This window comes from Acaryochloris sp. 'Moss Beach' (assembly GCF_021497025.1).
Classification (GTDB): domain Bacteria; phylum Cyanobacteriota; class Cyanobacteriia; order Thermosynechococcales; family Thermosynechococcaceae; genus Acaryochloris; species Acaryochloris marina_A.
The window spans coordinates 1,556,986-1,672,328 of the sequence record NZ_CP071717.1 but is presented as its reverse complement, the minus strand read 5'-3'; the positions used below and the strand labels follow the sequence as shown (position 1 = coordinate 1,672,328).

Genomic DNA, 115,343 nt, shown 5'->3' with positions numbered 1-115,343 from the left:
GGCCACTCGATCGCCACGCTCTAGCAATAGGTTGGCCCCTAGGAAAAGAATATCGTCTCCATAGGTTTTCACCATATCCTTGACGATGATGACTTCTCGGCCACTACGAGGTGCAGCAGGAAACTGAAACTTCAGGGTGCGGACATCGGCAGTGGGGGCTTCAATTCGTTCTACTTTGTTGAGCTGCTTTTCGCGACTTTTTGCTTGGGTACTGCGGGTGGCACTTGCGCGAAAGCGATCCACATAGGCCTGCTGTTTTTCGAGTTCTTTTTGCTGATGGTCATAAGCACTCAGCTGGGCAGATTGCTGTTCTGTTTTCTGTTGGATGTATGCAGAATAGTTGCCCAAATAAGAGGTAGCCACTCCCCGCTCAGTTTCCACGATTCGAGTACAGAGTCGATCCATAAAGGCGCGATCGTGGGACACAATCACCATGGGGGTCGTGAGTCCTTTTAAATAGGTCTCTAGCCACTCAATGGTTTCTAGGTCCAAGTGGTTGGTCGGTTCGTCCAGTAGGAGAATGTCGGGGCTTTGCAGCAGGATTTTACCTAAGCACATCCGCATTTGCCAACCGCCACTAAAGGCACTGACCAATCGGTCTCCATCCTCGGAGCTAAAGCCCATTTCCGGCAAGATTTTTTCAATCCGGGACTCTAGGTTATAGCCATCTAAGGCTTCAAACTGACGCTGTAGCCGGTCCAGCTGATGGATTAAGTCGTCGAGGGTGTCTGGATCAGCACTTTCCATTTGCTGCTGGACTTGCTGCTGCTGTTGCTGAACTTGGTTGGCTTCTGTAAAAACGGTCCAAAATTCTTCCCGTACGGTTCGACTTGTGACAACATCGAACTCTTGGTTGAGATAGGCAATATGAAGGTTGTTGGGACGAATGACCTCTCCCGATGTTGGCTCTACTTCCCCAGCAATGATTTTGAGTTGGGTAGATTTGCCTGCACCATTGACGCCCACTAAGCCAATCCGATCACCCGGTTTTAGCTCCCAATTCACATCTTTGAGAATTTCGCCCGTGGGATAGACCTTACTAACATGTTCCAGTCTTAGCATTTAGAACTCCGATACCAACTGCAGGCTCACGGAATTCTCCCTCGACAATCCCGGATTTCAGTAACAAAAGTTTATTATAGTCTAGACTTCGTAATGAATCGCCTAGGGCAGGATTAAGTCTGGGTTTGTAAGTGATTAACTAAGGCTTGGAGTCCTAAAGAGTAGCTCTGGGCACCGAATCCGCTGATTTGACCGACAACGATTGGCGCGATAAAGGAATGATGCCGAAAGTCTTCGCGGCGATAGATATTACTCAGATGAACTTCAACAGCTGGAATAGCGACAGCTGCTAAAGCATCGCGAATAGCGACACTGGTATGGGTATATGCTGCTGCATTGATGACGATGCCGTCATGACAATCCAAGGCTTCCTGAATAGTATCGACTAGGTTGCCTTCATGATTGGATTGATAGAATGCAATATCGCATTGCAGCTTCTCTGCCAGAGATAGCAGCTGCTGATTAATTTTTTTTAGGGTGACTGAACCGTAAATACCGGGTTCACGCTGACCGAGTAGATTTAGGTTAGGACCGTGCAGGACCAGGATGCTAAGACGACTCACAGGAAATCAGCGAAAAGCGCTGGTTAGTCATGACATTCGAAGTTTGCCATCTTTTACGGCTATTTAGCAGCATAAAACAGCAAAGCCCATTAGCATCATTAGATTTCTAAAAAAACCTAAGGACGAACTGATAAGTAATAGAAGGAGTCTAATGCCGATCTCGAACAGGGATAGGAATCATCTCTAGTTCAGGCTCAACTTCTGGACCAACCAGAACTTCAACGAGCTTACGAGCAAAATTCTTGATTTTTTCGATGATTTTATCTAAATAGTCCATTGAGTAAATAATCCCTCGCAGTGACGTTGTAACGCATCCGAAAAAACTATATGATTGTTTTTACAGATGGTTATAAAACAAAAAAATGTTATAACGTTTCTTTAACGTAGCATATTTACTGATTGATTGTGTGGTCTCTGTAACCAAATTACGTGTAAGCCCGGATGTCTACGCTAGCAATTTTATGGTTGCTCTGCCAGCAGTTGGCGACGCAACCGATCGAGGGCATGGGACGTACTCATCTGTCGAACCCAGTCCCGTCCTCTTAACGGACTAATTTGATATTCAAAGCTTTGGGTTCCTTGTGGTCCTGATAATCCGATATATACCAGGCCAACCGGTTTAGTCTCGGTGCCACCTTCTGGACCTGCAATGCCAGTAATGCTAATGCCCCAAGTACTACGAAGTTGAGATCGCACTCCTGCTGCCATCTGTTCTGCCACAATTGCACTCACGGCTCCATACTGTTCAAGATCTGCTGTGTTTACCTTCAGCAAATCTCGTTTGGCAGAATTGGCATAGGAAATTACCCCTCCCAAAAAATAGGTTGAACTACCAGATACACCAGTAAGTCGTTGCCCTAGTCCTCCACCCGTACAGGATTCGGCAACGGCTAGGGTTTCTCCTCTTTGTTGTAGGAGGTTGCCAACTATGGATTCCAAGGTTTCATCATCGGCACCAAAACAGTTCAGTCCGCAAATTTGTCGGATTTGTTGTTCGATGGGTGTAATGACTTGGTAGGCCGTCTCCTGTGAGGTGGCGCGGGTGGAAATTCGTAATCGAGCCTGTCCTTTGCTGGCATAGGGCGCAACGGTGGGGTTGGTTAAGGCTAATAGGGGAGCCACTTGGTCCGCTAGAGTAGATTCGGGAATACCCCAAAACCGGAGGACCCGGCTATAAATTTGGGCGGTCACCCAGTCTGTTAATTGCAGATAGGGTACGGCTGTTTCCTGCCACATCCGATGAAACTCTTTGGGAACACCAGGAAAGGTGAAAATCGTCAGCTCTGGGTGTGGATGCCAAATGATACCAGGGGCACTGCCGATGGGATTAGGTAGGACTTGAGCGCCCTCGGGGAGTAAGGCCTGTTTGTCGTTGGATGGACTGGGCTCTCGGTTGCCCTGGGCAAATTTATGGGCAATATCTTCTAAAATTTCGGGATGGTTGACCAAAGGAGCTTGGAAGAAATCAGCCAAGGTTTCTGTGGTGAGGTCATCTGGGGGTCGGTCCCAGGCCACCAGTGAAGATCAGGAGTTGAGAGCGTTGACAAGCTAATGCGATCGCACGTTTGATACGAGTGGGGTTATCTCCCACCACGGTCTGATGAAAATGAGCGATACCTAACCGAGCCAATTCCTGCCCCAAAAACTGAGCATTTGAGTTCAGTACTTCTCCAAGGAGCAGCTCTGTCCCCACGCAAATGACCTCAGCGCTTCGGCTCATACCCTTTAATCTCGTTGACTTATCCTCAACACTGTATCGTTACTTCTAACGTAAATGTGACGAGCTGACTCGGTTTGGTAGCTGATTGGGTAAATTAAAGCCAGCGTTTTGTGAAAGAATAGGCCAAACATGTTTGAATCAGGACTTTTTGTCACGACAGCGATTCAGGGGTTGAAGTGGCTACAAGTTTGGCATGAGAAACAGGCCAATCCACCCCATCTTCCTCAACATGTGGTCTTGACCTTCAAACGCTTTAAGGAAGCCTACGATAGTAAGAACGCCTATAAACTCAAGCTATTACTGTCTGACCGCTATCGTGGAGATCTGTTTGGCGTCAGCAGTAAGCGAGCCTATATCAATACACAAAAACGAGTATTTGAGTCTCTCCCATGGTTTATCAATCCCTGTCTTTGTATAAATGTCTACAGCATTGTGGAAGAAACGCCTGAAGCATTTTTTGCCATTATCGATACTCAATCTAAAGCCACCGCATTAGGTGTGCCAATTACAAACTTCGACTCTGCTCCTGTCCGCTGCCGTCTGCAGAAAGAATCGGGCTTATGGATGATTAGAGAAATGTTTGTAGAACCTAGATTGGTTTAATGGGGAGATCCTTGGCTCTTCCTTACGTGCGGGGTTCTTGCAACCGCTGCCAAGCGCGCCAGATGGCATAACACAAGAGTAAAGTCGCTCCAATCGCATAGGCTGTACCTGCAGGAATGCCAGCAATCGCGATGGCTAAGCTGCCGACCCAAAAAACAATGGCATAAATAAGAAGGACACTGCGCCGTTGAGAGAGTCCTGCTTCTAGAAGACGATGGTGAAGGTGACCTTTATCGGCACTAAAAGGGGACTTGCCGCGACGCAACCGGTTGAGAACCACTGTAGACGTATCAAAAATGGGTACTGCCAAGATGACAAAGGGTAAGGCAACTGCGACAGTCGTCACCGTTTTGACTAAGCCAATTACCCCAACGCCTGCCAGGGTAAATCCTAAGAAATAAGCGCCGCCATCTCCCATAAATATCTGGGCAGGGTTGAAATTATAGCGAAGAAAGCCTAAAGCTCCTCCTGCAAGGGCTGCAGCCAACAAAGCTGCCGTTGGTTGGTTCATGAATAAGCTGACCACCAACATCACCACTGCTGAAATTCCTGAGATGCCAGCCGCTAGACCATCTAAGCCATCCATAAAGTTGACGGCATTGGCCATGCCCACTAGCCATATTAAGGTCAGGGGCAGACTGAGCCACTCGATATTGATGAGTCCTAAGTCAGAGAAAGGCAATGTGACAAAGTCGATGCGGACCCCAACCCCCCCCAGGCCATTCCAGCCACCGCAAACTGCATTAACAGCCGCGACCAAGGCGTTAGGGTAAATAAATCATCGGCAAGGCCAATCAAGAAGTACAGCATGCCCCCAATGACCACCCCCCAGACTTCGGAGGCCGATGCGGGTGGTAGGTCACCAAATCCGCCGGAGATGGCAACAATGAGTAGGGCAATTTGGGTCCCCATAAAGATGGAAATACCCCCCAAACGCACCATGGGGCGCTTGTGGACTTTTTCGGGGGTCGGGCATGTCTACATAGCCACTCTTTAAACCAATCCTTTTAACGATTGGTGTACTCCAGAGGACCACGAGGGCAGCCACGAGAAAGGCAACCAGATGGTAAGGCATCCGAGATCCTGCTACGTAAAGAAAATTGAGCAAACCATGTAGAATAGAAAACAGTCTTAATGAACTGTCACAATGACATCATGCATGAGGAACGGGGATAAACACAAGCCTCGTTGCCAAACCCAGGGGGATGCTTACTGGGTTAAAGCAGGCACAGGGCTAGTGAGATGAGGATAAAGGGGAAATCGCGAACAGAGATTAGCAACGCGCTGGCGGCAGTCTTCTGTTACTGCTGTGTCCTCAGGCTTTACCAGACAATCAGCAATGATATTAGCAATCTCGGTAAATTCTGCAGTTCCCATGCCCCGAGTGGTCATGGCAGGAGATCCTAATCTGAGTCCACTCGTGACAAAGGGAGATTCTGGGTCGAAGGGCACGGTGTTTTTGTTGGCTGTGATATTAACTTGGCTTACCCGCTGATCGGCTTGCTTGCCTGTCATGCTAATAGAACGCAAGTCAACGAGCAATAGGTGATTGTCTGTACCGTTAGAGACGATTTTGAATCCACGTTCTTGAAGTTGTTTGGCTAGGGTTTGGGCATTCTCAATCACATGGCCACAATAATTGCTGAAATCAGGCTTGAGGGCTTCACCAAAGGCCACTGCTTTAGCCGCAATGACATGCTCTAGGGGGCCGCCTTGGGTGCCGGGGAAGACAGATTTATCGAACTTTTTACCCAGCTCAGGATCCTTGGTCATGATCAGACCGCCTCGGGGACCTCGGAGGGTTTTGTGAGTGGTTGTCGTAACTACGTCACAGAAGGGTAAAGGATTGGGGTGATGACCGGATGCCACCAAGCCAGCAATATGGGCAATATCTGCCATTAAGTAGGCATCGATTTCATCTGCGATCGCCCGAAATTTCTCAAAATCAATGATGCGAGGATAGGCAGAGTAACCACAGACAATCATTTTGGGCCGATGCTTGAGGGCCAGCTCGCGAATTGTCTCGTAGTTGAGCTGTTCGGTATCTGGATCGACGCCGTACTGGACGACATTGAACCATTTGCCCGAGACATTCACTGGAGATCCATGGGTTAAGTGACCACCATGGGACAAATCCATCCCCATGAAGGTATCGCCTGGCTGGAGTAAGGTTAGAAAAACGGCGAAGTTGGCCTGAGCGCCAGAATGAGGCTGAACGTTAACGTGGGCCGCATTAAATAATTCCTTGGCTCGATCAATGGCCAGCTGCTCAGCCGCATCAATAAATTCGCAGCCACCGTAGTAACGCTTGCCGGGGAGTCCTTCTGCATACTTATTCGTGAGGACTGAGCCTTGTGCTGCCAAGACGGCTGCGGAGGTGAAATTCTCGCTGGCAATCAGCTCTAGATGATCACGCTGGCGCTGTAATTCCTGCTGTAGCATTCCTGCGATCGCAGGATCGGTTTCTGTCAAAATATCTAAGCTAGTTTGCATGGCACAGCCTGTCCTTTTCCAGTGTCAACAAAGCTACGATCGAACAGCATCGGTACGTTAATAGGTCCTTAGCTGTGTGTTTTTCTTGCTTCCCCAACGGATAACAACGATCTTTAAAGTAATTATCTTAACGCCTATAAGCATCCTTAACACCTCAGTTCAAGGGGACTGGATTCTGATGGAAATGACAGCATCTTCTAACCCCTCTGCTTAATTCTTAATAGCCCATAGCAGACAACTCCTAGATGGGTCGCCTAAAATGGTATGTAGAGCTGATCAAAGTGTTTGGAGGTTGATAATGTTAGTCATCCTAACTGAAGATCAATTACTCTCTCCGCAAGTTGTCTGCCAGTCTTGTTTACTGGCCAATCGCCAGGGCCAGCCTCGATGGCACCAGAATCGATTGTGCTGTGGTCACTTATTAGAACAGATTTCAGAGACTGAGGTGCAGCCGAAGCAATACCGGTGTCAAATGGGATTTCGAGTTGCTGAAGTGGAGTAATGGGTTGGTATGGGGTTGAGACCTGACCGTTGCTTCAGGTAAACCCACCATATTTCCGTTGCTGGATAGTCAAAGACTTTTCAGAAGGGGTGATTGGCGATTGGGAACTATCCCTTATAGTGAGTGAAGATTATCTATAATCCACATTTTAAAAAGGGGCTTGTATGGCTTTGCGTGGAGCAACAACAACACAAGAGCGGCTTCTATCCTGTTTACCGTTTCTAGTGCCCTTGTTGAATACTTACCCTTTTGGCAGTTTTATATTTAGTCAATTTCCCCCATTGCGTTTGTTGTTTTTCCCCATCGAGTTACTCCTGCCCATTTATCTCATTGGTGGTGGGGGACTCTCAATTGTCAGATTGATGGTTTTTATCGGCCTGTATGCTGGTGTCGTCAGAAATAACCGTATCCGTCATCTCATTCGCTATAACGCCATGCAGGCGATCATGCTCGGTATATCTCTGACAATAATTTTGATGGTTCTGCAGGTAGTAGGTATTCTGGGCAGTTCTGTGGGTAGTACGACTTCAGGAGGCGGACTATTTGTCATGGTACTGTCCAATGTTTTATTCCTAGGCACCCTGGGTATCGTGGTGTTCTCAGTGGTTCAATCTCTGCGAGGACATCATGCTGAGGTGCCCTTGATTTCTGATGCGGCTTACGCCCAAACCCGTGATTAGTCCCTGGTAATGATTTCAGCCAATTGTTAGTTCTTTTGTGGAATCTCCTAAAACGGGAATGGAGATACGTTACATTGATGAAACGGTGTGAATCCATAATTTGGGAGACAATGCAATGAGTTGGGATGATTCAACCCCTTGGTCCGAAAGAGTGTTTGGCGCGTTGCCTTATTTACTGCCTCTGATGGATGCAATTGTCTACGGTGATGGCCAATATATTATGCGCCAGTTTCCGACACTGACTAGCATTGGCCTATTGCCCATCATTCCGCTTGTACAAATTTATGCCCAATTTATCCGCCTGATTCCGTTTGCAGGTTTAATCCTATTTATGGGATTGTTTTTTGCCGTCGTTCGGAATGAAAATATTAGTCGTTTTATTCGCTTTAATGTGTTGCAAGCGATTTTGCTAGATCTCATACTCATGGTGTGCAACTTGGTATTGCCGATCATTAGCCAAGGGCTTCAGCTTGCATTGTTGACTGAAACGCTATTCAACACCATCTTCTTAGGTATTTTCGCTATTTTTGCCTATAGCGTATTTAAAACGGTTCAAGGCCAATATGCCGAAATTCCCGCTATTTCAAATGCAGTCAATATGCAGATTTAATCGTTTCTCGGTTTAACGCTGTAGAAAGAGATATTGATGGATTGTGTGTATGTGGAAAGTCCACTCTTTTGGGGCACACTAGCTATATCTGCACATAGCTGAAATTTTGATTCTCTGTATTTAGGTTTGATGAGTTTCTGCCGTCGCTATGTGCGGAAGATTCAATTTTTCATCTGTGGTCTCAAAAACACTATCGTGGTGGATCAAGAACCTTTGTCAGTGGGATGTTCTGGATGTCTGAGTACACCCGAACTGCAGTTTGACTTCACAATGGCGTTTCAACCCATTGTAAATTTGGGTAATGGCACTATTTTTGCTCAAGAAGCCCTAGTGCGTGGCCCTAATAATGAGTCTGCGGCGAGTATTCTGGGGCAGGTGACAGATGAAAGTCGATATCGTTTTGATCAAGCCTGTCGAGTTCGGGCGATTCAGTTAGCGGCTGAGTTGGGGATTCAGTCAATGGTCAGTATCAATTTTCTCCCTAATGCAGTCTATCAGCCCGATCTTTGTATTCGCACCACCATTGAAACGGCTACACAATACAATTTCCCCCTCAACAGAATTTTGTTTGAATTAACGGAAGTTGAGAAGGTTAAGGACTATGCCCATGTCCGGGCTATTATTGAGCATTATCAAAAACTGGGATTTAAAACAGCATTAGATGATTTTGGAGCGGGCTATTCTGGTTTAAATTTTCTCGCTGATTTTAAGCCAGATTTCATTAAGCTGGATATGGCTTTGATTCGCAATATTGACCAAGATAAAGGTCGTCAAGCCATTGTCAGAGGGATTATTCAAGTCTGTCGGGAGTTAGCCATTGAACCCATTGCAGAAGGGGTTGAAACCGACGCAGAATTGAATATTCTCAAGCAAATGGATATTCAGCTATTTCAAGGCTATTATTTTGCAAGGCCTAGCTTTAGGTCTATCACCACTGACTTAAACCTTTCTGCCGATTAGTTATTCTCTGATTGCTTCTTGGATGAAGGGGAACAGAGAGTGTATCGTGCCAGGCATTAAATGCTAAAATCCTAGATCCTTGCTTCTTACGCATCTGAACTGTACGTGATCAATGCACTGCAGATATAAACCTGTGTACAAGAAGCCTCAAGCCCATAAGGAGAAAATTTCATGACTGCTTACGAGACGATGTATATTCTGCGCCCAGACTTAGGTGAAGAGCAGTTGGATCAGGCGATTAATAAATATCAAGACCTGCTGAAAGAACAAGGGGTTGAGGAAATTGATACTCAACACCGGGGCAAGCGTCGGTTGGCCTATGAGATCCAAAATTTCCGTGAAGGCGTCTATATCCAGATGAACTACAACGGTCTGGGACATGCGATCGCAAAATTAGAACGCGAAATGCGCATTAGTGAACAGGTGATTCGCTATCTAACCCTTAAGCATGAAGGTCCCGCTGCTGCTGAATCAGACGAAGACGAGTCTGATTCAGAGTAATAGCAGTTAGCAAACCCAGACTAAGAGTATTGCTCTAGTCAATGCTTGCTAACGACGGCGACGATAGTGCAAAAATAACTCGTTCTCAACTTGCTTAACGGAAAGCAGCTCTAGCCAAGGTGCATCTTGTTGTAGCCAGCCTTTGCCAGCGACAGGGGTGGGGGTTGATTTCCCCCCAAGCAAGATCGGGCAAACAGTTAGGTGAAGCTCATCAATTAAATCTTCTGCTAACAGGGCTGCCACAATTTGGCCTCCTCCAAGGACTGCTATGTTGCGAATTCCTAATGCGGGCATTGCTGCAAGTGCCTGAGCCCAATCGATGGATTGGGTAGCTGTTTCATAAGTGAAAATTTGCTCGAAATGGGATTTTTCTTGCCAGGACTGCCCACCCGCTTGGGTGGTGACTAGCCAATGGGGAACGGCTTGTTGGAAGAATCTGAGGTTGGGGTCTAAATCCCCCGAACGCGTACAGACAATTTGGGCTGGTTGTTCGGGCTGGCCCCGATCTAATCGAGCATTAATGAGATCTTGGGTCACCACTCGCATAGCGGTTTCCCCCGCTTTGAGGGTGGCCGATCCAAAAAGTATGCCATCAGCCGCCGCAACCTGTCGCTCTAAATGGGCATAATCTTCAGCAGACCCAAACTCAGGGGGAGAATGTTGGGCATCGGCAATTTTGCCGTCTGCACTCATCGCCAAGACAACGGTTGTAGTGGGTCGCTGTAGGGGTGTTTCGGCCATAAAGTCAGTCTTGCAGTCCAAGATAAACAAGCTATTCTCTTAGGGTAGCGTGATCAATCAAACCTGAATAGGGAGCTGCTATCCTTGCCCAAGTTCGTTTCTAAAGCTCAACCGCCTCTAGCATTTATTCCGCAACGTCTCACGCCTTGGGTGATAGAAACCGTCCGTTTTCTGTTACCAGCCTGGATGCCCTGGAAGCTCTCTGTTACGTCCGTTGAAGCCGAAAACTTAAAGGTTTTAGTCAAGCTGTACCAGGAGTTTCAGGCCGGTAATACTCGGTTCTTGATGGCCTTCCGGCATCCTAGTACCAAAGATCCCTTTGCCATGTCTTATATGCTGTGGCGGCTAGTTCCCAAGGAAGCGCGCAAAACAGGGATTCGCTTTAAGCGGCCTACCTACAGCCACTTTATGTACGACCGCGGTATTCCCCTATGGGCAGGGGAATTTGTGTCTTGGTTATTCCCCAGATTGGGGGGGACACCGATTCTTAGGGGGAAAGCGGATCGGATGGGCTTGCGGGCAGCTCGTGAAATCTTTGCCAATAGCCCTTATCCCATTGCCATTGCACCAGAAGGAGGCACCAATGAACATAATGAGTTGGTGAGTCCGTTAGAGCCGGGTGTCGCCCAAATGGGCTTTTGGTGTATCGAAGACTTGCAGAAAGCGAATCGGTCGGAATCAGTCTACATTGTGCCGTTACGGATTCGGTATCGCTATGTTTCTCCTCCTTGGCAAGCCATCAAAGAGTTACTGGATCAGCTGGAATCTCAAATGGAATTGCCAGCTGAAGTGTCTCCGCCAGGCCTCCTCAAAGATCCTGAAAAAGATGTTTTATATGGTCGAGTGCTGCGCTTGGGTGAGTGTCTTCTGATAGAAATGGATCGGTTCTATAGCAAGTACTACCATTTGTCTCGTCCCGAGATAGATCCGGTGCCCTATGACCCCTCTGATCGCAATGCCAAACTTGCCTTTCAACTAAAACAGCAGTTAGATATCGCGCTGCAAGCTGCTGAATCCTACTTTGGTCTTACGGCTAAAGGAGAGATCGTGGATCGCTGTCGGCGCCTAGAGCAGGCGAGTTTTGATCGCATTTATCGGCAAGACTTGGATCAGCTGACTCCTGTTGAACGGGGGATGGCGGATTGGTTAGCCCAAGAGGCGAGTCTCCGAATTGGACATATGCGGATGGTTGAGCGGCTAACCATGGTGAATGGCACCTATATTTTGGAGAAACCGACCGGGGATCGATTTGCCGAGATTGTTCTGATTATGTGGAAAATTATCACCTTCCTTCAAGGAGGCGATTCCCATTCTCCGCCACAGCTAGGGACCCAATCCTTGAAGCTGACCATTAGTGATCCTATTTCCGTGACGGACCGGTGGCCCACCTATAGTGCCAACCGCAAGGGAGCCAGGAAGGCCGTGGATGAGTTGACTCAATCTATCCAGACAGCCCTAGAAGATTTGAATGTGATCGAACCTTGACATCCTCTCCCAGCAACTCTAGCGGGTATGCAAGGAGATTCTTTAGATCGCTCCAAAGATTTCCTGCTTCAAAGCCAGTTGACTAGAATTCATTACTGAACCCCCCGTCACCTCGACTCCACAGGCATTTTCTATTCCCCGTTGCCCACGGGTACAAATGACTTGAGCCGCCGCAATATCTCTCGGCTTAATTGAGCCGCACTCTAAACAGTGAGATATCCTGACACTCAAATCCTTTTTCACCGTTGCTCCACAATCTGGACACTCCTGGCTAGTTCCTCTAGGATCAACCTTGCCGTAATAAACATTACGCTTCCAGCACACCCAAGGAAGGATCTGGTTGTTAAACTGCCCAAGGCCAGCATCTAATGTGTGTTTACCCAAAAACCCTTTCGCCATTATGCGGAAATCCAAGTCTTCAACGAAGATGGAATCTCCTTGGTCACAAAGCTGATGGGCGGTCTTGAAATGCCAGTCCTTACGAGTGTCGGCAATCCGTTGATGAACTCTGGCGATCTTCCTCAGCAGTTTGGACCGGTTAGTACTCCCCTTTTGCTTGGTCTTGAGTCTACGTTGCAGCAATTTCAGCTTGCGGTGCAACTCATTAAAAAAGCGGGGATGTTTGATCTGTAAGCCATCTGAAGTAGATAGAAAGTATTCCAAGCCCACATCAACTCCCACCGGATGGCCATGAAAGGGCACCTCTGGAATATCCACATCAGCCTGTAAACTCAACATGACAAAGTACCCCGACGCCTTACGGACAATACGAGCTTGTTTGACTTCGCATATCTGGGGTATATCTCTAGACCATCTCACTTTGACCCAGCCCAGTTGCGGAAGCTTGATGCCTCTTACACTGAGAGGATGCTTGAGCATCTGAGGAAATACAAAGCTTCGCAGTCGAGCTTGGTTTTTGAATCTAGGTAGACCCGATTGCTTGGTCAGCCAACGCTCCCAGGATGCATCCAGTTGTCTCAAGACTTGCTGAAGCATTTGAGCATTGACGCTTTTGAGTTCGGCAATCTCTTTCTTAGCAAGGGTTAAACGTTTGGCTTGAAGGTGATAACTAGGAAATGGCTCATCACCTGACATGATGTACTCATGCCTAAGAGAACAAGCATTCACTGAGCATTTACGAGAATTAAGCCAGTCCTTACGCTCACGCAAAGCAAAGTTCCAGACTTTTCGACACATCGTTAAGGTGTGTTCAATTTCTATAACTTGCTCAGGAGTGGGTTCTAGTTTGAATTCCCAGGTCATGTTAAGCATGCCTACATAATACTATTTACTGTGTAGATACTGCACTTAGGCTCCTGAGCTTTGCCGAAGGGTTGTTTCTTTCAGTCACACTCCGCTACACCACCAACCAAGCTTTTAGCTATGGTTGGAGTACTGCGAAGACTTTTGATAGCTCTTAACGAATTGGCCCTTGTCAACTGTAACGGACCGTCCGACACTGGAGTGTGGAGGCGATAGGCAGTTAAGGTGTCATTTAAAGTATGAATAAAGTTCTAGCAATTGTTTTGGGTGGTGGTGCTGGTACACGCCTATATCCTCTTACCAAACAGCGTGCAAAGCCTGCTGTGTCATTGGCAGGTAAGTATCGCCTCATTGATATTCCGATGAGTAACTGTATTAATTCGGAAATCAACAAAATTTATGTGATGACGCAGTTCAACTCCGCGTCTTTGAACCGCCACATTTCCCAAACCTATCATTTCTCCAGCTTTAGCGATGGTTTTGCTGAGGTGCTTGCTGCTCAACAAACCCCTGAAAATCCCAATTGGTTCCAAGGAACAGCGGATGCCGTTCGACAATACATGTGGATGTTTGCTGAACAGCGTGATGTGGATGAAATCCTGATTTTGTCGGGAGATCATCTGTATCGCATGGACTACACCGTATTTATTGAGCGCCATCGCAGTACGAACGCAGATATTACCCTGTCGGTGCTTCCCATTGATGCCTATCGTGCCCCCAGCTTTGGCCTGATGAAGATTGATGAGTCAACTGGGCGTGTGGTTGATTTTAGTGAGAAGCCTCAAGGTGAAGAACTGGAACGGATGAAGGTGGATACTACCACCCTCGGGCTGACCCCAGAAGAAGCCCAAGAAAAGCCGTTTATTGCTTCGATGGGCATTTATGTCTTCAAGAAAGATGTCTTAATTGATCTGCTCAAGAATTCGCCTGACTCCACTGACTTCGGTAAGGAAATTATCCCTAGCTCAGCGAAGGACTACAATGTCCAAGCTTATCTCTTTAATGATTATTGGGAAGATATTGGGACGATTGAAGCTTTCTATGAGGCGAATTTGGCTTTAACTCGCCAACCTCAGCCTCCCTTTAGCTTTTATGATGAGAAATCTCCGATTTACACCCGCTCTCGCTATTTGCCTCCTACTAAGCAGCTAGACTGTCATGTGACGGAATCGATGATTGCGGAAGGCTGCATTATCAAGAATTGCCAGATTAATCGCTCAGTACTGGGTGTGCGATCGCGGGTTGAATCAGGCTGTACCCTCGACAATGCCTTAGTGATGGGTGCTGACTATTATCAGCCCTTTGCTGAGCGTGCCTCTAGTCAAGGAGGAGGGAGCGTTCCCATCGGTATTGGTGAAAACACTAAAATCAGCCGCGCTATTATTGATAAAAATGCCCGGATTGGCCGCAACGTCAAGATTGTCAATAAAGACAATGTTGAAGAATCTAATCAGGAAGAGCATGGCTTTTACATTCGCAGCGGTATCGTTGTGGTGCTGAAGAATGCTGAGATTCCTGATAACACCATCATTTAGAGTCTGTCTTGACTCCCTTTTGAAATAAATACCGGTAGACCGGTAACCCTTCTGATAAGGTCAGCTTTTCCCGCTCTGTGGCAGCGGGGAAAGGGCTCTCTGGTAGCCAATGGTAGTGTGGTGTCGTTCCTGTAAAGGCAGGGTGTTCGGCGATGCGATCGCACATCTCAATCGCTACTTCCAATACATCCGATTGGATCAGCAGTAGACCCTCTGGTTTCAGGCAAGTGGCCAACTCATTCACCAATTCAGGTTGAACCACGCGTCGTTTTTGATGGCGGCGTTTAAACCAGGGGTCAGGGAATTGGATCGTGACCCCGGTAATCGATTGGGCACCCACTAGGGAATCGAGGGACGTATTAATATTGCCGAACAAAAAATGGAGATTGCTGAGCTGTAATTCGTCGCGGCGTTGCAGGGCAGATAGAACCATGGGCCGCCGAATTTCGACCCCTAAGAAATTGTGCTGAGGTCGCAGCTGGGCCATATCTAGTAAAAATTGCCCTCGGGCACAGCCAATATCTAAATAGAGGGGCTGCTTGGGTTGGGCGAAGATCTCAGGCCAATCCGGGGGTGAGATCGCATCCTGGAATTTCTGACTCAGGGGATTAACATGCTGCCGAACGCGAACACCCATACTGTGAGGCTAACTCAAGAAACAACAATTCACTCAAGTACATTGACTTGAGTGAATTAAAAAACGGGCCAGGAGGGATTCGAACCCCCGACACCGTGGTCCGAAGCCACGTGCTCTAGTCCACTGAGCTACAAGCCCTAAAGCGTTTTCATGTTAGCAGAGATTCTCCAGCACTGAAACAAGATTAGGTTGTTTGCAGATTTGAGTGTTTTTTCAGTTTAGTAGTAGGTAACGCAGCAAGGAGAGGAATACTCAATCTTGATAGGTGGATTGTTCCAGTGAATTTGCGGCTGTAAGCGGAAAGGGTGAGGTATGGATATATCCGAACGATTCAGAGGGTGTTTACTGGGGTTGGCAGTCGGTGATGCCGTTGGGACAACGGTAGAGTTTCAGCCGCGAGGAACCTTTGCCTCTGTCACAGATATGGTGGGTGGTGGTCCGTTTCATCTGCAACCAGGACAATGGACGGACGATACCTCAATGGCCTTATGCCTTGCCACTAGCCTGATTCAAGCGGGTCAGTTTGATGCAGCCGATCAAATGAATCGCTACTGTGATTGGTATGAAAAAGGCTTTCTCAGCAGTACTGGTGACTGTTTCGATATTGGAAATACTGTTAGGCAAGCTTTAGAGCAATACAAGACTACAAATATCCCTTTCAGTGGCTCTACTCATCCCAGATCAGCCGGGAATGGGTGTTTGATGCGATTGGCCCCAGTACCTATGTTCTGTTACCCAGATCGCGATCGCACCTTGTATCTGTGTGGTGAAAGTTCGCGTACCACTCATGGGGCTACAGAATGTATTGAGGCCAGCCAATTATTTGGTGATATGCTCTTTCGCACCTTATCAGGGGCTAACAAAACTGAGATCCTGGTAGACCATGAGCTAGAGGGAACTTCTCCTTCGATACAAGCTATAGCCAAGGGAGATTATCAAAGCAAAACATTGGGAGATATTCGAGGTTCTGGTTATGTCGTAGACAGTCTAGAAGCGGCTCTTTGGTGTTTCTGGACCACGGAAACTTTTGCACAGGCGGTTCTGCAAGCAACCAATCTTGGAGATGATGCTGATACTACGGCTGCAATCTGTGGTCAATTGGCCGGCGCTTTTTATGGTGTGCAGGGTATTCCTAGCCATTGGCTAAAGCGACTAGCTATGAAGGACGAGATCTCTACATTGGCTGACCAGCTTTATGTTGTGGTCTAAACGTTTCATCATTTTTAGCCGCTTGTTAGGTTCTGGAATGTCGCAGTGTTGAAATGTATAAAACGGATAAACCGAGACGGTTCCAATTTGGCTGATTGAGTGAGAACAAAACCCCTCCAGCTAGCGCTGTCCATCCCACTGGACCAAGAATGACTGCCAGAGTTTGGCTGACACCCATATAAACTGCAAAGGGTAAGGTAATTCCTAACGCACCTGTGAGACCACCTAATACAGTACTTGCCAGCAGATACACTCCGAAACCACTCATCTTTGCTGCAAGCATTGCGCCACCAGTTAAGAGAAAACCTTCCAAATGAGGATCATCGCTTTCTTGCCTCAGATCCTGCAAGATTTGTTGCCGCTGTTCTGGCGTTAATTGTTCCAGCATGTTCTGAAACTGCTTCACAACAACAGCATCTTCAATTTCTTGAGTTGATAAGTCATGCCATGTGCGGTGGTCTAATATCTCAGACCAATTAATACCCACTTGATCCGCAACATCTGTCACAATCTGTTTCCAAGAAGTGTGACAGAAAAATTGGCCAATACTTCCGCCCCGTAAATATTTGATGTGATCGCAAAGAATTTCAGGGGAGTGACCAAATCCAGAATTAGTTAACTCAGCTAAGTTTTGGCATTGTTCTTCTGTCGCTGAACTCACAATCTCGTAAAACTCTTGCATAGCATCTCGATATCTATCTTTTTGGCAAGTTTGCCCATGAACTCAAGCGACCTAACTATGGTTGTACTATGTGTGAGCAACAGTGCTCCAAAAGTAAGGGTATTCACTGTTAAAGATTTTCACCTCTTCTTCTATCTATCGGCAGCATGACCCGGTATTTTATGAAGCTGAGTTAGGGACGGATCAACTGTTAATGGCTGATAAAATATGGCTCCTGGATCACAGCTTGTGATAGATCCAGGAATAGTTATGCTGAAAGGGTAATAGTCCGTTTCCCCGCTTTGGCAAGAGCACTATGCTGTCTTCTCCTCCTCATTCTGATACCTCCATTCGCTCAGATATCCAACAACTGGATTTAGTCTCTTGGCGACGGCATCTGCATCAATATCCAGAACTTGGATTCAAAGAGTATCTCACTGCTGAATTTGTAGCTCAGCGCTTAACAGAATGGGGCATTGACCATCAAACAGGCATTGCTGAAACGGGTATCATGGCCACGATCGCTGGAGAGCAACCAGGTCCAGTGTTAGCGATTCGGGCAGACATAGATGCCTTGCCCATTCAGGAAGAGAATACAGTTTCCTATCGGTCGCGCCATGATGGAGTCATGCATGCCTGTGGTCACGATGGACATACAGCCATTGCCCTAGGGACAGCTCGCTATTTATCGCAACATCACCAAGACTTTGCGGGTACGGTTAAGATCATTTTCCAGCCCGCCGAAGAATCTCCGGGTGGGGCCAAGCCCATGATTGAAGCGGGTGTTCTGCAAAACCCGCAAGTTGATGCCATTATTGGCCTCCACTTATGGAATAATCTCCCCCTCGGCACCGTTGGCGTCAAATCAGGGCCGCTGATGGCTGCTGTGGATCTATTTGAATGCAAGATTCAGGGCAAGGGGGGACATGGCGCCATGCCCCACCAAACTACGGATGCGGTGGTGATTAGCGCTCAAATCGTTAACGCCCTCCAAGCCATTGTGGCTCGCCATGTCAATCCCCTCGATTCAGCCGTGGTGACGGTTGGCCAGCTTCATGCCGGAACGGCATCTAATGTGATTGCCGACTCCAGCTTTATGAGCGGCACGGTTCGCTACTTTGACCCAGAATTGGCCCATCTGATTGAGCCGCGTATGCAGGATATCCTGACGGGGATTTGTCAAAGTTGGGGAGCCACCTACGACTTAAAGTATTGGCGACTGTATCCACCTGTGATAAATGATGCTGCGATCGCAGATTTAGTACGCTCCATCAGTACTGAAGTGATTGAAACACCAACAGGTGTGGTTCCCAACTGTCAAACCATGGGAGGGGAAGACATGTCCTTCTTTTTGCAAGAAGTTCCAGGTTGCTACTTCTTTTTGGGTTCAGCCAATGACGAGCGAGGATTAGCCTATCCCCACCACCATCCCCAATTCGATTTTGATGAGACTGCTTTAGCCATGGGAGTGGAAATCTTTGTGCGTTGCGTTGAAAAATTCTGCAATTCAAAAAGGTAAGCAGCGGAAATACAGTCTGTCAGCGGCATCGTCAACACGGCATAAAATGGGTCAAGGTTGTCTGGCGAAAAATGAGTCGACAATCCCTGTAAAGCTAATGGTTAAATGTTTTAATTCCTACGGATAAATATAAAATATCTGTGCTAACTTAAACGAAATCTGCATTATATTAGATTGTTTTAAAGGGTTATGAGTTTGACTACCACTATTTCAACGAATACAACGGTTGTTGCGACCCCAGAGCAAGTCTCATCTGACTTAGCCGGGGAATCAGTTATCCTCAACCTGAAGACAGGAATGTACTTCGGTTTGAATGAAGTGGGTGCAAGTGTTTGGAATTTACTTCAGCAACCTCGATCGGTTAAAGATATCTGCGACCAAATTTTGGATCAATACGAAGTTGGGTCAGACCAGTGTGAACAAGATGTCATGAGGTTGCTGAATGAGATGGCTGAATCGGAATTGATTGAGATCAAAGATGTCGCCAGTGCTTAAATTTTTGCGGTTGCGAAGTTGCGATCGCACCCTCCTGATCAAAACCTACGTTCTCTTGGGCTTGGTTCGATTGGGGTTGTGGTTGCTACCCTTCAAAATCCTGCAAAAATGGCTGGTCAACTTTCACCAAACGTCTGCTTACTATCAATCGCCTACCCTGACTAAGATTAGTCGTAGGACCGTAGGTAAAGTGGTCTGGGCAGTGAACACCAGCAGCCGCTTTATGCCAGGAAAGGTGAAATGTTTAGCTCGAGCCCTCGTCACTCAAGTGTTAATTTGTCGGCGAGGCTATGAACCCGAGCTAAAAATTGGGGTTGCTAAAGCAGAAGACCATTCTCTAGAAGCCCATGCCTGGGTTGAGTTGCAAGGGCAAGTGATCATGGGCTTTGTGAATGACTTATCCCGCTTTACACCAATGCCATCATTTGATTCCAAGATCTAAGCTTCATCTTCTGAGGACTTGATCTAGAATATTAAATATTTTTCCATCGCTGAATAAAAGGTTCGGAGCAATGCCTAGCGCTGCTTTTTTTGAACGCTTGGGGGTATTTGTTGACCCCGGCTTTTTAGATCCACAATTTTGTGAGTCCTACCTCATGGAAGCACAGACCTGCCCCTGTGAGCCCGCTCGCCTCACAAGATATGGTGAGGCCGTGACCGACAATAGTCGACGAAAAACGGGCCAGTTGCAAATAAGTCAAACCACGGCCCAGAGCATTCGTGAGCGCTTAATTGCTATTAAGCCGCGATTAGAAACCCATTTCCAGGTCCAACTCCAGGACTTAGAACCCCCCTCCTGCTATCGCTATCAAGTGGGCGACTTTTTTGGCCTTCATCGAGATGTCATCGATCCGAGCCTACCGGGCTCTAAGTTTGAAAAAAATCGACTGGTGTCTTTAATTATTTTCCTCAACAGTATGTCCGCTGAGCCTAGTCCTCAGACCTTTGGGGGCGGAGCCTTAGCCCTCTATGGATTACTTGATGATGCTCGCGGTCAAAACTATGGCTTCCCTCTGGAACCTGAACAAGGTCAACTGATTGCGTTTCGATCCGATCTCTGGCATGAAGTTAAACCGGTCACCCATGGTGAGCGCTTCTCGATTGTCAGCTGGTTTGTCTGAAATTCCGCTTCTTCTTCCATGGCACTCCTGATGCCCCTTTCCACTCCCGTTGCGTTTCATATTTTCAATCGCCCTCAATATTCCAGTCAGGTGTTTGCCGCGATTGCCCAGGCCAAACCACAAGCTTTGTTAATCGTTGCAGATGGCCCGAGAGCTGATGTTCCAGAGGACCAAAAATTATGCCAGCAAGCTAGAGCCATTGTCGATCAAGTGGATTGGGAGTGCGAGGTGCTCACCCATTTTTCAGACTCGAATCTTGGGGGGCGGTGTTGCAATGCCCAGGGGTTGGATTGGGTGTTCTCTCAGGTGGAAGAAGCGATCATTTTAGAAGATGATTGTCTTCCCCATCCCAGTTTTTTCCCTTTTTGCCAAGCCATGTTGGCCCAGTACCGTCATCTATCTCAAGTGATGACTATCTCCGGCAGTAATTTTCTGGGAGATACCTTACCGATTCCTCAGACCTATGTGTTTTCTAAATTTTTTGTGTCTTGGGGATGGGCCTCTTGGCGCAGGGCTTGGCAATGCTACGACCTCAAAATGACGGGCTGGCCTCAGTATCGACAGGCCCAATTTTTTCCGCAGCCAGCCCTAGCAGATTGGGTTACCCAATTATTTGACTGGGCTTATCAAAACCAACAAGTTTGGGATATTCCGTGGTTTTATTCTTGTCTTGCCCAGAATGGTCTTACCGTGGTGCCCAAGGTCAATCTGGTTTCTAATATTGGTACTCAAGGCAGTCATACCCAAGGAAACCAAGGTCTGAATGAGTTGCCGACCTTTAATTTGGACCTAGATGCCATGATTCACCCAGACCCCATGGTGCCCAATCCGCTATTCGAACAGTTAATCTATGAGCTGTTTACTGCCAACTCCCCTAAATCCGCTCAACCGTTCCTGAAAAAACTCAAGTCCAACCTCAAGAAAATCCTGCCTATGGACCCACGGTAGGGATTGGCGGTCTATATCTGCAGGATTGATTCTCTAGGCTCTACTTTATCTTTCTCAAATATCTAACCCTGATTGCTTAAGGCAAAAATCGCCTAAAAACGTTATTCTTTGAGTCTGGATAACCGCAATTGCCATGTCCCACTTTTACTCAGCCTATGGCTTGACCCTACAGTCTGAAATTCAACTGCCAGAACTGATCTCTACCCTGGCAACTGATGCGGATGTTTGGATTCATTTTGGTGCCATTACCGATAGTCCTTTGCAAACCGAAAACACCCTGCATTGCTATCAAAATACAGATGCGGGGATGTATTTATATTGGCAGGGAGTGGGGACGTTTTTGATTCAGGAAGGGCAAGATGTCCTGATTGATTTAGAGATCGATCTGGATGAGGATCGCCTTCGCCTGTTTATTCTAGGCGCGGTGATGGGGGTCGTATTGCACCAACGAGGATTTTTGGTCCTCCATGCCAGCGCTGTGGCCTTAGAAGGCGAAGCCGTGGCCTTTATCGGTCAAAAACGGTGGGGCAAATCCACGATGGCAGCTACCTTGCATGATCGAGGCCATAGCTTAATTGCGGATGATGTGGTGGCCCTGGAAATCCAACGTCATCAAATTCAGGTGCAACCTGCCTTTCCTCAAATTAAGCTGTGGCCAGATGCCGTCGCTTGCATTGGCAAGCAACCCGAAGATTTGCCGCGATTAGGTGCCCGCTTAGAAAAACGGAATCATCAGCTCTCTTCGGGCTTTATGGCTGACATTCTGCCTCTTAGATATATTTTTGTGCTGGGGCAAGGAGACGAAGTCGCCATTAAGCCGTTGCCGCCCCAGGAGATTATTCAACATTTGATGCAAAACTCCTATGTCACCCGCTTTGAGCAAACTTTATTGCAGGAGCGAGGGGCCAGCCATTTTAAGCAACTGATGACACTGGCTCAACAGGTGCCTCTCTTGCGTCTTCTACGACCAGCTTCCTTAGACTTACTGCCGGACATTGCTACCCTAGTTGAAAATCACATCCTGGCCCATGAAGGTTGAGTCTCAGTTTGCCCGTTTAATCGCTCCCTGCACGATTGAAGATTTTTTCCAGACCTATTGGGAAGCAAAAACGCTTCATTTGCCCAGGAATGATGCCTTATTTTATGGGTCGGTCCTAGATCCAGGCGACATCGATCTACTGCTGCAAAACAAAGCTTTGTTGGCGGATTACAATAACTTCCGCCTAGTGGATCAGGGCAATAAGCTAAGTCTGGAAGACTGGTGCGAACGCCACTCTAAATCCCAACAATATTTTATTGACAATGACAAGCTGTATAGCTTGTTGCATCAAGGTTTAACCTTGACCATCAACGGGGCCCACAAGAAAATTCCCAAGCTGCGACACTTTTGTAGTGCCTTAGAATGCGAGCTGAAGTTTAAGCTCCGAACCAATATCTACATCACGCCCCCCCAAGCCCAGGGTTTAGCACCTCATTACGACGAACATGATGTGTTTATTCTCCAAATCACAGGGGAGAAGGAATGGAAACTTTACCATTCCCCCGTTGAGCTACCCTCTCACATCAGAGATCAAAGTATTGGCCGCCATGAACTGGCTGAGCCAGAGTTAACGGTAATGCTCCAGCCCGGTGATTTGCTCTATATTCCTCGGGGCGTTGTCCATCAAGCGGCCAGTCAAGAAACCACTTCAGTCCACGCATCCCTAGGGTTATATCCCACCTTTGCTTACGAACTCTTGGAGGAGTTGGTCACCATTGCCCAGGCTGACCCGGCCTTTCGGAAAGCGATTCCCCACGGTTTTTCCAGTTCTGAGCAACAGCAGGCTTTTGATGAATCATTTCAAACCCTGAGCCAGTCCTTAATGAATAGGGTGAAGACCAAAGAATTGGTGGAGCGGAAGAATGGGGTATTTTTGTGCGATCGCAAATCAGAAGACCAAGGCCGCTTCCAAGACCTGATCCATCTGCCACAGCTCAATCTCGATTCTGTCGTTGCCCGTAGGCCCAATATCCTATTTTCAGTTGATAGAAGTTCAACCCAAATTATTTTGAACTTCTATCAAAAAAGCCTAACCTTTCCTATCTTTCTAGCGGCTTCCCTGACCGATCTGATCGACCATTCCTGTCTGGCCATAAAAGATATTGGTGGTTTGATTAATGATGCTGGCAGATTGTCCTTAACTCAGAACTTGATTCAAGAGGGATTTCTCATGATTAAAGAGATTGAACCCACTTCTCATTCTTAAATTTCGACCCTTCTGTCATCATGAGCGCAATTACTGGCTTTGTTTATCCTCACCCTCATCCTGGGGGGATTGATCATCTGCATCAAATGGTCCAATCTCTGTCCCATCGGGGACCGGATGGGACAAATATATGGAGTCAAGATCAGGTTGGCCTGGGTCATTGTTTATTACAGACAACCCCAGAATCCCGGTTTGAAACGCTTCCTCTCAGCAATGCCTCCCAAACCTTAGTCCTCACTGCCGACGCGCGGATTGATAATCGTGCTGATCTGATGACCCAGTTGGGCCTGGAACAGCCTACATCCGAAGTCATTACCGATAGCGTTCTCATTCTTGCTGCCTACGAAAAATGGGGCGAACAATGTCCCGAATTTCTCCTGGGTGACTTTGCCTTTGTCCTCTGGGATGCCACTCAACAGCATTTGTTTTGTGCCCGCGATCATTTTGGGGTCAAGCCCTTCTTTTACTATTTCTCTGAACAGGTCTTTGCCTTTGCGAGCGAAATGAAAGCGCTGTTTCACTTGCCAGAAGTGCCTAGAACCTTAAATGAAACCAGAGTCGCCGACTATCTGACCCTCATGTTGTTTGATTCAGAAATGACCTTCTATGAGCAGATCCTGCGACTTCCTCCTGCTCACCGGATGACGGTGAGCAAAAATAACCTGGATATCTCATCCTACTGGTCTCTCGATCCTGACGTTGAACTACAGCTTGAGTCCGATCAAGCCTATGCTGAACAGTTTCAAGCTATTTTTACCGAAGCAGTGCGCTGTCGCCTCAGAAGTGCATTTCCCGTGGGCACGATGTTAAGTGGTGGCATTGACTCCTCCTCCATCACCTGTATGACTGCCCAGTTGAGACAGGAGGCACAAGAGACCGCTAAATTCCCCACTTTCTCTGCCGTGTTTAATGAAATAACGGCATCTGATGAACAGGAATTCATTAATGCAGTGGTTCATCAGCGGCCTATCGAGCCTCAGTATGTACAGGGAGATCAACTCGGACCCTGGACAGATTATCAGCAGATGTTGGCCCTTCAAGACGAACCCTTATTTGCCTGTAACTCCCACTTAACCCATGCCTTATATCAAATCGCTCAGGGCCAATCCGTCCGGGTGTTATTGGATGGCTTTGATGGTGATCAGGCGGTATCCCATGGAGTAGGGTATTTGCGCACCCTTGCCAAAGCGGGGCATTGGCTCAAGTTATGGCGCGAGATGAGCGGGTTTTGTCAAAGCTTCGGTTACGACTTATGGCCACTGTATCGGTCCTATGTCCGTAAATTTGGCATCAACCCCCTCCTCAAGAAGACAAAGATCACCAAAATTATTCGTAAAGTCAACACTTGGCAATCTCGTGGACAGCAAGACCCTAGTGCATCACAGGCAGCTCCAGCAATGCCTTGGGCCATTCCCCTTAGCCCAGACTTTATCGATCGGGCATCAGTGCTACAGCGCTATAAACAGTTGCGTCGTCAGCGCTTTGGCGCACAACCATCTCAACGTCATGAACATATCGTTGATGTTACGTCTGGCTTAGTCTCTTCGACCCTAGAAGTGATGGATCGAACAGCCGCCGCATCCCAAATTGAATTGCGATTTCCCTTTTGGGATAAGCGGTTGGTAGAATTTTGTGTCTCTCTACCAGAGGAGCAGAAGATGCAAAATGGTTGGACTCGGTTGATTATCAGACGTGGACTCGAAGGTATTCTTCCTCCCCAAATTCAGTGGCGCGCAGGGAAAGGAAATTTGGGCACAGCGTTTGACCATACCCTAGAGAAATACGGTACGGACTTGATCCACCAGGTCCTCAGTCATCCTCCTGATGCCATTGCAGACTTTATTGATATGCAAGAGCTGACTAACCTAGTCAATCGATGGCACACAGGACATGCTGAAGCTAACGACACTTTACTGATTTGGATTGCCGTTAACTTGATTCTTTGGCTACAACAAGCCAATCTAAGCTCCAATTTTGCAGAATCCACGCAATAGTAATCAAATCTTATGAATATTTAAGGATTGAGATTCTCCCCATATATTTTAAAAGCTATAATATCTAAACTGGATTTGTATGCTGAATTGATGTCCACTCGGCAAGATTTTCCACTGGATACTGCCTAAAATAGCGGCATCATGGTCCGGCTAGAAACTTGTTTCACAGCTGACCTGGGGGGGGGGTAAACACCTAATTAACTTTAATTAGACGCTGTTAACTTGTATGGCAACTCATATAAGTAAACCAGAACAGCTGCTAAAAGCAGATGACTTAAGGAGCAAGCTCAGGCCATGAAAAAATTTTATGATGCACCTCAATTGAGGGCTTACGGAAGCGTAGAAGATATGACAAAGAATGCGCCATCGGTGAATGCTATCGATGTGCCATTTGGAACCATTCCTGCTGGGGATATTGATGATATAACGTCATAGTTTATTACCCAGCCACGATTTTTTGATTGTTGCTAGAATGTTTGCGTCGTGGTCCAGCTTGAATTGTTTCACAGCTGACCTGGGGGGTAAAACACCTAATTGACAACAATTAGACGCTGTTAATTGGCAAATGCTTCCATATGCATAAGCCAGAACAGCTAAAGACAAATTAAGTAAGGAGTAAGCTAAGACCATGAAAAGATCCTATGGTGCACCTCAGTTGAAGGTGTATGGCAGCGTAGAAGATATGACTAAGAATTCACCGTCATTTAATGCGACAGATGTGCCTTTTGGGACGATTCCTGCCGGTGATATTGATGATGTAACGTCATAGTCATCCTTTTCAGTTATCTATAAACTGAATATTGATACAAACAGAGTCAGCCTTCAAAATGCTGGCTCTATTTGTTTGAGCTAAAACAGATCACAACATTGCATCTCCTCGATAACGGCCTGTTTAAGATCAACGGTTTCAGTGTTGCTGAATGATACCAATTAGCACCTAAGAGTGTAATTTTGATTATTTGCTAAGACACTTCAGTACTGGGTTTTACGAGTTTGAGAGTTACACCTTCAGGCACAGCTTGGTATGAGTCCTTGCTGTTCGGATGCAGGCTTTTTCAGCTTAGCCATATGGATGACGACTTTGCTTCTCTGGGGTGTAAGGCAGTCTCCCTAAGACTTCGACCTCATTATTGAAATGTGAACGATCTGGCAGATCAGCTCCATCCTATGACCCAGGATTTTGACTAGGGCTGGCCATGTTTTTCACCTCTCTCGCTGAGTGTGTTCGTACAGCGTTAGGATAATTCTGCACTATGCATTGTCAAATGGCCGTTTATGCTGACTGGATTTATCAAAGCAAGATTCAAACGTCCCTTGCACTTCATACCAGCTTTGAAATTGGTTTGGCAAAGCGGTCCTAACTGGACTTTGGCGCGCATTGGCTTGGTCATCATTCAGGGTATCCTACCCTTATTTTCCATTTATATGACTAAGCTGATTGTCGACCAAGTGACGATTAGCTTAGCACTCTCTAACCGGGCATCAGCGATCAACGATATCGTTCCTTTATTGGTTGTTGCCGCTTGCTTGACGATTAGTACGACCTTCTTTGCCTCGCTATCGGACTTGGTTACCATTGCTCATGCTCAGCGGGTCACGGATTATATGCAGGGCATTATCCACTCTAAATCTATTTCAGCCGACTTAGAGTATTACGAAAATGCCCAGTATTATGATGCCTTGCAGCGGGCACAACAAGAGGCTCCCTATCGCCCTCCCCGTATCCTGGATCGGTTAGCCTTGGCCGGGCAAAGTTCAATTTCACTGATCGCAATGTTGGGATTGTTATTAGCCTTGCATTGGAGCATTGTGGGGATTTTGTTTGTTGCTGCTATTCCGACTGTGTTGGTGCGGATGAAGTTTGCAGGGGTGATGTACCACTGGAAGCGTCGTCGTACTCAGCTGGAACGGCAGGCGATGTATTTGGGGTGGTTACAAACCAGCGATTTGTTTGCCAAGGAAATTCGTCTATTTAACTTAGGAGAACATTTCAAACACAGATATTCCCAGTTACGGGAAATAATCTATAAAGAAAAAGTAGGCATAGTTTCCAAACGATCCTTTGCCTTTTTTGGAGCCCAGGTAATTGCAGGACTGTTTGTATTTGCCATCTTTGTCTATATGGTCCAACAAACTTTGTTGGGAGTGCTCAAATTAGGGGATTTAGTTCTCTACTATCAGGCACTGCAAAAAGGCCAAAATAGTCTGAAGGGTTTGTTACGAAGTCTATCTGGACTTTATGAGGATAATTTGTTCCTTGCGAATCTATACGAATTTTTAGATATAGAATCAAAAGTTTTGGAGCCAGAATGCCCGCAGCCTTTTCCAGGGAGTTTAGCCACTGGAGTTGCCTTCAATAATGTGAGCTTTCAATATGTAACGACCCAGCGTCAAGCTATTCACAATGTTTCTCTCAAGCTTCAGCCAGGACAAGTCATTGCTTTAGTGGGGGAGAATGGTTCTGGCAAAACGACATTAATTAAGCTACTTTGTCGGCTTTACGATCCTACTGAAGGAAATATCACAATTGATGGGATTGATCTCAAAAACTTTAGCAAGCTTGAGCTGAAAAGCCATATCAGCGTCATCTTTCAAGATTATGCTAAATACCATTTCACTGCCCGAGAGAATATCCAGTTAGGGAATATTGAGAGACCTGCCGATGAGCATCGAATCCGATCGGCGGCTCAACTATCCGGGGCCGATAGAGTGATCCAGTCGTTACCTCAAGGGTACGATACTGTCTTAGGCAAGATGTTTGATCAGGGAGAAGAACTCAGTATTGGGCAGTGGCAGAAAATCGCTTTGGCTCGTGCCTTTCTTCGAGATTCCCAAGTGATTGTTCTGGATGAGCCAACCAGTGCAATGGACCCCAAAGCTGAGTATGAGGTTTTCCAACAGTTTCGGGAACTCATACAAGATCAGTCCGCCATTTTGATTAGTCACCGATTGTCGACGGTTAAGATGGCGGACTATATTTACGTGATGTCACAAGGTCACATGATTGAGGAAGGCAATCATACTACTCTGATGGATCTAAATGGGGTCTATGCATCGATGTTTGAAACCCAGGCTCAGAACTATCGGTAACCAATAATAGCGAAAAACTTCCTAAATTATCTGGCGAGGGGAAAAATGCCACGCTATACTTAACCTGCTGGGGTGCAAGTGGGCTAATTAAGTCCAGTTCCCAAGACTTTCACTTACTTACAATACTCTGAAATATCATTCTCCCTCACGCTTTAACTGAGTGACTATTACTAAAAGAAAAATTTGGAATTTCTGGGTTCTTTTCCTCAGTGAATATTGAGATTGAAGTTTATAGAATAGACAACCCATGCAGTGAACAGTGAAGTAGCTATGCTATGGACTGAATTGGGTTCTGTCATCTTTATAAAGCAATAATTCTCATGTTTAGGGTATCCTTTTACGAAGTGTTGTATCGTCAAGCTCATGATATTGCCGAGCCTATTCCTCCACATCCGTGTGATTTCTAAAAGTTGAACAAAGGGTCCTGGTGAAGTAGCAGCTAAAGTACGAACGAATTATGAAGATTGCCCTAGTTCATGACTATCTGACCCAACGCGGAGGCGCTGAGAGAGTTTTCGAGCTGTTATGTCGTCACTTCCCCAGTGCAGATATATTCACTTCTCTATACGATCCACAACAAACGATAGAGTTGGGCGATCGGCTCGTTCACACAACTCTTTTACAGAAATTGCCAGGAGCAACCAAGTATTTTAGGCTGTTGGCTCCTTTTTATTATCCAGCTTTTAGAGCGTTGGATTTACAGAAATATGACTTAATCATTAGCAGTAGCACTAGCTTTGCTAAAGCAGTGCGAACCCGACCGGATGCAAAACATATCTGCTTTTGTCATAACATCACTCGTTTCTTGTGGGACACCCAAACTTATTTGAGGGAGTATGCAGACTATCAGCATCTCTACCCCTTTATCGAGAAAATGTTTCGGATCATGAGGAAGGCTGATCTCGCCTATGCTCAAGAGCCCGATCTATATATTGCTAATTCTACTGAAGTCGCCCGCCGCATCCAATCGACTTATAGTAAGCAAGCGATTGTAGTCAACTATCCAATTGATAATTCTAAATTTTCTTTTTCAGACCAAAAAAGAAAATTTTTTCTTGGTATCTGCCCGATTGTTAGGCTATAAGCGTGTTGACGTTATTATTGATGCGTTTAATCAGTTGGGTTGGCCTTTGAAGATTATGGGAGATGGCCCGGAACGGGAGCATTTAGAACGTCGAGCTAAATCAAACGTCGAATTTCTAGGATATATCTCTGATGCAGAGCGCTGTCATCTGATGGCCAAAGCTAAAGCAGTGGTCGTGGCAGCCCTAGAAGATTATGGTTTGGTTCCCGTTGAAGCAAATGCCAGCGGAACGCCAGTGGTTTCTTTTGGTGCGGGTGGTGTACTCGATACCCAAGTTCCAGGCCAGACAGGTGTGTTTTTCAATAAACAAACAGCCTCATCTCTGCAGGCAGCACTCGTGAGATCGCAACAGATCGAATGGGACTATCAATACATTCGAAACCATGCCCTGTCACACTTTTCCGAACCCGTCTTCTTTCAAAAAATCCATCAAGTTATTAACCAAATTTATCCCGCTCAAACGATTAATCAAAATTCTTTTGTTCCTTCTATAAGTTGAAATACAGATTGTGACTGAAAGCAGTTTATACAAACCCCCTAATAAGCTTGCGCATCAACAAGATGCTTTGATTGCCCAAACCATTGACAAAGACTGGGGCTATGGGCATCTGCTTTCGATCTTAATCCGGCGGAAATTTTGGTTTCTAGGTGCCTTTGTGGGTGCTTTGGCAGGCTCTATTTTCCTGACTTTAAAAACTCAACCCCTGTATCAAAGTACGATGCAGCTTTTGGTGGAGTCCAACTATCAGTCCAAACCGAATGGTTTAGGGCCGAAGACCGCAGAGAATCGGTTTGCTGATCCGAATGTTCAAGTGGATCTCACGACACAACTGCAAGTGTTGACGGGGGCTGAAGTTCTGTCTAGGGCTGTTGAACGGCTACAAACAGACTATCCAAATATCACCATTGAGGATCTACGATCATCTTTGTCTTTTAGTCCTGTATATGGTCCAGATCGAACGGGTAAAGGAAAGGTCGCAACAAAGGTCTTGGCCGCCAGTTACATCAGTACTCAGCCTGAAAAAACCCAACAGATTTTAGAAACAGTCTTATCTGTCTATCAACTCTATAACCTAGAACAGCAGAAGCTCCGTCTCTCCAAGGGTTTGGCGTTTATTGATAAGCAATTGCCAGAAGTTCGCCGCAGCGTTTTGGAAGCAGAGGCTGCCCTGAAGACTTTTCGCAGTGGCACCAATGTGATTGACCCTGCTACACAAGCCCAAACCGCATCCGCTGCTTTAGACCGGATCAAAACTGAACGACAGGCTTTAGATGCTCAATACCGAGAAACCTATGCCAGTTTTACCAGTGTGCAGCGGCAGATTCAGTTAGCCCCTGATCAAGCTCGAACATCGGCTCGGTTAAGTGAATCGCCTCGGTATCAGTCTCTGTTGAATCAAATTCAGCAAACTGAATTAGAGTTAGCGCAAAAACGCCAAACTTTGACGGAAGATCATCCCATCATTTTCAATTTACTCAATCAGCGCCGAGATCAATTGGCTCTATTAGAGCAGGAAGTGGGTCGGGTATTGGGGAATGATGCGGGTCAGTTGCCCACCAGTGAGAACCAACTCAATGCAGGCCAATTTGGGGACAATGACTTATCCCTGGTTCGGCAGTTGAGTGAACTTCAGAAAAGCTTGCAGAGTTTGCAAGCACGCGATCGCAGCTTAGCGCAAACCGAAGCAAAGTTAACGACTGAACTCAAGCAATATCCTGAGTTATTGGCCCAGTTCAACCGCCTACAACCAGAAGTCTCTACTCGACGGGGGACGTTGCAGAAGCTTCTAGAAGCCCGCCAAGAGCTGGGATTAGAGATTGCCCGGGATGGCTTTGATTGGCAAGTGGTAGAAGCGCCCCAGCAGGGGGTTCAAATTAGTCCCAACGCCCGACGCAATTTGATGTTGGGAGCAGTCGTGGGGTTATTTCTGGGTGGCATCGCGGCCTTTGTGCGCGAAGCAATGGACGATAAGTTTCATAACTCAGATGATTTAGGTAATCAGTTCCCCTTGCCTTTACTGGGCGCTATCCCTGAACTCTCTACCTCTGACTTGCGAGACTCTCTCATTCTGCCCTTAACAGAAACCCAAAGCCCCACCTTTACTACGCCAGAACTATTTCAATGGCAACCCCTGCGAGAATCCCTGGACTTAATCTATACCAACATCCAGCTGCTACAAACCAAAAACCCCTATAAAACTTTGATGATTACTTCAGCTGGGACTGGAGAGGGTAAATCTACCTTGGCCTTAGGCCTAGCAATTAGTGCTGCTCGGTTAGATCAACGTGTCTTAGTGATTGATGCAGATCTGCGAAATCCAAGCTTGCACTACATGTTTAACCTGAATAACCATCAAGGATTATCGACTCTCCTCAATGGAGATGTCACCTTGGCGGAGCTACAGACTACCCCACAATGGGTTTATATGCGTTGGGATGAGTCTGAGCTAGATCCAGGAACGCTGCCTCCGTCTGATCTGAGTATTGATGTGTTGACCGCTGGACCTCTATCGGCAGATCCAGTAAAGCTATTGAGTTTAGAACGGATGCAAAATGTTCTCAAAGGCTTTGAAAATAACTATGATTTGATTTTGATTGATAGTCCTCCAGTGTTGGGCGTCGTAGATACCATTCCTATCGGCTTAGGATGCGATGGTGTTGTGATGGTGGGTCGAATGAAACAAGTCACCCGGTTAGAGTTATCACAAGCAATTTCTGCTCATAAGAAATTGAATGTGATTGGTCTAGTGGCAAATGGCGTGAGTCCCACCCATAAGAACTATGCTTACCTAAAAGCTTAAGTGAGTTTGTCGACCGATCAATCAGGCCGAACCCTTGCGTATTCGAAAGTCTAATCATACTGCAGATGCTTTTTTCAGTACGAAGCATTTGCAAGGAAATTTAAAGCAACGAGCTGTTCGAGGTGGTGCGACCACCATCGCTGCTCAGGGGTTGAAATTTACGTTGACCCTTGTGGCCAATGTCGTGTTGGGGCGTTTCTTAACCCCGAATGACTATGGTTTGGTGGGGATGGTGACCGCAGTCATGGGGTTTGTGACGATCTTCAAAGATCTAGGCCTATCTATGGCGACGGTCCAGAAAGAAGATATCAATCATGAGCAGGTCAGTACGCTGTTCTGGATTAATGTGAGCTTTAGTTTAGGGGTTGCTATTCTTGCCGCTTGCCTCTCGCCCTTGATTGCCGGATTTTATAATGAGCCGAGGTTGACCCTAATTACCATTGCTTTAGCGGGTGGCATTGTCATGGGGGGCTTAGGGGTGCAACATACTGCTCTACTTCAGCGGCAGATGTCTTACAACGCCCTAGCCTTCAATGATGTTTTTGCACAGCTATCTGGTGTGAGTGCGGCCTTCTTGTGTGTGTGGCTAGGGTGGGGCTATTGGTCACTCATCGCCCTGTCTCTAGTCACGATTAGCGTGAATACCCTCGGGATTTGGATTGCTTGTCGCTGGGTGCCGGGTTTACCTCGCTGGAATACCGAGATGCGATCGCTCATGGTCTTCGGTAGCAATATCACCGGCTTCAGCATTGTGAACTACTTGTCTCTCAATTTGGACAACGTATTAATTGGTAAGTTCTGGGGCTCGCAACAATTAGGACTCTATGCCAAAGCCTATCAACTCTTGCTCTTGCCAATTAGCCAAATTAACGCCCCGATTACCAACGTGGCCGTCCCTGTGCTCAGCCGCTTAGTGGATAGTCCTAGTCGATATCGACAAGTCTATCTGCGCATCTTAGAAAAACTGATGTTATTGACCTTGCCAATTATCTTATTTATGATCGCCGCATCGGATTGGCTGATCCAGATTTTGTTAGGCTCACAGTGGCTCGGTGCTAGTGCTATCTTCGCATTGCTGGGCATTTCAGGACTCATGCGGCCCATTGCCAATTCTGTAGGCTGGTTATTTATTACTCAAGATCGAACGGATGATTTATTCCGATGGGGACTTTTGAGCTCTACCATTACCATCTTCTCATTTGGGGTTGGATTGCCCTGGCAGGCCCTGGGCGTGGCCATCTCTTATTCCAGCATCGCCCTATGTATCACGATGCCCTTATTATTCTTTGTGGTCGGGCGACATGGCCCTGTCAAAACGAAAGACTTCTATGTAACCATGGCGCCGCTTGGCTTTTCAACGTTATGCACTATCCTGGCTCTAGGGACGCTACGGTATCTTATTCAGCCTCAGCCTTTCTGGGGATGCTGTCTTGCCTTTTTGGTCACTATCATGAGTTTTTTTACTACCTTAGTGGCTCTACCAAAAGGCAGAAACATCCTATGGGATCTCAAACAATTAATGTCTGATTTAAAAACTGCTTAGTGGAGAGGGGGATAATTCGCATGACCACTGTAACTGATCATCCTATCGACCCTATCAATGAAGATGATCCTCGTCTTAACCCGTCCTGGACCAGCGATCGCTACTATATCTTAATTAAGCTTCGTCAGGCCCTAGAGCAAACGATTAAGAACCATGTCCAGCCCCTGCACCAACAGCATCATGACTTAACCGCGATAGATATGGGCTGTGGCACGATGCCCTATCGTAGTTTATTCACACCAACGGTTCAGCAATATTTGGGTGCTGACTTAGCGAGTAATCCCATGGCAGACTTAGCCATCAACCCAGATACAGGCAGTGTTGACCTCAGTGACAACAGTGTTGATTTAGTGATTTCGACCCAAGTATTGGAGCATGTCGAATCTCCAGCCGCTTATTTAGCTGAAGCCCATCGAGTCTGCAAATCAGATGGCCTATTACTCTTGTCTACCCATGGCTATTGGCCCTATCATCCTATTCCGACGGATTATTGGCGTTGGACTGGAGCAGGACTCCAAAAACTGTTGATGGACTGCCACTGGGAAGTTGTCGAAATAACGGGAGTGTTGGGATTTGCAGCCGCTTCAGCCTGCCTGGTTCAAGATGCGTTAATCCCCAAGATTAGAAGTCCTTTTAAAAGAGTATTTGCTGTATTGATGCAACAAGTCATTCGCTGTTTAGACAGCTCCTATTCACCTGAACAACGTCAAGAAAATTCGGCTGTTTATCTGGTTGTGGCTCGACCACTAGTCAACTCAAGCAAGTCAACATAGGACATCTTAATGACCAACAACGTAGAACAAGTTAGAAGTTACTACAATGAATTTCGCGATACGCGGATGTTGAACTATCGACTGTATGGTAATCCGCGCATAGATAAAGCCGTAGAACTGATTGGGCAATATACCCGACCCGATAGCAAGATCCTGGATATTGGTTGTGGTATCGGACTGGTATCAGAAAAAATTGGAGCCAAGATCAAGACAGGGCATATTTGGGCCTGTGATATTGCAGATAAAAAATATTGCCTATGCCCAGAAAACCGTAATAAATGAAAATATCACTTTTTTTGAAGGTTGATATTATTAATGAATTTAAAAAAGTTGAAGAGAAGATTCAGCAACCCGTCGATTTAGTCTCTATGGTGGATGTGATTGAGCATCTTCCTCCCAACCACTATGAATCGTTTTTCGCCAATTTAGACCGCATTACAACGGGGAACGCTGTCGTTGTTTTAACGTACCCTAGTCCTGAATATCAGAGATATCTACATCAATATAATCCTGATGAGCTGCAAGTCATCGATGAAACGATTGAAATTGGTGATTTAATCCAATGGGCGGCGCATGGAAATTTCAAATTACAGTATTTTAACTACCCGGATTTAGATCGAAAAAACCAGTACGTGCATTGTGTGTTAGCCAAAGACTTAGCTTATGACGAAGTTCCACGCATTAGCTTGAAAGAGAAGGTTAAACGGTATGGGCTTAAAGCAAAAAACAAGCTAATCATGCCAATCCTGAAGTATAAGTACATTAAAAAAGCCATTCAATCAATAGTTATTTATTCTTGCTCATATTTATATGAAAATTGCTTTTTTTGGTTGGAGCTTTTCCATCTATATCAGAAACTTTTATCCTGAATCAGATTACGCATATTATTGATGAAAAACACAGTATAGATATATATGCCAGTCGCCCTCAGAATGTAACGACAGTTCACCCAGATGTTGAAAAATATCAGCTTTTGGACTGCACTCAGTATTATCCCTTGATGCCTTCAAACTACCTCTTGAGAAGTTTGAAGGGGATTCTCCTTTTTTTAAAGGGCTGTTTGACGGATCCTGTGTTGATTTTTCGATCGCTCAATATCTGGCGCTATGGTAAGCAAGCCCTATCGTTTCGATTGCTTTATGCTGTTGTTCCTTTCCTCAAAAACCGTCCCACCTATGATATTGTTCATTGTCATTTTGGACATCTAGGCATCTTAGGCTCACAACTGCAGAAAATTGGCGCTGTTCAGGGTAAGCTGTGCACAACATTTCATGCTTGGGATATCACTGAGTATCTGGAAGAGGCCGGGGTGGATGCTTATCGGCAACTCTTTATCAAAGGTGATCAATTTTTACCGATTAGCCAGTACTGGCAAGAGCGATTAATTGAGCTGGGGTGCCCCGCTCATAAAATTGCAGTTCATCATATGGGCATTGACTGTCAACAGTTTCTGTGGATTGCCAGACAACTCCAGGAGGATGAGCCTGTGCAGATTACAACCGTCGCTCGCTTGGTTGAGAAGAAAGGTGTTGAGTACGGTATTCGTGCGATTGCACAACTCAAAAATTGTTCTTACCCTCTAAAGTACTCCATTGTGGGTGATGGCCCTTTACGTGAATACTTAGAACAACTGATCACGGAACTCGACCTAGACTCTATGGTCGAGTTGTTGGGATGGAAATCACAAGATGAAGTCATTGATGTTTTAAATCAGACTCACTTATTACTGGCTCCCAGTGTGACGGGTCAAAAGGGGGATCAGGAAGGAATCCCAGTGGCGTTGATGGAGGCCATGGCGATGGGATTACCAGTGGTGAGTACCCACTACAGTGGCATCCCAGAATTAGTGGAACATGATGTGTCGGGGTTTCTATTGCCGGAGCGAGACTCGGATGCGATCGCAGAAAAACTCATCTATCTCATCGATCACTCGGAACGTTGGGGCAAGATGGGACAGGCCGGTCGTGCCCATGTCCAATCTCACTTCAACATCAATCAACTCACACAACAGTTAATTAGTATTTACAGCCAGATGTGAGAATACTGTTTAAGACTGATTAAAATTCTCGGTTTTTCTGGTTAGAAATGAGACCAGATGATTCAAGTGATAGGGCTTAACCTATATTTTGTAGATTATTGCATTCTTGTAATGTTTTTTCTAAATAAGACTTAGCATCTTAGTTCTACATCCAAATACCTTTCCCTCCCCAGAAAGCCAATTAAACTGTATTGCTTTTTTAGCTAGTTCTGAGAGAGTTGTTGATCTGTTTATCCAGGCAGTGGGATCTTTACGGGTGAAAAAAAAACGATTGAAAATAAGATCTGTAACCTTTTTCAAGTAAAGCTTTTAAGGAAATGTACTATCTGCGAGATGTAGAGTCTAAATCTGTGCAGAAGCTTTAAAAATGGAATCTTGCTATTTAAAGTATTTGCCTAAATATATCTAACAGCACTGGTGATTTGTGAGATGAATGAGCGCTCATGAGAGTCAGCATATATAATGATTTGGCTAAAATTTTCTCTTGAAAATGTAAAAAAGGTTAGTTTAATTCACTACTTATTGCCTTACTATATTAGGAATTCAGGGCTGACCTACCTATTTCTCGAACGGTAGATAGCTGACGGCAATATTGACCCTATCTTGAATACACCTATCTTATGAAATAAATATATTTGTATTTACAGAAAAAATATATTTAAGCATATATTAAAAGTCAATAAAATAAAAAAATAGATTTTCCTGAGTCATGAATACTCTTAAAGAGTGTCAAAATAATACTGATAAAGAATCTCGAAAAGCATGGATATTGATTATTGCTTTTGTACTATTTCTGGTACTTATTCTCACCATTGGCTTTTCAAGATACTCAATGCAAATAATGCCAGTGACGGCAATTTTGCTAGGAACATACTTATACTTTAAACATCCGGGTATGTATATAGGATTTACATTCTGGATGCACTTTGTTTCGCCAGGAATTCAGCGCTTTATTGATTTTAAAATTAATTCTATTAATCATGGTTATTTGACATTTACTGCTAATTCAGTAACGTTAATTTCTGTATTCACTTTGATACAGTATTCAACTCAGATCCCATATAAGGAATTATCGCCATTTTTTACTCACTTTATCTGCTTCTTTTTATAGCTTATTCATCTCTCTCATTAAAAACCCACCCCAAGACTTCATTCTGATTGAGCAGTTTTCTGCTTTGGTTGGACCAATATTATTTGGACTACATATATACCTAAACTGGAAAAGATATGCGACTTATAAATCAGTTATAGAAACTACAATAATATGGGGATCACTTGTTTTAGGAATATATGGTATCTTCCAGTTCATTTTTGCACCGAGCTGGGATATCCATTGGCTAAACTCAGTAGAAAAGTGGTCCTATGGCTTGCCAGAAGCTTTCGCTATCAGGATTTGGAGTGGAACAACTGATTTCCAAACATTTGCAACGACTATACTGATTGGATTGATGATCCTTCTGTATAGGTTTGACTGGCCATTACGTATTCCTACTTTAAGTTTAACTGGGTTAGGACTGTTGCTTAGTCAAGCAAGGGCTGCATGGCTCTGCTTTTTTATTACCCTGGCAATCTTCTTATTCAGAATTAAGAGCAGGATGAAATTCCGTATATTGGCTATTATTCTGCTTCTAATTATCATGACTTCTGTCTTAATACTCACGAACGATGTTTTATATGACAAGGTTGCTTCTCGACTGTTAAGTCTATTCTCATATGATGATGATATAAGCGTTAATATTCGTAAGGATTTATATAACACTTATTTTGATTCAGCAATATCTCAATTTGTCGGAGTAGGATTGGCTGGCTCTTTAGATTTAGGGGATTTCAATATTGTTGATGCTCCTCTATTTATCTACTTATTTTATTTTGGCTGGATAGGTATTCTCCCTTATGTAGTGGGATTGTTGGCATTAGTCTTGAAGCTCTGTCGTTCAAGTCCGAAAGATTATCTTTCCTTGTTTTCACAGGCCTTTGTTATAGGAACTATTAGCATTATTGCCTTTAATAATGTGCTGATGGCAACCTTAGGATTTTATTTCTGGAGTTTCTTAACCCTTGGCCTAGCATCTCAGAGATATTTTGAGATTGCTGAAACTGCTACTTCACCACATCGGAGACTGCAGGTTATCAAAAACTAAGAATGATGGATGTCACGTGTTTTGCTTTCGATGATTCTTGCGAACTTACTGTGGCACAGCATGAGTCGTGAACTGCATCAATGTCGTGGGTATCAAAGTATGGCGTGAGCGTGTCTGCAAAAGTTGTCCTTCATTGGGCACCCAAGATGCTTAGTGAGTACATTGGTAAAGAGGAATGGGCGATGTTCAGGTCCAATCTCACTTCGATATTCACCAACGCATGCAACCTTTGCTGGCCTAGTATCGTCACCCCTAACTTTCACACTATCTTGACTAGATACTCTATAACTATTAGACATCGGCCTGAATACGCTTATTTATGGATACATTCTCAACTGCTAGCCTTAAACCCAGTCCTTATGAAAAGTATGGATGGTTAGCGATTGGAGGATTAATTGGCCTGCTGATATTCTTCTTTCTCATCGGTGCTGGCCGATTTCTAGTGCTGATTTACCCCGTCTGCGCTCTTGCGGTCGGTATCTACCTCTACCAATATTGTCCCAGACTATATATTGCCTATACATTTTGGCTGTGGTTTCTCAGTAGCCTGATTCGTCGCATCATTGATTTTCAGGCGGGTGAGTATACGATGGGAGGGTTTTACACAACCCCAGAACTGGTTAGCTTAATTGTTTTACCCAACTGTATTAAGAGCTTTCCCAGAGAACTAAAGTCTGTCGGATTGCCTTTTATTCTATGCCTAGGTACGGTGATTTATGGTGTGTTAGTCGGTCTCGCGAATAACCCCATTCGGGACTTTTCAATGGTTGACTTAGCACTTGGATTTATTTGTCCAATTGTATTTGGTTATTATTTATACTCTCACTGGCAAAACTATCCTGAATTATGCCAAGCAATTTACAAAATATTCATTTATGCCGTGATTGTCATGGGCATTTATGGGCTTTATCAATATGTCGTCGCCCCCGACTGGGATCGTTTCTATTTAACTTTTACCGGCATCCAAGCTAGAGGTACCCCTGAACCCTTTGGGATTCGGGTTTGGAGTACCACCTCAGCGGCTCACCAGTTGTCATTTCCCATGGTTACAGGGGTCTTGTTATCCCTTTGCCCACCCCTGGGTTGGACTCAGTATTTAGCGCTTTTATTTGGAGCGATTACCCTTTTAGCTGGCGTGGTTCGAACCGCATGGCTCTGTCTGTTGTTGGTGATGGGCTTGTATATTACGACACTGCGCCCACAGCAGCAGTCTAAGTTGTTTGGTCTACTTACCTTAACCTTTTCGAGCATCCTCATTGTTGTCTTGTCAGTGAGTGAATTGAATGAGCGTATTAGTCAGAGATTTGCAAGTTTTCAGTCTCTAGAAAGTGATGAAGCCCTTAACCTTAGAGCAGAAGCTTTTTCTGACTTATTTGAGAAAATTGTATTTAACCCGGTTGGTAAAGGCTTTGGCTTTTACCTAGAATCCATTAGCAATATTAGTAGTGGAGACGGTACCTTTTTACCCATGCTGTTATGGTTCGGTTTAATTGGCACCATGATCTATTTTGTGGGTGTGTTTATGCTGATTGCCAAAATAGTGACGGTTAAACCACCGAGCCGGGACAATTTTCTCATCGCCATCAAAATTCTTTGTGTGGGCTTATTGCCAATGATGCTGACAGGCCAATATTTTCCAGAAATTCCTGGGTTAATCGTTTGGACATTTCTGAGTCTGGGTATAGCCGCTTATAAGTACTATAAAGTTCACTACATTGTGCAGCAATAATCCTAGGATGTTAATATACTATGCCCATCGTTAAAACTCTTAAAAAGACCTTGTATTTTGGAGTTCAGCATCATTGTCCAATTTGCCAATCCAATGTGCGTCTCTTCAAGCCGATGGGTACAACTCAGGTTCGGTTGAATGCCATCTGTCCTGTCTGTAGTAGCTTGGAAAGACATCGAATGATGTGGCTATTTTTTAGGCAAAAAACGAACTTGTTTGCTGCCAATCTTAAAAAGATGCTGCACATTGCTCCCGAAGAGTGCTTATCAGACAAATTTTCACAATGTGAGTCGATTGACTATTTAACGGCAGATTTGAATAACTCGGCAATGGTCAAAATGGATCTGACCGATATTCAATACCCTGATAACAGTTTTGACATCATCTATTGCTCACACGTTTTGGAACATATTCCAGATGATGCTAAAGCTATGGGCGAGCTATCAAGAGTATTGAAGCCAGAAGGCTGGGCTGTGATTCAAGTTCCCATCTTACGAGAGCAAACCTATGAAGATTGGAGCATCACCGATCCACAGCAACGAGAGCAACATTTTGGCCAAAGTGATCATGTACGTGTCTATGGCTTGGATTATAAAGATCGCTTAGAAAAAGCTGGATTTTGTGTCTCGGTTATGCCGTATTTGCAAGAGTTCAGTTCTGAGGAACGTCAAAGGTTTGGATTTGATATAGAGAAGGATGATATCTATTTTTGTACGTTACATTGACCGTAATTATTTAAATGCCGACTTGGTGAAATATTCTTTGCTTTAGATATCTCTATTTTCAGTGCTAATCTTTTATCTTTTCTAATTACTTAAACAGAGTATGAATATCCTGTTGATTCTCCATGAATATCTTGATCCGAATTCAGGCGCTGCAGGGAGTACCTTAAACCTCAAAGAAAAGTATCAAGAGCTAGGACATCAAGTCTATACATACTCTTTTGATGACCTACCTCCATGGCTATCTATGAGGCTGAAAGATGTCGTCTTTCCTGAGATGACTGCCCTTAAGATTGCTCAAATCCTGAGACAAAATAAGATTGATGTCATTGATGCCTCTACCGGGGATGCTTGGGTGTGGGCACGTTTGCTCCGTCGTCTAACGCCAACCCCTCCCTTATTAGTTACTAGAAGCCATGGTTTAGATCATTTAGAGCATGAAGAACGCCTGCAAGATGCAGCCCTGGGGAACCTGGATCTGAGTTGGAAGTATCCCCTTTACCGGGGCAGCATTCAATTGTGGGAAATCGCTCAGTCGTTAAAATGTGCGGATTTAACCTTCTTTCTGAACCGCGTGGATGCTGAGTATGCAGTGAACCAATTACACGTTAATCCGGAGACCGCTTATGTTTTTCCCAATGGATTACCGAATTATTTTCTGAATTTACCCCTGAAATATCATGAGGATGGACGGATTCGCATAGCTCAGGTTGGAACCTATGTTCAGCGTAAAGGCATAGAGTATAGTACTCCTGCCCTCAATGAGATATTACTGAAATACCCTGAGGTCGAAGTGAGCTTGATTGGGACTGAACTCAATGGTTATGGTGTGCCAGAACAGGTTTATGCTGACTTTGAGCCGCAAGTGCATGATCGCCTCACCGTCATCAGCTATTATCAACACGAAGAATTGCCTGCCCTGCTCAAAGGATTTGATATTAAGTTGTTTCCTACTCTCTCGGAAGGCTTTGGTAAAGTCTTGATTGAAGCGATGGCCTGTGGTTTGGCTCCTGTTACAACGCCGACCCCTGGCCCCTTAGATATTGTTCAAGATGGTCATGACGCTTTGCTCGTTCCGGCGAGAGATAGTCAGGCCATTGTTGAATCCCTCGAACGATTGATCCATAACCGCTCAGAATTAACCCGATTGCAACAAAATGCTTACCAAAAGGCCCAGAACTATAGCTGGTTTACCATCGCTCAACAGCGTTTAGCTGCCTATGAGGCAGCGATCAACAAGCGAGACTCAAAATGAAAACCTTGCAAATTGGTATGGATTGGTTCCCTGATAAGCAAGGAGGGGGGTTAGATCGCTACTACTATGATTTGACTCGATACCTTCCTCAGGCAGGGGTTGATGTTGCGGGTATGGTCACTGGCCCTCCCACTGTGGCTGAGCAAACCTACGATCAGGTCACGGCATTTGCGCCTCGCCAGTCTTCTCTACTCCAAAGATTTTGGGGGGCACGTCAAACTGCTCGCACGCTGCTCCAGCAGGAAGATGTTTCACTATTAGTGTCCCATTTTGCTCTGTACACTGTTCCGATGCTTGACCAGCTCGACCATCGCCCCTTTATTTTCCATTTTCATGGTCCTTGGTCTTTAGAAAGTATTGTGGAAAGCAATAAAAGCCTGGGCTTCCAAGTCAGAAAAGCGATGGAAAGGGCTGTATTTAGCCGTGCTAAGCGTTTTATTGTTTTATCTCAGGCCTTCAAAGATATTCTGCATCGTACCTATGATATTCCTGAGGAGCTGATTCGGATTATTCCTGGAGGGGTAGATACTGATCGGTTTGCAACCTGTGTGTCTCCTGAAGGGGCAAGGGCCGATTTACAATGGCCGCAAGATCGCTTCATTTTGTTTACGGCTCGCAGATTGTCCAAGCGCATGGGCTTAGACAATTTGGTGGAAGCGATGGCGACTGTTTGTCAGCAGTATCCTGAAGTCTTATTAATGATGGCTGGCAAAGGTGAACAAGAGCTTGCTCTAAAAGCACGCATACAGGAATTGGGACTCACTAATCATGTTCAGATGATTGGGTATCTTCCTGATCAAGCCTTGCCGATGGCCTATCGTGCTGCTGATTTAGCCATTCTCCCCACCCTCTCTTTGGAGGGATTCGGGTTAGTGGTTTTAGAGTCCTTGGCAGCGGGCACCCCCATTTTAGGGACTCCTGTTGGCGGGATTCCAGAAATTTTGAGGCCCTTTTGTGAGGATTTAGTGCTGCCGGGATATTCACCTCAACATATTGCGTCAGGCATTCTGGAAGTTTGTTCAGAGAAACGTCATTTACCGAGCCCGCAAGTCTGTGAAGACCATGTGCGTAAAAATTACGACTGGTCTGTTATTGTGCAGCAAATTCAAGGGTCTTACCAGGAGGTTTTGGATGAATACTCATAAGAGGTAATAGGCAAATAACTTTGCTCACTCTGACTAACTTCTCTAAATCTTATTGATATCGTCAAAGTCAAACAGTATATGAAACAGCATCGCATTCTCTTTGTAAATCACGTTGGTGCGCTAGCAGGGGCAGAATATTGCTGTTTGAGTATTGCTGCTGCCTATCGAGCAACGAGCCAGATGTTGCTCTTTGAAGATGGACCGTTTCGTCAGGTTCTGGAAAAGGCTGGGGTGTCGGTTACCGTCGTCAATGCACCGGACTCTCTGTTGTCTATCCGCACATCAAGTGGCTTGGCTTCTCTCAAAGCGATTCCAGCTTTGTGGCAAATGGCCCAGCAGATTGCTAAAGCCTCTCAAGGATTTGACTTCATTTGTGCGAATTCTCAAAAAGCTTTTATTGCTTCTAGCTTGGCAACGCTAATCGGGACGCCTCCGTTAGTTTGGCATTTGCGAGATATCCTGACTGCTAAGCATTTTAGTGGTGTGAATCGCCGTGTAGCCATCACTCTGGCGAATAGCCGGGCTGCTCAAGTGTGGGTTGCATCCCAGGCAACGGCTGATGCCTTTATCGCCGTGGGCGGTCGTCCTGATCTAGTTAAGGTGATGTATGACGGGATTGAATCTGACCGGTTTGATCAAGTGACGCCTGATGCTGCAAATGCTGTTCGCCAAGAATTAGGTCTGGGTGATGTGCCTTTGGTGGGACTCTTTAGCCGATTATCTCCATGGAAAGGTCAACATGTCCTTATTGAAGCGCTGCGATCTTTACCGGATGTACATGGGTTATTGGTGGGAGATGCTTTGTTTGGAGAGCAAGACTATGTTTCTATGATTAAAGAAATGGCGGCTACGGATGACTTAGCGGATCGAATTCATTGGTTGGGATTTCGACAAGATGTCCCGGCTTTGATGAAAGCTTGCGATATTGTCATCCATGCCTCTACTGAGCCTGAACCCTGTGCCAGAATTGCCATTGAAGGACAGCTAGCCCAAAAGCCAGTGATTGCTACAGCGGCAGGCGGCATGTTGGAAGTGATTGCAGATCGACAATCGGGGCGATTAGTACCCCCAGGTAATGCCGATGTATTGGCAGCAGCTATTCGTGAGCTTTTGAATGATCAACAGCTTGCCTCGACTTTAGCTAAACAAGGGATGCAGTCTGCTGCCACTAAGTTTGCCCCCGAGGTTTGCCTCGGTGCCGTTGATCAAGCCCTCACCACTCTGGTTTGAGGTAGGATTTGCAAATTAATTTTGTAGAATTAAATTGGTTTCAGAGCGTTGAGTCTGGTGAAGATACTGCGCGTAATATAAACTCTGCTCACCCCAACATATGTAAATGACAAGTATGGGTTCTCAATTCCGTTTTTCTGACGTTGCTCTATCTTTGCTATGCTGCCCGGTTTGTAAAGGCCACCTGGAGTTGCAGGACCATCATTTGTCTTGTCAGAATCCTGGCTGTCCTTCGATCTTTCCTGTTGTCAATAGTGCTCCCATCCTATTGAATGAAAGCACCAGCATTTTTTCCATTGCAGAATTTGAAGAGGAGGAAGGGACTATTGTTCCGCCAACAGGCAATGGGGTAAAAGCTCGAATCAGTGCTGCACTGCCCAATATTGATGTCAATCCGGTTGCTAAGCAGAACTATAAACAGTTTACGCAGCAGCTTTTGCAATATTCAGACCATCCCAAAGTGTTAGTGATTGGCTGTGGCAATTTGGGACAAGGAATGGAAGCATTGGTCAGCCAATCTAATATTGAACTGATTGAAAGTGATATTTATTTCAGTGAACGGACCCAGTTAATCTGCGATGCTCACGATCTCCCGTTTGCTGATCAGTCTATAGATGGTGTGATTATTCAGGCAGTACTGGAACATGTGGTGGATCCATATCGATGTGTAGCAGAGATGCATCGAGTTCTGAAGCCGAATGGTCTAGTGTATGCTGAAACCCCTTTTATGCAACAAGTGCATATGGGGCGCTATGACTTTACGCGATTTACCCATTTAGGACATCGACGTTTATTTCGTCACTTTCAAGAGGTGGAGAGTGGACCTGTCGGTGGTCCAGGCATGGCTTTGGCCTGGTCCTATCAGTACTTTTTGCTCAGTTTTACAAAACGGAAAGCGTTGCGTAAGCTGATCAAAATTTTTACTAGACTGACATCCTTCTATTTGCAATATTTTGATCGGTATTTAGTTCAACAATCGGGTGTATTTGATGCTGCATCTGGCTATTATTTTATAGGTAAAAAAAGATACTGTTGTCCTATCAGATAGAGAGCTAATTAAACTCTATAAAGGGAATATTTAATCCTAGGATGAGATATTGAAGGACTTAATGACTGCTGTAGGACTTGAGAATAAGGCTGTAATTAGCCCTGAAGTTGAACTCTTGCTGACTTGTTGCCGCACGAAGATTGATCTAGATCAGCAAGCACGAATTCTACATCTTCTGCAGCCTTCGATTGATTGGCATACCCTGGTTCGACTCGCTAATGCCCACGGTGTCCAGACGTTGTTGTATCAATCGGTCAAGTCGATTGGGGCGGATCAGATTCCTATCGCTGTTCTCAAGGATCTAACGGTTTATGCCCAACAGATCTCCATCTTTAATACCATCTTGACTAGAGATTTGCTCAAGATTCTTGATCTTTTGCAGACCCATGATATTCGAGCCTTACCGTTTAAGGGACCGGTGTTAGCAGCATCTGTGTATGGCAGCATCAGCTTAAGACATTTTTGTGATCTAGATATTTTGGTGAGTCCTCAAGACTTTGCTCAAACCATAGAGGTGCTGGTTGCGGAGGGATATCAACTGGCCTATGAGTGGAATTTGCTTGATCAGGATTTGGAGTTAACGCTTCGCAACTCTAAAAGTGAATATCAGTTGATCAAGGATGCCGTATCGATTGATTTACACCAAACCCTTACGGTAGAACGATTTTTGTCTTCTCAATTTACGTTTGATTACCTCTGGGGTAATCGCGAGCCTGTATTGCTTTCAGGACATACTTTCTATAGCTTTGGCTCAGATGATTTATTGATGTATCTCTGCATTCATGGCTCAAAAGATTGTTGGCGAAAACTCAAATGGATCTGTGATTTATCCGAGTGTATCCAACAAACGCCAGGGCGTGATTGGCTGCATTTTTTACAGGGGGCTGCCCAGATGGGATGTGAACGTATGGTTCTGCTGGGATTGTGTCTGACCCAGCAAGTGCTGGGGACCGAGCTGCCAGATGTTGTGCGAGTCAAAATTGATGCGCATCCAGGTTGCTCGCGGCTGGCGCAAGATTTTGCCCAACGACTGTTTGATCAAGAGAATGAGTTAGGAAGAAGCTTTACGCCTCAGAAGTTTATTCGGCACTGGCAGATGACGGAAACGAGACGCGATCGCATTGCCTGTATCCTAGATATTCGCCGCCCTATCCATGGCTTTTGGCTCAAGTGTTTACCGAATGTCAACGATCGTGACTTTCTGGTTTTGCCGAAACCCCTGTATTTTCTCTATTTTCTAATTCGTCCCCTGCGCTTGGGGCTCAAGCATTTGAACGCAGCCAATCCCTAAGAGTCATAACAGGACCGCTCTCTCTATCGTTTCAAGGCTGAGCATGGGGGCTGATGCGAACCGTCAAGATTATGCTTTACGGGCCAACGTAAACAAATAAGGAAAACCGATCCGTTCGAGGCCTTTTACTAAAAGCATGGGCAGCAATAATCCTGCCATGACCCCCAAGACGATATGGACATAAAGATGGGTGACTAGCCCTTTTTGGAGGATAATTCGCGTCGTGGCTGTGGCGATGGTATGGGAGACATAAATCGGGAGAGATGCACTGCCCCACTGTTGGATGAGCGGTATCCATTGCTGTTGGGCGATCAACTTAGCGAGCAAGATGCAACCATACACACCGGTCAAGGCTAGGACTGGATTGGGATCAGGGGTCACTAGAAATTGAAAATAGATGCAAAGGGTGAGGACTACAACACTGCCAATGATGCCTAATCCTAGGGCTTTTGGAGGGCGTGGAGTCGTGAGGAGCGGACGAGCCATGGCTCCCAGCACAAAATAGAGGGAATAGGTTTGGACTCGTAGCCAAGGATCCCAACTCATCCATAGGGGGAAAATCACTGACACACCGTACAGCACACTTGAGGCCAAGAGGATGAGGGGCAAGGGCACCTGCAGCTTTCTTAAGCCATAGAAAATCGTAGAGACCAAAAATAAGGCAAATAAGAACCAGAAGATATCGATAGGGTAATAAAGGGTGGTCCAAAACCCTGTGAAAAATTGAGGCAGGGTCGTTCCTTTGTTTTGGCCCGAAATAATTCTGAGGGCTCCAATAATGGCAGACCAAAGGAAGTAGGGATATAGGATCTTTTGAAATCGATCGATTAGAAAAGTCCTAGGGGATTTGGTGACGGCACGGTCTGCAAATAAACCCGAGAGCAAGAAAAATAAGGGCATATGAAAGGCATAGATCCACTGATCTATTGCCAATAGCTCTTGCTCATAGCCTGCCCCTACAGAATCCACCAGACCTCGCAGGACATGGCCAAGAACGACTAGAAAAATACCGATGCCTTTGGCATAGTCAATCCATTCGATCCGGTGTTGAGGGTGACTTCCTGCTTCCTGGGGCATACCTATCTCAAACCTTCACAATATGTCTATCGATTGATCACCATACCAAAGTTGGCTGGCCGACATAAATTTCCCCTGCGGTCGTCTGTTTCTTGGCATTATCGATGGCCAGCAGAGAATTGAGCTGAATGGGATAGTGAACAATCCCATCTGCTGCACCCCCCCCATACCGTGGCATCCTTGCCATCTAGGGCGAAGGTGATATATCGCCACCCTTTCCAGGTAATAGTTTGGCTCTTGGGTTGGAAGATTTGCCCCGTTTTATCTTGATACCGCAAGGACATTTGATTGCTGCTCCCATCCCCATTAATCCAGAGCCCCAGGGATTGGGGTTGACCTTGAATTTTTAATCGGGATTGGTACTGAGGGGTAGGCAGTAGGTGGAGATATTTCCACCCAGCTTGAAACCGATAGGTAATTTTGAGGACTTTGCGACCCACGGTTGGTGCATACCGAGACGCTGACGGTATCACGGCTAGGGACTGTTGCGATCGCACCTTTGCATCACCTCCAGGAACGGCTTGGAGAGCTTGACCCATCGTATTCGCGCCTAGATTGGCAAAATTAATCACGGCCTTGAACTTCTGAGGTGGGAAGGTATGCTGATTTCCCCCTTCTGTCACCTCTAATCCTGCTTGATAGGTATTTTGAGTCCGACTGGCTTTGAATTTGAGATATTTCTGGGTTTCCCCCAGGGGCAAAACGAATGGGTTGACTCGGAGTGTTCGCCTTTAAGCCTTGGAGGTTGGTCAGGGTTGCCCTCCCATTCAGGGCTGTTCCTGCAGGGTTTTGGAGAACAACCGTTAACTGGTTAGCTCCCATGGGCAACACAGTTGCAGTTAAGGGATTGGTCAGGAGCAGATGGGTGCTTTGAGTGATGGAACCGAGGCCTTGAATCTGCCACTCTAAGCGTAGGGGACGTGACTTGCCCTGACGAGAAGGCGTCACCGTGGTGACGAGGGATCGGGTTTGTCGAGGGGGGAATGGTTGCGGTTTGGGAACCGGTATTCACTTGAATGGGGGGTTGGGAGGGGATTTCTGAGTTGCAGCGGCACGTCAATGGTTTGAGATCCCGGTACTATCTGCTCTAAAGGCAACGTTTCCCAGGCAGCGGCCAGCTGCAGCAGGGCATTCGCCTTAGTGGGGGTGAGATATTGAGGCGCATCGGTTAGAGATAAGGACAAGCCTTGAGCAGTAGCGTTTAATGTTTTGCGATTTTGGCCGAGATAATCAAGAGTACGAAAAGAACCAGCACTGGTTGCAATGATGGCTTTGTGGGGGGATTGAGTCGTCGTCCAGGCCGCAATTTTGACTTGGTTGCCCTGATTAAAGAGCAAGACATAATCATCGGGCCGCCCAACGTCTAGTCGTTTATTGAATTGAAACCCTTCTAGGGTTTGATTCAGGGTTTGGGCGGCCCGATACGCAGGTTTGACCTCATAGGTTGGTCGCTTCTGTTTAGGGTCAGAATAGCCAATGAGTCCATAATTATGCTCTGGATCATCTGCCTTGGGGCCATTATTTTGCCAGTCATACCAGATGGATAAGGGAATCTCATTGGCCAGATTGTTCAACCATTGCCGCCCTAAATATTTGGCCTGGGTCGTCGGATCGATGACTTTGCCTTGTCGCCAGGCGGTTGATGACGGATAGCCCCATTCCCCAGCAATAATGGGGATTTGCTTACCGGGTGGTGCATATTTGGCGATCAACAATCGCAGTTGGCGATAGTCGCGGGCAACGGTTTCAGGTCGAGTGATGCGATAGGGGTGAATGGAGACGGCAGACCAATCTTCTAGTAATCCAGCTTGAAAACAGGCTTCCAAAAATTCCTTGCGACCGGGTTTATTAACGCTACCTGCGAGGGCGGGACCAATAATCACCTCTTGAGGATAGGTGCGATGGATCGCTTTGCCAACGGTTTTGGCCAGCTTGATATAGTCCTGCACATTAGGGCGAGGACTCCAAAAGGGCAGAATATTGGGCTCGTTGTACATTTCCCAGACCACCCCGCGCCCTTGAAAGTGTTTGACGGCAGCAACGGCCCAGCGAGCAAAGGCCTGGCGCCCAGCATCTGTGTGAGGGGAAAATCCACTGTCATATAAGGGGTTGCCATAGTCGAGGATAAAAATGGCACGGAGATTATGGCGCTCTAATTGGTCCAGCAATCGATCATAGGCAGCAAAGTCGTACTGACCTTTTTTGACTTCTGTCCGTAACCACACCAGATCCGCCCGTATCCAACGAATCCCAGAAGCCTCTAACAGCTCCATCTCTCCCGGTTTGGGATCGGTGAAATGGATGGCAACGCCAAAGCCATCAGGCACTTCTACCTGTCTGGAATTGAATTGTGCTGACGTACTACCAATGGAAAAAGAGGCCCACAGGAAAAGGCCAAGGCAAAAACTAATGCACCCTCGTATCCACCTTCGGCGTTTAGTCCAAAACTTATATCTGGCTGGTTGCCTGTCTAGCCATTGCTGACCAAGAGACATATACCGAAGCTCCAAGAGATTAGGGTGAACGCATAATGTGAGCCGATAACAGGGAGATGATGGCCTGCTATTTGAATGAGACTTGCCATCCCTAAATAAGTTTCTCTTCCATGGCCTTAGAGTATCCCTGACCAGTGACCTATCTCTGTTCAAGAAGAGAAGTCTCATCATAGCTTAGTCCTTATAAGCCATGAGATTGTGGGTCTTCATGGTTAATAACCTGCGTTCCCCTATCTCTGCTTTAAAGCTGCTTGCTATCGAGGGGAGATGTTATTGCATCCAACTTAAAATAATCTTTGAAAAAAACGGTATAACTTAAAACGGCTCTACGGAAATAAAAAACCATTGAAATTCCATTAAATTAGAAAATATTTATTGCATATTTGTGATTGATGGATGTCTATATTTTTAAGTGTCTTGTTGTTAATTCAGAGGATAAATATTTTTTATAAATTAGATTTTTGCTGGTTCGTCTAAGTATTTGTATATTTTATGTATACAGAGAAAATATACATCAGACAGGGCTTTTTTTTGTAGGTGCATTGCCCTGTAATGGGTACTATAACTGATATGGGGCTGTTTTTTTAAGATCAATTCTTATCTAATTTAGGCTTAGTTGTAGGTGAGAAACTCACTGAATATTTAGAAGAATATTGAGCTGATATGAAGAGTATTTCATTTTCAGAATCAATGTTTATATCAAGAGTTTTTTTGGCTTATTTCTTGATTTTTTTGAATTTTCTAAGGATTTGTGTTTACCAGGATGCCATGCTTTTATTTATCTGTTCTGAGCTAGTTTGCTCAAAAAATTATTTTCTAAAAATTCAGAATATAGCAACAAATCTAGATAAGTGATCGTGGCTTATCTGGATTTGTTGCAGCAAAACACTTGTTCACTGGTTGCGATCGCAAACGTAATACAACCAGATTTTTGATCACTTTTTGGGGGAGATCTTGCAATTGCAAGATCCAGTTTTCTATGCAAACTCATCAACATACGTCTCATACATCTGGTGCAGCTCATACGCCTGATACTAGCCATACATCTGGTGCAGCTCATACATCTGGTATGGGACATACCATGTCCCATGGCGGTATGGGACTACCCCATGCCGATAACCCAGGTAAACAACATGAGCACATGGGCTTTTTAAAACTCGTCCCCCATTCGCAAGCCACCCATAAAGCCATACGGGATGGCTCATGGTTTGACCCCAACACCTGGGAAGGCGGTCAGATTCCTGGAGATGATGCGAAAGTCTTGATTGCTCAAGGCGTAGAAGTGACCTATGACCAAGAAAGTACGGCTCGCATTGATACCCTACGAGTAGATGGTACCCTCCAATTTTCTTCTGATCAGGATACTCAGTTACTGTTAGATACCTTTGCCGTTTCTCCTGACGGCACATTGTTGATTGGGACGGAAGATAACCCGGTCCAAGCAGATGTCACCACCCGCATCACCTTTACCAGTGATAGTCCCATCGATACCCAGTGGGACCCAAGTCAGCTGAGCCGAGGGTTAATCAGTCATGGTCAAGCCAGAATCTTTGGTGCCGAAAAATTAGATTTTGTCGCCCTTGAACAGGATCCCCTGGCTGGGGACAATGAACTGGTGCTCAAGCTGGATGGCGCGGGTGGCCCCTTGGGATGGAAAGTGGGCGATCAGCTCGTTTTGGGCGGTACGTCTTACAACTGGAGAGGGACCAATGCTGATAACAGCCGTTTTCAAGATGAAGTGCTGACGATTACGGAAATCAACGGTAATCGGGTTCGATTTACGAATAACAATATTTTGACTGGGGATAACTCGGTTCTCCGATTCGATCATAAAAGGCCTGATGGATTACAAGATCAGGTGGATTTGTATATTGCGAATACCACCCGCAATGTGGTGTTTGAGACGGAAAATGCAGACCAAGTTCCGACTCAGCAGCGTGGACACATCATGTTTATGCACAATGCTGATGTTCAGGTACTCAATGCTGGTTTTTATAACTTGGGGCGCTCCGATAAGAATCTAATCGTGGATGATCCTGGCCAGAACGTGGATGGCTCCATCGGCACGGGCACCAACCCCAGAGGTCGGTATGCCCTACATTTCCACCGAACCGGTGCAGGTGATATTAATGGCATACCCGCTGTGGCCCAAGGCAATGCCGTCGTCGGCAGTCCAGGCTGGGGGATTGTGCACCATGACAGTCATGCGGTCCTGGAAGATAATGTCGTGTTTGATGTAGTGGGGGCAGGGATTGTCGCCGAGTCCGGTAATGAAATTGGGACTTGGCGGAACAATCTGACCATCAAAACCACTGGGGATGCCAGTCCAAGCCATGATATTAATCCCTTATCTCCCCGAACCAATCTCTTTGATTTTGGCTTTAATGGGGATGGCTATTGGGTACAAGGGGCTGCTCAGGTCGCCATCATTGACAATATTGCGGTGAGTGCCGCTGGGTCTGCCATCGAACTATTGGGGCTGGATGCGGGGACAGAATCCGTTCGAGATGCTCAAACCGTCGATGTAAGCATCCTGCCTCAGAACTTGCAGGATCTCGCTAAAGGGACTGTAGACGAAAGTACGATTGATGTGGCGGCGGTGCCCCTGCGGCAACTTAGCGGCTTTCAGAGCTATAACTCAACTTCAGGCATTAGCCTTTGGGCCCGCAAGACCAATCAAGATGGCCAGTTAAACATCAGTGTGCCTACCTTTACGGCCCATGATTATCGGTCAGTGATTGATAATTTTGCCCTGTGGAATATCAGGCATAATGGGGTGCTCTTAAGGTATAGCGGTAATGTTGACTTAGTGGATGGTTTAATCCATTCCGCTCAACCGATTGGGACCGGGGTTCATGTCAATGACACCTCTTTGGAGGAGCGATATATCAATCTGCATATTGAAGGCTTTAAGACAGGCATAGCGGTTCCCTACGATGCCGATAGAGACTTTGTCGGGTCTTCGTTACAAGGTAGTACCCTGGTCAATAATGAACAGCATTTTGGCCTAACTCCGCCCCATATTACGATTGAGAATCCAGACTTTCCTTCTTACTTTCAAGTTCAGGGAAATAATACGTTTTCGGAGGTTGCAGGTAACTTAGCCCCCTCCGTCCTCTTTACGAGTCAAGCCATTGGGGGACTCGCAATGGGGTTTGACGCTAGTGCATCTTTTGATTCAGATTCGACTTTTATTGATAACCCTAGCCGGGGGATTGTCAGCTATGCCTGGGATTTTGATGGCGACAATGTGGCGGATCGCTTTGGTCGACAAGCCAGCTATGTCTTTGATCGAGCGGGTTCCCATGACATTACGCTCAAGGTTTGGGATGAGTATGGGGCCACTCGCTCCCTCTCCCAAACCATTGAGGTGACGCCAACCCAATATGTCAACGCGTTTAGCAATGGTGATTTTTCCTTCAATCCAGTCTTTAAAACGGACGGTATCAACCATAGTACGAGTGCCAACTTAGGATGGTACGCAGCTAATGGCGTCTCCTGGGATTCCTCTATTGGCCAAGGGGGTGGCGTCGTCCTGACCCAGGAAGCTGCCAGCCGATCCAATCTAGGACAAATTATCTATGACAGTGCCGTCAGAAGAGGGATGCAAACCCTCAGTCTAGACCTGCGCAACCTAGAAGGCGGCACAGGGGACAATAACGAAATTACGATTAGTTTGTGGGGGGTAAATGGTGAATTTTTCAACAACTCCAATAGCAACCAGGGTCCCTACCAGGCTGGCGCATTACCCATGGAGCGTCAGATCTTAGTCCAACAGACCTTTGGCGGCGATGATTTTGATTGGACCACCCTCTCTTGGGATGTAGATTTGGGCGAGGGCTACCAATTTTTAGTCTTCCAGATCAATACAGTGGGCACCAATGATACGGATGACTGGGTTGCAGTGGATAACATCTTGCTCACCGGCGATGGTTCCGCCAATCCGGGTTCTAGCACTACTCGTATTGAGACCCTTCCCCTGATTTTTAGAGGTACAGCCCTGGACGATAATGGCTCGGGTGGAGCCGTTAATGACAAGCTCTATGGGGGCGAGGGCAATGATACCCTCAAGGGGTTAGCTGGGGATGACTATTTAGCAGGTCATTTAGGTGAGGATCGGCTTGATGGTGGTGATGGCGATGACTTTCTCCATGGCCATGAGGGCGATGATCATTTGTGGGGTGCTGAGGGCGATGATAGTCTCCAAGGCGGCGATGGAGATGACTATCTGGGTGGGAGTTTTGGCAGCGATACGCTCGATGGATATCGCGGCAATGATTTTCTCAGAGGCCACCAAGGAAACGACACCCTATGGGGTGGTGAAGGCCAGGATACCCTTGACGGTGGAGATGGCGACGACAATTTGGGCGGGAGCTTAGGCGATGACCATCTTAATGGTGGGAATGGCAATGACTTTCTCCATGGCCATGAGGGCAATGACCATTTGTGGGGAGCAGAGGGAGACGATAACCTCATTGGTGGAGATGGAGACGATTATCTAGGCGGTAGCTGGGGCAGAGATACCCTAGATGGATACCGTGGGAATGATTCCCTCAACGGTCATCAAGGAGATGACACGTTATGGGGTGGCGAAGGCAAAGACACCTTACACGGAGGCGAAGGCAATGACTCATTAGGGGGGAGTTTAGGCGAAGACAGCCTCGATGGTGGCAATGGCAATGATACCCTCAATGGCCATGAAGGGGATGACCATCTATGGGGAGCCAATGGCGATGATAGCCTCCAAGGTGGCGATGGCAACGACTATCTGGGGGGTAGCTGGGGCAGCGATACCTTAGATGGCTACCGGGGTAATGATTTTCTTAGAGGTCATCAAGGCAATGACACCCTCTGGGGTGGAGAGGGCGAAGATACCCTCGATGGTGGAGAGGGCGAGGACTACTTAGGGGGTAGTTTAGGTAATGATCACCTCAATGGCCATCGGGGCAATGACACCCTCAATGGCCATGAGGGTAATGACACCCTCTGGGGGTCCTATGGTGACGATAATTTAGATGGCGGCGACGGAGATGATTCTCTGAATGGTCATGATGGGAATGACACCCTCTGGGGGGCTGCAGGTAATGATACGCTCCAGGGTCTGGATGGTGATGACTATTTAGGCGGTAGTTTAGGCGAAGATCGACTCGATGGTGGCAGTGGACATGACACCCTCAATGGCCATGAGGGGGATGACCATCTGTGGGGTGCGAATGGCGATGATAATCTCCAAGGTGGAGATGGGAATGACTATCTAGGCGGGAGCTGGGGTGAAGATACTCTGGATGGATACCGTGGCAATGACTTTCTCCGAGGCCATGAAGGCAATGACACCCTATGGGGTGGTGAAGGCAAGGATACCCTCGACGGTGGAGATGGGGATGATTATTTAGGGGGGAGTTTAGGGGATGACCACCTGAACGGTGCCTATGGCGAGGACTCTCTTAGCGGCCATGAGGGCAATGATATTCTCTGGGGTTCCTATGGCAACGACCAATTAAATGGCGGTGACGGAGATGATTCTCTTACCGGTGGCGCTGGGCAAGATTATCTCGTGGGTGGCGGAGGCAGCGATCTCTTTGTTCTCGAGGCGACTGCTGATAATAAGAGCAATATTGCTGATTTTGCTGTGGGTGAAGATGCGATCGCATTCCGTTCCGCCCAGCTCAATACCCTACCCCTGGGTCTGATCTCAGATCAGCAATTCGTCCTGGGAGCTGCAGCAACCACCGCGGAGCATCGATTTATCTACAATCGCACCAATGGTGAGCTGTTCTACGATACGGATGGCAGTGGGGCAGCCCAGCAAATTCTGGTGGGCACCTTGCAAAATAAAGCTGATTTAGGTGCTGGCCAGATCCAGATTGTCTAGCGGCAATCCTTAACTGGAGGCGGATTGCCATCGTTGGATGAGTTTCTCGCGCATGGATTCGGGTTGGCCCTGGTCAATGACCTGTCCATGTTCCAAGAGAAAAGCGCCATCGCAATAGTCAAGTTCTTCTAAGCGGTGGGTGACCCAAAGAGCTGTAATACCGCGTTTTTTGACTAGCCTCTGGACCTGAGCGACCAGATCTCCTTGGCTTTCAGGATCCAATAGGGCTGTGGGTTCATCTAACAACAGGACTTCGCAGTGGCGGGATATTGCACCTGCGATCGCAATCCGTTGCTTCTGCCCGCCGCTAAGGGCATAGATGGGCCGCCGTTTGAGATCGATCAAGTTGACCGCATCTAGGGCTTCATTGACCCGCTGGTGAATTTCAATGATAGGGAGGTTCTCTTCCACCAATCCAAAGGCCACATCGGCCCCTACAGTGGGCATCACCAACTGATGGTCTGGATTTTGAAAGACAAATCCCACGGGCTGGGCCACGTCGATTTGCCCAGATTGGGCTTTGAGTAACCCCACCAGAAGACGCAGCAAGGTCGATTTGCCACTGCCATTGGTGCCCAGGAGCATCCAGAACTGGCCTTTGGGCACCTGCAGTGAACAGTTTTTTAAGACGGGCTGATCTTTCGACCATCCAAAAGATAAATTTTGCAGTTGGATGGCGGGGGAGGTCATGCGCCTAGCTCAAAGAAGCCTGCAGCTCGGCCTGCGCCTGCGCCACCAGACTTGTCAGACATTTGTACAGCAGTGATTTCGTTGACCAGGACGGCTGCTTTTTTATCGGATTCGCGATCGCAAGTCAGTTCTAAAACGGTCGGATTCCCAGATTTAATGGCTTCTAAGACTTGGTGATAAAGCGCTTCAGCATCTGCGGATTCTTTGCGTTGAACGGAGAGTCCTAAAGGAGTGCCACGAAGGGAAATGTCAATGGTGTACATATAAGGTTAAACGTGCCGTATGAGGTGCATTCACAGGAATTAACAGGTCTGAAGTCCTAATTATAGGTATAAGACCTGCGATTGTCCTGTTCCAGTATTGCAAATTCCCGCTTAGACTGTGCAGGCTGGAAAATCAAATCTTGATTTTAGTGGCTGTGGTTGCTGATCAGATAAAGCAGGGCCATCCGCACGGCAATACCGCTGGTAACCTGATGGGGAATGAGGCTGAGGCTTTCGTCATCCATCAGATCAGAGCTAATTTCGACCCCTCGATTCACCGGGCCGGGGTGCAATACTTTGACTTGGGGTTGGCATCGTTGGATGCGATCGCGGGTAATCCCAAACCGTTGATGATACTCCCGAATACTGGGAATCAAATGTTGACTCATCCGTTCATGCTGCAGCCGCAAGGTCATCACAAAATCGGCATCTTCTAAGGCAGGATCGAGAGACCAATGCACCTGTGCCCCATAATCAGCAAAGGCCTTGGGTAATAAAGTCGGTGGCCCCGCTAAATGGACTTCAGCGCCACAAGTAACCAAGCTCGATAGGTTAGACCGGGCCACCCGTGAATGCAAAATATCCCCGACAATGGCGATTTTCTTCCCCGTTAGTAATTGAGTGGCAGGCTGATCGGGGTCGATGCTAGTGCAGAGGGTAAATAAATCTAGCAATCCCTGGGATGGATGTTCATGGAAACCATCCCCCGCATTCAAAACCCCAACATTCTCACCTAAGTCGTCCATGGCTTGGGCAATCATTTGGGGCACGCCTGAGTCCTGATGACGGACTACCATCATGTCAGCGCCCATCGCCAGGAATGTTTTGGCCGTATCTAAAATGGTTTCTCCTTTACTGAGAGAGGAGGTTCCAGGAGAAAAGTTGAGGACATCAGCAGAGAGCCGTTTGGCTGCCAACTCAAAACTACTGCGAGTCCGGGTCGATGGCTCAAAAAATAGATTAGTGACTAACCTGGCTTGCAGGGTCGGGACTTTTTTAGTCTTGCGATACAGTACGTCTTTGAAGCTGTTGGCCGTTTGTAGGACGATATTTAATTCATCGACGCTAAAGTCTGCCAGGGATAAAACATGATGACGATTCCAGGTCATTTCAGCCATAAGACCCCAACTATAATTGACAAGCAAGCTAGGCAACTCAAGTTGCTGCAAGCAGTATATCGGGATTTGGCTAGGACGACTCAATACAGATCCATCACATATACTACTGACAAGCCTGCTTGTACATTGACCTAAAGATAGCCTCGCAACATTGAAGTGATGGTGCGTTACCCAGTAATGTCTAAATCTCTCACCTATACTTACATTGGCCTCTGCGGGTTCCTACTGTTAGCTTGCCAACCTAAACCGCAGATTATTAATCAGTTCCATCGCAAACTAACACCTCAAGAGATAGAAAATCTAGCCCAAGAATCCGAATCTGAAGTCATAGCTACAAAAGACTCTGAAACTCAGACTTTTATTCTTTGGGATAGCCAAGTCAAGGGGCTTTCTACAGGTTATTATTCTGCACATGTTATTGAATTGGACAATAATCAAACGTCCTCATATATCAACAAAAGTACTTATAATGCTGCCGACAATCCGCAGAAAAAGGTGTCTATTTCCATCAGCGAAATAGGTCATAAAAAAATTGGAGAGTCAAAGCCTGAAGCATCTTTTCACCATGGGGAGGTTGCTATAGTGATCCGCGATTCAGCGATCCTTCAACAGATGGAATCTGCAAAGTTGACGTTTAAGGATCAGCAAAACACGGTTGTACCTAGTCAAGGAAAAAAGGGAATTCTATTTCAGTATGATTCTTCTAAACGTGACTGTTGCTCCAAGATAGAGCTACTCTCAAAATCCGGTAAAGCTTTATACTCTACAAACCGTCCGTTCTAATCGCTATCACAAGCTTCAAATCGGTCGTTTAATACCCTTCTCTATTGAACTTGAGCTTCCATATTATCGTCCAGGGCATAGGAGCACCAATCACTCCAGCTCCCGGCATAGAGTTTGCCACCTTTAATCCCTGCTATTTCTAGAGCTAGTAAGTTTACACAAGCTGTGACACCTGACCCACAATAGACAATCACTTCGTCTGCACGGTTTAAATCTGCATAATGAGCTTGTAATCCAGAAGGAGTGAGTAAAAAACCTTGCTCATTCGTTACGGCTTGCCACGGATAGTTGACTGCCCCTGGAATATGCCCGGCCACTGGATCAATGGGTTCGTGATTGCCGATATAGCGTTCGTAAGCCCGAGAATCTACTACCACCACATCGGGTTGATCTTTGTAGGTTTTGACGGCCTGAATATCTACAATTTGCTCAGGAATTGTAGTTTCTTGAAACTCACCTGAACGGACTGCAGGCATATCGGTTGTGACTGGATAGTGGGTTTGATAAGCGGCAAATCCTCCATCCAGAACCGCAACAGAGGTATGACCCAGATAGCGCAGTAACCACCACAGTCTGGAGGCAAAGGCTTGCCGACTATCGTCATAGGCCACAACCAAGGTGTCTGGTGTAATGCCCATCTGAGAGAGCTTGGCTCCCAATTGAGAAATCTTAGGTAAAGGATGCCGTCCCCCATGAGTTTGCACAGGAGATGACAAATCCTCATTCAAATCTAGATAATAGGCACCCGGAATATGGCCTGCCTGGTATTGCTCTTGTCCCTGCTGAGGTGCACTGAGGGCAAACCGACAGTCCACAATCACCACCTGCACATCTTCAAGATGTTCATGCAGCCATTTCGGTGAGACCACATTATCTAAAGCCATAGATCAAACCAAAATGTTTAGAGATTGGCTGTAATTCGCTTCATGGCTTCTTCAACATTGGCCCGACTATTAAAGGCCGAAATGCGGAAGTAGCCTTCACCTGCTGCGCCAAATCCAGACCCAGGGGTACCGACCACGTTGGTTTTGTTCAACAACTGATCGAAGAAGTCCCAGCTAGAGATGCCGTTCGGTGTTTGCACCCAGACATAGGGGGCATTGACGCCTCCAAATACCTGTAACCCAGCAGCGGTCAATTTCTCTCGAATAATTTTGGCATTTTCGAGGTAGAAGCTAATTAAGCTTTTGGTTTGAGCCTGACCCGCTTCAGAATAGACGGCTTCTGCACCGCGCTGGACGATATAAGAGACACCGTTAAACTTGGTGGATTGGCGACGGTTCCACAGCTTCCAAAGCTCGACATCTGAGCCATCAGCCGCTTTGGCCGTTAAGGTTTTAGGTACGACGGTGAGGGCGCAGCGAGTCCCGGTAAAGCCCGCATTTTTTGAGAAAGAGCGAAATTCAATCGCACAGTCTCTGGCTCCATCTATTTCATAGATGGAATGGGGGATCTCAGGATCAGTGATAAAGGCTTCATAGGCGGCATCAAACAGAATGATGGAGCCATGGGATTTGGCATAGTTCACCCAATCCTGCAGATGGCTCTTGCTCGCTACTGCTCCTGTGGGGTTATTGGGGAAACAAAGGTAAATCAAATCCACTTTTTGGCTGGGAATTTGGGCTGTGAAGCTGTTGCCCGCATTAATGGGTAAGTAGGTTAGCCCTTCATATTCGCCTTGGTCATTACAAGGCCCCGTATGTCCAGCCATGACATTGGTATCGACATAGACGGGGTAAACCGGATCGGTAACGGCAATGGTGTTGTTATCGCCAAAAATATCGAGGATATTGCCACAGTCACATTTGGAACCGTCAGAAACAAAAATTTCCCCGGCATCCACGTCACAACCCCGTGACTGAAAATCATGGGCGGCGATTTTCTCCCGTAACCAGCCATAGCCTTGCTCAGGACCATAGCCTTTAAAGGAATCTCGATTCCCCAAATCTTCAACGGCTGTGACCATGGCACTACGGCAGGCTTCAGGAAGGGGTTCTGTCACGTCCCCAATGCCAAGCTTGATGATTGGTGCGTCAGGATTGGCCTCAGCAAATGCGCTGACTCTTCGACCAATCTCGGGAAATAAATAACCTGCTTTGAGCTTTAAATAATTGTCGTTAATCGTTGCCATGTTGTCTTAGCGATGAACACTCTCAACCAGCTTACTAGGAACGCAACCGTTCCACTGATGAGATTTGGTTCAGTAGACAACAACAGGCTTTGAGCTACAGTCTGCCGATTAGGGGCAATGCGATTGAGGCTACGCATAACCATAAGCCGACATGCATGCAGTGATTGAAGAATCGTTTAGGCATATTGTTGAACCACGAACGCTTGCTTTTGTTTATGTTCGCTTGTCTTTTCTCGTTCTTTCACCGTGAAAACACTGATTTTTGGGTATAAAACAATATTTTTTATGGATTGATTTAAGGATTGAACGGCAGAGTCAATAGCGTAATTGTATTGATTTTATGGTTTGATTTCTATCGCCCGTTGAGTTAGCTAAGGCACCGAACTGAGCGAATCTCTTGGGTATCTGTGACGTAGCAAGTTCCGCCAAACTTATTGAGTAAGGGGCGAATATTGTCTACGACCTGCTGGAGTAAGTCAGGCGCACAGAAGGCAATGATATAAACATTGTCCAGCATGGTGTGGTCTAAATCTTCTGTGGTGCCCCTTAAGCCTTTGCCCGCTACATTTCGAATGACAGCATGGCCATGAACCCCGGATTTATCCAAGGCATCTAGGATTTTAGCGAGTTCAAATGAATTGGCAATAATTTCAATTTTTTTAACAGGATGCATGCTCTTAACTCCATAAAAACTCGATTCCAGCAAGGTATAGAGGGATTCCGACAATAATATTGAACGGAAAGGTAACTGCCAACGCCGTGGAAACATAGAGGCTTGGATTGGCTTCAGGAACGGTCATGCGCATTGCAGCGGGGACGGCAATGTATGAAGCACTGGCGCAAAGCACTGAGAATAAGAGGGCATTGCCAACGGACATACCAATCAGTTTGGCAATCACTAATCCGATACCAGCATTGAGTATTGGTATCAGTATGGCAAACCCGACTAGGAAAACTCCTGTTTTTTGCAAGTCTTTAATTCTTCGAGCGGCCACTAACCCCATATCGAGTAAGAAAAAGGTGAGCACACCATAGAACAACCCTTGAGTGAAGGGCTCTAGGACTTCCCAACCATGTTCTCCTGTGAGGACGCCAATAATTAGACTACCGACGAGGAGAAACACTGAACTGTTGAGAAAGGCTTCTCTTAAGACTTCTGACCATTCAAAGTCTTGCTCTTTGCCGTCCTCTTTGTTGGCAGCAAATAGGTTGACTAAAATCAAGCCAACGATAATAGCAGGTGATTCCATCAAAGCTAGGGCAGCAACCATAAAGCCATCAAAAGCAATATCTAGCTCGGTTAAGAAGGCACTGGCCGTAATAAAGGTGACGGCACTAATGGAGCCATACGTGGCTGCGATCGCAGCTGCGTCATAATTCCCCAGCTTGATTTTGAGAATAAAGAAAGTGTAGACCGGCACAAAGCAGGCCATCAGGATTGCGGCCCCGAGGGTAAGCATTACATCTTGGGTAATGCCGCTCTTAACCAGCTCGACCCCGCCTTTAAAGCCGATGGCAAAGAGAAGGTAAAGGGAAAATAATTTCGGAATCGGAGCTGGTATTTCTAAGTCGGACTTGACAAAAACAGCCGTCATACCTAGGAAAAAGAACAGCACAGGTGGATTCAGAATATTGGAGATGATGAGGCTAACATCCATATAGATTCCTCCTGATGCAACAGCAAGCACACAAAAAACTATGTAGAGATTATTTCTCTGACAAACCCTTGTTTATCGTGGACTGCGCTCAGATGTCAATAAGTGAAAAAACTGTTCAAATTTGACAACTGTAGATGTATCAGTCCATACAAAATATAAAGCTAAAGAACCTACTGGTAGTTTTTTTTCTTCTCTTATATTGTTGAATTTAGTGACAGAGAATAAATTCAACAATCAGAGGTAATAAAAGACGATGTAAGTAAATTAATTAACTTTTTTGATAAGCTATTATATAGTGTTTTAACTTTCTGATTATCCTTGAATACGGTCGTTGTACGGAGCGGATAGCCACGATCTTAATATTTATTATTTGTAGTTATGTTTAGTAGAGTCATTGATTTATCTGACTTCGCTGTCCCTAAAAAAATCAGAATTAGAATTAGGCGATGTCTAAAATAAATAGGCAGCATAAATAAATTCTAAATATATTGAATTTGGCTTAGGGATTTTAACTATTTTTTTTGATTTATAGATCGAAAGTAATTGCACCTAGAAACAGAGATATATCATCAAAAAAATATTATTATTTTGGGTTTATTATATAAGTATTTTATCAGTAGCCCTCACTGGGTGTAGCTGTCTTTTATTGAGCTGAATTTGTATATCGATCCTTTTCGATGCTGTCTTTTAGTTGTAAAAAAAAACGGTTTATTGCATGGCTATGAATATTGGCATAATCAAAGCTTAACCAGAACTGCTGCTCTTCTTAAACTTCAGTTTAGCTAACCTTTACATCCCTCTGGGAGTCTAACCTACGGTGCTTCCAAAGCAGTGTTTGTACTTTTTAATGCTGCTTGCCAAACATGTGGAAGTACTTCTTGCTTGCCTGATTCTTTGTTGGGGGATGGCCGTATTTTTAGTTAACGAAGAATCAAATATCTCAATCTAGTAATCCCGACTCTGTATCTAAATTTAGCGACCCTCAATTTGCTGAAATTGAGTCCTCTTCTGGAAACTCTTGAGTTTTTAGGTTTTTTTTTATTGTTTGTTTAGGAATACTCATGGCTACTTCCCTCTCTGCTGGTGACATCGCCATTGTTGGTGTCAACTCCGATAATCCTGATGACTTTAGTTTTGTGCTGCTCGTTGATATCGATGCTGGGACTGAAATTCGCTTCACTGATAGTGGTGTGCGCAGTGATGGTAGTTTTCGAGCCAATGAAGGAGCCGTCAAATATACTGCGCCCTCAGCTCTGATAGCGGGGACCGTTATTAATTTTGTTCACAACACTGCCGACTTCATGGCTGACAATGATGCGGCCGTTGGAATCAGTGGGTTCTCCCTATCCACCAGTGGCGATCAAATTATTGCCTTTCAGGGACTCTCCACCAACCCCCAATTCCTGTTTGTCCTGTTAACGAACAGCACAGAGTTTCAAGCCGATGCAACCTCTTCAAATACATTGGCACTCCCCCCTGGCCTTGGGGTGGGAACCTCGGCAGTTGCTGTAGGGGCTGGCACTGGGCCGACCCAAGAGGTGGATAATGCGGTTTACAGCGGTCCTGTGACAGGTACCCCTGCCGAACTGCGAGCGGCCATTAGCGATGCCAGGAATTGGACTGGGGATACCTTGCCCATCGATTCCTTCACGATGGGTAATAGTGGCCCAGGAACGCCGGTAGGAAGCAGCTCAGACGGTCCCTTGAGCAGAATTGGTGGAGTTACTCTGGATAATGGGGCTGAAATTAATGCGTTTGATGCCGCTTCCCAGAAACTGTTTGTCGTGTCTGGTGAAACAGAGTTACAGGTGGTGGATCTGAGAGATCCAACCAACCCTGAAGCCCTGACCTCTATCGATTTATCTAGCTTTGGAGCAGGAGCCAATAGCATTGCCATCAGTAATGGTGTGATTGCAGTGGCGATTGAGGCTGATCCGTCCACGAGTAATGGCACGGTTCTCTTCCTCAATAGTGATGGTGAGATTTTGGGTCAGATTGAAGTGGGTGCCCTACCGGATATGCTCACCTTTACGCCAGACGGCACCAAGGTTTTAGTCGCGAATGAAGGCGAGCCTGAAGATGATATTGACCCAGCTGGATCAATTAGCATCATTGATTTGTCTGCAGGGTTTGACAATCTATCGGTACAAACGGCTGATTTCACAGCCTTCGATGGGCGGGAAGCAGAACTCAGAGCCAAAGGTGTTCGAATCTTTCCCGATAAAACGACTTCTGAAGATGTTGAGCCGGAATTTATCTCTATCTCTCCAGATGGGGCCACGGCTTTTGTGACTTTGCAGGAAAATAATGCCTTTGCGGTTGTGGATTTGGCCACGGCGTCCGTGACGGATATCTTGCCCTTAGGGGCCAAAGACTTTAGTCGTGGCCCGGCCCAACTCACTCAACTGACTTTGGAAGACTTACCCAGTCTAGGGACGACCCCCTCTGGACAAGAGATTCTTTTAGGGGGCCTATCGGGCCTGTGGTACGAAGGCACCGACCCAGATTCGGGCAATCTGATCTTTTACACCATTCCCGATCGCGGCCCCAATCCCGACACCCTAGATGTCGATGGGGATGGCATCAAAGAGCGGCCCTTTGCCCTGCCCGATTACCAAGCTCGCATCGTCAAATTAGAAGTTACTCCCGATTTAACCAGCGTCACGATTGCCGATCAGATTTTCCTCACCCAGGGAGAGGGGATGCCGATTACAGGACGCTCCAATATCAGCAATGAAGCGGTTGATGAACAGCCGGTAGATTTGTTTGGAAATCCCCTCACCTTTGATCCCTTTGGCGGTGATTTTGAAGGAATTCTGACGGATGCTAATGGTAATTTCTGGATGGTGGATGAATATCGTCCCTCTATCTATCAGTTCTCGCCCACAGGTGAGCTGTTGAATCGATATGTACCTGAAGGGACTGCCGCCCAGGCTGGCTCAGGAGACGATGATGAGAACGAGACAGACATCAGTTTCGGTACAGAAACCTTGTCTGCGGAATATATCAATCGTCGCCGCAACCGGGGCTTTGAAGCGGTGGCGCTGGATGATGAGACGGGTATTCTCTATGCCTTTATTCAAACACCCCTAGCTAATCCCGATCGTGCCACCTCTGATAATTCTGACGTGATTCGAATTCTAGGGATTGATACGGCAACAGGCCAGCCGGTCGCTGAATATGTTTATCTCCTCGAAGATCCGGCGGTGCGTTCCGGTGGCCGAGTCGACAAAATTGGCGATGCCGTGTTTGCAGGTGATGGCAAATTCTATGTGATTGAGCGGGATTCTGCAGTCGGTGAGACTGCCAAGAAATTTATCTTCGAAATCGATATCTCCGCTGCTACTAATTTATTGACCCTCGACAAGGATGAGATTGGCCTCTTCGAAGAGGCTACCCTAGAGCAGCAAACGGCAGATGCACTGGTTGTCGCTGACATCCAGCCCGTCAACAAAATCAAAACCACAAATTTGCCGTCCCTCGGTTACCTCGCTGGTGATAAGCCCGAAGGCTTAGCCTTGCTCCCCGACGGCACCTTAGTGGTGATCAACGATAACGACTTTGGCTTGGCCGAAGGGGATATTCCCCTAGATGGTAGTGTCTTGCAAAGCCCTGACCCCACACCGATTACCCTCGGTTTTATTCAATTTGGTGAGGGTAATACGCTAGATCCAAGCGATGGCGATGGTGGGATTAACCTCAATAATTTCCCTCTCTATGGGTTGTATCAACCGGATGCGATCGCATCTTTTGCTACCAACGGTCAAACCTACTACATCACCGCCAACGAAGGGGATGCCCGCGAGGAAGACGCGCGGATTGCCGATTTGACTTTAGATCCCACCGCCTTCCTGGATGCCGCCACCTTGCAACAAGATGATCAGCTGGGGCGGCTACAAGTCTCCACCATCGATGGGGATATTGATGGAGATGGTGATTTTGATCAGCTGTTCTCTTATGGGGGTCGCTCCTTTAGCATTTGGGATGAAGTGGGCAACTTAGTCTTCGATAGTGGTGATCAGATTGCCAAAATTACCGCTGAACTGGCTCCAGATTTATTCAATGCCGATGACGGAGACCCCGCTGAGTTTGATAGCCGCTCTGATAATAAAGGGGCAGAACCGGAAGCCGTTACTGTCGGTCAGGTGGGCAACCGTACCTATGCCTTTATTGGTCTAGAACGAGCCGGAGGAGGAGTACTAGTCTATGACGTCACGAATCCGACTACTCCAGAATTCCTGCAATATATCCGCGATGATGCCGATATTGCCCCAGAAGGCTTGACCTTTATTGCTGCCGATGACAGTCCCAATGGCAATAGCTTATTGGTGGTCAGTAATGAGGAAAGTGAAACCATTGCGGTGTATGAGTTTACGCCCGAAGTCAAGATCTACGATATTCAGGGTGAAGGTCATCTGTCTGCCTTTGACGGTCTCAAGGTCACAACGACAGGAATTGTGACTGCCGTTGATTTCAATGGATTTTATCTCCAGGATGCAACGGGCGATGGCAATGACGCCACTTCTGATGGCATTTTCGTCTTTACCAGCGCTCCCACCGTCAGCATCGGTGATGAGCTAGACCTCACAGGGCAAGTTTCAGAATTTATTCCGGGTGGTGCTGCTACCCACAATTTATCCATCACCCAACTTAGTTTAGAGGCCGTCGAGGTCTTATCCAGCGGTAACGACCTATCAACCGCAAATGATTTGCTAAGCGGTGGTCTTGGAGCCGATAAGCTCTTGGGTGGTGCCGGGGATGACACCTTAATCGGGGGTGGCGGTGCCGATCGATTGTCCGGTGGATCTGGTGCTGACTGGTTTATCTTGGAAATCGGCCAAGGCCTAGATACGGTTCTCGAGTTTGAGGCTGACTTGGATACTTTGGGGCTATCTGAAGGATTGACCTTAGGCCAACTTAGCGTAACGGCTGATGATGGAGATACTCACATCTCTGTGGCTGGCTCTGAACAGACCCTGATGATTCTCAGAGGGGTTAATGTTGACTTGGTAGACCTATCTATCCAAGACTATTCCCCTGTCTAAGCCCTTGTTTCATGCAGCCGTCCTTTGTGACAGACAGAATGATTGAGCATTCGTTAGGTGTATCATTCTGATGGTATAAAGGACGGCTTTCGAGTACTTAATAAATGCAATCTAGTGAAATATTGACTGTTTTATTTTCTAGAGAGTCATTTATGTAGCTCCTGCAGACCACTAAGACGACAGGCCATATCATTACTTCCATTGGTGAGGGGACGACCATATGAGTATTTCGATTCAAGAAATCAGTATTATTATTGCCGCTAAAGATCTCAGCCCATCCATCCTCAATCCTGATTTCCTCAAGTACAGCGATATTGTGCCGTCAGATTGGGAGTACGATCAGCAGCCCGTCATCTCGAATAGTGGTGCCCGTATTTCCTATAAAAACGGCATTCGCATCACGGCACAACCCAATCGGGTGGCATTTGCTCAGGTCGCTCCCACCAAAGAACAGCCTGAATTTCTGATCCATACGATGGCTGCAAACTTTGCAGAGAAACTCCCCAATGCAGATTATTTGGCTGTTGGTGTTAATCCTCGGGGATTAGTACCCTTCTTTGATAATGAGCGGGGAGCCCATGAGTTTCTATTCCATAAACTGTTTGCTGCGGGTTCCTGGCAAGACTTTGGCCAAGCCCCTGCCCAAGCTGCGATTCAGCTTAGTTATGTCCTAGAGCAGGGCCAGCTTAACTTAGCAATTAATGAAGCCAAGCTGAAAGGCCAAGATGGAAAATCTGTCTCTGCCGTTGTCTTTTCTGGAAATTATAATTACCCCGTCCGGGGAGATATTGGCATCAAGCGAGTCCAGAATGTCAAAGAGCGCATCCAGCTTTGGCAATCCACCGTGACTACGTTTCAGCAACTCGTCAATGAGCGTTTTATAGGGGTTGCTAATGCGTCTGCCTCGAATTCGGATATTCCCATGGCTCCCCCATCTGTGGAAAATGAGATGGTGCTTTAAGTCCTACTTTTGGATGGTGAACTTCCTCAATGGGGTATTCTCCGAGAATGAATCGGCATTGCTGAAAGGTTGCTGAAGCCGTTTGGCGAAATACTGGTCCAATGGATCTGCTTGCCCTTGCCGAGAACCTTAGGAATACACAAACTGTCTTGGACTAAGATGAATATCCTCAAGAAAATCATGGGTGCAGCAATTTTAGCGTTCAATATCCCTCGCATCATTGAGCTGACTCAAACCCTCAGTAATGGCGAAGCCACACCCTATGAAATGGGTCGATTAACGGGGGCCGTTGTGATGACTCTGTTGGCAAGTTGGCTGATATTCTCGAAGGAGACGGCAAAAAAAGCATAGAACAAGTTCTTCCGTAGGGAGTCCAATCGTGATGGCTAGCAAGAAAATTTTGATGCTGGTGGGTGACTTTGTAGAAGACTATGAAGTCATGGTTCCTTTCCAGGCATTGTTGATGGTCGGGCATACAGTACATACGGTGTGCCCCCATAAAAAATCTGGAGATATGGTCAGAACCGCCATTCATGATTTTGAAGGAGACCAAACCTATAGCGAAAAGCCCGGTCATAACTTCTTGCTTAATGCCACCTTTGCAGAGGTTGTTGTTGCCGACTACGATGCTCTGGTGATTCCAGGGGGCAGGGCTCCAGAGTATTTGCGTCTCAATGCTGAAGTTATCAAAATAGTGCAGCACTTTGCCCAGACTAAAAAGCCATTGGCAGCCATTTGTCATGGGGCTCAGGTGCTCTCTGCTGCAGGCGTTTTGCAGGGAAAACGTTGTTCGGCTTATCCCGCCTGTGGGCCAGAGGTGACTGCTGCTGGCGGGGAATATGTGGATCTGGCTGTGGATGATGCGTTGATTGATGGCAATTTGGTGACTGCACCGGCATGGCCTGCTCATCCTAAGTGGCTGTCCGCTTTCTTGCAGGTTTTAGGCACTCGAATTGAGCATCCAGAAGCTGCTTTAACCTGATGTGGGCGAGGTCTTTTGCCTGGTGTTAGAGGGGGCAAAGGCTGTCTGGGGATACACTCCTTGCCATTTCTATAACGCCTGACCGCAGACTGGAGGCCTGGTGAGCCTATGCAACAAAGACAAACTTTCCTTATGCTTTGTAAAGACTGGGTTGTCTTGCTCAACCCCCACCGATGGTTTCACAATCCTAATGATGCAGACCTCTTTTCCCGCGTGCCAGCCTTTAGATAGTTTGATAGCAGAATTGCCTGACTTACAGAAGCAAGCTTTGCAGCGTGGGGAAGCCATCATCTCGGGTAGTGCAGGTGAATATGTCGCTCAAGTCATCATGGAAGGTGAGGCAGAGGTGGCTTGGCAAGTGTTGACGGATTTTGAACATTTAGCAAAATTTCTGCCCAACGTTATTGCTACTCAAGTTTTGGAATCATCTGCACAGCGAACGGTTGTGGAGCAAACTAATATTTCTCAAGTTCTCTTTGCCCAAGTCCAATCTAAGGTGCGGACTGAAAATAGGGTAATGGCTCCTGGGCAATTGGGCTTTCACCTTCTCGAAGGCGATCTTAAGCGTCTGCAAGGGTATTGGCAGGTTTTGCCTCTCACTTCTTCCCAGATCTTAGTCAAGCAAGTTGTTGCTGCAGATGCAGATATGGGGTTTCTGGAGGGCAGCTTTCATCTCCTGTTTCGAGAAACGTTGAAGCGTACCCTCTCAGCTATTCAACAAGAAACCCAGGCCAGAACTTTACTCAAGGTGGCTTAGGTCTGTTTGGAGAGGGAGATTAAGGCTGCAAAAGATTAAGTGAATTTTTAGCCTTGACTGATCCTAGACTGGCGATTGTGAGGGAGTTTAGCCTGCCAGATCAATAGCAAAGGAAAGCATAATTCTAGGCTTGTGAAGACCAGGGCTAGCGGGCTGGGTGCTCCAACTTGCCAAAAAGAAATCACTCGTCCTAGGCCACCCATAAAGATGGCACCTGACAAAATTCGCAATGCCGTCTTGTGTTGTTCAATATTGGGGATGATCCACCAGGCCGTCACGGCTAGAGAAATATAAAACCCGGTGATATAGCGATAGTGGCTATCGAACTCTGGCGTAATCGCTTTAGCAGGCAGCCATCGTCCCAAGCCAGAGGTGAGACCCAGTATCGCCACTATTAAGGGAATCAAGCTTAAGAGCCCTAAGATGAGCTGTAGTCCTCGTTTCATACAAGATTCCTAATGGTGTAGTGATTAGAATTGGCTCAATCCTAATGTTATAATCTATAACAATGTTATAAAGTATAACGCAGTACACTGGTGCTGGAAGCAAGCTACCGTTGCCAGTGAGCAGTGAATCGTATCATCACGGTTATTTGAGAGAGGCATTGATTGAGGCTGCACTTCAGCAAATTCAATCAGAAGGAGCCTCAGCCCTGAATTTGAGTAAGTTAGCGCGCCAGTGTGGTGTCAGCCAACCTGCCGTATATCGTCACTTTGCGAATAAACAGGCTTTAAGTTTCAGTTTGGTCCAATGGGGATTTGAAATGCTGATTCAGCGCTTGCAAGCTACCACTCAGCCTGAGCAAGAAGAGACGTTAACCAGCATCAAAGGCTTAGCACAAGCCTATTTGCAGTTCACCCTTGAGCATACGGAGCTTGCCCGGATGATGTTTAGTTTGAAAGAGCGGGTAACTGACCCCATACTCCATGGGATTTCCAAGCAAGCAGCGGGTCCCTTATATCAAATCGTCACGATTGCCCAAGAGCGTCAGACTCTGAAAGGAGATGATGTTGACCAGGCTGTTCGACTGATCTGGGCTTCAATCCATGGACTAGCAATGTTACTGATGGATGAGCAAATGCCCTATGTGACACAGACCCCTGGAGCAATCGAAGTGCATCTCGATGCGATCGCACAGTTGCTACATGATGGTTTATTTATTCAGCAGCCCTGACTAACCCAGAGTAAAAGAGAGGCCCCGAAAAAACAGATCAACAGCCTGAGGATTGCAAGAGTAAACTGCAGCGGTTTAGCTGGAGACGACAGATGAGGTCTGATAGTTTTGCTTCTCCAACGTTAGCGCCAATCCTACCGCTGCAAATTCTTGATTCAGCTTATTCATCCAGGTGGGAGAGATCGTCAGATTCTCGAGTTTGCTCATATGCTCTAATTCTTTGAGTTGCTGCGTCAGTTGAGTGGCCCCCATAGAGGCGCTCATGGATTTTAGAGAATGGGCAATTTCATTGATTTGGACGTGGTTTGTGTTTGCGATCGCATCCTGCAATCCCTCAAACATTGGCTTTGCATCTTTGAGGAAATTATCAATCACAGAGACGAGAAAACTGCCGCCATCATCTCCACCAATGTCTATCAGGGTCTGGATTGCCGATTGCTCTAACAGAGCAGGCTTCACGTCTTTGGGGAGAGAAGTCTCTGATAATGGACGATACTGACTGAGAGCGGTTTTGAGTTCATCTAGTGACACAGGCTTGCAGAGATAGTTCGACATCCCGGCATCCAAACATTCTTGTCTCTCTTCTGGTAAAGTCCGCCCAGAGACCCCAATAATGTAGGGACGAATGCCTTGTTGATGCAGGGATTGAACCACCTCCAAACCATTCATCTTGGGCATTTGCACATCCAGCAAAATCAAGTCATAAGTTTGGTTCTGGCATGCCTCCACCACTTGCTGACCATCACCGACGACATCGGCCGAATACCCCAGGTGTACCAGACGTTGCACCATTAATTGCTGATTGAGGGTATTGTCATCAGCCACTAATATTTTGAGATTTTCAGGATGGACAGACTCCATCTCCTGCAAAGCGTCTGGCTCAGACTGCTCAGGCTCAGTGTATATATATTGGACGCCAAGATGCTCCGCTATCTTGTCTAGGATGGTACTTTCTTGGCAAGGTTTACGGACAAAATCATCACACCCGACCGAGAGCGCATAGAGGCGATCTTCTTCAAAAGCGTTCGCCGTTAGGGCAATAATCACGGGGGGATTGTCTCCACATTGGGCTTTTATTTCCCGAGTGGCGTTGTAGCCATCCATGACCGGCATGCGCATATCCATCCAGATCAAATGGGGGGCCCATTCCTGCCAAATAGCAAGGGCCTCTTTACCGTTCACTGCTTCTCGAATGTCAAACCCAAAGGGGGCCAGCCATTGCTGCATCAGCTGTCGGTTGGCCCATTTGTCTTCCACAATCAGCAGTCGATAGGTGGGTTGTCCGGCTGCTAAGGCCACTACCTGTCGTGCGGGCTTCACGGTATGAACTTCTGCTGCATCGACGAGAGTGGCTGGAATCGTGAAGCGGAAGGTTGAGCCCTGTCCTACGGTACTATCAACCTCAATATCCCCCCCCATCAGTTGGACAAATCGGCGGCTAATGGGTAATCCGAGTCCTGTCCCTTCTTGGGCACGATAGCCTGAATCAGTTTGAGTAAAGGCTTCAAAGAGCTGGTCAATATCAGATGTTTTGAGGCCAGGACCCGTATCCATGACCGCAAATGTCAGTTGGCAGGTATCCCCTCGCTGGCCTATCTGTTCTGAGGTATCCACCTGGAGCAAAACCTGGCCTTTTTCCGTATAGTTGAGACCATTCCCTAGCAAGTTGATCAGGACTTGGCGTAGTTTCCCTTCATCTGCGAATACAAACTGGGGGACTATCGCTGTCCGTTCAAATTGGAGCTGTAATCCTTGCAATTCGGCTTTGGCCTCCAGCATATCTTGGAGAGAATCCAATAACCGGTACAGATCAAAGCTGACTTGGGTAAGGGCCAACTGTCCCGCTTCAATCCGAGACATTTCTAAGACATCGTTAATCAGTGATAATAAATGTTCACCACTCCGGCCAATAATGCCGAGCTGTTCGGTTTGAGTATCCCTTAATTCAGGATCTCGCTGCATGATCTCTACATATCCCAAAATTGCATTCAGGGGCGTTCGCAATTCGTGACTCATGTGGGAGAGAAAGTCGCTTTTGGCTTGGCTAGCAGCGTCAGCCGACTCCTTGGATTGTTGGGCTTGGTGGAGGAACTCTGTTTGCTGGAGTGCGACGCCTAATTGAGTGCTAATTTGAATCGCGAATTCCCGCTCTTTGACTTGCCATTGCCGAGGAGCTGAGCATTGATGAATCGCTAAGAGTCCCCACAGAATATTGCTCCGAAATAGAGGTACGACTAAATGAGCCTGAACTTGCAACCCTTGCATCATCTCTATGTAACAAGGATGCAAATTACAGGTGTTGAGATCATCAATCGCAAAGACTTGGTGAGTGCCAGGACTGGCGGTATAGCGATCTTGGAAACAGTCGCCTTTGACGTCATACCCCAAGATGGATCGGTAATCGGGGTGGACATCTTCAGCAACCACTTCCCCTTGGCTATATTTAGCACCCGGCAAAAACTGAAAGACCACAACCCGTTCAACTTGCAAGAGTCTACGCACCTCTCGGGTTGTGGTGGCGAAAATAGTTTCCAAATCCAAAGACTCTCGGATTTTGGAGATCACATTTGTCAGAGTATGCTGCTGTTCAGCAATAATCGCTAGCTGTTGAGCCTGATTTTGAACCTTTTCTGTGGCTCCAGCTTGTTGGACGGCAACCCCCAGGTGTGTTGCCAGCTGTGTAATAAAATCAACCTCTAAGGGCTGCCACTCATAAGGATTGGAATGCTGGTAAGCGCCGATGAGTCCCCACAAACGGCTACCGACAAAAACAGGGGCAATCAAAAAAGCCTTGATCTGGTAGTAGTTGTAGGTTTCCAAATGACAGGGAGAGAGGCCAGCTTGGGAAACATCATTCACAACAGATACATGGTGATGACGGTATCGTCCGCCCTGCGTTTCTTGAAGATGAGAGTCATTCCAGACTTCACGAGTGGCATAGACAATCTGTTCCCACTTAGGTTTAACGGCCCGAAAATCATGAATAAATGAGCCGCCCCAGTCTTCATCAAACTGGTAAACTGCCACATGATCGACATCCAGCAATCGCTGGGCTTCCTGAGTGGTAGTCTGGAAAATTGTATCTAGATTCAGCGCTTTTTGCAGTTTAGATAGGATATTGGTTAAAGCTCGCTGTTGATTGGCAATCGCCGTCGAACGATGTAGCTCAGCGGTCCGTTCCTTAATTTGTTCTTCTAAATGGGTATTGAGGGTCTGTACCTGCTGGTAAAGCTGGTATTGGTTAATCGCACCAGAAAACCGTTCTCCTAAGGCTTCAGCCAAGCGGATCTCTGCGTCTGTCCAGGGCTGAGATTGCCCTGATTTGATCTGTCTCCAAGCTTCAAAAGACTGACGAGGAGCTAACTGACGGCTATCGGGGTGATGGAATCCTGCCCAGCGCAGCTCTTCTTCCACCTCATCCCGAAAAATAGTGATGCACCCCAGCAATTCCGTATCGAAATAAAGGGGTAAAATCATCACGCCACGAATGGGAGTGGATTGAAAGGCAGGACTTAAAACCCGAAATAATGGCTCTCGGTAAATATCTGCGATCGCCCATACTGTATTGCTGCGGGTAGAAGAACGGGCCTGGGGCGATAGGGAATAGTTTTTGCGCATCCAGTCCACTGACCAAGGGCGGCTTTCGGCATCAGTGATTTCGACAGCCTGGGTTGAATGCAGATAATTTTGCCATAGGGCATTTTCTTCAATCAATCTGTCATGATCTAATCTGGCGGGTTGATCGCCACAACAATAGAGTTCTGCGGATTGTTCGGACGCAGTATGGCTGAGATACAATCGTCCCCCAGTGCCCTGCATCACGGCCACCATCTCTGTCAGGGCAATCTTTAGCGGAACGGTGGGTTTGGTATATAACAAGGCTGTGACTCGATTCACCCCCGCTTCTTGGGCGGCCTGCTCACGCACCCGGTCTAGTAGGGTCGCTTGACCAATGGCCACTGCCATTTGATCCACCACGGCCTGAATGAGTTCGAGTTCTGCCTCCTCCACTTGACGGGGTTGTGCATGGTGGGAAACCAGAAGGCCCCAGAGACGTTGCCCTTTGTTTAATCCCGTTAAAGCACCTGCCTCGATATTGACCTGCTCAAAGGTGGATTGCTCAATTACGATAGGCACTACCACCGAAGATTGCACTCCCATTGCTTTTAAATATTCGACATGGCAGGGATCGATAGGCCGAAAGCGAATATCGTGATCCTCTAGCTCTGAGCCGGTTTCTGTGCAATTGAGGGGGCTAAAACCAATTTGTTGGGTGGAGAGATCCACCACAGACCGTTGCCGGGCCTTTAGAAATAGTTCACGGGCTGGCAGAGGAATATCATCTGCCGGAAAATTGAGTCCTAATAACGAGGGTAAACGGTCTTCACGAATGGATTCAGCAATGACCAAACCATGTCCATCCGGGAAAAATTTATAGACTTTGACGCGATCGGTGCCTAAGAATGCTCTGACTTCAGCCACTGTCGCTGACAAGATCTCATTCAGCTCTAACGACTGACGGATGCGAGTCGTAATGCGATTGAGAAGGGATTGCTGAGTCAAGTTAGAAGGTTCGTCGGGGAAGGAACAGTCAGCATTTAATTTTGAGGAGGATACATCCATCGTCTAAATCCCGAATTACAGTCTTTGGAACTGTTAGTGACTCGATTTAGGCAATTTCTGCGATAGTTTCACTTTAACCTACAGAACAATATCAGAGTGTAACTGGGTTAACACCCATATCCCAACCAAAAGCCATCGTCCTGGTTGCCACTGTTGCTTCTGGTTATGTGATCAATCCACAAAAATGACCTGCAGACAGGCATGAACTGTCTCATGCCCTAACGTGCCCATTCTTATGGCAAATTTTCACAGAAATTCATCAAAATATTGATCCCAATATTGATCCCTTCAGCAACTTTGTGGGGGTGAGTTAGCGGAGCTATTTTCGTTCAGGATGGTAAAGATTTTGGCTGGTGTCACCCATCTGATTAATGGTTGCAATCATCTGACTTAACCGCCCATGATCACGCTGATTGAAATAGAACACTAATCGAGGTAAATGTTCCGTTTCATCCTGAACCTGTTGAGGTTGAGGTTCTTGCAGATCAAGCTCTTCGGGTAAAGCCCTACTTTTACGAATCTGGTCACGGATCAGAATATCTGGGAATTCCCGGTTTAACCATTTGACTTCTGAGGTGGAGAGTTCTTGATTGAGGCGCATCACTAACCGATCGCCAACATAGCGACTTGAGTGGTAGATCTGGTAGAACCCCGAAATCGCAGCACAAGCCGTCTCCAAATTATCCGTAATTGTGTATAAACGATGGTCATCTGCACTGATCAGCTCTCCATCGATCAGGTGCTTGTGAATATAAGCATCCCAGTCTTGCCAATAGTGAGTGCCTGGCGGATCGATCAAAACCACTGGTACGGGGGGGGACTTTCCAGTTTGACTCAGGGTAAGACATTCAAAGGCTTCATCTTGGGTGCCAAATCCACCGGGGAAGAGTGCGATCGCATCTGTTTCCCGGAGAAAAAACAATTTGCGAGTAAAGAAGTACTTGAAGTCGATCAGCTTCTCATCCCCAGCAATGTAAGGATTAGAATCTTGCTCAAAGGGAAGCTGAATGTTGAGGCCAAAAGACTTTTTCGGCCCAGCCCCTAGATTGCCCGCTTCCATAATGCCGCCCCCTGCTCCTGTCATCACCATAAATCCTTGTTGGGTAACGCAGCGGGCAAAATCTACTGCCATTTTGTAGGCAGGACTATCTGGCGGTAGACGGGAAGACCCAAAGATGGAAATCTTGCGAATGTGTCGATAGCGGTGGAAGACTTGAAACCCTTGCTCTAGATCTTGTAATGCCGCGGTTAGAATTTTCCAATCTAAGCGATCGAGATCCTCTTCAGCCATATTCAGCACCGTTTCAAGGGCCTGCATCATTAGAGGACCATGCTTGAGTTGGGGTAAGACCTCTAGGAAATGATTCAGACGCTGATGTAAAGTAACCGATGGGTCAGGAGACTCAGTCATAAGTATGGGTTAGGCTAGGTCAGCTCAACGATAACAATTTAATGAATAAAAAGTGGCCCTTAGCCAATTAGCTAAGGGCCACTTTAATGGTTTGAATAAACTGCCAATCTTAGTTGCAGTGAACGGATCCCATGTTAGAACCCGAGAAAATTTAAAAACTAGAGATACTTATCTAAGGTACTGGCCAAAGTTGTTTTGGGAACAGCTCCGACAACCATATCGACCCGCTGTCCTCCCTTAAAGACCATGAGGGTAGGAATACTACGAATCCCATACTGACTCGCAACATTAGGATTTTCATCCGTGTTGATTTTTACAACCTTGACTTGACCTTTATATTGCTCAGAGATTTCATCAACGACGGGAGCAACCATTCGACAAGGTCCGCACCAAGGTGCCCAAAAATCAACTAGAACAGGAACGTCACTTTCAATGACTTCTTCTTTGAATGTGGCATCTGTGACTGGGGCAGCTGATGACATGCTTAGAAACCTTTATCGACTGTAGCTTATCTACGATTTGTACCATAGCAGGTTCAACCCCACCTAGACATAAACAGAAAATTAACAATCAAAATGCCGATATCACCGCCTAAAATGAGGAAGCCGCCCGAACAACTGCTCAGGCGGAGTGTGGTGTGAGGAGTGAACGGAAACATGTGTCTCCGCTATACCCATTCTAGGCAACCAATTCACGTTTGCCATACCTTTTTTGTCAAAGATCGGCGTCTAAACGTGTTAAGTTTGGCAAATTTTTGTTATTTACCCATACCTAGTTTTTGGGCAGCCTGATAGACCTTCCCTTCTGTCAGCAGAGATGGGGCAACCACCACCTCCACTTGCTGCATCTGTTTGATGTCTTTGGCGCCTAAGGTACCCATGCTGGTTTGCAAGGATCCAAGGAAGTTATGGGTGCCATCATCCAATTGGGCCGGTCCCCGCAAGATTTGCTCTAGGGTACCGGTTGTCCCGACCCGAATCCGTGTCCCTCGGGGCAACACAGGACTAGGTGTTGCCATCCCCCAGTGGAATCCTCGCCCGGGTGCTTCTGTGGCTCTCGCAATGGGTGAGCCCATCATAATCGCATCGGCACCACAGGCAATACATTTGCAAACGTCACCGCCAGTAATCAGGCCCCCATCCGCAATGATCGGAATATATTGGTTGGTCTCGCGAAAATGGTCATCCCGAGCGGCAGCACAATCTGAGATTGCAGTTGCTTGAGGAACCCCCACTCCCAATACGCCTCGGGTTGTACAAGCTGCACCAGGACCAATACCCACCAAGACTGCTGCAGCACCTGCCTGCATCAAGCTTTTAGTGACTTCGTAGGTTACACAATTTCCCATGACCACAGGTATCGGCAACTCTTGGCAAAACTTAGCCAGATCAAGGGGGGTAACACTTTCTGGAGATACGTGATCAGTGGAAACGACCGTTGCTTGGATAAAAAATAAATCTGCACCTGCTTCGACCACAGCTTGCCCAAATCGACTGGCCCCTACAGGGGTTGCACTCACCGCTGCAATGCCTCCTTGAGACTTGATCTGGGTGATCCGCTCACGAATTAGTTCAGGTTTGATGGGTTCTGCGTAGAGTTCTTGCATGAGTGGCACAAAGCCATTCACATCAACCCCAGCAATTTTGTCCAGAATGGGCTCTGGATCGCTGTAACGGGTTTGAATTCCTTCCAGATTCAATACACCTAGAGCGCCTAACTCTGACAGACGAACTGCCATTTTGACGTCCACGACCCCATCCATCGCACTCGCTAGAATGGGGATCTCCCGCTGAATACCACCGATTTGCCACTGGGTATCTGCCAGTTGTGGATCTAGGGTTCGTTGTCCTGGTGAAAGGGCAATTTCGTCAATTCCATATGCTCTACGTGCCGTTTTGCCACGGCCAATTTGAATATCCACACCAGTAACCATTCCAGAACGATTTAGCTAGACTAACAAAGCCAAATTGCCCTGTCAAAGTCTCACAAAGACTTGAATCTTGACAGGCGCAGCGTATCGCTGGCCAGCTCCTACTCACTGCAGCTTCTAGAGAGTTGTAAGTGTTTGGTGGCTCAATGCCATCATTCCGATTCTGGAGAGGAGCGGCGCTTAATAATGGGCTTGCCAACTGGGCGAGGCTTGTCCGAAGTTTGATGGGGGGCGAGGGGAGCTAAACTTTCTGGGGGGGGGGACTATGAGACTCGCTTCTTTCTTGTTTTGATTTGCGTTTGGGTGGTACAAGCGCTACTTTTTGTCCATTTAAAATCGTTAATTCTTCCCCTTGCCGCAGTACATGCAAGTCCCAAAAATAGCCCATTGCTTTATCCTTTAGACTGCCAGTGAGCTTGAGCTTAAATGCTTTGGGGCGATCTGAACTTTTTCGAGGAGATTGCTGAATTTTGACCAATAAATAGTTTCTCTCAGTGGATTGGAAAACAATCTCACCCCGGATGGAAAAATAACCATCTTGAAGAGGGGCAGCAAGCTGGCTAGGCTCTTCAGGCACTGCTGGTTCTTCAGGCGTTTCAGACTCTTCTGCCGCAGCCACGGGACCAAATCCTTCCGTTGACCAAACGCCGACAATCTGCATATGCAGCGTTTCTTCTTTCTCGCGTGTCCGAGGATAAACAACCCACAAGTAGGTTTGCTCTAAATCTAGATATTTTTTGACCAGACTCATCACCTGACCCAACAAAACCGCATCTAAGTAGGTTTCGTCTTCTGTAATCAGGTCTCCTCGATTAAATTGCTCTTCTGAAGGTCGGTACTTCCCCTTGATTAACCCAATCGCCCGATATTGCATCGGCTCACTGGGCGGTGGAATGGGTTGCTGTCCTAGGGTCTCAGGTACATCACTAGCGACATCCGCAGCCGGTTCTTCTTTTTTCTACAGAGACTACCTCGGTAGCTGGAGGAGGGGGGGGGGCTTTAGCTACAGGGCGACGGGGTGGACCTTTTAATTGCATACCGTCCACATGAGTCTCTTGAGTCTCATCCATGGGAGTATTAGACTGTTCATCTGACACCGTTTGGGGGTCCATATCAACAGATTTCTTTTGGGTGTGACGAGTTGACTTAGGTGGCTGTTCGCTAGAGGAACTCATAGACTTCGGAATGATAATCGAGCAGCAGGTGGGTGAAACCTGATTGTATTTTTTTACCATCCTAACCGGGCGGTCGATCAAATCCTAATCCCTGAGGAATTAAAAATGATCGTTTCCCACAAAACTCAAGAAAATGGTTATCTACTCTGGATAAAAAAGTTTAGTTAATACAAGCAATCTCACCTGATTTTTGACTAAACATTAAATTCTCTTTGTAGTCAATTGGACAATCCACAATTGTTGGCACGTCTTGGGCCAATGCAGACTCTAGACAAGGCATAAAATCAGCACTAGATTCTACTCGATAACCCTTGAGTCCCATGCTTTCTGCAAGCCGTACAAAATCAGGATTGCCAAACTTAATAAAAGAAGCTTCTCCGTAATATTGTTGTTGTTTCCACTCAATCAAACCATACCCGCCATCATTGAAAATGATTGTGGTGAAAGCAACACCGAGACGTAATGCTGTTTCCAATTCCTGCATATTGATCATGAAGCCACCATCGCCGGTCACAGCCACAACATGGCGATCTGGATAGACTAATTTGGCTGCTAATGCACCAGGAATAGCAATCCCCATGGCGGCGAACCCATTAGAAATTAAACAGGTATTAGGCCGATCACAATGGTAATGACGGGCCATCCACATTTTGTGAGCGCCGACATCAGAGATCACAATGTCTTCGGAGGCGAGAACTGCTCGGAGGTCATAAATCAGTTTTTGCGGGCGTAGGGGGAAGTGTTCATCGCTGGCATACTCCTCATAGTCTGCTCGGATTTGTGGCCTAAGCTCGACCCCATAGGGATCCGGTTTGCTATGGCGATCAGCCCGTCGGAGAATTTCGATTAGGGAATCAGAGATATCTCCTACTACTTCAGTTTTAGGGATATAGCTACTGTCGATTTCAGCGGGCTCTGCCCCCACATGCACAATGGGAATGGTGCCGTCAGGATTCCACTTTTTAGGAGAAAACTCGATTAAGTCATAGCCCACGGCAATGACGAGATCCGTCCGATCAAAGCCACAGCTAATATAGTCTCGCTGTTGTAATCCTACCGTCCATAAGGCTAAGGGATGGGTATAGCGAATGACCCCTTTGCCCATAAAAGTATTGGCCACGGGAATATTCAATTCGGTTGCAAATTGGGTGAGAGCCTCGCTAGCCTTGGCTCTAATCGCCCCATTGCCCACCAAGATCAAAGGATTAGTGGCCTGAGAAATCATTTCTGCTGCCTGCTCTAGATTGCGGGGTGAGGCAAAGCTGCGTATCAGGCTATCTTGCTGCAGTGGCATGCCTTCAGCGGGCATGGCGGCAATGTTTTCTGGTAAATCAATATGAACGGCTCCGGGCTTTTCTGCCTGGGCTCGTTTGAAGGCGCGCCGCACAATTTCTGGGGTATTGCTGGGACGAACAATTTGAGAGCTCCATTTGGTAACCGGATTAAACATAGCCACCAAATCTAAATACTGGTGGGACTCGATATGCATCCGATCGGTGCCGACTTGTCCGGTAATTGCAACTAAGGGCGCTCCATCTAAGTTGGCATCTGCAACGCCAGTCATTAGGTTGGTGGCCCCTGGGCCTAGGGTCGATAGGCAAACCCCTGCTCTCCCGGTTAATCGACCGTATACATCGGCCATAAAAGCAGCCCCCTGCTCATGGCGGGTGGTGATGAATTGGATAGAGGAGTTTCGCAGGGCTTCTAGGACTTGGAGGTTTTCCTCTCCCGGCAACCCAAAAATATACTCAACACCTTCGTTTTCCAGACATTTGACCAACAATTCTGCTGTATTCATTAAAAATGGCTCACTTCACCCATACGGTTTTGATGTTAACGAATTCATGAATGCCTTGAATGCCTAATTCTCGGCCATAGCCAGAGCGTTTGATGCCGCCAAAGGGAAGGCGGGGATCAGACTTGACCATACCGTTGATAAAGACAGCGCCTGCATCTAAGTGCTTGATCAGGAGGTCTTGCTCTTGTGGATCTGTGGTCCAGGCACTGGCCCCTAATCCAAAGGGGCTATCGTTGGCTAGGGTAATGGCGGCTTCCATATCAGTAACTCGAAAGACTAGAGCCACTGGACCAAAGCATTCCTGCGAGTAAATTGGGTTGTCTTTGGTGATGTCTGACAGAATTGTGGGTTGGTAAAAATTTCCAGGTAAGTCTGGCCGCTGGCCACCAAGCAGTACTTGAGCACCGTGAGCAACGGCAATTTGGACTTGCTGTTCTAGTTCTTCAAGAATACTTGTGGTCGCCAAGGGGCCGACATCGGTTTGGGGACTCATGGGATCGCCTAGAGTTAGCTTGCTAAATGCGGCAACAAATTTTTCTTGAAACTGATCTGCGATCGCATCTGCCACAATAAATCGTTTTGCTGCAATACAGGACTGTCCTGTATTCAACATCCGCGCTTTCACTGCCGTGGTAACTGCTGCGTCTACATCAGCGCTAGCTAAGACGATGAAGGGATCACTGCCTCCCAGTTCTAGGACTGTTTTTTTGATCTGACTCCCTGCGATCGCCGCTAAACTAGCTCCTGCAGGTTCGCTCCCCGTCAGGGTTGCTGCTTTTACCCGATCATCTTTAACCACCATTTCTACTTGCTGTGCAGAGATTAATAAAGTTTGGAATACGCCTTCTGGAAACCCTGCCTCTACTAGGATTTGTTCAATGGCTAAAGCACATTGAGGGACATTGGAGGCATGTTTCAGGATGCCTACATTTCCGGCCATCAGAGCTGGAGCAGCAAACCGGAAGACCTGCCAAAAGGGAAAATTCCATGGCATAACCGCCAATATAATTCCCAGGGGTTGATAACAGACCCAAGACTCTTGGGCATCCGTTTCTATGGTCTGGCTAGCCAGAAATAGGGGGGCTTGTTCTGCATAGTATCGACAGACCCAAGCGCATTTTTTCACTTCCCCCAGGGCTTCTTGAATCGGTTTGCCCATTTCTAAGGTCATTAGGGCAGCATATTGCTGACTTTTGTCAGGATTTTCCAACATATCAGCAGCTCGTAATAACCACTGGCGTCTATCGTCAAAGCTGGTATGCCGATAGGACTGGAATGCCGATTCAGATTGCGCTAACTTTAATTGAATGGTTTCAGGAGAAAGAGCTGAGAAAGATTGAAGTGTTTCTAAGGTTGTCGGATTAACTGTTGCGATGCCCATGCTCCAACCTCTGAATTCAGTTTCTAACCAATAAAGGTAAGCTCTACAGTGTCAATCATCGCAAAAAAATGTTCGACTTGTGGAGGGAATCATCGAAAGTTGCTGATTCTAGAGTAGACCTGTCACTTTTGGTAAAATTTTCTGCAAGACCGGATACTTTTTGCCTATGAGTTGAGTAGGAATGGCTTCAGTTAAACACTGACAGAGGCAGTCATTCGGGAGAGTAGCAGAAAAGCCGGTCCTCGGACCTCAATTAAATACTAAGTAAGACTTTCCAAATCAGTTGAGAAAATTATGGCTGCAACTTGTTCTTTTGATATTGTTAGTGAATTTGAATGGCAGGAATTGGTCAATGCGATTGATCAAGCCAATCGAGAAATTAAGGCTCGCTACGATCTGAAAGATACTAAAACGGAGATCAAGCTAGATCCAACTGAAATCACGATCAGTACGGATAGCGAATTTACCCTGGATGCGGTTCATAATGTTCTGCAAACTAAAGCAGTTAAACGCAAGCTTTCCCTGAAGATTTTTGACTATGGCACCATCGAATCAGCCAGCGGCAACCGGGTGCGACAGGCCATTAAGCTCCAAAAGGGTATTGATGTCGAATTGGCGAAAAAAATTTCCAAACTGATTCGCACGGACTACAAAAAAGTTCAAGCCAGTATCCAGGGAGAGGTTGTCCGGGTATCCTCCAAATCGAAGGATGACTTACAGCAAGTCATGCAAAATCTAAAACAAGAAGATTGGCCAGTTGCCCTGCAGTTTACAAATTACCGTTAATCTTAAGAGTGGGCGATTCTACTTTTTTCTTGACCCGATTATGGAGGTATTATGCTGCGCCGGACTTCAGTCGCAACCATTGGCTTAGTTATTGGAACCATTCTCTCTGTCTTGGGAATGGCTGGGTACATCAATAATGAAACGACCCTGAATGTGATCACATTCTTTGTGGGTGTACCTGTGTTGGTGGGCGCTTTGGCCTTAAAAGCGGCTGAACTTGAGCCTATTTCTTTTAAAGAAGAGCCTTCTAGTGAAATGTTGGCTTTACGGGAAGCTCAAGCCACACCAACTTTAAATCAAGTGGTTCAGGATGTTACTCGCTATCGCTATGGACAAACTGTGCACTTGGATATTGCCCTAGACCGCTTGGGGCTCAAACCCAGTTTTGTTGATGAATGTCCCGTTTTGGTGGGGCTACGCGAAGATAATACTGAGGGCGCATATACTTTAGTCCTGGAATTTGAAACGCCCTACGTCCCGTTTGAAAACTGGAAAAAGAAAGAAGACCGATTTGCGAGCTTCTTCGGCCCTGGGATTAATGCTTTAGTCGAAGAGCCTAGTAAAGATCGTGTGGATATTTCGTTAATTGTTAAGGCTGCTTAAGCCTTAACAATTACAGGATTAGTGAGATAACCGCTGAATGTAAATCACTGATCACAAGAAGCCAGTCGATTTCAGGTTGATTAGATGGGGGTTGCATCATTGTATGTAATCCCCATTGATGGTTTTAGGCTCAGAGTTCCCCTTGTCGTTCAGTACAACTCTGGTCAATATTTCTAGCCACAGTCACATCCACCGCAATCCCCACAGCCATCTAAACCGCCTAATACATCACAATCTAGATCGCAGAGTTCAAATACGTCACAAATATCTAGGGGAATGCAGGCACTATCACACCATCCTGCACCACAATCCCCACAGGACTCTTGCTTCTTTCGACGTTTCTGAGATTTAGGCAAACTTGCGTTTAAGATGCGGCTCGCACCTTTGCAGGCTCGCAACCGCTTTTGAAAGCGAGGTATCGTACCAGCTAGCCCATCATCCTGGACTGAGCGTCGAAAGTATTCTGAGCAAGATATTCCCCCATAGAACCGTCTGTGAGCACAAGAGAATCCTTTGTAGGGAGATAGGTAGCGTTGGTAGTCGCGTACGCCCATCAGCACTATCCATCGCAATAAATGACTGAGGTGAAGGCGTTCTGCTGCCTGAGCAACGGGAACAATCACAGCAGCAGAACGGGATATGATTCCTCTATTCACAAGTCAAACGCCTTCAGAAACGAGTACATGGATTAGGGTTCCCACTAGAAATCAATATCTAGGTTTCTGCTGATGAGTGAGGGGTAACTTTATTATTGCCATTAGGAGTCGCAATTCAAGTTAGGTAACTCTCCTTTTAAAAAGATGTCGATTGTAAGGTGGGTGAAGAAGAGAGAGCGGATAGGATGGGTGCGTAAAATCCTTGTAAATGGATCAGGTCATGGTAAAAATTGGTTCGCAGCCATGCACAATAGCGGCTGGCTGGCGACGGTTGAAGCTGTTCACCTTGTTGGAAACTTTGCACAATGAGATGAGCTGCCATCATGCCGGAGGTCATCGCTTTGAGAACGCCATGGGAGGAAGCCGGGTCTAAGACTGCAGCGGCATCCCCCACCAAAAAATAACCGGGACCCGCAGCGGGGTTTACGAGTCGCCAGGTAACGTCTACGGCTCGCGCTTTGCCTTCCGGAAAGAGATCGGCTAAATCTTCAGGATGCCAATGGGCATCGGGTTGACTATCAAAGGACAATCGAGTCCATTGATAGCGTTGGTGTTCCACCTTTGCAATCCAGGTCCATCCCTCAGCATCAGAGGCGATTAAAGGGGCTTGGTCCCGCTCTGGGCATTCTCCTGTCGCATAGCCGTAATAGGCTTTTAGGGGAGGAGAATAAGGTGTGGTTCTAATCCCCAGTTTTCGAGCTAACCATTGGCAACTGCCGGCAGCATCCACTACAAAAGCGGCGTCTATAGAACCTAATGTGGTATTGAGGCCTTTCACCTGTCCCTGGTTCACAATCGGTTCTAATGCTCGACAGGGTTGCAGAATCTGAACTCCTAGCGTTTGGGCCTGTTCTAGTAGAAGGGAATCAAACTGCGATCGCATCGCCTGAAACCCCAACCATGGTCCCTGCTCATCTTCACCAAAAGCCTGAAATTCCCGTTCTCCTTGCCACTCGATATAGTGGCCTGGATGGCGCAAAAAGCCTGCGCTCAGCACCTGCTCTGCGACACCCAGCTTCTTGAGTAGAGGTTCAATGCCTGGATGTAAAGTTTCGCCAGGATGGGAACGGGGAAACTCCGCTTGTTCCAGGAGGGTTACCTGAAGACCTTTTTGGGCACAGTGAATCGCTGTCGCTGTGCCGCCAGGCCCTCCACCCACTATGACGACATCGGCTTTAGGCAGTGATGACAAGTTGCCAGTCCTCCTGATTTCGGTTGACCAATACGCGGGGTAAGACCCCTATAAATACAGATATGTGATGGTCAAAGGCCGGTCTTTGACCATCACATAATCGTTTCACGTCATCAATGAGCGCCATAGCCGACATTCCCCGCATAAAAGAATTGCACTTCTATTTGTCTTATCAGCCCAAATCGTGTTTTTTACGCGGCTAAGATCTTAGAGAACTTTGCCTGACGAGGCTTCTCCAGGATGGGGATAGTCAAATTTCAGATTGATCTACAGTTTGATTGTGGTCTGGAACCGAGGGAAGAACAGTTGCTGCGAACAATCGTTGGCTTTCATCAAGATCAAGAATCCCATTGGGTGGCAGACCTAGATTGTGGCCATGCCCAACATACCCGTCATGATCCACCTTTCTTTCCCTGTCCTTGGGTGATGACGGCTGCTGGTCGAAGGTCTCGGATTGGGACTGAATTGGACTGTGGATGGTGCGATGGCAAAACAATACCTGATGGCTATGCTTCTTACAAACAAACTCCAGTCTTTACTGCCGAAACGATTCCCTCTGGATTACGCCAGCAACATGCGACCAAAAGAGGGGTTTGGGGCCTAATCCATGTTGTGAAAGGGACACTGATCTACCGAATTCACCACCCCTTTCATACTGAAGAAACCTTAGACCCTCAGACCCAAGGGATCGTCCTTCCCGAAGTCCAACACGATGTTCAACCCAGTAAAGATGCAAGGTTTTATGTTGAATTTTGGCGACGACAAGAGGAGTAGAACATTCAGCTCCCCCCTTTACCAAGGCAAGACCTCTCCATTGGCATGCCAGAAAGTACCCGTGTTTTCCAGGTTCAACTGATCGATTCGAGCCAATAATCCTTTTACAGACTGTTCAGGGGGAATTCCTTGGGGATTAAAGCGGGTCATCCGCGTCTGAACTAAGCCAGGATGTAGAATTGCTACGGCTATCCCTTTCGGCTTGAGATCATGGGATAGGGATTTCCCCGCCATACAAAGGGCCACTTTAGACATGCGATAGCCATAGGAGCTACCGGAGGTATTGTCACCAATCGAGCCCATCCGGCTTGTCATTAGAATCACCTTGGAGCCCGATTGGAGATTGGGCAATAGGGCATGGGTCAGACGTAAGGGACCAATGGCATTCACTTCATACTGGAGGCGAATACTCTCAATATCGAGTGCCTCTAAAGTAACTCGATTTATAATCCCAGCATTATTGATTAGTCCATCCAGGGGCTGCCCTGCCAAGCGTTGAACGAGATCCGCCACAGAGGTGTCTGAGGTGATATCCACTTGGGTCTCTACCTGAATGCCCAGGGCTTCTAACTCAGGGGATGAGTTGCGGCAAGCTGCAATCACCGTTTCACCCTGCTGCTGAAGTTGTCGGCAATACTCTAAGCCAATACCGCGATTGGCACCTGTCACTAAATAAGTCGCCATAGAAAAATTTTGTTCACCCTATCAAGTTACTTCAACCACAAGATTTTGAGGCAGGTCTAAGGTCTGCATTGTTGAGCCATCATCATTGAGATGGGATATGTTAGTCAGACCCAAGCAATTCACCCACTATGCTAACGGCCGGGCAAGTCATCCAGGAAAGATATCAACTGCGGCAGCAGTTGAGGGCGCAACCGACTCGACAAACATGGTTAGCGACAGATCATCGGGCCACTCCTAAACCCACATCAGTCATTATCAAGTTCCTGGCCTTTGGGCGAGGGATGGCATGGGATGAGATGAAACTTTTTGAACGAGAAGTTCAGGTTCTCCAGCAGTTGGATCATCCCCAAATCCCTCAATATCTCGATTCGTTTCACATCCAAACCCCCGAACCTTGGTTAGGCTTGATTGAAGAATATATTTTAGGAAACAACTTACAAACGTTGATTGACCAAGGGCAAAGGTTTTCAGAGTCAGATATTTACGATTTAGCCACTCAAATTTTAGAGATTTTCATCTACCTGCATGAGCAGAATCCCCCCATCCTCCATCGAGATATCAAACCTAGTAATCTGATCCTAGCGCCTAGCCAAACCGTCTTTCTGGTGGACTTTGGGGCAGTTCAAAATCAATTACCCCAAGCGGGGTGCTCATTTACGGTTGTGGGGACCTATGGCTATACCCCTATAGAGCAGTTTGGTGGCCAAGCCGTCCCCGCCTCGGACTTATATAGCTTGGGAGCGACATTACTTCACCTATTAACGGGACTGGCTCCAGCCGAATTAGCTCAGTCTGATATGCGATTACAATTTCGCGATGGCCACAGACCGGCCTTCGGCCATCGCCTCACTCTCACAAACCACCTTGCTTCATGGCTGGAAAAGATGACCGCTCCCGCCCTAGCCGATCGTTTTAAGTCAGCAAGAGCGGCAGTATTGGCATTGCCCTCTCTGAGTGCTCGAAAAATAGTCCCGGTTCCTGCTGAAGGACCTAGCGCTCATCGGCTCCAAATTGATACTGATCCTGAGCATTTACAAGTACAGATCCACCCCATTTGGTCCTCACCCTTACCTAGATTGAAGGATCTTGCAGGGATGACATTTTTGACGCTTTTGGGACCTTTAGCTATCGTTGTTCTGGCCCTGTTGCCCATTGGCTTCAACTATACTCGCCACGCCCTTTTTTCAGGAGATATAGGAGGCGTTAGCATTGGGGTGCTGTTGCTCTGCCTAGGCAGTGTCCCTTGGTTTACAGGCCTCAATTGGCTAAAGCAGAACTTGACGAGCACCGTAATCGAAAGTTTTGGCCACCGATTAGTCATCAAATATCAGCTTTTGGGGTGGACCTATTGGCAACAGTCTCAACCCCACACAGACATTGCTGATATCTATGCGGTACCTCTAGCGAGAGAAGAAGAAACGGTCATGGTCAATTTCAAAAGTCGAGCGTTGGCTCTGGCCCATAACTTGAATAACCAGGACAGCCAACGATTGATCCAAGCGTTGCAACAGTGGATTGATCGCTATGGATAACGGCCCTCAACCTGAACGCTAAGGTTTGGGCCCTTCGTCTTCTTCTCACAGTTGCTACCCTAGAGAATATTCTTTAGCTGCTGGTGAAAGAGAGTGATATCAGCCCATGTCGAGTAGGGATATTTCTATCTATAAAGGTCATCAAATTAAAATCCCGGTTATGGCCCTGTTGGGTTTGATGGGCTGCTTTCTGGCACTTTACTTCACCGCCAATCTGAGAGCGGATAAAGTAGCCCACTTAGCCATGAGCCTGGTGTTTTTATTTGCGGCCTTGTCCAGTCTTTGGGATCGGCGATTACAGCTGCAATTGGGTAGCAACATCCTGTCCCTTGGGCTTGGCACTTGCATTGTGGGGGGAATCCTTTATCAAAGCTTGCGATCGCCGACGGGCTGGTACCTGGCATTTGCCCCTTTTGTCGCTGCCATCGGCATTATGCTTCTGGCCTCGGGTTGTCAGGCTTTGGGGCAATATCAAACAGAATTACTAACCCTCTTTTGCCTCGGTCTGCCGAAACTACTGCTGAAGTTTATCCCCGATATTTCTCCCATCACGGCTCAATTTTCGACCTATTTACTTTGGTACTCAGGTTTTTCAGTTCAACTCACCAACGATTTAATCCAGCTGCCCGATGGAGCGGTAAAGGTGGTTCCCTCTTGCTCAGGCTTGAACTTAATGACCTATATGTTTGCCATTACCGTGATCTTTCTGCTGATGTTTCCCCTACCCACTACAGCGAAGATTGTGGCTCCTATCGTTGCGGTTACCCTGGGGTTCGCCATTAATGGCATCCGTGTGGCCCTGCTGGCGCTTCTCTCGACCAAAAACGACCCCGCTCTATTTGACTATTGGCACAGTAATGATGGAGCCCTGGTTTTTGTTATGGTGACGGTTTTACTATTTGGTCTGTTTTGTGGGTGGATTGTTCGCCAAGCTCAGGATGATAATCCTGAAGAAGTGCTTTAAAGACGTAAGATTGGGCGGAAGCAGATCACAACCTCAATGACTCAACCTAAACTGGATCGCCTTTGGCGGGCCTATGCCACTCAATCTCGTTCCATCACTTTGATTCGCTGGCTAGGCTATGGCTTACTTCTATTAGCCCTGCTGGATTTGGGGGCGATTCTCATCCCCATTAATTTGATGAATCCTGTTTGGGAATTTCGCAGTATTGGGGCCATTGTAGAACGTATTCCTGTCCCTCTCATTGGCTTTGTTATGGTGTTTTGGGGAGAGCAAGAGTATCGTCGTCCTGGCGAAAAACTCATTCTCAAAGCCTTAACCTGGCTCACCTTAGCTCTAACGCTTCTTTTAGTGGCCATGATTCCTTTGTGTTTTGTAAATTCTATGCGGATACACAATTTAAAGGTAGAAGAAATTAATACCTTTAAGGTGCAACGTTTGGCCTTGGTTCAGCAGTTAGAAAAAAAGCTAGATCAGACTAATTCTGTAGATGAATTTCAGGGTCTTCTCAGTCGGGCACTCAATAATCGTCCTTCTGTAGCGTTAAATGCTAATCAGTCCCTCCCTGATATCAAGGCTCAAATTCCTAGCTTGTTATCCCCCCGCCCGTGCTGCCATTGACCGTCAAGCTAAAGAGGCGCTTAAACAAGCTCGAAATGAGCAGCCTGGATTGTTGAAGCGGACGATAAAATGGTCATTAGGGGCTTTAATCGGTGCTGTCGTTGGTCTCCGAATTTGGCAAAGTACTCGCTGGGCTCGTAAAAAGTCCTATTTGTAAGGCAAGCTACAATACCAATATTGATATGTACGTTGGGAAATTTAGATGATTTCTCTTGTTTTCTGAACTTATAGACTGATTTCTCTGTTTGGATTTGTATCTTTGTAAATATGTGTAGAATGCCAATAGTTTCTCTCGCTTTCATTCACTTAAGCTATGCCATCTGTTGATAATTGTGATGATCCTTGGCAAACACCTTCTGCTGAAGTTGATGCTGAGGTTTTAGAAACGTCTCAACGCTTAGTTGAAAAGTCAAATGCTCAATGGCCACAGTCTGAGCCAGCATCTCCTAACCCAGAATTAGAACTCGCTCAGCAAAAAATTACCGAATTAGAGTTACAGCAAAAAAGAATTTTTCAGCGCAATGTTAGTTTGACGGCTGAAATAGCTCAGCTACGGGCAACAAATCAGCGTCTTACCCAAGAACTTGCTCAGCATCAGCGGCCTCCCCAAAAGCTAGGATGGTGGCAGAGGTTTTTTGGTAGATAAGCGTTTACTTACTGGCAAATCGGCGAACTGCAAATAAACTGCCGATAATCCCGACAACACTGCCAAATCCTAACAAAATGAGTGGCAACACAACGACTTGCCAAGGGGTAAGCTGTAACCCTTCTCCCAAGGTTTGTAAAAAAGTAGGCTGCTGTGCAAAGGCAGTTCGCATCAGCTGTCGGGTGACAACAATAAATATCCAGGCAATGACAGCGCCCACTAACCCAAAGGTGATCCCCTGCAACACAAAAGGGAAATAGATCCAGCTGGTGGTTGCCCCTACCAATTTCATGACTTCAATTTCTTGGTTGCGAGCGACCACAATCAGTCGAATCGTCGTGGTGATGACGGCGATTGCTGTCAAAGTCAGCAAAGCCACGACCCCTAAACTGATTTGACTAAACCCCCGATTCAGTTGTGTGAGGTTTTTCAGGGCTTCATCCAAATACTGAACGGTTTCCACCCCCCGTAGGCGAGCAATCTTTTTAGCCAATGTAGGGACAGCGATTGCAGACTTGGCCTGTACCTTGAGGGCATCGACCAGGGGATTCTCTCCTAGCCCTTCGGTGGCCCCGGCGATATCTGTGGTGCCCAGATCGGCCAGCAATTCTTTCCAAGCCTGATCTTTAGGAATAACTTCAATGCTGGAGACATCGGGAAACTGAGAAATGGAGGATTTGAGTTGTGCTCCAGTTGCCTCTGGCTTCAGATAAACCGCAACTTCAAATCGAGATCCTAAATTATTGAGTAAGCCACTGACCTGCCAAGAGGTTTGTAAGCTGATGCCGAGTAGGAACAGCAAGACTGTAACGGTACTGATCGCAGCCCAATTCATCCAGCCGCCCCGTTTGAGCCCTCTTCCAGTTTCTTGCAACAAATAGGTGAGCTTTGTTGCCACCACCTTGAGTTGTTCAGGAACTTGGAACGGATGAGAACGCATTAGATTACCTGATCTGCGGGTACCACCTGTAAACGCCCCTGATCGAGCTGAGCAACGGGAGCTTTCACCGCTTGAATCAGTCCCATATCGTGGGTTGTTACTACCACTGTAATGCCAAGGCTATTCAGTTTTTTGAGAATCCCTAAGACTTGTAAGGCATTGTCTTTATCTAAATTACCGGTGGGCTCATCGGCCAAGAGCAATTTGGGAGAACCAACAATGGCTCGGGCAATACTGGCCCGCTGCTGTTCACCCCCAGATAGCTGACTAGGGAAGCAGTCGGCCCGTTGTTGCAGGCCTACGAGTTTTAAGGTGGGATATAAGCGGCGGTCTATTTCGGCTTTGGGAACGCCTTGAGATCGCAACACAAATGCCACATTCTCAGCCACCGTCCAGCGAGGGATCAACTTATAGTCTTGAAACACTACCCCTAACTTCCGACGCAGGTGGGACAGTCGATTCCCCTTCAGTAAGCCAACATTCGTGCCAGCGACTCTAACTTCGCCGCGATCTGCTTGCTCAGCCCCATAAATAAGCTTCATGAGCGTGGTCTTGCCCGCACCTGAGGCTCCAGTTACAAACAGAAAATCTCCCTGCTTTAGAGTTAAATTTATGTCCAATAAACTAAACCGCGTCTGGGCATATACCTTGCAAACGTTTTTTAGCTGCACGGTGTAATGGGCATTGGCCGGAGTGTCCACTTGGGCTTTCAATCGCTTAAAAGTCGAAGACATGGTAGAGGTGGAAAAGGTCGCTTGGGTCATTGCTATTTACTTAGGGTATCCATTAAAGAGCACCAAGCAAACTGTGGTAACGCTAGCATTCGCCGCCAGCGCCAAGGTTCCTGATATAGGCGATAGACCCATTCCAGGTTGTTGTCACAGAGCCATTTCGGTGCGCGGGTTTTCGTTTCTGCCCAGATATCAAAGCTGCCACCAACCCCCACCCAAATGGCATGGGGACATAAATGGCGATGCTCTGCTATCCAGAATTCTTGTCTGGGAACTCCCAAACCTACAAAAATAACTTGAGGTTGCAGTTGCTTGAGCGTCTGGCAAAAATCGTCTAGTTCTTCGCCAGAAATGTAACCATTCTGTGTTCCTGCAATATTGATGGTGGGCTGCTGTTGCTGCCATTTTTGAGCTGCCTGCTCCGTTACACCGGGCGCGCCGCCATAAAAGAAAAAGGACCAATTGTTCTGTTCACTAGCTTGTAAAAAGGCCTCAGCCATTTCAATTCCAGGGCAACGATCAATCTTGCGCCCACGCAGGCGGAAATGCATGACAACCCCAGCCCCATCAGGGATTACAAGACCTGCCTCTTGGATAATCTGAGCTAACTCAGGATTTTCCCGAGCCTGCATGGTCATTTCTGCATTTAAGGTGACGACATGGAGTCCCTCGTTCTGAGCAATCTGAGCTGCCAACCATTGGGTATAGTCGGGCAGAATATCGACTGCTAATCCCAATATGGGCAAAGATTGGGGTTGCTCAGAAGTTAGCTGCATGGATATCAGTTGTATTCCCTACTGGTGTGGCCATTTGTGATGACTAAATCTTGGGTGGACACAGCGATGGCAGTAACAAACCTCTTTCCTAATAAGGGAAAAGAGGGAACTGTACCTGTAGGTTACCCATCGGATTTACTCATCCTGCCATTATCCCTTAAGCTCGACGGCTGGTGACGTTATCCAACCGACATCCTGCTCAATAGGCTGGCAAAAATGTCCAGCCTGTTCACTTTGATCCTATGAAGTTATCTGTTCCAAAAGGAATAAATATGCAGGATTCAGTCGCCTTATTCAGGGGACTGGCAGTGCCATAATGAAAATCGTAAATACTTCCATATCATTGACGGCTTGGGCTACGCATGGCAGGACATAGTAAATGGGCAAACATTAAGCGGCAAAAAGCGAGGGTGGATGCCAAGAAAGGAAAAGTGTTTGCCCGTCTCTCTAGAGCCATTATTGTGGCAGCCCGCCATGGCTCTGCTGACCCGAACGGTAATTTTCAGTTGCGGTCTGCCATTGATAAAGCCAAGGCAGCCGGTATTCCAAATGAAAATATTGACCGGGCTATTGCCAAGGGCTCAGGACAACTCGATGCAGAAGGAGACCAGTGGGAAGAAATTCGCTACGAAGGGTATGGCATGGGTGGTGTTGCCCTCTTGATTGAAGCCATGACTGATAATCGCAATCGGACTGCGGCTGATTTGCGAGCAGCATTTAATAAGTATGGCGGTAACTTGGGGGAGACGGGCTGTGTCGGCTGGATGTTTCATCAACAGGGCGTTATTTCAGTCCTTGGGCCTGTCGATGAAGATCAACTTCTAGAATTCCTAGTGGAAGCAGGTGCAGATTCTTATGAGTTTGTGGAAGAAGATGATCAAGCGATTGCTGAAGTGAGCACAGAGGTGACGGTATTAGAAATCGTGACTGAAGCGCTGAAAGCCCAAGACTTTCAAGTACTAGATGCTGAAATACGCTGGATTGGGGAAACGTCAGTTGCGATCGCAGATCCCGATCAAGCCAAATCTCTTATTCGTCTGATGGACGCCTTAGAAGATCTGGACGATGTGCAGTCCGTCACGGCCAACGTTGAATTTATGGATGAAGCCTTATCGGGCCTGTAAGGCTAAGTTCTAGGCCATTCATGCTATTGAGCTAACATAAATGTTTCTAGCAACCAACAGAAATTGATTTGAGTGATCTTTTTATGCCGATAAAAGGGCATTTTAGGTATAGGAATATCGGCCTTTCTCTTTTCAAAAAGAGAGAAAATATTCAGGTCGTGCACTCATTCATTGACGTCGATTTACCGCAAATAGTACCTTTATGCTGTCCTATGATCCGTTAACTAAGCGCTTGGGGAGTTATCTCATTGACGCTGGACTAGTCTCTGAATCTCAAGTCGATGTAGCCTTAAATGATCAAGAGGCTACTGGGATGCGTTTTGGTGATATCCTCGTTGAACGCGGGTGGATTAAGCGCCAAACCATTGAGTACTTAACGCGCAAAATTATCCGTATGGAGCGCGAAATAGGCGAACCTCTAAAGTCTGGACTGATTGAAACCAGCTATTCTCGAAAGAAAAAGCATTAATTCACCTCTATCCGGCGCTATTTTTTGCCCTCCTCGCATAGAAAGGCCTAGCTAATGGCGAATGCAGAACATCTCGACTTGATCAAGCAAGGCATTGAAGTTTGGAATAATTGGCGAGGGCAAAATCTCTTGGTCCGCCCTGATCTGGAAGGGGCGAACTTAAGTGGATGTATCCTAGAATCCGCCAATCTGGATCAGGTCAATTTAACCTATGCCAATTTAGAAGGGGCCGATCTGAGACAAGCCAACTTGCATCGAGCGAGTTTACAAGGGGCTAACTTACGGATGGCTGATCTGATTCATGCCAATTTAGAATCGGCTAACCTTGAATGTGCCAATTTGGAAGGGGCTGATTTGTACAAAACAAACCTTTCCCAATCTAAATGCCATAAAGCCAATTTATCCAAAGCCATCATCCGCAGAGCGAGCCTAGTCGGTGCCAATCTTAAAGCGACAGAGAACTCTCTCACCGATTATTTTCAAGCCAATATGATGCGGGTGAATTTCTATATGGCCAACGCGAATCAGGCCAATTTAGAAGGGGCAAACCTCATTGAAGCTAATTTAGGCTTGGCTAATTTCCTGGAAGCCAACCTTCGTAAAGCGAACCTTTGCCGGGCTAATTTGTATCGTGCTAATCTTTGTCGTGCGAATCCCTATGAAGCTCTACTAAAAGGGACGACCATGCCGGACGGCACGATTCATGACTAAGCGTGTAGCCGCAGTAATTGTTGCAAATGATTCAATAATCCTTCTGCCAAGATAGCCATACCGGCAACCGGGATGGCTCCGACCAGCAAAATTGCCGGTTCATTGAGGGCAAACCCGAGGGTAATAAACGCACCTAAGCCGCCAGTACCGATAAAAGCGGCTAAAGTTGCGCTGGCAATGACTTCCAGGGTGGCTGTTTTGACTCCTGATAGGATGACAGGTAGTGCCAAGGGTAAATCCACTTGGCGAAAGAGTTGCCACGGGGTCATGCCCATGGCTAATCCCACCTCTCGAACCGTGGCTGGAACGGTTCTAAAGCCCACTTCCGTCGCCAATAAAATTGGCGGGATGGCTAATAGACAGAGGGCAAGCGCCGCAGCTTGAAAGGTGAGGCCCAATATGGGAATCAGCAAAAATAGGATTGCCAGACTCGGAATAACGCGCAGTCCATTAAACAAATTCAGCAGCACTATGGATCGCTTGGCTGAGCGTTGAGACCAGCAGGCACATTGCCACCCCCCATATCCGCCAATCACCATAGCTATCCCTAAGGGCACACTAACCAACAGCAGATGTTGCTGGATCGCTTCAATTACTTGATCTTGATGGGATGCTGCATAACGAGAGGCATCAATGAGCACCATAGCCAGTCTGACCTAATGTTTTCCTCGATATATCGCCTATAGATTTGCTGGTTGCCACAGTTTTCTTCCAGACTGTATTGGGAACAAGCCACCGATAAGATACCCTAGGAACTCAAGCTTTGATGGCAATGACCCATCACTTTGTTATCACTATTGAGAGACGACATTATTTTGGTGACATTCCCTCAGATTGGCACATTATATGGGATTGGTGTAGGCCCTGGAGACTCCGAATTAATTAGTGTTAAAGGCCTCAAGTGTCTCCAGCAATGCCCTATTGTTTCCTATCCTGCGGGCCTTAATGGTAACCCTGGAATTGCCGAACAAATTATTACGCCTTGGCTGTCTTCACAATATCGACTACCCCTAATCTTTCCTTATGTTCAGGAGCCTGAACAACTGCACGAAGCTTGGCAGCGAGCGGCAAAAACCGTTTGGAAGTTCCTTTGCAACGGGCAGGATATTGCCTTTGCCTGTGAAGGTGATATTGGCATGTATAGCACTTTTAATTATCTAGCTGATACCCTGACTAACCTCCAGCCCAAGGCTCTAATCCGGCGTATTCCGGGGATTAGTTCACCGATGGCCGCAGCTGCCGCCTTGAATCTTCCCCTGACCTATCAGCGAGATCGATTGGCCATATTACCGACACTACAAAGACTTGAAAATTTAACAGAAGCATTAACGTGGGCAGATGTGGTGGTCTTGCTAAAGGTGAGCAGTGTCTATCCCAAGGTTTGGCAAATTTTAAAACAACACAACCTCTTACAGTCTAGTTCTATCGTCATCCGAGCCAGTACTGATGAGCAAGAAATCTACCCTAATCTTGAGCAATATCCAGACTTAGAATTGCCATATTTTTCTCTCCTGATCATTACCAAGAAGGCTGGCACTAAAACCAATTTGGATTGATAGCCAAGTTCTCTTTATTTCCTGAAGAGAACCTCTCATGAATAATGCAGGCTATGGTGGGGAAGAGTTTGTGGTGTTGCTTCCGAATACGCCCCTCGCTGGTGCAGCCCACATTGCTGAGATTGTACGGACGGCAGATGAAACCCTAATGATTCCCCATAAGGCTTCATCTGCTAGCGATCAGGTTACCCTGAGCTTAGGGGTGGCAGCTTTCATCCCCAATACCCAACAGTCTCAAACAGAGTTACTTGAAGCGGCGGATGCTGCCCTTTATCGAGCCAAACAACAAGGTCGCAATCAAGTTATTTCATGACTTTCTAGGGATTTTAGAAGGTCGAAGGGTTCGCCGATAAGTTACGAACGGTATCCGTCTCAGAAGGTTGAGAGGTGCCTGCCCACCTTAAATAATCCTCAACAAGCTGATGTCCTAGTCGCTGTTTGAAGGTTAAAAAGATGCCTTGCAGAATCCGCTGGCCCGCTGCTTCTAAGATCGGTTGCGGGGTCATCCAAAAAAGTGGGGGGAGTTCAACGCTCACACTGACATCTCCCTTACCCATCAGTTGGGCTGGGCCATCGGTAGCTAGGGGATATAGTTTGCCGTTTAATTTGAGATCAAAACGGTTATTAATATACTCAATACCGCGAATTTCACAGCCAACAGACTGTAAATGTACGGTGCCGTTGGGTTCTGCCCATACCTTCAGGTCGACGACAGGCTGAAAACTCATGGCCAGAAATTCTCGGGGGCGCATGGTAAGCCGGAAACAGTCATCAGCAAGACGCTCAACTCGGCTACGATCTGTGAGGGCATAAACCAAGCGACGGGGCTGGCGCAAATAATGCTGAATGGGTACAGATGCGTCTGGAACAGTGATTAAGACGGAATGGGAGGCTGCAAAGTTAAGTTGCATAAACGAGAGCGTGACGGGACTGTTAAGGTAATTTTACATTTCTTTGGTTTATTCGTGGGTAGATTCCTCAGATGAACTTTCACAAACCCAGATAAACTGTCTGTAATGATCAGGGATGTCTATGGCGCTTTCCATTGCCCATCTTGGGCCTGCAGGAACCTATGCAGAACAAGCTGCGATCGCATATGCGGATTGGTACGCTAAACTCACTCAACAACCGACCCCCATCCTCTGTCCCTGTCCCAGTATTGCCCAAGCGCTGCAATCTACAGCTGCTGGCGATACCAAACTATCTGTTTCTCCCGTAGAAAACTCAATTGAAGGCAGTGTCTCCGTTACCTTAGACACCGTCTGGCAGTTAGAAATTCTGCAGATTCGTCAAGCTTTGGTATTGTCCATTGAGCATGTTTTGATCGCCAAAGCGCAACAATTAAAGTCCATTCAAGCGGTCTATTCCCATCCCCAAGCCCTCGGACAATGTCAGACTTGGCTGAAAAACAATTTGCCTCAAGCGACCTTGGTGCCAGCCAGCTCTACGACCGAGGCCCTTAACTATGTGGATGAGGATGGTTCGATTGCGGCGATCTCGTCGGAACGAGCGGCTCAACTGTACCAATTGCCGGTGATTCAGCGGTCTATCCAAGATCATCCTGATAACTGCACCCGATTTTGGATCGTGAGTCAAAAAGATACGCCTTATCCCATCACTGCCCCAGAAGGTAGCCCGGTGTATACGTCTTTAGCCTTCAGCTTGCCTGCGAATGTTCCCGGTGCTTTGCTGCAGCCCCTGAAGATTTTCAATGACCGACATATTAATCTCAGTCGGATTGAATCTCGTCCCAGCAAGCGTTCCTTGGGGGAATATGTATTTTTTGTGGATGCAGAGGCTGACTTACATACCAGCTTTTTTCAATCTGCTCTAGATGAATTAACCTCGCACACTGAAGTTCTCAAAGTATTTGGCAGTTACCCGCTGGTGCAAGTGGTTGGGACCTCTGAGCCATAGGGGATGCAAGCATGAACCAGTCAACCATGGCAGAGTGGGCTGCGAATCAGCACAGCATGGTGAAATAAACTGAAGCAGTAAACTTCTCTGGTCATATTTTGGTATCTGATCGGCCAAATACCTTCCCTGAATCTCAATGGGCAATTCTTGAACAGCAGGTAGCGTCCTTATTGCTCTATTCATCCGTTTGGGAGGATGAGGTGGGGCAAGCTTTTTTCTCAGTTTTAAGTGCCATGCAACAGCCTGAGCAGAATCTATCTCAGGTTCTCTGGGCCTATGGACAGTTATTTAAGGCCTTATCAGCGACTCACAAAAGCTGGCGGGATTACTTAGTACAACGGATTTTGGAGTCCGACAATCCCTTTACTTTGCAAGTTCAGCATCACCCCCTGGAGCAACTTCCTGCTGAACTTCTAGAGGCAGTTCAGTATGATTTGACGGTGCTACAGCAACTCTGGCAATGGCATGTAGACGATCTCCCCCAAGCCATTGGCCAACTAGGAGGACCTGTCTTACCGGCCTTACCTAGCACCACTCAAACCCATGATTCTCAGACCGTTGCTTTTTTAAAAGAGTATGACCACTGGGCTGATGCATTGCCTGCTTTAGCTGAGTATCACCGCCAAGTGGGTTGTGGATTGATGGCTCAATATCGGGCGTTTAGCTGGCATGAAGGCCAACTCCAAGGCCATCCCTATCCGGATGAGATTGCCATGGATGCGTTGGTGGGATACGAAGATCAGCGGGATCAGTTGCTGAACAATACAGAAGCACTGCTCCGGGGGTATCCTGCCCTGAATATCTTGCTTTATGGCAGTCGAGGAGCAGGTAAGTCGGCCATGATTAAAGCCCTATTACCCCTTTATGGCGATCGGGGCTTGCGTTTAATTGAAGTTTGTAAATCTGCCTTGATTGAGTTGCCTCAGATCTTGGAATCGCTTCAGAACTGTCCGCAAAAGTTCATCATTTTTGTGGATGACCTCTCTTTTGAGGAAGACGAGGAGAGCTATAAAGCCTTAAAAGTGGTTCTAGAAGGTCATGTTGCCGCTAGCCCCCATAATGTAATTGTCTATGCCACGTCCAATCGTCGGCATTTGATTCGGGAGTTCTTTGATGATCGGCCCAGCCCAAGTGATGGGGATGAAATCCATGCTTGGGACACAGTTCAGGAAAAATTGTCCCTCAGCGATCGCTTTGGCCTTACCCTCACCTTTACCCCTGCCAATCAAGAGACCTATCTGAAGATGGTGTTTCATCTCGCCGGCAAAGCGAATCTGGTTCTAGACGAAGCAGATCTGAAATTTCGGGCTTTGCAATGGGCGACTCGACACAATGGTCGCTCCGGTCGCACGGCTCGTCAATTTATTGACTTTTTGCAAGCTGAATTAGCCCTTGCGGCTGACTCGGGTGACCTGGGTTAGGTCGCCATTTTGGGCAGCAAGATCTGATGCCTGAGAGGGTTGAGGTTGTTCAACCGGTTTGGGGGGTGGCTGTAGAAAAGCGACTTCCCCCAGCAGTTGTTCAAAGGACTTTAAGGCTGTGAATAACTTGTCTTGGCGGAGGGTGCCGCCCAGGATGTTCATGACTCCGTTGGCCTGCACCACAATTCCCGCAACATTATCGATCAGCTTGGGTTCTCGGAATGCTGGGAACCAGTTTAAACAGCCTGATTGTGCTGCTTTTTGCCGCTCAGCCATTAGGATTTGGCGTTCTTGGCTATTATTAACGATAATCTTCAGTTGCGGGAAGGTTTGAGCGCACCAAGCGCAGACTTCGTAGGTTTGATCCCCGAAAACTTGAGTATCGAGGATCAGTAATTGAGGCAGTGAGCCGGAAGCTACTCGTCGAGGTAGATAGGCTTTTAAATCTATTTCAGCTGATTCCCAATAGCTGTCTATGGTTTGCGATCGCAAAACCGTTTGCCAGATTTTACCTTGTAGCGCATCCCCTTGTAGGAGCAAGACCTGGGCTTGATCAGATGTGCCATGGCCTGTCGTTCGATGGGTCGGAATATCTTGAAAAATCAGATAGGTATCACCAATTTTGATGCGATCGCCATTTTGAAGCAAGACGGGTTGCTTGACTGAACGACCCCGAAATTTTGAGCCATTGCGGCTATTGAGGTCGACATAGCAATAATGTTGGTCTTGCAGCTTAACGAGCTTGGCATGTTGACGAGACGCGCAGCGATCGCCTAGTTGAATTGGATTACTGGGATGACGCCCCACCGTCCACTCTAAACCGGATTGAAATTCAAAGGGTTCGCAGCTACTCCCAGTCTGAATCAATATTTGGGGTATCTCTAGGGAGGTGGCAATCACACTACATCCAATCCTAAATCTGAGTAAACACTGTCCTTAGTATGGCCAAGTCGAGCCTGCGAACGAACGTCTAGTCACAAAATTCTTGTGGATCGGACCCCTGATTCGTTGCAGCTCATGCCAGTTGACTCATCCAGTTCGAAAAGAACGCTTCATACTCAGACATGAATCTAATTCAGGAGAATATTCAGGGATTATGCATAATTTTCAATAGATCAATGCTATTTTCGCAATTTATAAATTGTGTAATTAGCTACTTTCTGATGTTCCAAAAAGCATAAATATATGTAAAGCGTTCGTGTTGGTTTTTCCTTTATAGGGAAGATCGACTTTTTTGCGTTGATTTTTCTTAATCGCAGTCTGGTTGAAATAACATTTTAGATCTATGTTTGAGCTCATCTCCTACGAGAGATTTCGTGACACCCCTAAGGTTCGGTTTTTTGATGTCACCATTTCTAAGTCCAATGCCCGAGACCTGGTTTATCACGAGGGGCCAGCGATTAGCCCCCACAATACTGCCGATGATTTTTGGCAGTTTTACCTACATCCCAATCAAGAAGATAATTTACTCGCTTTATCCGGTGGCCGTACATTCTATCTAGTCAATTTTCAATGGGAAGTCCCATTCCATATGGTTAGATTGGAAGCAGGTAAGGAGATTTTGCGAATCCCACCAGGCACGTTTCATCGCTCAATTTCTGATGATGACGGCTCAATTGTCCTCAATCAAGCGGTTCGCTCTACTGAAACAACGATTCAAAAAGAATTTCGAGTTTATAGCAGCAAAGAAATCCCTAAACTCTACGAAGTGACTTCTAGCAAAGCCCCTCCACCTAGAGTTCATAATTTGTCACCTCGTTGGGGGCAAGCTGCTTAGGAGTCAGAGAAGGATTCCATACAGCATTCTCTAGAGATTGCGTGTGGCGAAGGTATCACAATCTTTGAGGCTTCCTTTTTGTAAGCCTACCTTAAACCACTTCACCCGCTGGGCAGAACTGCCGTGGGTAAAAGACTCTGGCGTTACACGACCGCCTGCTTGCTGTTGTAGGCGATCGTCGCCAATGCTGCTAGCTGCATTTAAGGCTTCTTCCACATCGCCCTGCTCCAAAATCTGGCGGGTTCGATTGGCATGGTGGGCCCAAATGCCAGCAAAACAGTCTGCCTGAAGCTCTTGACGCACGGAAAGTTGGTTTCCCTCTACTTTGCTGAATCGACTTCTCAATTCATATACTTTTTGAGAAACACCGAGTAGGGTTTGTACATGATGGCCCACCTCATGGGCAATCACATAGGCTTGGGCGAAATCACCGGGAGCCTGATGTCGTTCTTTCAGGTCGTTATAGAAGCTCAGGTCAATATACACTTTCTGATCTGCAGGACAATAGAACGGCCCCATTGCCGCCTTCCCTAAACCGCATGCAGACGAAGTCTGACCTGAAAACAACACCAGTTTGGGTTTTCGGTAAGTTTGCCCGCCTTGGCGAAACAGAGTCTCCCAAGTGTCTTCCGTATCAGCAAGCACGACAGAGACAAAGTCTACGAGCTCATTCTCAGCCGCAGGCCGATTTCCTGGTGCCGAAGAGGTCGGCTGATTCTCCAACTGGTTTGCTTGGTCCAAAATCAAGCTGGGATCGACACCAAAAAAGGCCGCCACCAGGGCGATCACCAGTAGGCCTAATCCACCCCCTGCAGCCGTTGGCATAGAAGAACCACCCCGCCGATCCTCTATATTGCTGCTTCGTCGGCCCATTTTCCAGCGCATGACAAAATTCCTCCGGATTGATTGGTTGCCCCCAGCTTGCAATCATCCTAAGTATTTTTTTGCCAAAGACTAAATTTATTAAGCCAAATTTCCATTCATGGAGATCGATGGCAAAAATTGCCCCATACCTTAGGTGCTAATGGTGGATATTTAAGGTAAAGAACTCAGTGCTGGATTAAGTAAGTCAAACAAGTTGTTGATGATGTCTTGAGGATTTTGTAGCTGCAAGGATTCTTGGGTGGCCACCTTACCCATACCCTGAGCTTTTTGGTCTTGGTTCATTTGGCGGCGGGTGTTGACGTAGGCGAGCATCAATTCCTTATGCACCTTTTCTTGATCCACATTAGGGGCTGTATGAACCTTCACAAGGATGACCCCATTCCCTTTATGTTCAATACATTGAATGCCCATTTGGGCCTGGGGATAGGTGCGCTGTATTCGTTTCAGGGAATTGGCAAAGGCGGCCCAATTCACCCCATTATGGAAGTTCAGGTTAATGGTTTCAGAACTGGTCCATAGGAGTTGTGCGAGTTCTCCAGCCAGAAATTTACCGTGACTGGGCTGACGATCTTGCTCATGCCTTCTCAAGTAGACATGTTCGCAGATGGTATGGTCGAACTTAGTACTACGGTTTAGCTCTATCTCTTCCAAGCAGGCGGCTGTCAAATTCGTCATGGATAAGTTAGCTGCTTGGAGCTGGCTCCGGGTCAGATCGGCCTTACGCAAATCGGCCTCCCTCAAATCAGCTGCTGTTAAGTTGGTCTCACATAAATTCGCTTTATTGAGATTGGCATGGAGAAAGCTAGCTTTGTGACAATTGGCCCCCGCGAGTTGGGCATCACTCAAGTTGGTGTCAATGAGCAAAGCCTTACTGAGGTTGGCATTAATTAAATCACTATCACTCAGATTGGTGCTCTTGATATCAGCATTGCTTAAATCGACAGCACCCAAATTAGCCCGACAGAGTTGACCTTTTTTCAAGGTGCTGCCCTGGAGGTTTGCCCCTCGTAAATTGGCCTCAATTAGGATAATGCCGTTGAGATTGGCACCATGTAGATCCGCCTCAATTAACCGGGCAAAACTGAGGTCCGCTTTGCTGAGGTTAATGTTGCTCAAATTGGCCCGCGTTAGATCTGCCTCACTCAACAGCGCTCGGTTGAGATTGGCTCCTTTCAGGCTGACATCACTTAAGTTCGCTTCTAGCAGGACTGCTTTAATCAGATGCGCTTTACGGAGATTCGCCTTACTCAAGTTGGCTCGGCTTAAATCTGCAAAATTGAGAACGGCCTGGGTCAGATTTGCTTCTACGAGCAACGCCTTTGTGAGCCGGGTTTCAATGAGAATGGATTGCTCTAGGTTGGCAAAGCTTAGATCCACTGCTTCTAGATTGGCTTTGCCCAGGTTGGCTCCTGTTAACTTGGCTTCACTGAGATAAGCATGGGATAAATTGGCAACACTCAAATAGGACCCACTTAAGTCTGCACCCGTTAAATTCGCATGATTTAGGTCCGCGCCAATCAGGTTTACCCCTCGCAGGTCTAACCCACTGAGATCAGCTTCAGACAAATCGGGTTGATCGGAAAACTTCTCTTTACGCCAGTTATTCCAATGTTTAACTCCGCGTTTAATGAGTCGGAGGTGGGCCGTGTTTGCCACAGGGATAATCGTCCTTTTTATTTACTGCACTCGAGCGTTTCCCCCCCGCCTTCAGATATGCAATAGCTAGGCCGGTAAGTGCCAAATGATGATTTACACTCTGACTGAACTATAATCTTTTTTGCTGTCTACTGCCCTCAGATTAACCTGACATTATCCTTTTTGGCGAGATGCTTGCAAAAAGATGTTAACTGGGCGTCTAAATCTTGCTCGGTCGCTAATTGAGTCAACTTGGGCTTTTCTTCAGCCGTAAAGGGTTGGAATGTTTGTTGTTGGCTGGATAAAAGATCGGGTGTGGCATCGGAGATATCTTCTTGGCGGTTTTGGAGCCGCGATCGCAACTCCAAAACCGGTGCAGTACAGAATAAAATCTGTACCGGAATGTGAGCCAACTCAGACTGGGCAATTACCTGCTCACGCAATTCCACTCGATCGTACTTCGCGTCTAAAATCACGGTCCATCCCATTTGTGCCAGGGAGATTCCCCATTCAGCTAAGCGCTGATAGGTGCGTTGGGTCATGGCTGATGTATAGATATTGATCTGATCTACACCCGATTGATCTAACGGAACTCCTGCTAGATGTTTGCGAACGGCATCTGAACGAATGTGAATGGCCTGGAGTTGAGGGGCAAGACGACGGGCTACAGTACTTTTTCCTGAACCGGACAAACCCGACATGAGGATAATCTGTCCTTGTCGAAGCTGAGTATATCGATGGGCTAAAGCAAAGTAGTCTTTGGCTATTTGCCAGGGAGATGCTTCATCACGCCCTGAATTATCAGTATTTTGGGCCGTCATGCTATTTACATTGCCGCGAATCGTTGCTCGCATACTTAAATAGGCCGGCAACAGTAAAGCCCCTGAATAATCTCCCGTCTTTTCCAGGTATGTATTTAAAAAGATATTGGCTAAATCCGGTCGATGATGAAAGTCTAAATCCATGACCATGAATGCCACATCATAAATCACATCAATATTGCGAAATTCTTGGCAAAATTCGATGCAATCAAAGATTTGGATTTGATCTGCATATAGACACACATTATTGAGGTGTAAATCGCCATGGCATTCTCGAATTTTCCCTTGGCGCTGTTGCAGCCAATCTTGATGATCTCGCCAGAAGTGCTGGGTAAACGATCGGGTCTGTTGCCACTGTTCCTTGGTTTGAGACTTGCCTATAAATGCTTGGGTTAGGGTGTAGTTCTCTTCATCGATGGCCTGGAGGGATTCTAGGGTGCCGTTGGCCTGGATTGCGGGGCTGGTCGCCGAAGCGGCATGAAAGTGGGCTACTAACTGACCGAGTTGCTGCAGATGAGCTGCCGTTAACTGATCTTGATTTAATAGATGGCTGAACAATCTATCTTGATCAAACTGCCGCATCTGTAGGACATAGTCAACAATCTCAGCGCCAGGATAAGGGGGAGAATTTAAACAGTAGCTGCCCTCTTCTTCCTCTTTATAGATTGTTAAGACGGCCAAATAGAGATCGGGAGACAGACGGCGGTTTAGACGCAACTCCTCCTGGCAGAAGTAGGCTCGTTGCTCTAGGGTCGAAAAGTCTAGCAATCCAAACTGGGTTGGCTTTTTAACTTTGTAAGCAAAGTCGCCCGTTAAAAACACATAGGAAATATGGGTTTGTACAAGCTGCACCGGGTTTTGAACCGGGTGAGGATAGAAATCCGGTTGCAGCATGCGCTGAATTAGGGCGGGTAAGGCAGCATGGGGCATGCCTATATTCTCCTATTTCTATATCTAAATGGAGGCAAATTTGAGGAAGCGTTGGAACCCTCAATCCTAAAGTCGGTCTGAAGGCAGGATGGGCCTTTTCTTAATTCACGTTAAGCTGGCTTCTAGCATAAGGAAAGCGTGGAATGTCTCTGCATAAGATTACTAAGGGTGTATGGGTGAGTTGGATGGTGAGTACCTCCTTTGCCAGTGCCCACGGTGCCCCCTCATTGAACTCCCCGTGCGTGGCGCAACTAAAGCGAGACGTGGATGAGATCGCATCTCAACCCCTGTTCAATAAAGCTCGTCTAGGCATTGCGATTCAGCCCCTCCAAGCCACTCAGCCCGTCTATGCTCAAGGCGCACAGCGCTATTTTCTTCCTGCATCGACGACGAAGGTGATGACTACGGCTGCTGCCCTGACCAAGCTAGGCCCTCAATTCCGAATTCAGACCGATATTTATGGGTCTGGTACTGGCCCTATTCTCGAGCATTTAAGAATTTTAGGTCGTGGCGATCCCAGCCTGTCCGATCAGCAGCTACAGAAAATTGCCACCCAACTCAAGCAAAAAGGCATCCGCCAAATTAACCATCTTCTAGGAGATGACACCTATTTTCAAGGGCCAGGAATTGTTCCGTCTTGGGAATGGGAGGATCTACAGGCGGGCTATGGTGCTCCCGTGAATAGCCTGATCCTCAATCAAAATGCCTATGAGCTAAAAATCTGGCCCCAAGCATTAGGCCAGCCCCTCCGAGTCGAATGGCTTTCTCCTCAACCCATTGGTGCTTGGCGACAGATTAATCGCACCCGCACGGTTGGCAAAAATGCTCCGGAATATATAGAAATTGTCCGTCGTCTCAAAGGAAACACTTTAGAAATTGAGATTATGGGACAGCTCCGAGCCGGTGCCCCTCACGATCGCTCAGCTGTGGCAGTTGTTGATCCAGGTTGGTTCTTACTCAAGCGGTTTCGAGCAATCTTGGCGACTCAAAACATTAAAGTGGGTCGCATGTCGCTGTTATCGACCCAGAAAGAACGAAATGCTGTCCTACAAGGCAAATCAGAACAGCGCCTAACGCAGATCCAATCTCCCCCCCTTACTACTCTTATTAAAACCACTAACCAAGAGAGCAATAATCTCTACGCTGAAGCCCTAGTCAAAACACTGGGAGCCACCTTGGCCCAGAAGCAAACCTCACAAAATACCCATCAACAAGGTTTAAAGGTTCTAAAGCAAACCCTCACCCAACTAGGGGTCAAGGCGTCCACCTATTCAGTTGCCGATGGCTCTGGCTTATCCCGACAGAACTCGATCAGTCCCCTGGCTTTAACTCAAACTTTAAAAGGCATCCTCAAATCTCCCCACGCTTCTAACTTTCAAGCGTCTTTACCCAAAGATTCTATTGGGCAAAATCCAGCCTCAACCCTATGGAGTAAGAGTGGAGGCATGCGGGGAGTCTCTACCTTAACGGGCTACCTTCAACACCCCCAATCTTCACCTGTACTGTTTAGTCTGATGTTTAATCAATATAATCAATCGGGCAGCAAGCGGCGGCAAGCTATGGATGCCATGCTGTTATCTATAAATCTTTGGCAATCTTGTCAAGGTAGACACTGATGACTTCTCTATCTCCTCCCCCCTCTACTCAGCAGATTGTCTTAGCTGTCTCCGGCATGAAATGTGCCGGCTGTGTTCAAGCTGTGGAAAAACGCTTACAGCAACAGCCTGGTGTGGCAACGGCGGTGGTCAATTTAGTGACTGAACAGGCGGCCATTGAATATATCCCCCAAGAAATTGAGCCGGATAGTTTAGCGAAAGTCTTAACCACGGCAGGGTTTCCCAGCCATGTCCAAAACCGAGAAGGTGGGCCTGAAACGCCCACTCAGGTGCTAAAAGAGACTCAACCCTTGATTCTGGCAACTGTATTAGTTGTGCTATCGGGGGTGGGACATTTGGGGCATATCCCTGGTTTTACCTTGCCCTGGCTCACTAGCATTCAGTTTCACTGGGGACTGGCAACCTTAGCACTGCTAGGTCCTGGACGTCCCATTTTGCGGGAAGGCTGGCAAGGCCTGTGGCAAAATCGCCCCAATATGAACACCCTGATTAGTCTAGGTAGCGTGACAGCCTATCTCGCCAGCGTAGTGGCCGTTGTCTGGCCGCAATTATATTGGGACTGCTTTTTCGATGCGCCGGTCATGATTGTCGGTCTGATTTTGTTGGGGAGAGCTTTAGAATCCCAGGCTAGGGGGCGAACTAAAACTTCCCTGGAGAAGTTATTGGCTTTACAGCCGATGGTGGCGCGCTGGCTCCCAAATCCACAGGTCCAGCCAGAGCGATTCGTAGAAATCCCAGCTCGGGATGTGCAGATAGGGGCTTGGCTGCAGGTTTTGCCTGGGGATAAGTTCCCTGTAGATGGTCGTATCCTAGAGGGAAGCACCCTGGTGGATGAAGCCATGTTAACGGGGGAAGCCATGCCTGTCCCTAAAATAGTGGGGGATGATGTCGTCGCCGGTACCCTCAATCAATCGGCCCTGATCATCATCGAAGCGACCCGCACGGGTCAACAAACCACCCTCGCTCAAATTATTGATCTGGTAGAAACGGCCCAAACTCGAAAAGCTCCGATTCAGCAATTTGCCGATCGGGTGGCTGGATATTTCACCTATGGCGTCCTTGCGATCGCAACCCTCACCTTCCTGTTCTGGGTGGGGATTGGCGTTCATCTTTGGCCTGAAGTCCTAACCCAAGGTACGCTGCCGATGACGCATAGTCCCAACGGGGTCGCAGCGGAGATGGCTCCTCAAGCCGCTGGCATTTTACTTGGACTCAAGTTGGCGATTGCCGTACTCGTTATCGCCTGTCCCTGTGCATTAGGCTTGGCGACTCCCACGGCTATTTTAGTCGGAACAAGCCTGGGGGCAGAGCGGGGTCTGTTGATTCGAGGGGGAGATGTATTAGAACAAGTGGATCGCCTCGATACCCTCGTGTTTGATAAAACAGGCACCCTAACCACAGGACATCCACAGGTCACAGATTATTGGGTATCAGAAGGTCTACCTGTTCCGTTGGGGGAAGGCCTCTCGTCCCAGACCGTTTTGCAGCTAGCTGCCAGCTTGGAAAAGGGCAGCCGACATCCCCTGGCTACAGCGATTGTGGAACAGGCTGACGCCCAAGACCTTGCCTACCTCTCGGCAACAGCCTTAGAAACAGTTCCTGGATGTGGCGTTACAGGCCAGATTGATGGGGCCTTGGCTCGTTTAGGTTCAGCACAATGGCTACAAGACTGTGGAATCTTGATTCCCCAGCAAAATCAGCACCAGGGACACCAGTTGGCCCAAGCAGGCAAGACCCTGATTCATTTGGCTGTTGACCACACCTATGTAGGGGGACTGGCCGTTCAAGACACCCTGAGGTCTGAAGCAGGCCAAACTTTGAAAGAACTCCAACGCCTGGGATTGCGGATACAGATGTTAACAGGCGATCAAGCCGCAACAGCTCATATCGTTGCTCAAGAACTGGATTTAGAGCCGACCGCAGTGCAGGCTGGTGTGACGCCTGGGGGCAAGGCTGCTTTTATTGCTGAACTGCAAGCTCAAGGACATCAAGTCGGCATGATTGGGGATGGGATTAATGATGCCCCCGCTTTAGCCCAAGCCAATGTTGGTATTTCTTTGAGCGGGGGCACAGACGTGGCGATAGAAACGGCCCAAATTATCCTGATGTCTGGAGATGCCAATCCTTTATATCGTCTAGTAGATGTTTTGCGTTTGAGCCGAGCAACCTTTCGGAAAATTCAACAGAATCTGTTTTGGGCATTGATTTATAATCTCATCGGCTTGCCCGTGGCAGCAGGCATCCTTTTACCTAAATTTGGGATTTTGCTCAGCCCAGCCTCGTCGGCAGCCCTGATGGCGTTCAGCTCTGTGAGTGTGGTGACCAATTCTCTTCGCTTAAGACGCCTTTCTTTAACAGGTTAAAGATTGTTCTTCACAACACAGATTAAATTCCAGTGTTATGGTTTGCTAGAAAAATCTCTACTATGATAATTAAGAAATCTTAATATAATTCAAGTAAAGTTAAGTTTTGCTATTGTCTCCCTGGGGCTTTTTCACCTACAGATTAATCCATGCAAGCCCTAAATCTGGTGAATTTATCCCGCTTCTATACGCTACATCTAGTGCTCAATGGGTCGTACCCTATTGAGGCCAAAGTGAATTAGATCACTCGATTGTGGTGCTCCACATCAATAAAGTGCTCTACTAAGAGATATAAAGCTCAAACGACAGCAGGGGGCTTTCTCTGTGTTCCATAACGCATTCTGGAAATTAGAGCAAGGATGTCGTTTTGAAAGGTTTAAGTCATAATTGCGGTGGAAGTCGTTGTAGACTCCCCCAATTTTTGTGAGAAAGGCTACAATCGTGGAGGTTTAGCGATAGTCGAATGGCCGAAGCCTAATGCAGGACTGTGTTTGGTCTTTCGCTTAGGCTTTGAATTGCCTTGCATATACTGTTGAGGCAAGCCGATTCGGTGTCTAAATCCACATCCTTGACTGAATTTGTTAGATTCGGTTGTAGTGAGTAAATAATGGTTCTCCTATCGTCTTAATTAGGGAGTATTGAGGAATCCGGCATGACCCAAGCCAATAATGTACTAGAAGCTATCCAAGCTCCGGCTAATCATTTAGATAATCTAGTTGAGGATGCTGCCAGTAGCACTAGTGAGGATAACCAAGCTGGCGATGGTGGAAAAACGACTAAAGCTCGTACAGCCCGTCGTCGTGGTCAATCCAAAAAGAAGCATTACACGGAAGATTCCATCCGGCTGTATTTACAAGAAATCGGTAGAATTCGCTTACTCCGGGCTGATGAAGAGATTGAACTGGCTCGTAAGATTGCAGATTTGCTGGAGCTAGAGCGTGTCTATGACGATCTCTTTGATCGGCTAGAACGTGAACCTCAACTTCAAGAGTGGGCGTTAGAAGTTGATATGCCCCTCAACCGTTTCCGTCATCGTCTCCATGCAGGCCGCAGAGCTAAAGACAAGATGGTCCAGTCCAACCTCAGACTGGTTGTGTCCATTGCTAAAAAATATATGAATCGGGGACTGTCTTTCCAAGATCTGATTCAAGAGGGTAGCCTCGGTTTGATTCGAGCCGCTGAGAAATTCGACCACGAGAAAGGATACAAGTTCTCCACCTATGCCACCTGGTGGATTCGTCAGGCCATCACCCGTGCGATCGCAGATCAGTCTCGCACCATCCGCCTCCCCGTTCACCTATACGAAACCATTTCTCGGATCAAAAAGACCACCAAATTGCTCTCTCAAGAAATGGGTCGCAAGCCCACGGAAGAAGAAATTGCCACTCGTATGGAAATGACCATCGAGAAGTTGCGCTTCATCGCTAAGTCAGCTCAATTACCCATCTCCTTAGAAACTCCCATCGGTAAAGAAGAGGATTCTCGCTTAGGCGACTTCATCGAGTCGGATGGTGAAACACCCGAAGATCAGGTATCCAAGAGCTTACTTCGCGAAGATCTAGAAACAGTTCTAGATACCCTCAGCCCTCGTGAGCGTGATGTATTGAAGTTGCGCTACGGCCTAGATGATGGACGCATGAAGACCCTAGAAGAAATTGGTCAGATCTTTAACGTTACCCGTGAGCGCATTCGTCAAATCGAAGCCAAGGCTCTACGTAAGTTGCGCCATCCCAACCGCAATAGCGTTTTGAAAGAATATATCCGCTAGTCTCTTTACGGGATTTCACTCAATAAAAAATCTGCTGTTTTAAACAGCAGATTTTTTTATTGAGTGAAATCTAAACCTCAGGTTCGGTAGGAAGCCGACTGCGAGATAGGGGCACATAGAGAAGTGCAGCCGCTTCGTTCAGAGCATCTAATCGACGATTAAACCAACTATCTTTGGGGAGATTATGAATGGATTCAATCCGATGCAAACGTTCTGCAACCTGGCCGTGTACGCCCACCAGAAACACCACTTTCCCCGTATTCTCCGCATCCTTGAGGATATTTTCGATGGCTAAAGAAGCCGTTATTCCCACTCGGGTTACATCACTCATGTCTAAAATCAAAACTTTATAGGCTTTAACAATAGATAGTCGCTGAGAGATAGACTTGGCTGCGCCAAAACTCATGGGACCACTAAAGAAAAAGAGCAGGATTTGGCCTTGGGCTTTGGTAATAATATCTTTCTCGGCCTGATTGATCTGCTGGTCATCCGTGGGGCCCGTAATCGTCCGCATGGTTTGTACTTGTAGATCAGTCAGACTCTTAATCGTCAATAGATTAGCTAGAAAAGCACCAACGGCAACCGCAGTGACTAAGTCTACAAACACCGTCAAGAACATGACCAGATACATGACTCCTGCCCCTTTCAGGGACAGTCGGTGAGCCCGTTTGAGGAAACTCCAGTCA

104 protein-coding genes, 1 tRNA gene and 3 pseudogenes (2 of these 108 only partly in view) are annotated in these 115,343 nt (G+C 46.9%); 62 read left to right on the top strand and 46 right to left on the bottom strand.

The window, feature by feature from the left end; translation table 11 throughout:
• The 4 genes and pseudogenes from HRE53_RS07715 to HRE53_RS07700 all read right to left on the bottom strand — a co-directional run.
• Positions 1–1,062: the 5' portion of an ABC-F family ATP-binding cassette domain-containing protein gene (locus HRE53_RS07715; protein WP_212662922.1), read on the bottom strand. Its footprint begins 642 nt before the window's first position; the window shows 1,062 of its 1,704 coding nt (coding positions 1–1,062); it begins with the start codon at positions 1,060–1,062; the stop codon falls past the left edge of the window.
• Positions 1,063–1,175: 113 nt separating this feature from the next.
• Positions 1,176–1,625: a type II 3-dehydroquinate dehydratase gene (aroQ, locus tag HRE53_RS07710; protein WP_235109808.1), complete on the bottom strand. Its 450-nt coding sequence runs from the start codon at positions 1,623–1,625 to the stop codon at positions 1,176–1,178.
• Between the two features lie 148 nt (positions 1,626–1,773).
• The gene (locus HRE53_RS07705; RefSeq protein ID WP_212662920.1) at positions 1,774–1,902 is read right to left on the bottom strand and encodes a DNA topoisomerase I; all 129 of its coding nucleotides are present in this window, start codon (positions 1,900–1,902) and stop codon (positions 1,774–1,776) included.
• 182 nt (positions 1,903–2,084) lie between these two features.
• Positions 2,085–3,345 (bottom strand): annotated as a pseudogene (locus HRE53_RS07700) (competence/damage-inducible protein A).
• A gap of 129 nt (positions 3,346–3,474) precedes the next feature.
• On the opposite strand from HRE53_RS07700, the gene HRE53_RS07695 reads away from it, so the two are divergent.
• Entirely contained in the window at positions 3,475–3,948 is a 474-nt protein-coding gene (locus HRE53_RS07695; RefSeq protein WP_235109807.1) for a hypothetical protein, read from the top strand.
• A 22-nt stretch (positions 3,949–3,970) separates the two neighbouring features.
• Here the strand turns inward: HRE53_RS07695 and HRE53_RS07690 are convergent.
• Together HRE53_RS07690 and glyA are read right to left on the bottom strand one after the other, a co-directional pair.
• A pseudogene (locus tag HRE53_RS07690) lies at positions 3,971–5,023 on the bottom strand (glycosyltransferase family 4 protein).
• A gap of 134 nt (positions 5,024–5,157) precedes the next feature.
• Positions 5,158–6,441, bottom strand: a complete 1,284-nt coding sequence (gene glyA, locus HRE53_RS07685; RefSeq protein ID WP_235109806.1) for a serine hydroxymethyltransferase — start codon at positions 6,439–6,441, stop codon at positions 5,158–5,160.
• 298 nt (positions 6,442–6,739) lie between these two features.
• Here glyA and HRE53_RS07680 point away from each other — a divergent pair, with 298 nt between their 5' ends.
• The 5 genes from HRE53_RS07680 to rpsF all read left to right on the top strand — a co-directional run bounded on the left by HRE53_RS07680 (position 6,740) and on the right by rpsF (position 9,694).
• A complete protein-coding gene (locus tag HRE53_RS07680) occupies positions 6,740–6,943 on the top strand; it encodes a hypothetical protein (protein WP_212662915.1) in 204 nt (67 codons plus the stop codon).
• Between the two features lie 164 nt (positions 6,944–7,107).
• Positions 7,108–7,623: a Tic20 family protein gene (locus tag HRE53_RS07675; protein WP_212662914.1), complete on the top strand. Its 516-nt coding sequence runs from the start codon at positions 7,108–7,110 to the stop codon at positions 7,621–7,623.
• A 115-nt stretch (positions 7,624–7,738) separates the two neighbouring features.
• Positions 7,739–8,233, top strand: a complete 495-nt coding sequence (locus HRE53_RS07670) for a Tic20 family protein (protein ID WP_212662913.1) — start codon at positions 7,739–7,741, stop codon at positions 8,231–8,233.
• A gap of 270 nt (positions 8,234–8,503) precedes the next feature.
• Positions 8,504–9,193 carry an EAL domain-containing protein gene (locus HRE53_RS07665; protein ID WP_235111066.1) on the top strand — a complete coding sequence of 230 codons (690 nt, stop codon included), beginning with the start codon at positions 8,504–8,506 and terminating at the stop codon, positions 9,191–9,193.
• 171 nt (positions 9,194–9,364) lie between these two features.
• A complete protein-coding gene (gene rpsF / locus HRE53_RS07660) occupies positions 9,365–9,694 on the top strand; it encodes a 30S ribosomal protein S6 (protein WP_212662912.1) in 330 nt (109 codons plus the stop codon).
• A 48-nt stretch (positions 9,695–9,742) separates the two neighbouring features.
• Here rpsF and HRE53_RS07655 read toward each other — a convergent pair whose 3' ends face one another.
• A complete protein-coding gene (locus HRE53_RS07655; RefSeq protein WP_235109804.1) occupies positions 9,743–10,435 on the bottom strand; it encodes a RibD family protein in 693 nt (230 codons plus the stop codon).
• Between the two features lie 84 nt (positions 10,436–10,519).
• Here HRE53_RS07655 and HRE53_RS07650 point away from each other — a divergent pair, with 84 nt between their 5' ends.
• Positions 10,520–11,920: a 1-acyl-sn-glycerol-3-phosphate acyltransferase gene (locus HRE53_RS07650; protein WP_235109803.1), complete on the top strand. Its 1,401-nt coding sequence runs from the start codon at positions 10,520–10,522 to the stop codon at positions 11,918–11,920.
• A gap of 42 nt (positions 11,921–11,962) precedes the next feature.
• Here the strand turns inward: HRE53_RS07650 and HRE53_RS07645 are convergent, their stop codons facing one another.
• The gene (locus tag HRE53_RS07645; protein WP_315876426.1) at positions 11,963–13,192 is read right to left on the bottom strand and encodes a transposase; all 1,230 of its coding nucleotides are present in this window, start codon (positions 13,190–13,192) and stop codon (positions 11,963–11,965) included.
• Between the two features lie 230 nt (positions 13,193–13,422).
• On the opposite strand from HRE53_RS07645, the gene HRE53_RS07640 reads away from it, so the two are divergent.
• Positions 13,423–14,718, top strand: a complete 1,296-nt coding sequence (locus tag HRE53_RS07640) for a glucose-1-phosphate adenylyltransferase (protein ID WP_212662908.1) — start codon at positions 13,423–13,425, stop codon at positions 14,716–14,718.
• On the opposite strand, the gene trmB is transcribed toward HRE53_RS07640, so the two are convergent.
• Together trmB and HRE53_RS07630 are read right to left on the bottom strand one after the other, a co-directional pair.
• On the bottom strand, positions 14,711–15,355 hold the full coding sequence (trmB, locus tag HRE53_RS07635; protein ID WP_235109801.1) for a tRNA (guanosine(46)-N7)-methyltransferase TrmB: 645 nt from the start codon (positions 15,353–15,355) through the stop codon (positions 14,711–14,713). The genes HRE53_RS07640 and trmB overlap by 8 nt on opposite strands.
• A 64-nt stretch (positions 15,356–15,419) precedes the next feature.
• Positions 15,420–15,493 (bottom strand) — tRNA-Arg (locus HRE53_RS07630).
• A 174-nt stretch (positions 15,494–15,667) separates the two neighbouring features.
• On the opposite strand from HRE53_RS07630, the gene HRE53_RS07625 reads away from it, so the two are divergent.
• Positions 15,668–16,564 (top strand): ADP-ribosylglycohydrolase family protein, encoded by an 897-nt coding sequence (locus HRE53_RS07625; RefSeq protein WP_235109800.1) that lies wholly within the window; start codon positions 15,668–15,670, stop codon positions 16,562–16,564.
• A 25-nt stretch (positions 16,565–16,589) separates the two neighbouring features.
• On the opposite strand, the gene HRE53_RS07620 is transcribed toward HRE53_RS07625, so the two are convergent.
• Positions 16,590–17,246: a hypothetical protein gene (locus HRE53_RS07620; RefSeq protein ID WP_235109799.1), complete on the bottom strand. Its 657-nt coding sequence runs from the start codon at positions 17,244–17,246 to the stop codon at positions 16,590–16,592.
• A gap of 295 nt (positions 17,247–17,541) precedes the next feature.
• On the opposite strand from HRE53_RS07620, the gene HRE53_RS07615 reads away from it, so the two are divergent.
• The 27 genes and pseudogenes from HRE53_RS07615 (at position 17,542) to HRE53_RS07480 (ending at position 47,438) form a co-directional block, all read left to right on the top strand.
• Complete coding sequence (locus tag HRE53_RS07615) at positions 17,542–18,744, top strand: M20 family metallopeptidase (protein ID WP_235109798.1); 1,203 nt, start codon at positions 17,542–17,544, stop codon at positions 18,742–18,744.
• Between the two features lie 189 nt (positions 18,745–18,933).
• On the top strand, positions 18,934–19,239 hold the full coding sequence (locus HRE53_RS07610) for a lasso peptide biosynthesis PqqD family chaperone (RefSeq protein WP_212662903.1): 306 nt from the start codon (positions 18,934–18,936) through the stop codon (positions 19,237–19,239).
• On the top strand, positions 19,223–19,681 hold the full coding sequence (locus tag HRE53_RS07605) for a lasso peptide biosynthesis B2 protein (RefSeq protein WP_212662902.1): 459 nt from the start codon (positions 19,223–19,225) through the stop codon (positions 19,679–19,681). The genes HRE53_RS07610 and HRE53_RS07605 overlap by 17 nt, the downstream gene beginning before the upstream one ends.
• Positions 19,682–19,751: 70 nt before the next feature.
• Positions 19,752–20,360: a 2OG-Fe(II) oxygenase gene (locus tag HRE53_RS07600; RefSeq protein WP_235109797.1), complete on the top strand. Its 609-nt coding sequence runs from the start codon at positions 19,752–19,754 to the stop codon at positions 20,358–20,360.
• An 18-nt stretch (positions 20,361–20,378) separates the two neighbouring features.
• On the top strand, positions 20,379–21,308 hold the full coding sequence (locus HRE53_RS07595) for a hypothetical protein (RefSeq protein ID WP_235109795.1): 930 nt from the start codon (positions 20,379–20,381) through the stop codon (positions 21,306–21,308).
• A 133-nt stretch (positions 21,309–21,441) separates the two neighbouring features.
• Positions 21,442–22,347: a hypothetical protein gene (locus HRE53_RS07590; protein WP_235109794.1), complete on the top strand. Its 906-nt coding sequence runs from the start codon at positions 21,442–21,444 to the stop codon at positions 22,345–22,347.
• The gene (locus HRE53_RS07585) at positions 22,337–23,554 is read left to right on the top strand and encodes a cupin domain-containing protein (protein ID WP_235109793.1); all 1,218 of its coding nucleotides are present in this window, start codon (positions 22,337–22,339) and stop codon (positions 23,552–23,554) included. The genes HRE53_RS07590 and HRE53_RS07585 overlap by 11 nt, the downstream gene beginning before the upstream one ends.
• Before the next feature lie 20 nt (positions 23,555–23,574).
• A complete protein-coding gene (locus tag HRE53_RS07580) occupies positions 23,575–25,548 on the top strand; it encodes a lasso peptide isopeptide bond-forming cyclase (protein ID WP_235109792.1) in 1,974 nt (657 codons plus the stop codon).
• Positions 25,549–25,842: 294 nt separating this feature from the next.
• Positions 25,843–25,983 (top strand): hypothetical protein, encoded by a 141-nt coding sequence (locus HRE53_RS07575; RefSeq protein ID WP_212662896.1) that lies wholly within the window; start codon positions 25,843–25,845, stop codon positions 25,981–25,983.
• Between the two features lie 193 nt (positions 25,984–26,176).
• A complete protein-coding gene (locus HRE53_RS07570) occupies positions 26,177–26,317 on the top strand; it encodes a hypothetical protein (RefSeq protein ID WP_212662895.1) in 141 nt (46 codons plus the stop codon).
• Positions 26,318–26,823: 506 nt separating this feature from the next.
• Complete coding sequence (locus tag HRE53_RS07565; RefSeq protein WP_315876422.1) at positions 26,824–28,638, top strand: ABC transporter ATP-binding protein; 1,815 nt, start codon at positions 26,824–26,826, stop codon at positions 28,636–28,638.
• Positions 28,639–29,095: 457 nt separating this feature from the next.
• Positions 29,096–30,221 (top strand): annotated as a pseudogene (locus tag HRE53_RS34880) (glycosyltransferase).
• Positions 30,222–30,231: 10 nt separating this feature from the next.
• Positions 30,232–32,523, top strand: a complete 2,292-nt coding sequence (locus tag HRE53_RS07550; protein WP_212662892.1) for a polysaccharide biosynthesis tyrosine autokinase — start codon at positions 30,232–30,234, stop codon at positions 32,521–32,523.
• Between the two features lie 34 nt (positions 32,524–32,557).
• Complete coding sequence (locus HRE53_RS07545; protein WP_235109787.1) at positions 32,558–34,066, top strand: lipopolysaccharide biosynthesis protein; 1,509 nt, start codon at positions 32,558–32,560, stop codon at positions 34,064–34,066.
• A gap of 20 nt (positions 34,067–34,086) precedes the next feature.
• Positions 34,087–34,839, top strand: a complete 753-nt coding sequence (locus HRE53_RS07540; RefSeq protein WP_212662890.1) for a class I SAM-dependent methyltransferase — start codon at positions 34,087–34,089, stop codon at positions 34,837–34,839.
• A gap of 9 nt (positions 34,840–34,848) precedes the next feature.
• Positions 34,849–35,121, top strand: coding sequence for a hypothetical protein (locus tag HRE53_RS07535; protein WP_235109786.1), 273 nt, complete (start codon positions 34,849–34,851; stop codon positions 35,119–35,121).
• The gene (locus HRE53_RS07530) at positions 35,118–35,708 is read left to right on the top strand and encodes a hypothetical protein (protein WP_235109785.1); all 591 of its coding nucleotides are present in this window, start codon (positions 35,118–35,120) and stop codon (positions 35,706–35,708) included. Before HRE53_RS07535 ends, HRE53_RS07530 begins: the two co-directional genes overlap by 4 nt.
• A 203-nt stretch (positions 35,709–35,911) precedes the next feature.
• Positions 35,912–36,877, top strand: a complete 966-nt coding sequence (locus tag HRE53_RS07525) for a glycosyltransferase (RefSeq protein WP_396133420.1) — start codon at positions 35,912–35,914, stop codon at positions 36,875–36,877.
• 709 nt (positions 36,878–37,586) lie between these two features.
• Positions 37,587–37,988 carry a hypothetical protein gene (locus HRE53_RS07520; RefSeq protein ID WP_235109783.1) on the top strand — a complete coding sequence of 134 codons (402 nt, stop codon included), beginning with the start codon at positions 37,587–37,589 and terminating at the stop codon, positions 37,986–37,988.
• Positions 37,989–38,052: 64 nt separating this feature from the next.
• A complete protein-coding gene (locus HRE53_RS07515; RefSeq protein WP_235109782.1) occupies positions 38,053–39,018 on the top strand; it encodes an O-antigen ligase family protein in 966 nt (321 codons plus the stop codon).
• 319 nt (positions 39,019–39,337) lie between these two features.
• Positions 39,338–40,747, top strand: coding sequence for a hypothetical protein (locus tag HRE53_RS07510; protein WP_235109781.1), 1,410 nt, complete (start codon positions 39,338–39,340; stop codon positions 40,745–40,747).
• 179 nt (positions 40,748–40,926) lie between these two features.
• A complete protein-coding gene (locus HRE53_RS07505) occupies positions 40,927–41,472 on the top strand; it encodes a class I SAM-dependent methyltransferase (protein ID WP_235109779.1) in 546 nt (181 codons plus the stop codon).
• A 100-nt stretch (positions 41,473–41,572) separates the two neighbouring features.
• Positions 41,573–42,724: a glycosyltransferase family 4 protein gene (locus tag HRE53_RS07500; RefSeq protein ID WP_235109777.1), complete on the top strand. Its 1,152-nt coding sequence runs from the start codon at positions 41,573–41,575 to the stop codon at positions 42,722–42,724.
• Positions 42,721–43,869 carry a glycosyltransferase family 4 protein gene (locus HRE53_RS07495; RefSeq protein ID WP_235109775.1) on the top strand — a complete coding sequence of 383 codons (1,149 nt, stop codon included), beginning with the start codon at positions 42,721–42,723 and terminating at the stop codon, positions 43,867–43,869. The genes HRE53_RS07500 and HRE53_RS07495 overlap by 4 nt, the downstream gene beginning before the upstream one ends.
• 78 nt (positions 43,870–43,947) lie before the next feature.
• Positions 43,948–45,099 carry a glycosyltransferase family 4 protein gene (locus HRE53_RS07490; RefSeq protein ID WP_235109774.1) on the top strand — a complete coding sequence of 384 codons (1,152 nt, stop codon included), beginning with the start codon at positions 43,948–43,950 and terminating at the stop codon, positions 45,097–45,099.
• A 115-nt stretch (positions 45,100–45,214) separates the two neighbouring features.
• Positions 45,215–46,147, top strand: a complete 933-nt coding sequence (locus HRE53_RS07485; protein WP_235109772.1) for a methyltransferase domain-containing protein — start codon at positions 45,215–45,217, stop codon at positions 46,145–46,147.
• A 61-nt stretch (positions 46,148–46,208) separates the two neighbouring features.
• The gene (locus HRE53_RS07480) at positions 46,209–47,438 is read left to right on the top strand and encodes a nucleotidyltransferase family protein (RefSeq protein WP_235109770.1); all 1,230 of its coding nucleotides are present in this window, start codon (positions 46,209–46,211) and stop codon (positions 47,436–47,438) included.
• A gap of 69 nt (positions 47,439–47,507) precedes the next feature.
• Here the strand turns inward: HRE53_RS07480 and HRE53_RS07475 are convergent, their stop codons facing one another.
• The 4 genes from HRE53_RS07475 to HRE53_RS07460 all read right to left on the bottom strand — a co-directional run bounded on the left by HRE53_RS07475 (position 47,508) and on the right by HRE53_RS07460 (position 51,010).
• Complete coding sequence (locus HRE53_RS07475) at positions 47,508–48,515, bottom strand: acyltransferase family protein (RefSeq protein WP_235109768.1); 1,008 nt, start codon at positions 48,513–48,515, stop codon at positions 47,508–47,510.
• 98 nt (positions 48,516–48,613) lie between these two features.
• The gene (locus HRE53_RS07470) at positions 48,614–49,138 is read right to left on the bottom strand and encodes a hypothetical protein (RefSeq protein WP_235109766.1); all 525 of its coding nucleotides are present in this window, start codon (positions 49,136–49,138) and stop codon (positions 48,614–48,616) included.
• Entirely contained in the window at positions 49,080–49,463 is a 384-nt protein-coding gene (locus tag HRE53_RS07465) for a hypothetical protein (protein WP_235109764.1), read from the bottom strand. The genes HRE53_RS07470 and HRE53_RS07465 overlap by 59 nt, the downstream gene beginning before the upstream one ends.
• The gene (locus tag HRE53_RS07460; RefSeq protein WP_235109762.1) at positions 49,460–51,010 is read right to left on the bottom strand and encodes a cellulase family glycosylhydrolase; all 1,551 of its coding nucleotides are present in this window, start codon (positions 51,008–51,010) and stop codon (positions 49,460–49,462) included. The genes HRE53_RS07465 and HRE53_RS07460 overlap by 4 nt, the downstream gene beginning before the upstream one ends.
• Positions 51,011–51,989: 979 nt before the next feature.
• On the opposite strand from HRE53_RS07460, the gene HRE53_RS34780 reads away from it, so the two are divergent.
• Positions 51,990–56,882: a G8 domain-containing protein gene (locus HRE53_RS34780; RefSeq protein ID WP_235109760.1), complete on the top strand. Its 4,893-nt coding sequence runs from the start codon at positions 51,990–51,992 to the stop codon at positions 56,880–56,882.
• 9 nt (positions 56,883–56,891) lie between these two features.
• Here the strand turns inward: HRE53_RS34780 and HRE53_RS07450 are convergent, their stop codons facing one another.
• The 3 genes from HRE53_RS07450 to HRE53_RS07440 all read right to left on the bottom strand — a co-directional run bounded on the left by HRE53_RS07450 (position 56,892) and on the right by HRE53_RS07440 (position 58,953).
• Positions 56,892–57,572 carry an energy-coupling factor ABC transporter ATP-binding protein gene (locus HRE53_RS07450; RefSeq protein ID WP_235109759.1) on the bottom strand — a complete coding sequence of 227 codons (681 nt, stop codon included), beginning with the start codon at positions 57,570–57,572 and terminating at the stop codon, positions 56,892–56,894.
• On the bottom strand, positions 57,569–57,835 hold the full coding sequence (locus HRE53_RS07445) for a hypothetical protein (RefSeq protein ID WP_212662877.1): 267 nt from the start codon (positions 57,833–57,835) through the stop codon (positions 57,569–57,571). Before HRE53_RS07445 ends, HRE53_RS07450 begins: the two co-directional genes overlap by 4 nt.
• A 146-nt stretch (positions 57,836–57,981) precedes the next feature.
• A complete protein-coding gene (locus HRE53_RS07440) occupies positions 57,982–58,953 on the bottom strand; it encodes an aspartate carbamoyltransferase catalytic subunit (RefSeq protein WP_235109758.1) in 972 nt (323 codons plus the stop codon).
• A 177-nt stretch (positions 58,954–59,130) separates the two neighbouring features.
• On the opposite strand from HRE53_RS07440, the gene HRE53_RS07435 reads away from it, so the two are divergent.
• Positions 59,131–59,736 (top strand): hypothetical protein, encoded by a 606-nt coding sequence (locus HRE53_RS07435; RefSeq protein WP_235109757.1) that lies wholly within the window; start codon positions 59,131–59,133, stop codon positions 59,734–59,736.
• 41 nt (positions 59,737–59,777) lie between these two features.
• Here HRE53_RS07435 and HRE53_RS07430 read toward each other — a convergent pair whose 3' ends face one another.
• The 5 genes from HRE53_RS07430 to HRE53_RS07410 all read right to left on the bottom strand — a co-directional run bounded on the left by HRE53_RS07430 (position 59,778) and on the right by HRE53_RS07410 (position 63,525).
• A complete protein-coding gene (locus HRE53_RS07430) occupies positions 59,778–60,620 on the bottom strand; it encodes a sulfurtransferase (protein ID WP_235109756.1) in 843 nt (280 codons plus the stop codon).
• A 17-nt stretch (positions 60,621–60,637) separates the two neighbouring features.
• The gene (locus HRE53_RS07425; protein ID WP_235109755.1) at positions 60,638–61,867 is read right to left on the bottom strand and encodes an LL-diaminopimelate aminotransferase; all 1,230 of its coding nucleotides are present in this window, start codon (positions 61,865–61,867) and stop codon (positions 60,638–60,640) included.
• Entirely contained in the window at positions 61,840–62,004 is a 165-nt protein-coding gene (locus tag HRE53_RS07420) for a hypothetical protein (RefSeq protein WP_235109754.1), read from the bottom strand. The genes HRE53_RS07425 and HRE53_RS07420 overlap by 28 nt, the downstream gene beginning before the upstream one ends.
• Positions 62,005–62,234: 230 nt before the next feature.
• Positions 62,235–62,540, bottom strand: a complete 306-nt coding sequence (locus tag HRE53_RS07415; RefSeq protein WP_212662872.1) for a P-II family nitrogen regulator — start codon at positions 62,538–62,540, stop codon at positions 62,235–62,237.
• A gap of 4 nt (positions 62,541–62,544) precedes the next feature.
• Positions 62,545–63,525 carry a sodium-dependent bicarbonate transport family permease gene (locus tag HRE53_RS07410; RefSeq protein WP_235109753.1) on the bottom strand — a complete coding sequence of 327 codons (981 nt, stop codon included), beginning with the start codon at positions 63,523–63,525 and terminating at the stop codon, positions 62,545–62,547.
• Between the two features lie 1,061 nt (positions 63,526–64,586).
• Between HRE53_RS07410 and HRE53_RS07405 the strand changes: the two genes are divergently transcribed.
• The 5 genes from HRE53_RS07405 to HRE53_RS07385 all read left to right on the top strand — a co-directional run bounded on the left by HRE53_RS07405 (position 64,587) and on the right by HRE53_RS07385 (position 71,270).
• Entirely contained in the window at positions 64,587–68,570 is a 3,984-nt protein-coding gene (locus HRE53_RS07405; protein ID WP_235109752.1) for a choice-of-anchor I family protein, read from the top strand.
• Positions 68,571–68,790: 220 nt separating this feature from the next.
• Positions 68,791–69,531: a hypothetical protein gene (locus tag HRE53_RS07400; protein ID WP_235109750.1), complete on the top strand. Its 741-nt coding sequence runs from the start codon at positions 68,791–68,793 to the stop codon at positions 69,529–69,531.
• Positions 69,532–69,648: 117 nt separating this feature from the next.
• A complete protein-coding gene (locus tag HRE53_RS07395) occupies positions 69,649–69,882 on the top strand; it encodes a hypothetical protein (protein WP_235109747.1) in 234 nt (77 codons plus the stop codon).
• A 31-nt stretch (positions 69,883–69,913) separates the two neighbouring features.
• Entirely contained in the window at positions 69,914–70,513 is a 600-nt protein-coding gene (locus HRE53_RS07390; protein ID WP_235109746.1) for a DJ-1/PfpI family protein, read from the top strand.
• Between the two features lie 190 nt (positions 70,514–70,703).
• On the top strand, positions 70,704–71,270 hold the full coding sequence (locus tag HRE53_RS07385) for an SRPBCC family protein (protein ID WP_212662867.1): 567 nt from the start codon (positions 70,704–70,706) through the stop codon (positions 71,268–71,270).
• A 47-nt stretch (positions 71,271–71,317) separates the two neighbouring features.
• Here HRE53_RS07385 and HRE53_RS07380 read toward each other — a convergent pair whose 3' ends face one another.
• Positions 71,318–71,716 carry a DUF4345 domain-containing protein gene (locus HRE53_RS07380; RefSeq protein WP_235109745.1) on the bottom strand — a complete coding sequence of 133 codons (399 nt, stop codon included), beginning with the start codon at positions 71,714–71,716 and terminating at the stop codon, positions 71,318–71,320.
• A gap of 116 nt (positions 71,717–71,832) precedes the next feature.
• On the opposite strand from HRE53_RS07380, the gene HRE53_RS07375 reads away from it, so the two are divergent.
• Positions 71,833–72,444 carry a TetR/AcrR family transcriptional regulator gene (locus tag HRE53_RS07375; RefSeq protein ID WP_235109744.1) on the top strand — a complete coding sequence of 204 codons (612 nt, stop codon included), beginning with the start codon at positions 71,833–71,835 and terminating at the stop codon, positions 72,442–72,444.
• A gap of 75 nt (positions 72,445–72,519) precedes the next feature.
• On the opposite strand, the gene HRE53_RS07370 is transcribed toward HRE53_RS07375, so the two are convergent.
• The 8 genes from HRE53_RS07370 to HRE53_RS07335 all read right to left on the bottom strand — a co-directional run bounded on the left by HRE53_RS07370 (position 72,520) and on the right by HRE53_RS07335 (position 84,762).
• On the bottom strand, positions 72,520–77,067 hold the full coding sequence (locus tag HRE53_RS07370; protein ID WP_235109743.1) for a GAF domain-containing protein: 4,548 nt from the start codon (positions 77,065–77,067) through the stop codon (positions 72,520–72,522).
• Between the two features lie 319 nt (positions 77,068–77,386).
• Positions 77,387–78,478 (bottom strand): LOG family protein, encoded by a 1,092-nt coding sequence (locus HRE53_RS07365; protein ID WP_235109742.1) that lies wholly within the window; start codon positions 78,476–78,478, stop codon positions 77,387–77,389.
• A gap of 158 nt (positions 78,479–78,636) precedes the next feature.
• A complete protein-coding gene (gene trxA, locus HRE53_RS07360) occupies positions 78,637–78,960 on the bottom strand; it encodes a thioredoxin (protein WP_010472447.1) in 324 nt (107 codons plus the stop codon).
• Positions 78,961–79,235: 275 nt separating this feature from the next.
• Positions 79,236–80,399 carry a GuaB3 family IMP dehydrogenase-related protein gene (locus HRE53_RS07355; protein ID WP_212666369.1) on the bottom strand — a complete coding sequence of 388 codons (1,164 nt, stop codon included), beginning with the start codon at positions 80,397–80,399 and terminating at the stop codon, positions 79,236–79,238.
• Positions 80,400–80,649: 250 nt separating this feature from the next.
• The gene (locus tag HRE53_RS07350; protein ID WP_235109741.1) at positions 80,650–81,282 is read right to left on the bottom strand and encodes a hypothetical protein; all 633 of its coding nucleotides are present in this window, start codon (positions 81,280–81,282) and stop codon (positions 80,650–80,652) included.
• 52 nt (positions 81,283–81,334) lie between these two features.
• Positions 81,335–81,583, bottom strand: a complete 249-nt coding sequence (locus HRE53_RS07345) for a hypothetical protein (protein ID WP_235109740.1) — start codon at positions 81,581–81,583, stop codon at positions 81,335–81,337.
• A gap of 160 nt (positions 81,584–81,743) precedes the next feature.
• Entirely contained in the window at positions 81,744–83,381 is a 1,638-nt protein-coding gene (locus HRE53_RS07340; RefSeq protein WP_235109739.1) for an acetolactate synthase large subunit, read from the bottom strand.
• Between the two features lie 10 nt (positions 83,382–83,391).
• Entirely contained in the window at positions 83,392–84,762 is a 1,371-nt protein-coding gene (locus tag HRE53_RS07335; protein ID WP_212662862.1) for an NAD-dependent succinate-semialdehyde dehydrogenase, read from the bottom strand.
• A gap of 294 nt (positions 84,763–85,056) precedes the next feature.
• Here HRE53_RS07335 and HRE53_RS07330 point away from each other — a divergent pair, with 294 nt between their 5' ends.
• Both HRE53_RS07330 and HRE53_RS07325 read left to right on the top strand, forming a co-directional pair.
• Positions 85,057–85,548, top strand: a complete 492-nt coding sequence (locus HRE53_RS07330; RefSeq protein ID WP_212662861.1) for a YajQ family cyclic di-GMP-binding protein — start codon at positions 85,057–85,059, stop codon at positions 85,546–85,548.
• A gap of 51 nt (positions 85,549–85,599) precedes the next feature.
• Complete coding sequence (locus HRE53_RS07325) at positions 85,600–86,151, top strand: DUF2854 domain-containing protein (protein WP_212662860.1); 552 nt, start codon at positions 85,600–85,602, stop codon at positions 86,149–86,151.
• 173 nt (positions 86,152–86,324) lie between these two features.
• On the opposite strand, the gene yidD is transcribed toward HRE53_RS07325, so the two are convergent.
• From yidD to HRE53_RS07310, 3 genes are all read right to left on the bottom strand, one after another.
• Positions 86,325–86,807, bottom strand: coding sequence for a membrane protein insertion efficiency factor YidD (gene yidD, locus HRE53_RS07320; RefSeq protein WP_235109737.1), 483 nt, complete (start codon positions 86,805–86,807; stop codon positions 86,325–86,327).
• Positions 86,808–86,943: 136 nt separating this feature from the next.
• Positions 86,944–87,999 (bottom strand): NAD(P)/FAD-dependent oxidoreductase, encoded by a 1,056-nt coding sequence (locus HRE53_RS07315; protein ID WP_212662858.1) that lies wholly within the window; start codon positions 87,997–87,999, stop codon positions 86,944–86,946.
• Positions 87,983–88,126, bottom strand: a complete 144-nt coding sequence (locus HRE53_RS07310) for a hypothetical protein (protein WP_212662857.1) — start codon at positions 88,124–88,126, stop codon at positions 87,983–87,985. Before HRE53_RS07310 ends, HRE53_RS07315 begins: the two co-directional genes overlap by 17 nt.
• A gap of 113 nt (positions 88,127–88,239) precedes the next feature.
• Here HRE53_RS07310 and HRE53_RS07305 point away from each other — a divergent pair, with 113 nt between their 5' ends.
• Complete coding sequence (locus HRE53_RS07305) at positions 88,240–88,773, top strand: DUF3565 domain-containing protein (RefSeq protein ID WP_235109734.1); 534 nt, start codon at positions 88,240–88,242, stop codon at positions 88,771–88,773.
• Positions 88,774–88,791: 18 nt separating this feature from the next.
• Here the strand turns inward: HRE53_RS07305 and HRE53_RS07300 are convergent, their stop codons facing one another.
• Complete coding sequence (locus tag HRE53_RS07300; protein WP_235109733.1) at positions 88,792–89,457, bottom strand: SDR family oxidoreductase; 666 nt, start codon at positions 89,455–89,457, stop codon at positions 88,792–88,794.
• 128 nt (positions 89,458–89,585) lie between these two features.
• Between HRE53_RS07300 and HRE53_RS07295 the strand changes: the two genes are divergently transcribed.
• The 4 genes from HRE53_RS07295 (at position 89,586) to HRE53_RS07280 (ending at position 93,217) form a co-directional block, all read left to right on the top strand.
• Positions 89,586–90,989 (top strand): serine/threonine-protein kinase, encoded by a 1,404-nt coding sequence (locus HRE53_RS07295; protein WP_235109732.1) that lies wholly within the window; start codon positions 89,586–89,588, stop codon positions 90,987–90,989.
• Between the two features lie 106 nt (positions 90,990–91,095).
• Positions 91,096–91,953 carry a cyanoexosortase A gene (crtA, locus tag HRE53_RS07290; RefSeq protein ID WP_235109731.1) on the top strand — a complete coding sequence of 286 codons (858 nt, stop codon included), beginning with the start codon at positions 91,096–91,098 and terminating at the stop codon, positions 91,951–91,953.
• Between the two features lie 36 nt (positions 91,954–91,989).
• Positions 91,990–92,571: an HpsJ family protein gene (locus HRE53_RS07285; protein WP_235109730.1), complete on the top strand. Its 582-nt coding sequence runs from the start codon at positions 91,990–91,992 to the stop codon at positions 92,569–92,571.
• Between the two features lie 313 nt (positions 92,572–92,884).
• Positions 92,885–93,217 carry a hypothetical protein gene (locus HRE53_RS07280; protein WP_235109729.1) on the top strand — a complete coding sequence of 111 codons (333 nt, stop codon included), beginning with the start codon at positions 92,885–92,887 and terminating at the stop codon, positions 93,215–93,217.
• A 4-nt stretch (positions 93,218–93,221) separates the two neighbouring features.
• Here HRE53_RS07280 and HRE53_RS07275 read toward each other — a convergent pair whose 3' ends face one another.
• Genes HRE53_RS07275 through HRE53_RS07265 form a run of 3 tightly spaced genes read right to left on the bottom strand, consistent with a single transcriptional unit; the run spans position 93,222 to position 95,664 of the window.
• The gene (locus HRE53_RS07275; protein WP_212662851.1) at positions 93,222–94,157 is read right to left on the bottom strand and encodes an ABC transporter permease; all 936 of its coding nucleotides are present in this window, start codon (positions 94,155–94,157) and stop codon (positions 93,222–93,224) included.
• On the bottom strand, positions 94,157–94,921 hold the full coding sequence (ftsE, locus tag HRE53_RS07270; RefSeq protein WP_235109728.1) for a cell division ATP-binding protein FtsE: 765 nt from the start codon (positions 94,919–94,921) through the stop codon (positions 94,157–94,159). Before ftsE ends, HRE53_RS07275 begins: the two co-directional genes overlap by 1 nt.
• Before the next feature lie 2 nt (positions 94,922–94,923).
• On the bottom strand, positions 94,924–95,664 hold the full coding sequence (locus HRE53_RS07265; RefSeq protein WP_235109727.1) for a WecB/TagA/CpsF family glycosyltransferase: 741 nt from the start codon (positions 95,662–95,664) through the stop codon (positions 94,924–94,926).
• 362 nt (positions 95,665–96,026) lie between these two features.
• On the opposite strand from HRE53_RS07265, the gene HRE53_RS07260 reads away from it, so the two are divergent.
• The 3 genes from HRE53_RS07260 to HRE53_RS07250 all read left to right on the top strand — a co-directional run bounded on the left by HRE53_RS07260 (position 96,027) and on the right by HRE53_RS07250 (position 97,968).
• The gene (locus tag HRE53_RS07260; protein ID WP_235109725.1) at positions 96,027–96,788 is read left to right on the top strand and encodes a YebC/PmpR family DNA-binding transcriptional regulator; all 762 of its coding nucleotides are present in this window, start codon (positions 96,027–96,029) and stop codon (positions 96,786–96,788) included.
• A gap of 202 nt (positions 96,789–96,990) precedes the next feature.
• Complete coding sequence (locus HRE53_RS07255; protein ID WP_212662847.1) at positions 96,991–97,257, top strand: hypothetical protein; 267 nt, start codon at positions 96,991–96,993, stop codon at positions 97,255–97,257.
• Between the two features lie 54 nt (positions 97,258–97,311).
• Complete coding sequence (locus tag HRE53_RS07250) at positions 97,312–97,968, top strand: pentapeptide repeat-containing protein (RefSeq protein WP_212662846.1); 657 nt, start codon at positions 97,312–97,314, stop codon at positions 97,966–97,968.
• Here the strand turns inward: HRE53_RS07250 and HRE53_RS07245 are convergent.
• Complete coding sequence (locus HRE53_RS07245; protein ID WP_235109724.1) at positions 97,965–98,612, bottom strand: ABC transporter permease; 648 nt, start codon at positions 98,610–98,612, stop codon at positions 97,965–97,967. The genes HRE53_RS07250 and HRE53_RS07245 overlap by 4 nt on opposite strands.
• Positions 98,613–98,786: 174 nt before the next feature.
• Here HRE53_RS07245 and HRE53_RS07240 point away from each other — a divergent pair, with 174 nt between their 5' ends.
• Together HRE53_RS07240 and HRE53_RS07235 are read left to right on the top strand one after the other, a co-directional pair.
• A complete protein-coding gene (locus HRE53_RS07240; RefSeq protein WP_235109722.1) occupies positions 98,787–99,524 on the top strand; it encodes a precorrin-2 C(20)-methyltransferase in 738 nt (245 codons plus the stop codon).
• A 37-nt stretch (positions 99,525–99,561) separates the two neighbouring features.
• Positions 99,562–99,837, top strand: a complete 276-nt coding sequence (locus tag HRE53_RS07235) for a diguanylate cyclase domain-containing protein (protein ID WP_235109721.1) — start codon at positions 99,562–99,564, stop codon at positions 99,835–99,837.
• A gap of 13 nt (positions 99,838–99,850) precedes the next feature.
• Here the strand turns inward: HRE53_RS07235 and HRE53_RS07230 are convergent, their stop codons facing one another.
• Positions 99,851–100,435, bottom strand: a complete 585-nt coding sequence (locus tag HRE53_RS07230) for a DUF1997 domain-containing protein (RefSeq protein ID WP_235109720.1) — start codon at positions 100,433–100,435, stop codon at positions 99,851–99,853.
• Positions 100,436–100,556: 121 nt separating this feature from the next.
• On the opposite strand from HRE53_RS07230, the gene pheA reads away from it, so the two are divergent.
• Both pheA and HRE53_RS07220 read left to right on the top strand, forming a co-directional pair.
• Entirely contained in the window at positions 100,557–101,441 is an 885-nt protein-coding gene (gene pheA, locus HRE53_RS07225) for a prephenate dehydratase (protein ID WP_235109719.1), read from the top strand.
• A 98-nt stretch (positions 101,442–101,539) separates the two neighbouring features.
• Positions 101,540–102,862: an ATP-binding protein gene (locus HRE53_RS07220; RefSeq protein WP_235109718.1), complete on the top strand. Its 1,323-nt coding sequence runs from the start codon at positions 101,540–101,542 to the stop codon at positions 102,860–102,862.
• Here HRE53_RS07220 and HRE53_RS07215 read toward each other — a convergent pair.
• Positions 102,827–103,762, bottom strand: coding sequence for an FHA domain-containing protein (locus HRE53_RS07215; protein ID WP_235109717.1), 936 nt, complete (start codon positions 103,760–103,762; stop codon positions 102,827–102,829). The genes HRE53_RS07220 and HRE53_RS07215 overlap by 36 nt on opposite strands.
• 385 nt (positions 103,763–104,147) lie before the next feature.
• Here HRE53_RS07215 and HRE53_RS07210 point away from each other — a divergent pair, with 385 nt between their 5' ends.
• Positions 104,148–104,639, top strand: a complete 492-nt coding sequence (locus HRE53_RS07210) for a redox protein (RefSeq protein ID WP_212662839.1) — start codon at positions 104,148–104,150, stop codon at positions 104,637–104,639.
• Positions 104,640–104,669: 30 nt separating this feature from the next.
• Here the strand turns inward: HRE53_RS07210 and HRE53_RS07205 are convergent, their stop codons facing one another.
• The 3 genes from HRE53_RS07205 to HRE53_RS07195 all read right to left on the bottom strand — a co-directional run bounded on the left by HRE53_RS07205 (position 104,670) and on the right by HRE53_RS07195 (position 108,910).
• On the bottom strand, positions 104,670–105,524 hold the full coding sequence (locus HRE53_RS07205; RefSeq protein WP_235109716.1) for a neutral zinc metallopeptidase: 855 nt from the start codon (positions 105,522–105,524) through the stop codon (positions 104,670–104,672).
• A gap of 150 nt (positions 105,525–105,674) precedes the next feature.
• Positions 105,675–107,180: a pentapeptide repeat-containing protein gene (locus HRE53_RS07200; RefSeq protein ID WP_235109715.1), complete on the bottom strand. Its 1,506-nt coding sequence runs from the start codon at positions 107,178–107,180 to the stop codon at positions 105,675–105,677.
• Between the two features lie 137 nt (positions 107,181–107,317).
• Positions 107,318–108,910 carry a bifunctional aminoglycoside phosphotransferase/ATP-binding protein gene (locus HRE53_RS07195; protein WP_235109714.1) on the bottom strand — a complete coding sequence of 531 codons (1,593 nt, stop codon included), beginning with the start codon at positions 108,908–108,910 and terminating at the stop codon, positions 107,318–107,320.
• A gap of 143 nt (positions 108,911–109,053) precedes the next feature.
• Between HRE53_RS07195 and dacB the strand changes: the two genes are divergently transcribed.
• The 3 genes from dacB (at position 109,054) to rpoD (ending at position 114,657) form a co-directional block, all read left to right on the top strand.
• Positions 109,054–110,526: a D-alanyl-D-alanine carboxypeptidase/D-alanyl-D-alanine-endopeptidase gene (gene dacB, locus HRE53_RS07190; RefSeq protein WP_235109713.1), complete on the top strand. Its 1,473-nt coding sequence runs from the start codon at positions 109,054–109,056 to the stop codon at positions 110,524–110,526.
• Positions 110,526–112,889, top strand: coding sequence for a cation-translocating P-type ATPase (locus HRE53_RS07185; RefSeq protein WP_235109711.1), 2,364 nt, complete (start codon positions 110,526–110,528; stop codon positions 112,887–112,889). The genes dacB and HRE53_RS07185 overlap by 1 nt, the downstream gene beginning before the upstream one ends.
• A gap of 652 nt (positions 112,890–113,541) precedes the next feature.
• The gene (gene rpoD, locus HRE53_RS07180) at positions 113,542–114,657 is read left to right on the top strand and encodes an RNA polymerase sigma factor RpoD (RefSeq protein ID WP_212662833.1); all 1,116 of its coding nucleotides are present in this window, start codon (positions 113,542–113,544) and stop codon (positions 114,655–114,657) included.
• A 70-nt stretch (positions 114,658–114,727) separates the two neighbouring features.
• Here rpoD and HRE53_RS07175 read toward each other — a convergent pair whose 3' ends face one another.
• On the bottom strand, positions 114,728–115,343 hold the end of the coding sequence (locus tag HRE53_RS07175) for a SulP family inorganic anion transporter (RefSeq protein ID WP_235109710.1). The gene runs 1,100 nt beyond the window's last position; 616 of the gene's 1,716 nt are visible here — the last part of the coding sequence; the start codon falls outside the window, past its right edge; the stop codon is at positions 114,728–114,730.

Coding starts and splice junctions, on each gene's coding strand:
- HRE53_RS07705 (WP_212662920.1), bottom strand. CDS start 1,902: ATGGACTATTTAGATAAAATCATCGAAAAAATCAAGAATTTTGCTCGT.
- HRE53_RS07695 (WP_235109807.1), top strand. CDS start 3,475: ATGTTTGAATCAGGACTTTTTGTCACGACAGCGATTCAGGGGTTGAAG.
- glyA (WP_235109806.1), bottom strand. CDS start 6,441: ATGCAAACTAGCTTAGATATTTTGACAGAAACCGATCCTGCGATCGCA.
- HRE53_RS07680 (WP_212662915.1), top strand. CDS start 6,740: ATGTTAGTCATCCTAACTGAAGATCAATTACTCTCTCCGCAAGTTGTC.
- HRE53_RS07675 (WP_212662914.1), top strand. CDS start 7,108: ATGGCTTTGCGTGGAGCAACAACAACACAAGAGCGGCTTCTATCCTGT.
- HRE53_RS07670 (WP_212662913.1), top strand. CDS start 7,739: ATGAGTTGGGATGATTCAACCCCTTGGTCCGAAAGAGTGTTTGGCGCG.
- HRE53_RS07665 (WP_235111066.1), top strand. CDS start 8,504: ATGGCGTTTCAACCCATTGTAAATTTGGGTAATGGCACTATTTTTGCT.
- rpsF (WP_212662912.1), top strand. CDS start 9,365: ATGACTGCTTACGAGACGATGTATATTCTGCGCCCAGACTTAGGTGAA.
- HRE53_RS07655 (WP_235109804.1), bottom strand. CDS start 10,435: ATGGCCGAAACACCCCTACAGCGACCCACTACAACCGTTGTCTTGGCG.
- HRE53_RS07645 (WP_315876426.1), bottom strand. CDS start 13,192: ATGCTTAACATGACCTGGGAATTCAAACTAGAACCCACTCCTGAGCAA.
- HRE53_RS07640 (WP_212662908.1), top strand. CDS start 13,423: ATGAATAAAGTTCTAGCAATTGTTTTGGGTGGTGGTGCTGGTACACGC.
- trmB (WP_235109801.1), bottom strand. CDS start 15,355: ATGGGTGTTCGCGTTCGGCAGCATGTTAATCCCCTGAGTCAGAAATTC.
- HRE53_RS07625 (WP_235109800.1), top strand. CDS start 15,668: ATGGATATATCCGAACGATTCAGAGGGTGTTTACTGGGGTTGGCAGTC.
- HRE53_RS07620 (WP_235109799.1), bottom strand. CDS start 17,246: ATGCAAGAGTTTTACGAGATTGTGAGTTCAGCGACAGAAGAACAATGC.
- HRE53_RS07615 (WP_235109798.1), top strand. CDS start 17,542: ATGCTGTCTTCTCCTCCTCATTCTGATACCTCCATTCGCTCAGATATC.
- HRE53_RS07610 (WP_212662903.1), top strand. CDS start 18,934: ATGAGTTTGACTACCACTATTTCAACGAATACAACGGTTGTTGCGACC.
- HRE53_RS07605 (WP_212662902.1), top strand. CDS start 19,223: ATGTCGCCAGTGCTTAAATTTTTGCGGTTGCGAAGTTGCGATCGCACC.
- HRE53_RS07600 (WP_235109797.1), top strand. CDS start 19,752: ATGCCTAGCGCTGCTTTTTTTGAACGCTTGGGGGTATTTGTTGACCCC.
- HRE53_RS07595 (WP_235109795.1), top strand. CDS start 20,379: ATGGCACTCCTGATGCCCCTTTCCACTCCCGTTGCGTTTCATATTTTC.
- HRE53_RS07590 (WP_235109794.1), top strand. CDS start 21,442: ATGTCCCACTTTTACTCAGCCTATGGCTTGACCCTACAGTCTGAAATT.
- HRE53_RS07585 (WP_235109793.1), top strand. CDS start 22,337: ATGAAGGTTGAGTCTCAGTTTGCCCGTTTAATCGCTCCCTGCACGATT.
- HRE53_RS07580 (WP_235109792.1), top strand. CDS start 23,575: ATGAGCGCAATTACTGGCTTTGTTTATCCTCACCCTCATCCTGGGGGG.
- HRE53_RS07575 (WP_212662896.1), top strand. CDS start 25,843: ATGAAAAAATTTTATGATGCACCTCAATTGAGGGCTTACGGAAGCGTA.
- HRE53_RS07570 (WP_212662895.1), top strand. CDS start 26,177: ATGAAAAGATCCTATGGTGCACCTCAGTTGAAGGTGTATGGCAGCGTA.
- HRE53_RS07565 (WP_315876422.1), top strand. CDS start 26,824: ATGCTGACTGGATTTATCAAAGCAAGATTCAAACGTCCCTTGCACTTC.
- HRE53_RS07540 (WP_212662890.1), top strand. CDS start 34,087: ATGACCACTGTAACTGATCATCCTATCGACCCTATCAATGAAGATGAT.
- HRE53_RS07535 (WP_235109786.1), top strand. CDS start 34,849: ATGACCAACAACGTAGAACAAGTTAGAAGTTACTACAATGAATTTCGC.
- HRE53_RS07530 (WP_235109785.1), top strand. CDS start 35,118: ATGAAAATATCACTTTTTTTGAAGGTTGATATTATTAATGAATTTAAA.
- HRE53_RS07520 (WP_235109783.1), top strand. CDS start 37,587: ATGAATACTCTTAAAGAGTGTCAAAATAATACTGATAAAGAATCTCGA.
- HRE53_RS07510 (WP_235109781.1), top strand. CDS start 39,338: ATGGATACATTCTCAACTGCTAGCCTTAAACCCAGTCCTTATGAAAAG.
- HRE53_RS07505 (WP_235109779.1), top strand. CDS start 40,927: ATGATGTGGCTATTTTTTAGGCAAAAAACGAACTTGTTTGCTGCCAAT.
- HRE53_RS07500 (WP_235109777.1), top strand. CDS start 41,573: ATGAATATCCTGTTGATTCTCCATGAATATCTTGATCCGAATTCAGGC.
- HRE53_RS07495 (WP_235109775.1), top strand. CDS start 42,721: ATGAAAACCTTGCAAATTGGTATGGATTGGTTCCCTGATAAGCAAGGA.
- HRE53_RS07490 (WP_235109774.1), top strand. CDS start 43,948: ATGAAACAGCATCGCATTCTCTTTGTAAATCACGTTGGTGCGCTAGCA.
- HRE53_RS07485 (WP_235109772.1), top strand. CDS start 45,215: ATGGGTTCTCAATTCCGTTTTTCTGACGTTGCTCTATCTTTGCTATGC.
- HRE53_RS07480 (WP_235109770.1), top strand. CDS start 46,209: ATGACTGCTGTAGGACTTGAGAATAAGGCTGTAATTAGCCCTGAAGTT.
- HRE53_RS07475 (WP_235109768.1), bottom strand. CDS start 48,515: ATGCCCCAGGAAGCAGGAAGTCACCCTCAACACCGGATCGAATGGATT.
- HRE53_RS07460 (WP_235109762.1), bottom strand. CDS start 51,010: ATGTCTCTTGGTCAGCAATGGCTAGACAGGCAACCAGCCAGATATAAG.
- HRE53_RS34780 (WP_235109760.1), top strand. CDS start 51,990: ATGCAAACTCATCAACATACGTCTCATACATCTGGTGCAGCTCATACG.
- HRE53_RS07450 (WP_235109759.1), bottom strand. CDS start 57,572: ATGACCTCCCCCGCCATCCAACTGCAAAATTTATCTTTTGGATGGTCG.
- HRE53_RS07445 (WP_212662877.1), bottom strand. CDS start 57,835: ATGTACACCATTGACATTTCCCTTCGTGGCACTCCTTTAGGACTCTCC.
- HRE53_RS07440 (WP_235109758.1), bottom strand. CDS start 58,953: ATGGCTGAAATGACCTGGAATCGTCATCATGTTTTATCCCTGGCAGAC.
- HRE53_RS07435 (WP_235109757.1), top strand. CDS start 59,131: ATGTCTAAATCTCTCACCTATACTTACATTGGCCTCTGCGGGTTCCTA.
- HRE53_RS07430 (WP_235109756.1), bottom strand. CDS start 60,620: ATGGCTTTAGATAATGTGGTCTCACCGAAATGGCTGCATGAACATCTT.
- HRE53_RS07425 (WP_235109755.1), bottom strand. CDS start 61,867: ATGGCAACGATTAACGACAATTATTTAAAGCTCAAAGCAGGTTATTTA.
- HRE53_RS07420 (WP_235109754.1), bottom strand. CDS start 62,004: ATGCGTAGCCTCAATCGCATTGCCCCTAATCGGCAGACTGTAGCTCAA.
- HRE53_RS07415 (WP_212662872.1), bottom strand. CDS start 62,540: ATGCATCCTGTTAAAAAAATTGAAATTATTGCCAATTCATTTGAACTC.
- HRE53_RS07410 (WP_235109753.1), bottom strand. CDS start 63,525: ATGGATGTTAGCCTCATCATCTCCAATATTCTGAATCCACCTGTGCTG.
- HRE53_RS07405 (WP_235109752.1), top strand. CDS start 64,587: ATGGCTACTTCCCTCTCTGCTGGTGACATCGCCATTGTTGGTGTCAAC.
- HRE53_RS07400 (WP_235109750.1), top strand. CDS start 68,791: ATGAGTATTTCGATTCAAGAAATCAGTATTATTATTGCCGCTAAAGAT.
- HRE53_RS07390 (WP_235109746.1), top strand. CDS start 69,914: ATGGCTAGCAAGAAAATTTTGATGCTGGTGGGTGACTTTGTAGAAGAC.
- HRE53_RS07385 (WP_212662867.1), top strand. CDS start 70,704: ATGATGCAGACCTCTTTTCCCGCGTGCCAGCCTTTAGATAGTTTGATA.
- HRE53_RS07380 (WP_235109745.1), bottom strand. CDS start 71,716: ATGAAACGAGGACTACAGCTCATCTTAGGGCTCTTAAGCTTGATTCCC.
- HRE53_RS07370 (WP_235109743.1), bottom strand. CDS start 77,067: ATGGATGTATCCTCCTCAAAATTAAATGCTGACTGTTCCTTCCCCGAC.
- HRE53_RS07365 (WP_235109742.1), bottom strand. CDS start 78,478: ATGACTGAGTCTCCTGACCCATCGGTTACTTTACATCAGCGTCTGAAT.
- trxA (WP_010472447.1), bottom strand. CDS start 78,960: ATGTCATCAGCTGCCCCAGTCACAGATGCCACATTCAAAGAAGAAGTC.
- HRE53_RS07350 (WP_235109741.1), bottom strand. CDS start 81,282: ATGCAATATCGGGCGATTGGGTTAATCAAGGGGAAGTACCGACCTTCA.
- HRE53_RS07345 (WP_235109740.1), bottom strand. CDS start 81,583: ATGAGTTCCTCTAGCGAACAGCCACCTAAGTCAACTCGTCACACCCAA.
- HRE53_RS07340 (WP_235109739.1), bottom strand. CDS start 83,381: ATGAATACAGCAGAATTGTTGGTCAAATGTCTGGAAAACGAAGGTGTT.
- HRE53_RS07335 (WP_212662862.1), bottom strand. CDS start 84,762: ATGGGCATCGCAACAGTTAATCCGACAACCTTAGAAACACTTCAATCT.
- HRE53_RS07330 (WP_212662861.1), top strand. CDS start 85,057: ATGGCTGCAACTTGTTCTTTTGATATTGTTAGTGAATTTGAATGGCAG.
- HRE53_RS07325 (WP_212662860.1), top strand. CDS start 85,600: ATGCTGCGCCGGACTTCAGTCGCAACCATTGGCTTAGTTATTGGAACC.
- HRE53_RS07310 (WP_212662857.1), bottom strand. CDS start 88,126: ATGGCGCTCATTGATGACGTGAAACGATTATGTGATGGTCAAAGACCG.
- HRE53_RS07305 (WP_235109734.1), top strand. CDS start 88,240: ATGGGGATAGTCAAATTTCAGATTGATCTACAGTTTGATTGTGGTCTG.
- HRE53_RS07300 (WP_235109733.1), bottom strand. CDS start 89,457: ATGGCGACTTATTTAGTGACAGGTGCCAATCGCGGTATTGGCTTAGAG.
- HRE53_RS07295 (WP_235109732.1), top strand. CDS start 89,586: ATGCTAACGGCCGGGCAAGTCATCCAGGAAAGATATCAACTGCGGCAG.
- crtA (WP_235109731.1), top strand. CDS start 91,096: ATGTCGAGTAGGGATATTTCTATCTATAAAGGTCATCAAATTAAAATC.
- HRE53_RS07285 (WP_235109730.1), top strand. CDS start 91,990: ATGACTCAACCTAAACTGGATCGCCTTTGGCGGGCCTATGCCACTCAA.
- HRE53_RS07280 (WP_235109729.1), top strand. CDS start 92,885: ATGCCATCTGTTGATAATTGTGATGATCCTTGGCAAACACCTTCTGCT.
- HRE53_RS07275 (WP_212662851.1), bottom strand. CDS start 94,157: ATGCGTTCTCATCCGTTCCAAGTTCCTGAACAACTCAAGGTGGTGGCA.
- ftsE (WP_235109728.1), bottom strand. CDS start 94,921: ATGACCCAAGCGACCTTTTCCACCTCTACCATGTCTTCGACTTTTAAG.
- HRE53_RS07265 (WP_235109727.1), bottom strand. CDS start 95,664: ATGCAGCTAACTTCTGAGCAACCCCAATCTTTGCCCATATTGGGATTA.
- HRE53_RS07260 (WP_235109725.1), top strand. CDS start 96,027: ATGGCAGGACATAGTAAATGGGCAAACATTAAGCGGCAAAAAGCGAGG.
- HRE53_RS07255 (WP_212662847.1), top strand. CDS start 96,991: ATGCTGTCCTATGATCCGTTAACTAAGCGCTTGGGGAGTTATCTCATT.
- HRE53_RS07250 (WP_212662846.1), top strand. CDS start 97,312: ATGGCGAATGCAGAACATCTCGACTTGATCAAGCAAGGCATTGAAGTT.
- HRE53_RS07245 (WP_235109724.1), bottom strand. CDS start 98,612: ATGGTGCTCATTGATGCCTCTCGTTATGCAGCATCCCATCAAGATCAA.
- HRE53_RS07235 (WP_235109721.1), top strand. CDS start 99,562: ATGAATAATGCAGGCTATGGTGGGGAAGAGTTTGTGGTGTTGCTTCCG.
- HRE53_RS07230 (WP_235109720.1), bottom strand. CDS start 100,435: ATGCAACTTAACTTTGCAGCCTCCCATTCCGTCTTAATCACTGTTCCA.
- pheA (WP_235109719.1), top strand. CDS start 100,557: ATGGCGCTTTCCATTGCCCATCTTGGGCCTGCAGGAACCTATGCAGAA.
- HRE53_RS07210 (WP_212662839.1), top strand. CDS start 104,148: ATGTTTGAGCTCATCTCCTACGAGAGATTTCGTGACACCCCTAAGGTT.
- HRE53_RS07205 (WP_235109716.1), bottom strand. CDS start 105,524: ATGCGCTGGAAAATGGGCCGACGAAGCAGCAATATAGAGGATCGGCGG.
- HRE53_RS07195 (WP_235109714.1), bottom strand. CDS start 108,910: ATGCCCCATGCTGCCTTACCCGCCCTAATTCAGCGCATGCTGCAACCG.
- dacB (WP_235109713.1), top strand. CDS start 109,054: ATGTCTCTGCATAAGATTACTAAGGGTGTATGGGTGAGTTGGATGGTG.
- HRE53_RS07185 (WP_235109711.1), top strand. CDS start 110,526: ATGACTTCTCTATCTCCTCCCCCCTCTACTCAGCAGATTGTCTTAGCT.
- rpoD (WP_212662833.1), top strand. CDS start 113,542: ATGACCCAAGCCAATAATGTACTAGAAGCTATCCAAGCTCCGGCTAAT.